General features: G+C 57.1%; 61 protein-coding genes (1 of these 61 running past the window's edge). 41 read left to right on the top strand and 20 right to left on the bottom strand.

What is annotated here, in order from left to right; genetic code table 11:
- From PYK22_RS04505 to PYK22_RS17480, 9 genes are all read left to right on the top strand, one after another.
- Positions 1-944, top strand: a 944-nt coding sequence (locus PYK22_RS04505) for an RHS repeat-associated core domain-containing protein (RefSeq protein WP_211197612.1), incomplete at its 5' end; no start/stop codon positions are given.
- A gap of 127 nt (positions 945-1,071) precedes the next feature.
- Positions 1,072-2,178: a WD40 repeat domain-containing protein gene (locus PYK22_RS04500; RefSeq protein ID WP_157770673.1), complete on the top strand. Its 1,107-nt coding sequence runs from the start codon at positions 1,072-1,074 to the stop codon at positions 2,176-2,178.
- Between the two features lie 343 nt (positions 2,179-2,521).
- Positions 2,522-3,487 (top strand): RHS repeat-associated core domain-containing protein, encoded by a 966-nt coding sequence (locus PYK22_RS04495; protein ID WP_041974844.1) that lies wholly within the window; start codon positions 2,522-2,524, stop codon positions 3,485-3,487.
- 494 nt (positions 3,488-3,981) lie between these two features.
- Positions 3,982-4,284, top strand: a complete 303-nt coding sequence (locus PYK22_RS04490; protein ID WP_157770672.1) for a hypothetical protein — start codon at positions 3,982-3,984, stop codon at positions 4,282-4,284.
- Positions 4,285-4,532: 248 nt separating this feature from the next.
- Positions 4,533-4,850, top strand: coding sequence for a hypothetical protein (locus PYK22_RS04485; protein ID WP_041974840.1), 318 nt, complete (start codon positions 4,533-4,535; stop codon positions 4,848-4,850).
- 79 nt (positions 4,851-4,929) lie between these two features.
- Positions 4,930-5,064 (top strand): HepT-like ribonuclease domain-containing protein, encoded by a 135-nt coding sequence (locus tag PYK22_RS17160; protein WP_157770671.1) that lies wholly within the window; start codon positions 4,930-4,932, stop codon positions 5,062-5,064.
- 108 nt (positions 5,065-5,172) lie between these two features.
- Positions 5,173-5,454: a DUF433 domain-containing protein gene (locus tag PYK22_RS04480; protein WP_041974838.1), complete on the top strand. Its 282-nt coding sequence runs from the start codon at positions 5,173-5,175 to the stop codon at positions 5,452-5,454.
- Positions 5,451-5,798: a DUF5615 family PIN-like protein gene (locus PYK22_RS04475; protein ID WP_041974836.1), complete on the top strand. Its 348-nt coding sequence runs from the start codon at positions 5,451-5,453 to the stop codon at positions 5,796-5,798. The genes PYK22_RS04480 and PYK22_RS04475 overlap by 4 nt, the downstream gene beginning before the upstream one ends.
- Before the next feature lie 549 nt (positions 5,799-6,347).
- Positions 6,348-6,602, top strand: coding sequence for a vWA domain-containing protein (locus PYK22_RS17480; RefSeq protein ID WP_157770670.1), 255 nt, complete (start codon positions 6,348-6,350; stop codon positions 6,600-6,602).
- A gap of 183 nt (positions 6,603-6,785) precedes the next feature.
- Here PYK22_RS17480 and PYK22_RS04470 read toward each other — a convergent pair whose 3' ends face one another.
- Together PYK22_RS04470 and PYK22_RS04465 are read right to left on the bottom strand one after the other, a co-directional pair.
- A complete protein-coding gene (locus tag PYK22_RS04470) occupies positions 6,786-8,627 on the bottom strand; it encodes a UbiD family decarboxylase (protein ID WP_211197611.1) in 1,842 nt (613 codons plus the stop codon).
- Positions 8,624-9,028, bottom strand: a complete 405-nt coding sequence (locus tag PYK22_RS04465; RefSeq protein WP_162199793.1) for a cyclic-phosphate processing receiver domain-containing protein — start codon at positions 9,026-9,028, stop codon at positions 8,624-8,626. Before PYK22_RS04465 ends, PYK22_RS04470 begins: the two co-directional genes overlap by 4 nt.
- Positions 9,029-9,141: 113 nt before the next feature.
- Here PYK22_RS04465 and xth point away from each other — a divergent pair, with 113 nt between their 5' ends.
- The 5 genes from xth to PYK22_RS04440 all read left to right on the top strand — a co-directional run bounded on the left by xth (position 9,142) and on the right by PYK22_RS04440 (position 15,017).
- The gene (xth, locus tag PYK22_RS04460) at positions 9,142-9,912 is read left to right on the top strand and encodes an exodeoxyribonuclease III (protein WP_041974831.1); all 771 of its coding nucleotides are present in this window, start codon (positions 9,142-9,144) and stop codon (positions 9,910-9,912) included.
- 10 nt (positions 9,913-9,922) lie between these two features.
- On the top strand, positions 9,923-11,956 hold the full coding sequence (locus PYK22_RS04455) for a sensor histidine kinase (protein WP_041974829.1): 2,034 nt from the start codon (positions 9,923-9,925) through the stop codon (positions 11,954-11,956).
- Between the two features lie 216 nt (positions 11,957-12,172).
- Entirely contained in the window at positions 12,173-13,624 is a 1,452-nt protein-coding gene (locus tag PYK22_RS04450) for a sigma-54-dependent transcriptional regulator (RefSeq protein ID WP_162199792.1), read from the top strand.
- 42 nt (positions 13,625-13,666) lie between these two features.
- On the top strand, positions 13,667-14,314 hold the full coding sequence (locus tag PYK22_RS04445) for an O-methyltransferase (protein WP_060635334.1): 648 nt from the start codon (positions 13,667-13,669) through the stop codon (positions 14,312-14,314).
- Between the two features lie 61 nt (positions 14,315-14,375).
- Complete coding sequence (locus PYK22_RS04440; RefSeq protein WP_060635333.1) at positions 14,376-15,017, top strand: L-threonylcarbamoyladenylate synthase; 642 nt, start codon at positions 14,376-14,378, stop codon at positions 15,015-15,017.
- Between the two features lie 238 nt (positions 15,018-15,255).
- Here PYK22_RS04440 and PYK22_RS04435 read toward each other — a convergent pair whose 3' ends face one another.
- The 4 genes from PYK22_RS04435 to PYK22_RS04420 all read right to left on the bottom strand — a co-directional run bounded on the left by PYK22_RS04435 (position 15,256) and on the right by PYK22_RS04420 (position 21,350).
- The gene (locus PYK22_RS04435; RefSeq protein ID WP_041974825.1) at positions 15,256-16,305 is read right to left on the bottom strand and encodes a carboxypeptidase-like regulatory domain-containing protein; all 1,050 of its coding nucleotides are present in this window, start codon (positions 16,303-16,305) and stop codon (positions 15,256-15,258) included.
- 180 nt (positions 16,306-16,485) lie between these two features.
- Entirely contained in the window at positions 16,486-17,898 is a 1,413-nt protein-coding gene (locus PYK22_RS04430; protein WP_041974823.1) for a class I SAM-dependent methyltransferase, read from the bottom strand.
- Between the two features lie 75 nt (positions 17,899-17,973).
- The gene (locus PYK22_RS04425; RefSeq protein ID WP_162199791.1) at positions 17,974-20,178 is read right to left on the bottom strand and encodes a TonB-dependent receptor; all 2,205 of its coding nucleotides are present in this window, start codon (positions 20,176-20,178) and stop codon (positions 17,974-17,976) included.
- Positions 20,133-21,350: a TonB-dependent receptor gene (locus PYK22_RS04420; protein WP_041974819.1), complete on the bottom strand. Its 1,218-nt coding sequence runs from the start codon at positions 21,348-21,350 to the stop codon at positions 20,133-20,135. Before PYK22_RS04420 ends, PYK22_RS04425 begins: the two co-directional genes overlap by 46 nt.
- A 542-nt stretch (positions 21,351-21,892) precedes the next feature.
- On the opposite strand from PYK22_RS04420, the gene PYK22_RS04415 reads away from it, so the two are divergent.
- Positions 21,893-22,369 carry an SRPBCC family protein gene (locus PYK22_RS04415; protein WP_041974818.1) on the top strand — a complete coding sequence of 159 codons (477 nt, stop codon included), beginning with the start codon at positions 21,893-21,895 and terminating at the stop codon, positions 22,367-22,369.
- Between the two features lie 69 nt (positions 22,370-22,438).
- Here PYK22_RS04415 and PYK22_RS16365 read toward each other — a convergent pair whose 3' ends face one another.
- Positions 22,439-23,761 carry a radical SAM protein gene (locus PYK22_RS16365; RefSeq protein WP_060635331.1) on the bottom strand — a complete coding sequence of 441 codons (1,323 nt, stop codon included), beginning with the start codon at positions 23,759-23,761 and terminating at the stop codon, positions 22,439-22,441.
- A 480-nt stretch (positions 23,762-24,241) separates the two neighbouring features.
- Between PYK22_RS16365 and PYK22_RS04395 the strand changes: the two genes are divergently transcribed.
- The 5 genes from PYK22_RS04395 to PYK22_RS04375 all read left to right on the top strand — a co-directional run bounded on the left by PYK22_RS04395 (position 24,242) and on the right by PYK22_RS04375 (position 29,507).
- Positions 24,242-25,945 (top strand): B12-binding domain-containing radical SAM protein, encoded by a 1,704-nt coding sequence (locus PYK22_RS04395; protein WP_157770668.1) that lies wholly within the window; start codon positions 24,242-24,244, stop codon positions 25,943-25,945.
- A gap of 113 nt (positions 25,946-26,058) precedes the next feature.
- On the top strand, positions 26,059-26,502 hold the full coding sequence (locus PYK22_RS04390; RefSeq protein ID WP_099606162.1) for an Rrf2 family transcriptional regulator: 444 nt from the start codon (positions 26,059-26,061) through the stop codon (positions 26,500-26,502).
- Between the two features lie 108 nt (positions 26,503-26,610).
- Positions 26,611-27,627 carry a S1C family serine protease gene (locus PYK22_RS04385; protein WP_041974807.1) on the top strand — a complete coding sequence of 339 codons (1,017 nt, stop codon included), beginning with the start codon at positions 26,611-26,613 and terminating at the stop codon, positions 27,625-27,627.
- A 193-nt stretch (positions 27,628-27,820) separates the two neighbouring features.
- The gene (locus PYK22_RS04380) at positions 27,821-28,174 is read left to right on the top strand and encodes a hypothetical protein (protein ID WP_041974805.1); all 354 of its coding nucleotides are present in this window, start codon (positions 27,821-27,823) and stop codon (positions 28,172-28,174) included.
- A gap of 313 nt (positions 28,175-28,487) precedes the next feature.
- Positions 28,488-29,507: a PA0069 family radical SAM protein gene (locus PYK22_RS04375; RefSeq protein WP_041974803.1), complete on the top strand. Its 1,020-nt coding sequence runs from the start codon at positions 28,488-28,490 to the stop codon at positions 29,505-29,507.
- A gap of 20 nt (positions 29,508-29,527) precedes the next feature.
- Here PYK22_RS04375 and PYK22_RS04370 read toward each other — a convergent pair whose 3' ends face one another.
- The 3 genes from PYK22_RS04370 to mutS form a co-directional block, all read right to left on the bottom strand.
- Complete coding sequence (locus PYK22_RS04370; protein WP_041974801.1) at positions 29,528-31,093, bottom strand: ABC transporter substrate-binding protein; 1,566 nt, start codon at positions 31,091-31,093, stop codon at positions 29,528-29,530.
- A gap of 61 nt (positions 31,094-31,154) precedes the next feature.
- A complete protein-coding gene (locus PYK22_RS04365; protein WP_157770666.1) occupies positions 31,155-32,294 on the bottom strand; it encodes a glycoside hydrolase family 3 N-terminal domain-containing protein in 1,140 nt (379 codons plus the stop codon).
- Between the two features lie 111 nt (positions 32,295-32,405).
- Positions 32,406-35,111, bottom strand: a complete 2,706-nt coding sequence (gene mutS, locus PYK22_RS04360; protein ID WP_041974797.1) for a DNA mismatch repair protein MutS — start codon at positions 35,109-35,111, stop codon at positions 32,406-32,408.
- Positions 35,112-35,393: 282 nt separating this feature from the next.
- Between mutS and PYK22_RS16360 the strand changes: the two genes are divergently transcribed.
- Positions 35,394-37,214 (top strand): DUF1858 domain-containing protein, encoded by a 1,821-nt coding sequence (locus PYK22_RS16360; RefSeq protein ID WP_162199790.1) that lies wholly within the window; start codon positions 35,394-35,396, stop codon positions 37,212-37,214.
- Between the two features lie 45 nt (positions 37,215-37,259).
- On the opposite strand, the gene PYK22_RS04350 is transcribed toward PYK22_RS16360, so the two are convergent.
- The gene (locus PYK22_RS04350) at positions 37,260-37,619 is read right to left on the bottom strand and encodes an ArsR/SmtB family transcription factor (RefSeq protein ID WP_041974942.1); all 360 of its coding nucleotides are present in this window, start codon (positions 37,617-37,619) and stop codon (positions 37,260-37,262) included.
- A 164-nt stretch (positions 37,620-37,783) separates the two neighbouring features.
- Between PYK22_RS04350 and PYK22_RS04345 the strand changes: the two genes are divergently transcribed.
- From PYK22_RS04345 to PYK22_RS04330, 4 genes are read left to right on the top strand one after another with little or no spacing between them, the layout of a single operon-like run.
- Positions 37,784-38,344 carry a rhodanese-like domain-containing protein gene (locus tag PYK22_RS04345; protein ID WP_041974939.1) on the top strand — a complete coding sequence of 187 codons (561 nt, stop codon included), beginning with the start codon at positions 37,784-37,786 and terminating at the stop codon, positions 38,342-38,344.
- Positions 38,337-39,110 carry a sulfite exporter TauE/SafE family protein gene (locus PYK22_RS04340; RefSeq protein WP_211197610.1) on the top strand — a complete coding sequence of 258 codons (774 nt, stop codon included), beginning with the start codon at positions 38,337-38,339 and terminating at the stop codon, positions 39,108-39,110. The genes PYK22_RS04345 and PYK22_RS04340 overlap by 8 nt, the downstream gene beginning before the upstream one ends.
- A gap of 39 nt (positions 39,111-39,149) precedes the next feature.
- Positions 39,150-40,556, top strand: coding sequence for an MBL fold metallo-hydrolase (locus PYK22_RS04335; RefSeq protein ID WP_041974793.1), 1,407 nt, complete (start codon positions 39,150-39,152; stop codon positions 40,554-40,556).
- A 17-nt stretch (positions 40,557-40,573) separates the two neighbouring features.
- Complete coding sequence (locus tag PYK22_RS04330; RefSeq protein WP_041974791.1) at positions 40,574-41,230, top strand: class I SAM-dependent methyltransferase; 657 nt, start codon at positions 40,574-40,576, stop codon at positions 41,228-41,230.
- A 186-nt stretch (positions 41,231-41,416) separates the two neighbouring features.
- Here PYK22_RS04330 and PYK22_RS04325 read toward each other — a convergent pair whose 3' ends face one another.
- Complete coding sequence (locus PYK22_RS04325) at positions 41,417-42,346, bottom strand: alpha/beta hydrolase (protein WP_041974789.1); 930 nt, start codon at positions 42,344-42,346, stop codon at positions 41,417-41,419.
- A gap of 1,463 nt (positions 42,347-43,809) precedes the next feature.
- Here PYK22_RS04325 and PYK22_RS04310 point away from each other — a divergent pair.
- From PYK22_RS04310 to nagA, 5 genes are all read left to right on the top strand, one after another.
- Complete coding sequence (locus PYK22_RS04310) at positions 43,810-47,631, top strand: TonB-dependent receptor (protein ID WP_041974785.1); 3,822 nt, start codon at positions 43,810-43,812, stop codon at positions 47,629-47,631.
- A gap of 85 nt (positions 47,632-47,716) precedes the next feature.
- Entirely contained in the window at positions 47,717-49,363 is a 1,647-nt protein-coding gene (locus PYK22_RS04305; RefSeq protein ID WP_041974784.1) for an N-acyl-D-amino-acid deacylase family protein, read from the top strand.
- Positions 49,364-49,442: 79 nt separating this feature from the next.
- Positions 49,443-52,931 (top strand): carboxypeptidase-like regulatory domain-containing protein, encoded by a 3,489-nt coding sequence (locus PYK22_RS04300; protein WP_041974782.1) that lies wholly within the window; start codon positions 49,443-49,445, stop codon positions 52,929-52,931.
- Positions 52,932-53,066: 135 nt separating this feature from the next.
- Positions 53,067-56,381 carry a TonB-dependent receptor gene (locus PYK22_RS04295; RefSeq protein WP_041974780.1) on the top strand — a complete coding sequence of 1,105 codons (3,315 nt, stop codon included), beginning with the start codon at positions 53,067-53,069 and terminating at the stop codon, positions 56,379-56,381.
- 485 nt (positions 56,382-56,866) lie between these two features.
- A complete protein-coding gene (gene nagA, locus PYK22_RS04290) occupies positions 56,867-58,066 on the top strand; it encodes an N-acetylglucosamine-6-phosphate deacetylase (protein WP_041974778.1) in 1,200 nt (399 codons plus the stop codon).
- Here the strand turns inward: nagA and PYK22_RS04285 are convergent.
- Complete coding sequence (locus tag PYK22_RS04285; RefSeq protein WP_041974776.1) at positions 58,041-59,408, bottom strand: (Fe-S)-binding protein; 1,368 nt, start codon at positions 59,406-59,408, stop codon at positions 58,041-58,043. The two genes, nagA and PYK22_RS04285, sit on opposite strands and share 26 nt — an antisense overlap.
- Positions 59,405-59,848 (bottom strand): FKBP-type peptidyl-prolyl cis-trans isomerase, encoded by a 444-nt coding sequence (locus PYK22_RS04280; protein WP_041974937.1) that lies wholly within the window; start codon positions 59,846-59,848, stop codon positions 59,405-59,407. The genes PYK22_RS04285 and PYK22_RS04280 overlap by 4 nt, the downstream gene beginning before the upstream one ends.
- A gap of 94 nt (positions 59,849-59,942) precedes the next feature.
- On the opposite strand from PYK22_RS04280, the gene PYK22_RS04275 reads away from it, so the two are divergent.
- From PYK22_RS04275 to xerA, 5 genes are all read left to right on the top strand, one after another.
- Positions 59,943-62,141, top strand: a complete 2,199-nt coding sequence (locus PYK22_RS04275) for a VWA domain-containing protein (protein ID WP_041974774.1) — start codon at positions 59,943-59,945, stop codon at positions 62,139-62,141.
- A 34-nt stretch (positions 62,142-62,175) separates the two neighbouring features.
- Positions 62,176-64,092 (top strand): selenocysteine-specific translation elongation factor, encoded by a 1,917-nt coding sequence (gene selB / locus PYK22_RS04270; RefSeq protein WP_041974772.1) that lies wholly within the window; start codon positions 62,176-62,178, stop codon positions 64,090-64,092.
- 147 nt (positions 64,093-64,239) lie between these two features.
- A complete protein-coding gene (locus tag PYK22_RS04265; protein WP_041974770.1) occupies positions 64,240-64,482 on the top strand; it encodes a hypothetical protein in 243 nt (80 codons plus the stop codon).
- Between the two features lie 204 nt (positions 64,483-64,686).
- Complete coding sequence (locus PYK22_RS04260; RefSeq protein ID WP_157770664.1) at positions 64,687-65,031, top strand: hypothetical protein; 345 nt, start codon at positions 64,687-64,689, stop codon at positions 65,029-65,031.
- Between the two features lie 19 nt (positions 65,032-65,050).
- Entirely contained in the window at positions 65,051-65,983 is a 933-nt protein-coding gene (gene xerA / locus PYK22_RS04255) for a site-specific tyrosine recombinase/integron integrase (RefSeq protein WP_083437606.1), read from the top strand.
- Between the two features lie 139 nt (positions 65,984-66,122).
- Here xerA and PYK22_RS04250 read toward each other — a convergent pair whose 3' ends face one another.
- The 4 genes from PYK22_RS04250 to PYK22_RS04235 form a co-directional block, all read right to left on the bottom strand.
- Positions 66,123-67,901, bottom strand: a complete 1,779-nt coding sequence (locus tag PYK22_RS04250) for a hypothetical protein (protein ID WP_157770663.1) — start codon at positions 67,899-67,901, stop codon at positions 66,123-66,125.
- 654 nt (positions 67,902-68,555) lie between these two features.
- Complete coding sequence (locus tag PYK22_RS04245) at positions 68,556-68,921, bottom strand: cupredoxin domain-containing protein (RefSeq protein WP_157770662.1); 366 nt, start codon at positions 68,919-68,921, stop codon at positions 68,556-68,558.
- Between the two features lie 105 nt (positions 68,922-69,026).
- Positions 69,027-69,587 (bottom strand): group I truncated hemoglobin, encoded by a 561-nt coding sequence (locus PYK22_RS17155; RefSeq protein WP_083437594.1) that lies wholly within the window; start codon positions 69,585-69,587, stop codon positions 69,027-69,029.
- A gap of 312 nt (positions 69,588-69,899) precedes the next feature.
- The gene (locus PYK22_RS04235) at positions 69,900-72,359 is read right to left on the bottom strand and encodes a TonB-dependent receptor (RefSeq protein ID WP_162199789.1); all 2,460 of its coding nucleotides are present in this window, start codon (positions 72,357-72,359) and stop codon (positions 69,900-69,902) included.
- A gap of 329 nt (positions 72,360-72,688) precedes the next feature.
- Here PYK22_RS04235 and PYK22_RS04230 point away from each other — a divergent pair, with 329 nt between their 5' ends.
- A complete protein-coding gene (locus tag PYK22_RS04230; RefSeq protein WP_041974763.1) occupies positions 72,689-73,054 on the top strand; it encodes a carboxypeptidase-like regulatory domain-containing protein in 366 nt (121 codons plus the stop codon).
- Between the two features lie 354 nt (positions 73,055-73,408).
- Here the strand turns inward: PYK22_RS04230 and PYK22_RS04225 are convergent, their stop codons facing one another.
- Positions 73,409-74,161: a class I SAM-dependent methyltransferase gene (locus PYK22_RS04225; RefSeq protein WP_041974761.1), complete on the bottom strand. Its 753-nt coding sequence runs from the start codon at positions 74,159-74,161 to the stop codon at positions 73,409-73,411.
- 358 nt (positions 74,162-74,519) lie between these two features.
- On the opposite strand from PYK22_RS04225, the gene PYK22_RS04220 reads away from it, so the two are divergent.
- From PYK22_RS04220 to PYK22_RS04205, 4 genes are all read left to right on the top strand, one after another.
- Positions 74,520-77,579 (top strand): efflux RND transporter permease subunit, encoded by a 3,060-nt coding sequence (locus tag PYK22_RS04220; RefSeq protein ID WP_041974759.1) that lies wholly within the window; start codon positions 74,520-74,522, stop codon positions 77,577-77,579.
- A 412-nt stretch (positions 77,580-77,991) separates the two neighbouring features.
- Complete coding sequence (locus PYK22_RS04215) at positions 77,992-78,495, top strand: VIT1/CCC1 transporter family protein (protein WP_041974756.1); 504 nt, start codon at positions 77,992-77,994, stop codon at positions 78,493-78,495.
- Positions 78,496-78,532: 37 nt separating this feature from the next.
- Positions 78,533-79,339, top strand: coding sequence for a hypothetical protein (locus PYK22_RS04210; protein WP_041974754.1), 807 nt, complete (start codon positions 78,533-78,535; stop codon positions 79,337-79,339).
- 135 nt (positions 79,340-79,474) lie between these two features.
- Positions 79,475-82,015, top strand: a complete 2,541-nt coding sequence (locus tag PYK22_RS04205; protein ID WP_041974752.1) for a TonB-dependent receptor — start codon at positions 79,475-79,477, stop codon at positions 82,013-82,015.
- A 320-nt stretch (positions 82,016-82,335) separates the two neighbouring features.
- On the opposite strand, the gene PYK22_RS04200 is transcribed toward PYK22_RS04205, so the two are convergent.
- Complete coding sequence (locus tag PYK22_RS04200; RefSeq protein WP_099606161.1) at positions 82,336-83,556, bottom strand: ATP-binding protein; 1,221 nt, start codon at positions 83,554-83,556, stop codon at positions 82,336-82,338.
- Positions 83,557-83,759: 203 nt separating this feature from the next.
- Here PYK22_RS04200 and PYK22_RS04195 point away from each other — a divergent pair, with 203 nt between their 5' ends.
- Positions 83,760-85,083 carry the 5' portion of an ABC transporter ATP-binding protein gene (locus PYK22_RS04195; RefSeq protein ID WP_211197609.1) on the top strand. The gene runs 14 nt beyond the window's last position, so only the first 1,324 of its 1,338 coding nucleotides appear in the window; it begins with the start codon at positions 83,760-83,762; its stop codon lies beyond the right edge, outside the window.

Below are 85,083 nucleotides of genomic sequence, written 5' to 3'. Positions count from 1 at the left end.
GAGACAGAGAGGAGCGAGAACCACGGTATCATCCGTATGTGTATGGGGGGTATGAGCGGGATGGGAATTGGAGCGATCAGGCGCTGATGAGGAGTTACCACGGGTGGTGGACGCGGTTCAACGAGCCAGATCCATGGGAAGGGAGCTATGACTTGACGGATCCGCAATCGTTCAACCGGTACAGCTATGTGCAGAACGATCCGGTGAACTTTGTGGATCCTACTGGGTTGTTTGCGCTAAACAGGGAATACTTCGAGGCGATGGAGGCGTTATGGGAGTTATGGATGTTTGGGATGCAGATGGATCAGCGGTTGCTGCCGCCGTTGATTGATGGGCCGCCGGAGTTGCCAGCAGCTACACTGCCGCAGAATCCAGTCGATGTGAGCAAACTTGGTGAACCGCCACGATGCAGTTTCCCTAGCTTTAGTCAACTTAGTGCCGCGCAGCAAGGTCTGTTCAAAGACATAGGCGGCGCAAGCGCATATGGCGGTTTGTCTGATGCACAGCGGGCAAGTTTTCTCAACCTCACAGGTGCGCTCAGCAGCGCGCAGATAGACTTCTCTGGCTTGACGTTGCAGCAGAGCGGCATCCACCAAGACCGACTGCTTTTTGCTCCGGGGGCAGGCATTGATAGCTTTCGAGCTAGCTTTGAAGTTGGCGTTGCTGCCGGAAGGTTCATTAACTCACCGCCAGCCGAGAGCGAGCATCCTGGGATGAGCGAGTGGGGAGGGCGGCAGCGCCGAGCTTTCTACGCATTGCAGATTGGAGGTGGGCGTGGGGGTGCGTTTGTTGACATTGACATAGGTAATCCACAGATGGGGGTGTTGCCAGCTTTGGTGCATGGGGTTGAGGTGTTCTACAACAAGGTGAGTAAGAGTGTGACGGATCCATTTGCGGTTGGTCGAGCGTTAGGCAGGAAGATCACAGGATACTTGTGTTTGTGAGGACATCTTTATTGCTTAGGAGGCGAGGATGCGGGGCAAGGTTGTTTGGGTATTAACTTTGGTGTGGTGTGCGTTTTTTGTTCAGTGTATTGTGGGTGCTGGGAGTAGTGGGAGGAGGGGTGTTAGGTTGAGATTGGTTGCTGAGTACAAGCATGACATTTTATGTGATATATCAAGTGACGGGCGGCTTGTTTTGTTCTATCGGAGCTCATATCCGACGCGCAGCTACCGGATCTACGGTGGTTGGGTCAAGGCCAATCAGCCAGAGGTTTATGATGATGAGTTGCGGGTAGTGGATTTGCGGGATGGGCGTGAGGTAAGTCGAATCAGGGTGGAGTTCTTTCCCGAGAATGAGCAGTTGGTCCCGGGAACCTTAAAGGTTTTCTACAAGGAGCCGCAAAGGAGAGGTAATGAGCTGCGTTGGGTATTAAGGCTATGGGACTTTTCAACAGGCGAGGTTGAGGTTTGTTCCAGTGAAGATTGGGCAAATTTTAGACACGCAACCATCGTTGACTCACAACACGTGTTTGGTGCGCTGTATCGAGAGGGTAGCGGAGAAGCTATAGCTTTGTTAACTCTTCCTGATTGCAAGCTAGCGATTGGTGATCCGGTCAATCCATCTGATCCAACTAGAATGACGACAGGTTTAATCATTTCGCCAAATAGACGCCATCTAGCATATCTAACTAGCGGAGAGGTGTACATCAGAGATATTGCCACGCTCAGAATCATCGAGCGCCTTAAAGTTCCAGTTGGGTTAGTGTATAAATGCGGCCCAATCTACACGCCGGATGGCAAGTCTCTTTTGGTTACTGCTAGCAACATGATTTTTGATAAGGCGGAAGCAAAACATTACCTGCTCTTCTATGACACAGTGAACTATGAAGCGGTACGTCAACTTGATATCACTGGTTGGATGCCGCCTAAGATGAGCGATGATAGCGCTATTGCATCGTGCTTTGTCGGCACAGCGCTAGCGGTATCGCCAGATGGTTGGGTAATGGCGGTTGGGTACACGCGGGTGAGGGAGAGGCTATTATGGACGGAGGAGCAAGCGGAGGTGGTGCTCTACGATTTAAGCAGCGGGGAGGAGGTTGGGCGCGTGGCGCATCCGGCGATCAGGCAGCGGCGTGATGATCCGTTTGCCGCGAGGGTGAATCGGATAGCGTTCACGCCAGATGGGAAGTACATGTTGACGAGCACGTATGACACGCGGGTGTGGCGGATTGAGTAGGGTGCAGGGGCGGTTATTGGCGGTGAGATTTTGCGAGGGGATCGTTTTACTGCGTCGGTCGTCGATGAGGGAGAGAGAGCTTCTTGACCCTTTGTGGATTTTTGTCTAAGTTTACACCTCTTTTGGCGAGAGTTTCTTTCAGCGGATCTAAGCCAGCAAAGTAGCAGTTCGTTATCGCCGCTATGTTTCACAGTTGTGGGGATTGAGGGCAAGTGGGTAGGGGAAGGCGGCGCGTTGTTTGAGAGGGGGGCTAAGCTGCGCGTGGTAGGGTGAGGTGAATTGACATGATATTGCTGGCTGGTGATGTAGGTGCATCGGGATGCTGTGGTGAAGAGGTGAGCGGTTGACGGACGAGGCGGGGAATGTGGTGGCGGTGGTGGAGTTGGATCCGTGGGGCGGGGAGACAGAGAGGAGCGAGAACCCACGGTATCATCCGTATGTGTATGGGTGGTATGAGCGGGATGGGAATTGGAGCGATCAGGCGCAGCGGAGGGTGTATCACGGGTGGTATTCGCGGTTCTATCAACCGGATCCGTGGGATGGGAGTTACGATCTGACTGATCCACAATCGCTCAACCGGTATGCTTATGTGCAGAACGATCCTGTGAACTTTGTGGATCCGACAGGGATGCTGACGGTGGGTCCAGTCAACGGGGTGCAGCTTGGGGTAGTGACGGTGAGAGCCGATGCTGGGCCTGACTGGACGGCGTTATGGGAGTTATGGGTGTTTGGGATGCAGATGGGGCAGCGGTTGATGCAGCCGTTGGTTGATGGGCCGCCGGAGTTGCCAGCAGCTACACTGCCGCAGAATCCAGTTGAAGTCAATAAACTGGGTGAACCCCCAATCAATTGTAACCAAAAACTGCTTGTCTCTCTAGATTCTGATTTGCAAGTTTCTTATGGGCAAAATGCCAGACCTTATTTCGCTCCAGACTTTGCACGCGCTTTCAGCGCAGCTGTTAGTGCATTGAATAGAGCGGGGATTAGGCCTCGCATTAACAGTGCTTTTCGCACGACCGCTGATCAGCAACGCATGCGCGCAGGTGGGGCGGGGAGAAATCCAGCTGCGTCGCTATCCTTACATCAAGCTGGTTATGCGGTCGACATCAATGGAACCGCGACGCAAGAGTTTCAAACCATTCGTCAAGTGATGGAGAGTCATGGTTTCACTTGGGGAGGGAGATTCCGTCATCGAGATCCTCCACACTTCGAAATCAATCCATTTGGTACAAAAGGGACGGAGGAATATCGAGAAAAGCTAAGGCTAGCTGCTTTAGAAGCGGAGGCTTTCTATCACAAGTGTTTATAACAGTTTGGAGTTGGAGCAAGAGTGGGGTTTGTGTGCTTATTTTGTTGCTTGCCATAGTGTGTTGCTGCTTTGCGTGGAGGGCATCATCACGGTGGCAGGGCAAACCCTTAGAGAGAAGTGTTCGCATGAGTGTCGCAGGCTCTAGCAAGCATGCGACATACGATTGGTACCTGGGCGTTTCCGATGAAGGAAGGGGGCATCGAGCATGGCTCATACAGCTGGACTATGTGCACAGGCTTGGTCAGATCTACTTGCGACCGCAGTGTTTGAAGATATTGTATGTTCAAATGACAGCTAACGGGGGCTTACATTTCGCATCCGAGCCGGGGGTTGGAGATGTAGGATATGAATTCATTGGGCGCATAACGACTTTTGGTTTGTTGGGTGATCTTTACACAACACGCAAGAGTCGAGGGCGAGTAGAGAGGATTGGGAGGGCATCTGTTGAATTACAGCGCCTTCCACGACGAGCAATGATAAGAGCTTACTCCAACATGAAGTATAACGAGGAATCGGGCGACTTGGTCGGCACAGAGTTGTTGCTGATTAGCGGCGCTGGCACAAAAGCGATCATCTACACCTCTTCCGAAGGTGGCTTCATTCCATATGCAGCCTATGATCTATCAATAAGCAGAGACTGGCTGCGATTCAAGATCTTTGCGGACGCAGATCAAGCGAGTTATAGTGCCCGGCGGTTTGGCGAGAAGCTGATTTTATGGCGCGAAGGCGCTGCCAACCAATCAAAGATAGTTTTGTTTTCAAAGTGGGGGAGTTGCGTGAAAGAACAGGATAAATAGCTGCACAGATTCAGTTAACAACCATGAAGCAAAGGCCGGGTGAGGCGGATATATCCGAGTGAGTGGTCAAGGTAAGGGACAGGTTCGCCTGGATGGGACTATGCGGCAGGCGTGCGTCGGAATAAAGGAGGAGGTGGCTGGAGTACAGCGGGTGGAGCTAGTATGTGTAGTTTGATTCGTGTGATGGGAGCTGCGATCTCACGGATCCACAATCGTTCAACCGGTACAGCTATTGTGAGAACGATCCGGTGAACTTTGTGGATCCGACGGGACTTGTTAGCGATGAGGAAGAGGTGATTCGGATCGAGACGCGGGCGCCGCGGTGGGTAGATGACTTTTGGTTGAGGCATGCATTGGGTGTGTTGTTTGGCGCGGGGCAGCGCGTGCGGTTGTGGACGGAATATGAGCCGCGAGCTGGCGGCCGAGATGGCGTGCCTACGCTGGTGCAAGGGCAGCATAACGTGCAGCTGCAGAGACCGCTTGCGAAGAACAAGACTTTAATTTCAGCAGCGGAGCTGGCGGCTTCAGTGCGCAAGAACTCAGCGCCATCGCGCAAACTGCTGTAGGGGAGGCCAGTACCGCGCTCTACCCGAATGAAGTTGAAGCGGTAATCACCACGATCGTCATGTATCAACAGAGATGCGCATGCGGCACAGATCAGTTCTATGGCGAGCGATCACCGGGATGCAACACGAGATCGTGCACGATTACATGTTTGTTGATGAGGACTTTGTGTGGAAGATGGCGACGGAAGATTTGGCGCCGTCGTGGAAGTGCTAGGGACTTTCTGTTTGCTTTGCAGATAGTTAAAATGATCGTTCAAGCGGTGACGCCACCGCATATTGTACAGCCAGAGTGGATTCGGTAACAGGAGATAGTTGTAGCTTTATGTCGACCGCGACCGAACATTTGTACATCGTAAAGGATGAGCGCATCTTAGGCGGTGAGCCAATCATCAAGGGGACGCGCACGCCCGTGCGGGCCGTTGTCGAACTGTGGCGGATGGGCGTTGCTGCCGAAGAGATTACGAATCATCTGCCACATTTGACGCAAGCGCAGGTCTTCGACGCGCTCTCGTACTATAGCGATCATCAGGCGGAGATCAACTACTATATCGAGCGCAATCGCATTCCCGAGGAACTGATCGATGCTCGCGTGCGAGAAAAGTGAGCCGATTGTTTGTCGAACTCTACTTGGATGAGGACGTCAGCGCGTTGGTGGCGAAGCTGCTGCGCGTGCACGGCTTCACGGTGCAGACAACAGTTGAAGCCGGACGTCAAGGTGCAGGCGATGCTGAGCAGCTAGAGTATGCGGTCAGCTGTCGACATGCATTGCTGACGCACAACTGGGAAGATTTCGTGCGGTTAGCGCAAGAATACTTTGCCGCTGGGCGGAAGCATTACGGGATCATCATTGCGGCGCGTCGTCCCCCACATGAGATCGTTCGCCGACTAATGATAATCCTCAATCGGATGACCGCTGATGAGATGGAAGACCAAATCATTTACATTTGAGCGGGACGAGATAAAGACAGAGCTCGCTTGAAAGGCCACTCATCGAAGAGATCTGATGCCAGCCCCTAAGGGCTCTCAATATTCCAAGTGATGATGGGCAAGTGTGCACTTCATGCGCACGGATACGGGGGCGATGTGTGGAGCGACATCGTGCGGCGCGTGCGGGTGGAACGCATCATATGAGGCGAGCTACCACGGGCAACAAGCGAGACGGGGTAGTGTACTCTATGTCAAGCGCGTGATAGGGCATACAGGAGCAAAGACAATGCTCTTCGACTCGAAGCAGACAAAGATTTGGTCAGCGGCTTATTCACGGCAGTGTCGCTTGTGCGAGTTGAAGACATCGCCGTTACAGGTCACCCATCAGGTGGCAGCGTCTATCGTTTTCTCGCTATCCCGACCTTAGCATATTGAAGATTTCGGGTATGGTGTAAGTAAAGCGCTTGCGACCGCCAACCGTCCAGATGGAGAGCGTACCGTCGGCCCGAAAGTCGGCATCCCGACCGCGCTTGCCGACCAGAAAGATGGCTCTGGCCCGGCGAAACTTAAATGGTTGCGCAATCCTATGCTTGTTGCGCTCGGCTTGGCGTACGCAACCGCCACCTGCCGGATAGCAGAGATGGTCATCTGGCTGTTGAGGCGGCCCTTGACCTGGTGATAGACGGCCCGCTGCAACGCGATGGGGTCGAGCGGTTTGCCGTCGTTGAAGGCGATGGGAGAGAGTTCGACCTGGACCTCGCGGAAGGCTTCGAGCGTCCGTCGCAGATGCTCATCGAAGTCAAAGCGACGTCCGGCCACGGCTGACAGAGGCGACCTCGCTTTACGCGCCGAATATGGGCGGAGCTTGTCGCACGTTTCTGCTTCTGCATACCAGTTCGAAGCTCGACTGGTTGACAACGGATGTGCTTGCAGTCTCTTGGCGGGTGATCTGTTGAGTGGGTAACGACGGGCTGCGCGTTCGGGTTTCGGCAGCGAAAGTCATCGTTTTTACTCCCACGCCTGTCTTTGCGGAAAGTATTCGCGCCAGCGTTGCGTGACGCGCGCGGCGATGTCTTCGCTGACGACTAATTCTTTCGGATAATGCGGTTTCATGCGCGCGTCTATGACTATCGGAGCATGATAGGCGAGATGATGATGCGCTACGCGCACGTCAGCGGCGTAGACATCCGAAGCCGGATCGAAGCGCGTCCAGGTGGCCCACAAGAAATCGGATGTTGAACGCGCGACGTTGGCGTCATCGTGGAGGACGATCACTTGCCAATCCCGAAAACACTCTTGGCGCGCGAGTCGCGCTGCCTGTTGCGGGTCACGCGCGTAAGGCGTGCCTTCGACGACCAAGCAGCCACGGCAGAAGACCTCGGCGCGTTTGACGTCAGCCGGAAGTTCGCCGCGGAATTCGCCCGGCAGCTCGCGCACCGCGTCGCCCAATCCGAGCAGCAACGCTTTGCTTCCGCGATTGATCGTCCCGCTCGTGTAATCGAGCGTGTCCATCGAGACGTTGGAGAAGATGAAGAAGTCGCTTTCCCAACGAACGCGCTGGAGGACGTGTTCGAAAAGGCTCTTGAAATCGCGCAGGTTTTGCGGCGTGTCCGTCAGAATCAGAAATTTGGTCAGCGAGAGTTGTCCTTCGCCGAGGATGCGGAAGCCGTGGACCAGCGCTTCGCGCGCGTAACGTTCGCGCACGATCGCCGCCGCTAGCGAATGGAAGCCCGTCTCGCCATAGCTCCACAGGTCGCGCACGCCGGGCATGACGAGCGGGAAGAGCGGCGCAAGCAACTTCTGCAAATAGTCGCCGATGAAGAAATCCTCTTGGCGCGGTTTACCGACCACGGTGGCGGGGTAGATCGCGTCGCGGCGATGAAAGACCGCTTCGACATGGAAAACCGGATAATCGTGTGCGAGCGAGTAGTAGCCGTAATGATCGCCGAACGGTCCTTCGAGTCGTCTTTGATGCGGCGGCACATGCCCGACGAGCGCGAATTCGGCTTCGGCCACTAGGCGAAGATGGTTCTCGATCGGATTCTCGACGACGCCGATCTTCTCGCCCGCGAGCGCGGAGGCGAGCACGAGTTCCGGCACGTCTTCAGGTAGCGGCGCGATCGCGGCGAGGATGAGCGCCGGCGGACCGCCGAGAAAGACCACGGTCTTCAACGATTCGCCGCGCTTTTCGGCTTCATGATAGTGAAAACCGCCTCCCTTCTGGATCTGCCAGTGGATGCCTGTGGTGTGATCATCGAAGCGTTGCAGGCGGTACATGCCGAGGTTGTGCTTGCCCGTCACGGGATGTTCCGTGTAGACGAGCGGCAAGGTGAAAAAGGGTCCGCCATCCTCTTGCCACGTCGTCAAGACGGGAAGTTCGGTCAAACGCGCCGGGCGATCAGCGACCTCTAGGACTGGCGCTTTTCGCGCTCGCTTCGTCCCGAGCTTCAACGCTTCGAGCACGAGCGCGCGTTCCGCCCAAAGTTCAGCCGGGCGCGGCGGGAGGAGCGATTCGATCAGATGGACGGCTCGGCGCACGAGTCTTTCCGGCTTCGGGCCGAAAGCGAGCTCGATCCGCCGCTCTGTCCCGAAGAGATTGGTCACGACCGGATAGCGACTGCCTTTGATGCGCTCGAACAGCAGGGCCGGCCCGCCTCGTGCGATGACGCGCCGATGTATTTCGGCTAGCTCGAGATACGGATCGACTTCCGCTTCGATATGGATAAGTTCGTTCTCGCGACGTAGGCATTCAAGGTACGAGCGAAGATTCCGGTGCATGTTCGTTATCTGCAGCTTCAATGAGTTATCGAGGTTCGAGTATAGACGATGAAGGAGTCTCGCGTCGCTCACAGCGGAGGATCCATCATCAACGTCGTAAAGGGGATGTGTCTAGCTTGGCGGCCTGATTCTTGCAACACTCGAAGCATCCTCTCAGCGCCGGGGTAATTGAGCGAATGGATGACGATCTCAGCCTCGCGTTGATACTCTGGATGCGCGGCGAGCCACTGTGCGACTGCATAACCGGTGCGTTCGTCATCGAAGTCCGTCGCCTCATATTGTTCCGTGACGAGGTCATGATCGAGAAAGATCACCCGATAATCTCGCTCTTTCAACCAGCAGATGGCTTCCGTCACATCGCATGTGATGTCCAATTCGTAGTTGAGAAGTTGCGCGCGGAACCAGTTACAACGCCCTTCGTCGTCTTCGACGATGAGGATCCGCTCGGTCATCGTTGCGTATTCCCCTCGCATATCGGGATTATCCGAAATCTTCGGGCGGTAGATCAATATCGATCGGTCGAAGATGAGCCATGATCGTGGCGATCGTTGTGATGGGCGCAGAAGCTGATTAAGATGATCGCGAGATGAGGATTGCGACGTGGAACGTTAATTCCATCATCGCGCGGTTGTCGCACGTGCTGCGTTGGTTGGACGAAGCTCGCCCGGACGTGCTCTGCCTGCAGGAGACGAAGTGTGTGGATGAACGTTTCCCGCGCGAGCGTCTGATCGAACTCGGCTATTACGTTGAGACTTTCGGCGAGCGCGCCTATAACGGCGTCGCGATCATCTCGCGTTCCCCATGCGACGATGTGCAGCGCGGTTTCCCGGAAGATGAGTCGAGCGGCCATGCTCGCTTGATCGCCGGGACGCTTGGCGGCATTCGCATCATTAACGTCTACGTGCCGAATGGGCAGGCGGTCGGTTCCGAGAAGTATCGTTTTAAACTCGATTGGATGCAACGGCTCCGAAGGTTTCTAGATGAACATCATCGGCCAGATGAGAATCTGTTATTGTGCGGCGACTTCAATGTCGCGCCGGAGGATCGCGATGTGCATGATCCGAATCTGTGGCGCGGGCGCATCCTCTTCAGCGAGCCGGAGCGCGAGGCTTTGGCGAAATTGCGCGAATGGGGGTTGGTCGACGCTTTCCGTCTACATGTTCAAGATGGAGGCCATTTCACTTGGTGGGATTATCGCGCCGGTGCATTCCGTCGCAACGCCGGGTTGCGTATCGACCATATCTGGATTTCGCGCCCGCTCGCCGAAAGGTGTACAGCGGCTTGGATAGATCGCGCGCCGCGCAGTTGGGAACGGCCCTCGGATCATGTGCCGGTGATCGCCGAGTTCAGAGATTGAGCAGATGGCCATGTCGTTGCTCGAAATCATCCAACTGGTCGGGTACAGCGCTGGAGCGGCGCTTCATCTATGGATAGGCAAACTCTTGCTGACGAAACGGCGGCGCACGGTGGAACGTATCCTTCTGTGCTTGACGGTCGCCATCGGACTGTGGCATGCGAGCAATCTCTTTCTCACGCTTTACGGATCGCTCGGGTTGGCGCGCTGGTACGCATCTTTGCGCATGGCGGAGACGATCGCCGTCGTCACGATCACGCTCGCTTACTCGTTACTGCTTCACATACACTTGCATCTTTGGGCGAATGCGCGCCAGCGCCCTTTAACTCGTTTCGAGCGCGTGAGAGTCTATCTTTCGTACATCCCGCTTCTTTTTCTGACGATCGCCATCCCGCCGATCTGGACCGAACCCTACGCGCCGATGCTCGAAAGGCTGTCACACCTGGTCCTGCCGTTCGCGCTCTGGGCGGCTTATGTGCTTGCGCTCGTCGCCGTGACGGATCTTCTTATCGCGCGCAATGTCGCCGAAGCGAATGAGAAAAGCTTGATGCGCACGCTGGCCATCTCCTTCATCTTCGTCGCCATCCTGATGCTTGCGGCTTACGCCTTCAATCTAGGCGGCGGAACGATCTGGGCCGGATATCTCCGCATTGCAGCCAATCTAGGTTCGTTGTTGCCGACCTCGCTCTTAGCCTATCACATCTACCGGTACCGCTATTTGGAGCTGATCATCGAACGGAGCCTATTCGTCGCTGTTTTCGCCATCATCGTCCTTATCGGCTATCTCTACGGCGTGCGTCTGTTCGGCGATTGGTTGACTTCGCGCTACGGCTTGCGCGAGGGCGTGATCGAACCGCTTTTGATCATCGCTTTAGTCCTGACCGCCGTGCCACTGCACTATAGATTGCGGCGTTGGGTGCATGAGCTCTTCGTTCGCGAAACAGAAATCTATCGAAATCTGCTTGGCGAAGCTGGAACTCAAAGGTGGTCATGGGAGCGGTTGCCGCAGTTTTTGGATCTCGCTGCGCGCAAGATGGAGGAGGCGCTCAGATTGGAAAGGGTTCAGTTCATCATCCCGCGCGTTTCGGATCACGAACTTGAGCGCGACTGGGAAGAGCGGCTCTTGCAACGAATCGAAGCCCAAGAGATGATCGAGAACGACAGCCTGCTTGCTGAACATGGGTGGACTTTGGCCCGTGCGCTGCGTTGGGAGAGCGAGTTGCTCGGCGTCATGCTCGTCAAAGCGTCAGAGTTCACTTCGGACGTGTACGCGGCGCTTGAAGTCGTCGCCCGGCAGATCGCGATCGTCGTGCGCGATTGTCGCTTGGTCGAAGAGAACCTCAAGCTGGAGAGGGAATTGGCCGAAGGCGAGCGCTTGGCCGCGCTCGGACAGATGGCCGCGACGATCGCACATGAGATCAAGAATCCTCTTTCCGCCATCAAATCGATCGTGCAAGTGATGCGCGAAGATGAAAGGTTGCAGGTGGATTACAAACGCGATCTCGATATGATCATCGGCGAAACCGATCGCTTGAGCCGTAGCCTCGCACAGCTTCTCGGTTTTGCGCGCAAGCCATCCGCCGAAGAACGCTCTAGGTCAGATGCGCTGGTCCAGAATCTTATCGCTCTGTTTCGTGCGGAAGCGCAACGGCGTGGCGTAAATCTGGAATTGCGCGCCGACGCGGCGTGTGAGCTCGATGCGCAGCGGACGATCGCGCTGCGCGATTCATTATCGAACCTCATCTCGAATGCGCTGCAAGCGACGCCGGCAGGGATGAGCGTGCGCGTAGAGCTTTTCATCGAAGACGAAACGCTCTGTTGTCGCGTGAGCGATGAAGGGCATGGCGTGCCCGCTCATTTGCGCGAACGGATCTGGGAACCTTTCTTCACGACGCGACAGCGAGGCACCGGATTGGGGCTCGCCATCGTCCGCAAACGTATGGAAGAGATCGGCGGTGCGGCGCGTTATCTCGCCGAAAGGGAGCGCGGCGCTTGTTTCGAATTGCGCCTCCCGTTACGAGATCGAACGTCTGCGCGATCGTTATGAGAAGTTTAAAGGGCAGAGGCGGATTCCGAAAAATCGGACCGCTGGAGAGAGTCTCGCGTGTTAATAGCGTGAACCTCGGGTGGGCAGCAGCTTTTTCCATGTACCATGCCGCTGCTCGGTCTCGCGTGTTAATAGCGTGAACCTCGAGCGCGTCTGCGAATCGCATTCGCAGACTTCACATTTCGCGCGCCAATTGAGCATAATCGCTCAACAAACGTGAACGCTCCTTTGGAGGAACGTGTGGTCGAAGCGAAATCGGACAGATTGCGATTGTTGATCGTAGATGACGAAGAGGCAGCGCGATACGGCATGCGGCGCGCCCTCGCTTCGCTCGATTGTGAGATCGCGGAGGCGGAGGATGCTGAACGCGCGCGCAGCGAGATCGAGCGCAAACGCCCTGATGTGGTCCTGCTCGACATCAATTTGCCGGGCGCGAGCGGCTTGGATCTTCTGCGGGAGTTCGGCGAAAGGGGTGATGCGCCGCTCTTCATCATGATCACCGCGTATGGTTCCGAGCGCATGGCCGTCGAGGCGATCAAGTCCGGAGCGCACGATTATCTCGCCAAACCGTTCGAGATCGATGAGCTTCGACTCGTCGTGCGCAACGCGCTCGAGACGGTGCGGTTGAAACGCGAGAACGAAGCTTTGCGGCGATCGTTAGAATTGGAGAGCGCGGCGGCGAAACTGTTGGGCCAATCTCCGGCCATCGAGCGGGTGCGCGCGGTGATCGAGAAGGTGGCCGAAACTGATGCCACGGTTTTGATTCGAGGAGAATCGGGAACCGGTAAGGAGTTGGTCGCGCGCGCCATTCATGAACGAAGCCGTCGTCGTGGGCGTTTCGTCGCCATCAATTGCGCCGCTTTGCCTTCGGAGTTGATCGAATCCGAACTGTTCGGGCATGAGAAGGGAGCGTTCACCGGCGCATCGATGCGCCGGCAAGGGAAGTTCGAGTTGGCCGATGGCGGCACGCTCTTCCTCGATGAGATCGGAGATATGAGCGCGAACGTTCAAGCCAAGTTGCTTCGCGCGATCGAGGAGCGCGCCATCGAACGTCTGGGCGGGGCGGAACCGATCCCGGTCGATGTGCGTATCGTGAGCGCGACACATCGGCAATTGGAACGCGAGATAGAGGCTGGCAACTTTCGCGCCGATCTCTTCTTCCGCCTGCGTGTGGTGACAATCGAGGTTCCGCCTTTGCGCGAGCGGCGTGAGGATATCCCGCTTCTCGCCACAGCTTTCGCGCAAGCTGCGGCGGACAAGTATGGACTGCCGGCGCGAACCATCTCCGCTTCGGCGTTGCGTCGTTTGCTCGAGTACGCTTGGCCCGGCAATGTGCGCGAGTTGCGTAACGTCATTGAACGGGCGGTGATCATGGCCGAGGGGAAAGAGATCGCTGTCCGCGACCTTGCGCTCGAATCTCATGAAACATCGCGCGCAGAAGATGAAGAGAGACGAGAGGCTTTGCGCGTGCCCTTTACGATGAATTTTCGCGCCGATCGGCGCGAATTCGAGCGCACCTACATCACGCGATGTTTGGAGTTGACGGGCGGCAACGTCACGCGCGCTGCCGCCATCTTGGGGATGCACCGCCAATCGCTTCAACACAAGCTGCGCGAACTGGGTCTCGCGCGGCGTTACGTGGCGCTGATCGAGGGCGACGAGAAGTAGATCGGCGCATCTCGATGCGAGTAACGAGGCGAGGAGCGGAGGATGAAAGCGAAAATAGATTCCATTCTGCAGCGCGAGCAAGCGGAGTATTTAGAAACGCTACTGCCGGCAAGCGAAGCTTTGTTGCGCGAGATGGAAGAATATGCGGCAGTCAACCGCGTGCCGATCGCCGATCGCGAAGTGGCGCTCTTCCTTGATATCACGGCGCGGGCGATTGGAGCTCGGCGCGCATTAGAGATCGGCATGGCGATCGGGTATTCGACCATCTTTCTAGCCAGGGCGACGGGCGAAGGGGGCACGGTCATCACGATCGAGACTAAAGATGAGATGATCGCCCGCGCCACGGATTATCTCGAACGCGCTGGGGTCAGGGATCGAGTGTTGATCGAGCGAGGTCGAGCTTTGGATGTGCTCCCTCAACTCGAAGCGGGATCTTTCGATTTGGTCTTCATCGATGCGGCGAAGCGGGAGTACGGCGACTATCTGGACCAGTCATTGAGGCTCTTGCGCCCGGGCGGGGTGGTCATCGTCGATAACCTTCTGTGGAAAGGGCAGGTCGCCAAAGATTTTCAGGATGAGGAGACTCAGGCTCTCAGAGACTTCAATCGCCGTTTCGTCTCCGACGAACGCTTGCGTGCCATCGTCATCCCGCTGGGCGATGGTTTGGGTTATGGGATCAAAATAGCTTAAGGAGTCGGCCTTGCCCACAGCTGCGGGCGGAGCCGCGGAGAGGATCGGTAGGAGTAGGCTTATGGGTGAGCGTGATAAGCGAACGAGGATCATCGCGGATGGAGAGGAGGCGCGCCGCGAGGCAAAAAGGATTATCGAGGGCGGCGGCCTTATAGCGTTTTTGACCGATACCTTCTACGGTTTGGGTGCCGACCCTTTCAATCGCGCCGCCATTCAATCTATCTTCCGTCTCAAGGGGCGGGATGAGGGCAAACCGATCTTGGTCATCGCCAGCGACATGGAGGCCGCTTCGCGTTTGATCGCCGAAAGGACGCCGTTATTTGATCTCTTCAGTAGGCAGTTTTGGCCTGGCCCTCTGACCTTGGTCGTGCGCGCGGCAAAGGATGTGCCCGAAGAGTTGACTGCTGGGACCGGGACGGTGGGCGTAAGGATCCCGGCTGTTGAGGCTGTGCGTGAATTGGTCCATATCTGTGGCGGAGCGCTCACGGCGACAAGCGCCAACCCTTCCGGAGCGGAGCCGGCCTTGACCGCAGAGATGGTTTTCGACTACTTCCCGACGGGCCTCGATCTGATCGTCGATGGTGGACCGGCGCGGCTCGACCGGCCTTCGACCGTCCTCGACGTCAGCTCCGGCGAGGCTCGCATAATCAGAGAGGGAGCGATCTCACGCCGCGAACTGGAAAGCTTGGTGGCCGGGAGTTAGCGCGGCGAGCGTGCGCTCACTAACGTTCTGCGCGCCTCCAAAGCGCGCTGTAGAGCCTTGCAGCTTGCCGCCCCCGGTATCGTCACTAATGGCGTCACATCTCGATCAAGTTGCCGTAGGAGATGCTTCGGCAATGCTCCCTTTAGCTTCGTCAACCAGATCGGCGCTTTCACCGAGACGCTGGAATGGTAGGAGATGCTTCGGCAACGCTCCTTTAGCTTCGAACGTGAAGGTTGGATCAATTCTTCGCCTTCAAATTGCGAATGATCTCGCGAATCTGATTGGCATCCTTATCCTTCGGTTCGAGCCGCAGATAGGTCTCCAGCTCATCTATGGCCTGTGCCTTATCGCCTCGTTCGATGTAGAGCGCTCCAAGATATCTGTGCGCGAGGTTCGCTTCCGGTCCACCGAGCGCTAGCGTTTGACGAAGGAGCGCCTCCGCATCCGCGTACTTGCCGAGCCCGATCAGCGCACGGCCTAGGTAAAGACGGGCGGGAACGGAGCGATCGTCTCTCTCCAGAGCGCGCCGCAATTCGACTTCAGCCGCTGCGAACTCCTTCTGCTTGACGAGCACGATTCCATAGTTGAGGCGCGGAGTGAAGGCGTAAGGCGACAAGCGCAGCGCCGCACGCAGCGCCTCCGCCGCCTCCGCTAGTTGTCCCAAGCGCATGTACTGCACGCCCAGTTCGTTGTAAGCGGAGACGAACTTCGGATAGACCGTTAGGGCTTCCTTCAGCTTCTCGATCGCTTCTTTGTTCTTCCCATCGTGAGAGAGGTTAAGAGCTTGTTTGTATAGCTCAGCGGCTGATTGAGGGATGCCGACCAGAGTCGCATCTACAGTGCCCAGTTTTTCCGTCGAAACGGAGCGCGGGCGAAGATAGATCTGCACGGAGATGGTCTGACCGGTAGATTCGCGCCGCCTCGTTCCCGATTCGATGATATCGACCGTTTCCGTGGCGATCTCGTAATCTTTGCCCGCATCGATGGTGAGTTGATAACTCCCGCCGCTCAATCGGCGAAAGGTGAAAGCCCCGTTATCGTCGCTTACGGTGAAGAGCGTTCCGCTGCGGAGGCTGGTCAGTTGGACTTTCGCTTTTCGATTGAGCAGTTGGCCATTTGGCAGGTAGATGTGCCCGTTGATCATGTTCCTTCCGCCGGTCCCCGGATCGCTCGGATCGGGATCTACTCCGCCGAACGATGACTGTGCTTGTCCATCGAGGCCGCCGAGAAGGATTGCGACTGCCACGCAGAGCGCGAGATGGCGCGCGACATTGATAACCGATGACATGGTTTGGCGTTCCTCCGTATCTGAAAGTTATGATGGCGGAATCGTCCGGGGAACGCGCAAATCCTTCGCCGCCAATTCTACCTGATCTCGCGCGGCGCGCCCAATCGAGAAGTTAGAATCAAAAACGTTCGAGATGGAAGATGTCGCCAAGTGTCGAGCGATCTGCCGCGGCTTCCCCTCTCAATCGTGGAGATACCAGACGATATGATCGCCGTCGCTGGGACGTTCTGAGTAGACCGTTGTCGAATATCCCAACGAACGGAGGTGCAGCGTCGGAAGTTCGAGCAGAGCGTTGTTCGAGAGCAGAAAACCGCCCTTTTTCATCATCCGCTCTATGTTCAATGCTGCCAGGCTTTGATCGAAGATGTCGTAATAAACGAATACGTTCGTCGCTATCACGAGGTCGAACTTTTCGTCATCTGGAAGAGCGAGTCGTTCGGTTACGATGTTGAGTTCAATCGGTTCGATCATCCGTATGAATTGTGGCGCGACCCGCAGAGTTCGCAGCCTCAACTTGAGTTCGGGGACTCGCTCGATCGATGATGATCTGCTTATGGATTGGCCGACTCTTTCCCAATACTCAACGAGATCTTGTTGCCATGGCACCTGTGTGTCCAAGGGCAGCCATAGCGCATAGGTTCGGTTGCGCTTCGCCTGTTCTACGATCGCCTTCAAGTGATAATTGACTCTTTGACTGATGTCGAAGGTGAAGACCTTCAAATCTTTCGGGGATGAGAGCCCGAGGCGTAGAAGCGCATCGATCAAAGCAAACGGTTGGATCGTCTGGATCGGATAGATATCGTAACCCTCTTGTTTGTCGGTGAAATCTAGTCCGGGCCCGATTATGGCGACGCGCCGCACGCTCCCGGGGGCGAAAGCTCCTCTCCGTTGTAGGGCGACGAGAGCCCGCTCGATGGCGTAGTTCGGCGGAAGAGATGTGTCGAAGGAGAGGCCGCGCGTGCTGTAGAGGCGGGATCGAACGGCGAACTCTTCGGTCGCGTCCCCTTGTTGACGCGCCGCCGCCAAGATTCGGGCGTAACCGGATTGTTCGTTGAGAACGCGGGCCACGCTTGCTAGGAGATACTGACGCGCAAGCAACCTGCCTTCAGGTGATGTCAGATCGAAACCCTTGCGTTTTGTCAGCACCTGGTTCGCGAAGATCAATCTCTCGTTGTTTCCAGGGGAAGCTGCCGCGCGCACCAGATCATCGGCGCGAGCTTGGAGGGCGAGGAGAAGCGGAGGAGTCGCGTTCGCCTGCTGTTGGGCGAGCTTTTCGATTTCAGCGAAAGTCAAGCGCGATCGCTTCGTGTATGAGATGCCGAAGAGTAGAAGATTAACCAGCGTATCTTCCTCGCCGCGTTCAAGCCGCGCGCGGATTTCGGCATCGCGCTTTTTGATCCACGCCGGCCAAATGGAGGCTGATTCTGCGCTTGCCGCTTTCAATTCGGCGGGAAGGATTTCGCGTAGATTCTCAATCACGGGGCGTGCATCTTGGAAGGGCGTGAACTCTCGGCGGAAAGATTGCGGTGAAGAAGCGAGGGGGCGCAAAAGGAGGAGCGCTAAGACCAAGATGCCTGATCTGATTCGCTTCATCGAATAGGAGCCATTAGAACCGGGAGAGGGAATGCAGCGGGGAGGATCTTGAAACGCTCCTCCCCGCTCAGCGCGTTAGAAGATGAACTTCAACGCCAGTTGGACGTTGCGACGTCCGTCGCGATATGCCGGTACATAGTTGAAAGAGCTTATGTCCGTCTCGCCCGCTCGGATGAACAGGTTCGGGTGGTTGAAGAGGTTGAAGAATTCGCCGCGCAGTTGCAGGCGATATTTCTCGCCGAAGAAGAACTCTTTGTAGACCGCTCCGTCTATGTTCCAGTATCCGGGACGACGGAAGGCGTTACGCCGCGTCATGTTCGATGGGAACGGTCCAACTTCCGTCCCGCCTGAGACGTCGGTGAAACTGCTTGGCGTCTGATTACTCAGATCGATGTAGTTGAAGCGATTGGGCGTGCCGGAAATGGGCGGCGGATTGCCCGATCCTGAGAAGCTCAGCGCGCCTGTCGGAATAAGTCGAATGCAGGTCGTGATCGCGTTGGTGCAGTCGTAAACGGTAAACGGCGCACCGGTCCGCGCTTCGATGATGCCTGCGAGCGTCCATCCGCCAAACGCTTGACGCGCGAAGCCATGGGCGTTACGCGCTACGGGGATGTCCCATGTGAAGTTGCCGATGAAGCGATGGCGGATGTCGAAATCCGAATAGCCGTAATCGAGGTCGGGATTGAACGGATCAAGATACCCGAGGTTGAAGTTGTTCGATGACTCGCTGAAGGTCGAACTGAGGTCGTCTTTGGTCACAGCGTACGAGTAGCGCGCGCCGAAGTTCAGTCCGAGGTTGCGCCAGTTGCTGCTTTCGATCGAGGCGACGAGCGCGTTGTAGTTCGAACGCCCGTTGCTCCCGCGAGTGTTGATGTTCGAGTACTGGCCGTTAAGGCGCGTCGTGGTGCCGCCGGTGACCAGCGGAGTCGTGCTGTTCAGATAACGCAGCCCCGTTCCCGTGCGGTTGATGTTGGCGATGTCGTACAAACGTCTTCCAGCCGAACCGGTGAACTCGACTGAGACGATCGTCCGTGGGGCTAGTTCATGTTCGAAGGAGAGACTGTAAAGATGCGCGTAAGCCGTCTTGATGTCTTCTCTCACATGTCGCAGGCTCGTTACCGGCAGAACTTTCGATCCCGTCCCGGCTAACGGACCAGCGTTGCTGACGCTGATCGGGATCGTCGGCACGTCTGTGCCGGCGATGATCGAGACGACCGCGTAGTTGGGCGGATTTTGAATGACATTGAACGTCACATTGCCGAAGTTCCGCTCATAGGCGATCCCGTATCCACCGCGCAGACTGGTCTTCCCATCGCCGAACAGATCCCACGCAAAACCAAGGCGCGGGGCGAAATTGTTCTTCTGCGGTTTCCACAGCTCGCCTATCGGACTGGCGGGAGCGATATAGACTTTGCCGTTGCGGATGCGCTCGAAGATGTTCGAGCCCGAGCCGAAGTAGAAGTTCGAGTCGAGTTGTGGGTTCTTATTGTGTTGTACGCCGTAGTACTCGTAGCGCAAACCGAGATTGAGCGCCAGTCTGGGAACGACGCGCCACGTGTCGTTGAAGTAGAAGGCGAACTCGTGGTAGCGGTTGCTGCGGCTAAACTGCGGCGGACCGACCGGGAGTTGAATCGTGTCGCCCGGGAATTTGCCTTGCGGATTCACCGCTCCTTGGAATTGGAAGAGCAAGCCTTGGACGAAGTTGTTGAGCGCGGCTGCGTAGTTGCCCTGACGTCCAAGCGACTCGCTCGCCTCCTCATAAGCGCCGAATGTGCGGTTATCCTGAATGTAGACGTAAAGTCCGCCGAATCGCAATTGATGTTTCCCCAATGTGTAGTTCAGATCTTCGGTGATTTCGCCTACATTCTGCGGTCCGCCGAAGGGGATGCCGCTTCCCGGACTGAAGGGTAGGAATCCGGGGAAAGCGAAATTGAAACCATCTATCGAGCCCGGCGTGTTGGGGAAAAGGTAGAGCGTGGGCACATCGCCTTTCTCGGTAAGAGGTTGCAGATCATTCAAACGGTTGTACGAAAGTTTCGTCTGCGAGACGAAACGCGATGAGAAGGTGTGGGTCACCGATAGCATGGCGTTTTGATTGAAGTCATGCTCCCCGGTGTTGTAGCCCTGATAGGGGCTGTAGCTGATGGTGCCAGCAAAAAGATCTACTTTCTGTATGCCGTAGCGACCGTAGATTTGGGTTTTGCTGCTCAAGTTCCAATCGATACGCGTCACCGTCAAGTAGGTGTTCTGCGGATCGCCGCCACCTTGATCGCGAGGCACTTGGTAGCGCACCTGTCCGAAGGCCGGCAGGTTGCCCGGCAGCGAGGCGAAGCTCCGGTAGATGGCAAGCCAAGCTTGTTTCTTACGTCATTCACGGTATAGATCGTCCCATTGATCGGGGTCGCCAACTGCCCGTAAGCGCTGAAGAAGGCTTGCGTCGCTGGGGCGGAAGCCGCGATAAGCTGTGGCGTCGGCACGACGTTGATCACCGGCGCTGTGCTGCGGACGCGGATCCACTCTGTGCTGTTGAAGAAAAAGAGTTTGTCTTTGCCGTTGAAGCCCGGCAGGATGACTGGCCCGCCAACTGAGTAGCCGAATTGATTGCGCGCGAAGACGCCTTTCTTCAATCCGTTGGCGTTGTTGTCGAAACTGTTCGATGCCAGTCGCGACACTCGATTGAACTCATAGAGCGAGCCGTGAAACTCGTTCGTGCCCGATTTGGTCGCAACATTGACGACGCCACCTGAAGCTCGCCCATACTCCGGCGTGAACGTGCTACTGACGACGCGGAACTCCTGCACAGCATCGAGCGGGATGCTCTGTCCAACAGTCGCCGTGAAAGTGTCAACGTTCTCTACGCCATCGAGCAGGACGTTAGTGCTCGCGGCGCGTTGCCCGTTGATCGCGACGCCTGCGCCGCGCCCCGAGGGGTCTACCGTCGAAACGTTGCCCGATAAGGACACCAGATCATACGGGTTGCGCGTGAGCGTCGGCAATTGACGTATTTGGCTTTCGGAGACGATCGTCGAAAGCTCCTGCGTTTGCGTGTTGACCTCTAGCCCGCCGCCAGCGACGACCTCAACCGTCCCGCCTGTGACGGCAGCGACGGCAAGAGAAAAGTCAACCGTGTTGCGCGAACCGACGGTGACCTGCGTGCGCTGCGTCGCCCGGTTGAAGCCTCGCGCTTCTACGGAGACGTCGTACAAGCCCGGTTGCAGGTTGGTCACGACGTAAAAACCTTCATCGTTCGTCGTAACCGTTCGCTCCGCACCGGTGCCCACGGATTTGACCGTGACCGTCGCGCCGGCTACGACCGCTCCATTCGGGTCAAGAACTCTTCCGGAGATCTGCCCGGTCTCAGCTTGCGGTAAAACTACGATTGAGGACCAGAAGGCGACTAAAGCGATCGCCAAAGCATAGCTCAAAAGACTGCTTTTGCCTGAATTAAACATCTGGATCTTCCTCCCTTGATTCTGTGCGGTTAGGGGGCGAGATGATCCTCACCCTCTTAAAAGGGCAGGCAAGAAGCTTCGATTTTGCGGGCAACTCCTCAACTATCAATCGAGGCAAAGCGTGTGCCGAGCATTCGGAAGCTGACGGTCTATCGGCATAAGTCATTGATTAACAGAGATTTCGCTTCCTCCCTGACTGGCGGTGAGAATCATCCGAAATCCAGAAATTTGGATTGATATCCAAAAATTCGTAATCTCATGCGTTTTGCCGAACCGACTTCTCTAGGCACATACCGAGTTGTCTTAAGAAGTTTTAATTTTCGGGAACTCTCGCCGAAGTCGAAATCATAGAGAAGGGTGCTGGGTAACTCGTCGAAATCCTCGCCGCCGACACCGCACTCCCAAGGCGAAGTCATGGAGAAGGATGTCGGGCAACCTCACTTCTCAGTTGAATCGAAAGTTGAAATTGAACTCGACCTTGCCGTAGAAAATCCTTCTTGCGGTTTGATTCTTATCAATTTCACTTGGATGTAGCTAAAACGATGAGAATAGCTCGTCTCGATTACAAGCAACATCTATCGGTCAGTTTAGAGGAGGCATGGCGATTCTTCTCCGATCCACGCAATCTCCCTAAGATCACTCCAGCTTGGTTGAGCTTTAGCATCACTAGCGAGGTCCCGGAGCGAATCTACCCCGGGCTGATCATCACCTATCGAATTAAACCTTTACTCGGGATACCGATGACCTGGGTGACGGAGATAACGCATCTTATCGAACCGCGCTATTTCGTCGACGAGCAGCGTTTCGGGCCGTATAGTTTCTGGCATCATCAGCACATCTTCAAGGAGAAGGAGGATGGCGTTGAGGTACGGGATATCGTTCACTACGCGCTTCCCTTAGGCCCTCTAGGGAGATTGGTCCGTGAGCTGACGGTCGAAAGGAAGTTACATGAGATCTTCTCGTTTAGACGACGGGCGCTTGCGGACATCTTCAACTCAAAGTCGGCGGCGAATTCGTGAGGCTTGAGGTGCGGCGATGAAGAGCGCTGTTAGTCAAAATACGAAGCTCTTCACCGCCGCCAGATGGTTTCAGTCGAAGCTGCCGGTCGTGCCTTGGAATCCGCGCGCCGCTTGTTTGAAGAGCCATTTAATGACCCGCGATGCTTTGTAACAATAGGCTAGGGTATGGTTAAGGGTGGAGAAGCAATGTGGTTGACACTCTCTCTTCATCTGGTTTAGCTGCTCAACTTCAAACTTGGGGTTTTCGATTGTGCCCCAGTCATAGGTGGCCGAGTACATCGGGAAGCAAGGCGCTAGCGTGCCGTCCACGCGGATTATGATGGAATTCTGACCGGCCCGACAATTCCAATCCTGAAGTTTGCCGCGCATGAACGCCTTCATCTCTTGGAGACGCTGCACGGAGTTCGTCATCTTATACCCTTGGCGATTCTTCTCGCAGAGCCAGTCTATGACTTCGTCGACTTTGGGCCAATCCTCCGGGCGGATGAAAGTTTCGTTCTCTTCGTAGTGCTTGAAGTGGTCTTCGCGGAGCATCGGCGACTCATTTATGTGGTAGTCTGTGGCGATACCGTTCTCGTGCGCGATCTCGGTCAGTTGCTTTACGTCTTCCAGATTATTCCGGCAGATGTTGATGTTAAGGAAGACCGAGTAGCCATACTTGTATTGTTTTCTGATCAAGTAATCGAAGTATGGCCGTATGGGGTTGAGCGCCTTGGGCAGGCTGGGCTTTTTGTCCACGGAATCTACGGCTAGGTTTACGACCGCGACACCTGCATCTGCGATTCGGTCTATCACATCTGGCTTCATCAGGCGCCCGTTCGTCGGCAGATAGACCCAGAATCCCTTTTTGGCCGCGTAATAGATGACCTTGTGGATGAACTGAGGGCGCAAAAGCGGCTCTCCGCCCATCAGCGCGAGCACGCGACACACGGTGCCATCGTGTAACCAGTCGATCGAGCGTTTGGCTATATCTTCGGTCATGCCTTTGACCCGGTTATCGAAAGCCCAACAGTAGTGACAATCCAAATTGCATCTCCATTCCGTGAAAAGATAGGCGATGATCGGATGAAAATCGCCTGGCAGCACGAGCGATTTTATGTAAGGGAACAACCAGCCGCGCATAGCGCGCAGCACCAGCGGGGCCGACCAGTGTCGCTGGCCGGCAACGGCGGCCTTGTGGGCCTCTTCTTCCGAAGGATCATCTCCGAGAAGCTCAGGATGTTGGGGGAAGATCGGCTCCGGTAAAGTTTGAGGTTCGGCCTGTGGCAAAGTGGGTTTACTTCTCGGCCTTGTGAGTATCTGATGCAGGCGGACATCCATTCGGAATGGTGGATTAGATAGCGCTGCTTCTTGCGGCTTCCCTGATTCTAACTGCGCGTTGAGCTCTTCCATGACTTCCTCCCTTCGATTCAGGTGAGAGCTTTTGTGCAGTTCTCACTCTGCCGGCGGCTTTAACAGAAGACTTGGCGAAAGCGCGGCCTCGTGATCGCTCAAAGAACTAGCCAACCGCTCCTTCAGTGTCTACGCGCGTGATGCGTGAGCGGGTTGACCCATCGCCCATTTCCGAGTTCGTCCTCGTTCGTTGGCGTTCGTCGGCCCCAATCTTACTACAGGATCAGTCGATGTCAATACCTAGGCGCGCTCGTGACGCTTTGAGCGAGTTGGCTTCAGCGACGCGAGATGCGGATGGATAAGCTGAGTGTCGGCGCGGATCCTCGAAGGAGAAGCTCGACAGAGATGGATCGACATCGCGAAGCGATTCGAATAAACTCTCCGCCAAGGGGGCTCCCGTACAATTGACTGTCGAAGGTGGACTTGCGGGCCCCCTATCCCGAGCTCGCCTTAAAGATCTTAGCGATGGAGGGGATGTTGATGGGCTCGCCTAGAATCGTTCTGACCGCGTCGGCGACAGAAGCAAGCGAATATAAGCACAGCATATGGCAGCAGATGCTATCCGCAACGATTCCCGCCAAGTACAGCCGGCATTTCATCAACCCGGACGCTTTGATCTGTGAATCATGGCCCGATGGAAGAGCTAAGTACGTTCCGAACGGGTTACGCATGGTCGAAACCTTGCTCTTGCGTGAATACGATGAGAGGGATGTCGTCACCTGCTACCCTGAGAATCTCCATCGGTTCGTCGGACCGGAGACGCAGATCCTGGCTATCCACGCGCATAATCCGCTTGGCATATCTTATGCGACCGATGTCTATTCGAAGCTAGCCGGACCAGACTTGATACCGCTCAACGCACAGGAGTTCATGCGCATCGTGACGCATCCTGTGGTGAGAAAGTACAAGCCGAAGATCGTCGTCGGCGGACCGGGGGCTTGGCAACTGGAGCGCGCCGATCGACTCGACGAATTCAAGATAGATTACCTGATCGATGGTGAGGTCGAGCGAGTGCTCAACGACCTGTTTCGCCGCATCATCGCCGGGGATCCGACCTTGCCGCGCGTCATCAAAATCCCGAAAACCCAACAACCGACCATCGACGAGATCCCCGTCGTGCGCCATCGCTCGACTTTCGGCGTCGTCGAGATCACGCGCGGGTGCGGTCGCGGTTGCCAGTTCTGCTCGCCCGCGACGAAAATGGGGCGCTCCTTCCCGCTCGAACACATCCTCGAGAGCGTGCGCGTCAATGTGCGCGAAGGGGCGACCGAAGTGATGATCGTCTCCGAAGACATCTTCCTTTACGAGCAGTTGCCTAACTTTGTGACGAACGTGCCGGCGCTCGAACGCCTCTTCCGCAGCATCGCCGCCGTGCCCGGGCTTGAAACCATTCAGTTATCGCACATTACAATCGCGCCCGTCGTGCGCGATCCGACAGTGATCGAGAAGCTTTCGCCGATCGTCGTCCCGCGCTCGCACGTGCGCCACCCGGAATCGACCGACCCGGACAAACGCGTCGTCGATCCGATTATCGGGTTGGGAACCGGAAGCCCTCGCCTGTTCGATATGTACATGAAAGGGAAGGCTTATCCTTACCGTTCAACGCAGTGGCGCGACGTCGTCCTCAAAGGGATGGAGATACTCAATCGACACAACTGGTATCCATTCTGCACCTTCATCATCGGATTGCCGGGGGAGACGGAAGAGGATACGAAACAATCGCTCGATCTGCTCCGCGATCTTCGCGATGCGAAGGGGACGTTCGTCCCGACGTGGTTCGTGCCGTTAGAGAACACGCGCTTGGGGCGAAAGCCGGGAGCTAAATTGATCGAGATGACCGACCTGCAATGGGAGTTCTTCTTCACCTGTTGGAAGTACAATCTCGAATTCTGGCGCGCGGAGAGCTTCGCGCGCTACAAGTTCGCTCTAGGCGTGCCCTTCTATTACCACTTCATCGGGCGGAAACTGTTCGGCCCACAGGTCAAATATCCGCTGCTCCGCTTCGCTGGCGTGCCGGAACGCCTGCTGCGCAAGCGCCTGTACCTCGATCTCTCTGGGAAGCGCGATAAGCGCGGATTGAGGCCTTTGGAGGGAAAGATCGCCCCATACTACAACGACGCGCGCGGGCTCAGATTGCTCGATGCGAGCGCTTTCGAACCGCCAGCTCGATCTGCCGGGGACTGAGGCCGGAGTCCGCCTCAAGCGCAGTCCTCGCCCGGACTGCGGCTTCCGCGGGCAAGCTCATCGGAGTTGACAAATCAGAATGTAACCAATATAGTTACATTTGGGGATCTCGGATCATGGCTTCGAGTCGTTTCGCCGTCGCCGTTCATGTGCTCGCGCTGCTTGCGCGGGCTGGCGACGTTCCCGTGAAGTCGGGCGAGATCGCGCGGAGCGTCAACACCAATCCGGTGGTGATAAGGCGCATCCTTTGCGCTCTATCGCGCGCGCGTCTGGTCGTCGCGCAGCGGGGGGCGAGCGGTGGCGCGCAGCTTGCCCGCACGCCTGCGAGGATCAAGCTCTCGGAGGTCTATCGCGCGGTAGAATGCGGTTCGCCCTTCTCGCTTCATCCTGCGCCGTTGCGGCGTTGCGCGGTTGGACGGAACATCTGCGCCGTGCTTGAGCGCGTGCAGGGTGAAGTCGAAGGAGCGATCGAACGCGCTCTCGCGAAGATCAGTTTGCAAGATGTGCTCGATGAGCTGCAGGCTTGCGGCGCTCAAGGCGCGAAGCGGGACCGTTGATCGAAACGATACACGGTGTGAGGCGCATCGCGCGGATGCGATTGGGCATGTGAGAGAGCCGAGCGGGGCTTGGAGAGTCCCTAGATCACGGCGAATTTGAAAGGCGTTATGGAGAAGTTCTTGGTGGAATTGTCAGGCGATGGGAGGTCCTCTAATCCGGCGGGATCGAGCGGAGCGTCGGAGGATGATGAACTGCTCGATGCTTATTCGCAAGCGGTAATCGCTGCGGTGGAGAAGGTCAGTCCATCGGTCGTGAATATCGAGTCTAGGTTCGCGCACAGAGAGGCGCGCGCCGGACGTGAAGCGCGCGGCAGTGGAAGCGGCTTCATCTTCACTCCGGATGGCCTGATCATGACCAACAGCCACGTCATTCACGGAGCTTCGCGCATCGAAGTGACGTTGGCTGATGGGAGGCGCGCGCAGGCCGACTTGATCGGCGACGATCCGGAGACGGACTTGGCGGTGATTCGGATCGCTGCGCCGAATCTTGTGCCAGCGGCGCTCGGCGAATCGCGCAAGGTGCGCGTCGGGCAATTGGCGATCGCCATCGGCAATCCGTATGGTTTTCAGTACACGGTGACGGCTGGCGTAGTCAGCGCGCTCGGTCGCAGCCTGCGTTCTCGATCTGGACGATTGATGGATGACATCATTCAGACGGACGCGGCGCTCAATCCGGGCAATTCCGGCGGGCCGCTGGTCAATTCGCGAGGCGAAGTGATCGGCGTCAACACGGCGATGATCTTGCCAGCGCAAGGCATCTGTTTTGCGACGGCGATCGATACGGCGAAGTTCGTCGCCAGCCGATTGATTCGCGATGGGCGTGTGCGGCGTAGCTACATCGGGATCGCCGGACAGAACGTCACTTTGCCGCGCAGGCTTGTCAGACACTACAACCTTTCGACGGAAAGTGGCGTGCTCATCGTGTCGTTCGAAAAAGATAGCCCGGCACAGCGCGCCGGATTGGTTGAAGGCGATTGCATCATCGGTTTCGATGGGCAGGTCGTCTCTGGGATAGACGATCTACACAAGCTTTTGACCGACGAGCGTGTCGGTCGGAGGGTTCCGGTGACAGTTTTACGGCGCGGAGAGCGTTTGACCTTCGACATCGTTCCTGCGGAGTCTTGAAGCGCGACTCGATCCACAGCCCTCTCTCTTGGAGAGAGTTTCTGATGGCGGCAAGGTTCCCTTGTCAGATTTGGCGGATGGCGACGCCGTCCATAGCCTCTTTGGGGGCGAGGCGCTGAAGAGCGATTCGGGAGCGATCTCGAACCAAAGATAGCCTTTGTCTTGCGGATGAAATGTCGTATCATACCAGGGTATGAGCTGTGATCTGGCGAGCTCGAAGAGGGCGTGCAAGAGGGGCAAGAATGTAGAAGGCGAGCGATTGACGCCGGCTGAAAAGCGTGCGGCGCGCGCCGCACGCATCGTCGTTTACGAGGCGGAGCCGTATGGTTGGATCGCGCTTTCGGAGTCCGATCCGAGTCGCGCTTATCATCTATTTTGCGATCCGCACACGCGCCATCTGGTTTGCACGTGCGCCGATTTCGTCTTCCGCGGCAACGCCGAACCGGGCTTCGAGTGCAAGCACGTCGCGGCGACGTTGAAGTTCATCGCCCGCTGTTACTTGGCGCGCGAGTACGATCCGCAACGGCAGTTGAAACGCGCAGCTTGATGAGGAGAGGGCGGCTTCTCTAGCGCGCGCTTGTGCGGAATGGTTCGCCATCAACGGTCACCGAGCGGGCGTCTCTCGGACGAGAGTCCGGCCCGTGCAGTTGGAGTTTTCATGCGGAACCTCAGCGTGCTCAACAGGGAGTGGGCATCCGGCCCGTGCAGTTGGAGTTTGCACGCTGAGGCTGGTCGATTGGAAATCAGGAGTTGATCGCTTCCTCTTCGATTGGGGCGAGGACAAAGCGGCAACGGAGTTCGCTTGAAAGTCGCAAATCGGTCGGTTCGATCGGCATTCGATCTACGTTCTTTTTGGCCCCATGCGTTACGTCAGCAATCCGCCCAATCCTTGGTCGAGCGAGAGCGTCGAGTGGCTCGGCGAACCGCCCGAAGCGCGCCTCGAGGTTTACGAAGAGACGGAAACGCGGCGCATCATCACGCGCAACACGAGTCCAGACATAGGCTTCGACTACTCGGTGAACTGCTATCGCGGTTGCACGCACGCTTGCAGCTACTGCTTCTCGCGCCCGACGCATGAATACTTGGGTTTCGGCGCGGGAACCGATTTCGAGACGAAGATCGTGGCGAAAGTGCGTGCGCCGGAGCTTCTGCGCGCCGAACTGGAGCGCCCTTCGTGGCGCGGCGATCTGCTTGTCTTCTCATTCACTTCCGATCCGTATCTGCCTCTTGAAGTCCACTACCGATTGACGCGCCGTTGTCTCGAAGTTTGTCTCGAATATCGTCAGCCGGTGAGCATCGTGACGAAATCGGCGCTGGTCCGGCGCGACAAAGATCTGTTGCGCGAGCTGGCCGAAGTGGCCGATTGTTCGGTCCATTTCTCCATCCCTTTTCGGGATCGCGAAATTTCGCGCGCTCTCGAGCCTTTTGCTGCGCCGCCCGAGTCGCGTTTTCGCGCCATGAGTGAGTTGGCCGAGGCCGGCATTCCGGTCGGCATAGGGATCGCGCCAGTCATCCCGGGGCTGAACGATTCAGACATTCCGGAGTTGTTACGACGCGCGAGCGAAGCGGGGGCGCGCACGGCCTGGATGACGATGTTGCGTTTGCCCGGAAGCGTTGCGCCATATTTTGAAGCGCGTTTACGTGAACGATTGCCGACGCGAGCCGAGCGCATCTTGAACCACATCAGGGAAGAGCGCGGGGGGAAGCTTTACACGAGCGAGTTCGGCGCGCGCATGAAAGGGACGAGCGAGCAGTGGCGGGTAGCCGAAAGGCTATTTGAGGTTTATTGTCGAAAGCTTGGGCTCAATGGCGAGCGCACAATGCGCGAGCGGCGGAACACGTTTTGCCGTTCGCGCAATCAGGGCGTGCTCTTCGATTGATCGGACGATCAAGGACAAGGTCACTGGACCGTCACGTTGCGCACGAAGCTCCAATCACCGCTCGGATCTATCTTGATGTTGCTGATGTTGCGACGCGCGACGATCATGTTGTCCGGATACCAGAGCGGGAGCATGGGCACTTCGCGGCTGATGATCTCTTGAGCTTGCGCGTAAAGCGTGCGAGCGCGTTCGCGGTCGGTCGTCGAAGTCGCCTCTTGCAGGATGCGGTCAAGTTCCGTGTTGCTGTAGCGGCTGCGGTTAAATGCGCCGTTGGTCATGAAGAGGTCGCGCAAGAAGATCGGGTCTTGGTTGCCGCCGACCCAGCGCCCGATGGTCATTTGATATTGCCCGTTGCGTTGCGCGTCGCGTAGCACGTTGTCTTCCAACGTCTCGATCTCCAATCTCAATCCGACCTGTTTGAGTTCGTTTTGGATGACGCCTGCGACGGCGCGCGCTACCACGTTGCTCGAGGAGATCTTCAGCGTGATTGGACGATCTTCGTTGCGCAATCGGGGACCATCGCCATCGGGATCGCGCAGGCCGGCTTCGTCGAGCAAACGTTTCGCGCGTTCCGGGTCGAAGACGTATTTCGTGCCCGGCGAATAAGCCCAAGAGGATTCAGGGAGGATCGAATGGGCGACGCGCGCTTGGCCAAGCAGTAGATCGCGCACGATGGATTCACGGTCTATGGCGTAAGCGATCGCTTGACGCACGCGCGCATCTTTGACCAGATCGGCCTGTACGTTGAAGCCCAAGTATTGGATGTTCGCGCCCGGCGACTGGACCACTTGCAGGTTCGGATCTTGCGCTAGCGCGCGGTAAGCATCGGGCGAAAGGCTCGTGTTGATCGCCATCGAGATGCGCCCGGCGCGCAGTTCGGCTTGCAGCGTGTTCGCGTCCAAGATGACGCGCACGCGCAAACTCTTGATCTTGGGCGCGCCCTCCCAGTAATTCTCGTGCGCCGCGAGATCCACCACCTGTTGCGATTCGTCGTAGCGTTCGAAGCGGAACGGACCGCTTCCGAGCGGATGCGTTTTCTGCTGTTCAGCACTGCCTTGCGGGATGATGCCGATGGGAACGAGATTGGCGAGAAGTTCGGGCCACGGCTTGCGCAAACGGATGACGAGCGTGCGCGCGTCCGGCGCCTCGATCGCCGCGATGCGCGGCTGTCTGTTTGGGCCAGCGCCTTCGAAGAAGGGGGCCGCTTTGCGCGAGTCCGAACCGAGAAGCGCCTCGAGCGTGTATTTGGCATCGACGGCCGTAAGTTGGCGACCATCGTGAAAACGCACGCCGTCGCGCAGTTTGAAAGTGTAAGCGAGGCCATCGGCGGCGGGTTCGATCGTTTCGGCCAGTTCGCCGACATATTCGAAGCGTTCGTTCTTGCGAACGAGCGTGTTGAAGATCAATTGGCGCAACCGCTCGCTCGAAGCGTCCGTGCTGCGCAATGGATCGAGTGTTTCAGGCCGCGCTTCAAGCGCGAGGACGAAACGGTCTTCCGCGCGACGGCATCCTTGCGAGGCGAGAATGATCAAGCAGACAGCGGCGCAAACGAAGAAGCGCAAACGACCCGAAGTGGAGTTTCGCATCCCATCCCCCAAATAATCTAGCGGAGAACTTTTAGCCCATCGGTGGACCAGCACGGAAGCATCAGATCTTCCCGCCGTAGGTGTAATCCAGCCGACGGTTGAGCGCGGCGATCTCTTCAGAGAGCTGCCGGAATCGCTCGAGGTCGAATGGAAGCGGCGGCTGCACGCGCGCCTTGAATTCGGCGATGCGACGGAGCGATTCGGCCAGCCGTTCTTCGCTGATGCGCCCCTCATGCACAGCTTGCAGCAGAGCATCGCGCCCGCGCTTGATCAGATCGGGCCGCGCGCAGATCAAGAGCATATCTTCGCCCGCGTTGATGGCGCGTACGGCGGCATCTTCGATCTCGTAGTACTTCGCCACCGCGCCCATTTCGAGGTCGTCCGTGACGACCAGTTCGTTGAAGCCGAGTTCGGTGCGCAGCAATCCATCGACGATCTCGGGATTGATCGATGCCGGAATCAGCGGGCCGCTCACTACTCCTTGACGGACGCTGATGTTCGGGTAGCAACCGTGTCCGACCATGACGGCGTGGACCATGCGGTCTTCGCGCGTGAAGAGTTCGATGTAAGGAGCAAGGTCGTGCGCGATCAGATCATCGTGCGAGAGCGGGATGACGGGCATCTCTTCGTGCGAATCGACTTCGCCGGCGCCGAGACCGGGGAAATGTTTGACGCAGCCCAGGCAGCCCGTCCCTTGCAGCCCGCGCAGGTAGGTCATCGCGTAACCTAAGACTTCGCCGGGCGAGCGCCCGAAAGAACGCGAGTAGAGGCCGTTGGCCAGCACGTCGCGCTCTTCGGTCATGATCGAAAGCACGGGAGCGAAGTTCATGTTGAAGCCGAGGAGGCGCAGCATCTCGCCGGTGACGCGCCCGAGCGTGCGCGCGCCCGCTAGATCGCCCTTCTGTCGAATGACTCTCGCAGGTGGCATGGGCGTCGCGATCTTGCGCAAGCGGTCAACAAGCCCGCCTTCCTGATCGATGCCGAACAGCGGTTCAACGGGCAGCATCTCGCGTATCTGATCGAGAAGGGAACGGAGCTGTTCGGGCGAGACGACGTTGCGCCCGAAGATGATGATGCCGCCCGGTTGCACGTACTCGATGAGCGCGCGCGCGTCGCGATCGAGTTCCGGCCCCGGAAGCCCGATGTAGAGCAGTTGCCCGATCTTCTGTTCGAGAGAGAGGGATGCGAAATCGTGGTCCATCTTCGATTCGTTTGGAAGCTTTGCTTCGCTCCGCGTTAGATGCTCGCGCACGAAAGAAGCGCTGCTTGTTGCGAGTTTGAGCAACCGATCGCTTGATCCGCGCTGCGAGGCTCAGACCATGCGGCGTTGCAGATCGCGGATCAGCGCCCGCGCCTCTTCGGGTGAGAGGCTTTCTACATCAACGGCGCGCAGTTCGTCAAGCAAGCTCTGGTTGACGGCGTCGAAAAGGGTCGCTTGGGCGGCGATGGCGCGGCGTCGTAACCGCCGCGCCGCCCGGCGGAGCGCATCTTCGTTCTCCTCGCGCGGGCTTTCATCTTCGGCGAAGACATCTAGTTCGTAGCGTTCCAGTCGTTGCAGCACTTCGCGCGCGCGTTCGATGACGCTCATCGGAAGTCCAGCCAGCCGTGCCACTTCGATGCCGTAAGATTTGGAAGCGCGCCCGCGCGCCAGTTTGTAGAGGAAGATGATGCGTCCGTCGGATTCGGCGACGGTGACGTGATAGTTCTGCGCACCGGGCAATCTTTCTGCCAGTTCCGTCAGCTCATGGTAGTGCGTGGCGAAGAGCGTCTTGGCCGCATGCTCCGGCGAATCGTGCAGGTATTCGGCGACGGCCCAGGCGAGCGACAGCCCATCGAAAGTCGCCGTGCCGCGCCCGATCTCATCGAGGAGCACGAGCGAACGCGGAGTCGCGCCGCGCAGAATGGCGGCTGTCTCGGTCATCTCGACCATGAAGGTCGAACGTCCGTGAGCGAGGTCGTCTGAGGCTCCGACGCGCGTCCAGATGCGGTCGAAGATGGGAAGCCGCGCGCGTTCAGCCGGAACGAACGATCCGATCTGCGCCAAGATGGCGATGAGCGCCGTCTGGCGCATCAGCGTGCTTTTGCCAGCCATGTTCGGTCCGGTGATGATCAGCAGCCGATCGGTCGAGTTGTTCATGTACAGATCGTTCGGGATGAACGGCGCGGCGCTATTGGCCTCGATGACAGGGTGGCGGCCTTGAATGATCTCCAGTTCGTCCGAATCGTGCAAGATGGGGCGCACGTAACGCCGCCGCGCCGCCGTTTCAGCCAGCGCCGCGAGCGCGTCGAGCGACGCGAGCGCGCGCGCCGTCGTTTGCAACCGTCTGGTTTCGGCGGCGACCTGAGCGCGCACCTCGGCGAAGATGCTCAGCTCAAGTTCGAGCATGCGCGTTTCGGCGTCGCGCGCCTGCGCTTCCCATTCCTTGAGTTCGGGCGTCGTGAAGCGTTCGACGTTCGAGAGCGTCTGGCGGCGCTCGTAATCTCGAGGCACGCGCGCGGCGTTCGCCTTTGAAACCTCTATGCAATAGCCGAAGACGCCGTTGTAGCGGATACGCAAAGAGGCGATGCCCGTCCGTGCGCGCTCGCGCGCCTCCATCTCGGCGATCGTCTGCTTAGCGTCGCGCGAGATAGCGCGCAGCCGGTCCAGCTCTTCGTTGAAGCCATCGCGTATGGCTCCGCCGTCGGCGAGATTGGCGGGCGGATCGTCGCTGATGGCGCGCGCGATCAGTTGACGGATCTCCTGCAGATCGTCCGCCGCTTCGACGAGGACTCTGATGAGCGACGCTTCCACGCCTTCGAGCGCGCGCCGGATGGCGGGCACTTGCTCGAGCGAACGGCGCAGCGCGAGCAAGTCGCGTGGTCCAGCGGTCGCCATGTTGAGCCGCGCCGTCAAGCGTTCGAGATCGGCCACTTCGCGCAAGGCGGCGCGCAGCCGATCGCGTACGATCTGCGAAGCGTGAAGGGCCGCCACCGCATCGAGGCGCGTTTCGATCTCGCCGCGCGCGACGAGCGGACGTTGAAGCCAAGCGCGCAAGGCGCGCGCGCCCATGCTCGTCACCGTTTCGTCTATGACGCCGAGCAGCGTCGCTTCGCGCCCGGCTTTGCTGGTCGATTCGAAAAGCTCGAGATTGCGCGTCGTGACGGCATCGAGCACGAGATAGTCGTGCGTCTCGAAGTATTCGATTTCGGAGACGTGCGCGACCGCGTCGCGCTGCGTCTCGCGCGCGTAACGCAAGCAGGCTCCAGCGGCGCGCACCGCTTCGGGATGGGCGTCAAGGCCATAGCCGGCGAGATCGTGCGCGCCGAATTGCGCGCGCAGCGTCTCGGCGCAGATGTCGGCCTGCCATAGCCAATCGTCGAGCGGCATGAGCGACAGTTCGAGTTCAGGGACGGGCGAGATGCGCGCCACCGTGTTTGTCGCGTCGAGCGGCAGCACGTCCGCTCCCAAACCATAGGTCTCGCGGATGAGCGGCGCGAGCGAGGCCGGGAAGAGCAGCTCGCGCGGCGCGAACTGCTCGATCTCGGCACGGATTTGCGTCCAAGCTTCTGGTCCAGAGGTTTCGGTCGCGCGGAATTCGCCGGTCGAAAGATCGAGAAAGGCTGCGCCGAAACGCTCTCCCGCGCCGCAAACGGCGGCCAAGTAGACGGGCTCGCGCGCGTCGAGAAGCTGCGGATCGATCGCTGTCCCTGGCGTGATGACGCGGACCACATCGCGCCGGATCAGCTTCTTCGCTTTGCTCGCGTCCTCGAGTTGCTCGCAGATGGCGACGCGATAACCTTTGCGCACGAGGCGCGCAATGTAGCTTGCGGCGGCGTGATGCGGCACGCCGCACATCGGGATGGGCGCGCCGCGCTCTTTATGGCGCGCCGTCAACGTGATCTCAAGCTCGCGCGCTCCGGTGATGGCGTCATCGTAGAAGAGTTCGTAAAAATCGCCCAGGCGGAAGAAGAGGAGCGTGCCCGGATACCGGCGCTTGAGCTCGTGATACTGTTGCAGCATCGGAGTGAGAGTCGCCATGATGAGCCACACCAATCGAAGTGTCGGTGAATCGTTAAGCCTACACATTCAGCGAAGGATGGGCAAGGCGAGAGCCTCGGCCTCCCCAGAAGGCTCGCCCTGTTGCGAACGACTCTCGCTGGGCCGAAAGGGCTCATGCGATCAAGGGCGCCCCACGATCTCCGCTACGACCTTACTCTATGGCCTCTCCGCGCAATGTCTCATTCCGTGAGATGTAAGTCACAGCCTCGGATTCTGTTCGCGAGTAACCTGAAGTTGAATCCACGGTTCAGCGGAGGCGCGATGATGGCGAATTTTACGGCAGATACGTTGTTGCCCGAGATAGTGTCGAAATACCCGGCGACGCGCGCGGTCTTCGATCGGTACGGATTGCACGGTTGCGGTGGGCCGACCGGACCGCACGAGACCGTCGGTTGGTTCGCTCGCCTTCACGGAGTGCCGGTCGAGCGCTTGCTGGATGAGTTGAACGCTGCCGCACAGGCGGCGCAGCCAGAGAGCATCGCATTTGAACCGTCATTGGCCGATACGATCTACCGCCCGTTCTTCATCGCCGGGATCGCGGTGGCGCTTTCGATCGGCGTGACGTTCGGCGCCATTAACCTGTTTCTGATCGGATGGCGCAAGAGCTTCGGCGGAATAGATTTTTCATGGACGCTGGCGCACGGTCACGCGATGATCTTCGGATTCGTCGGCCTCTTCATCATGGGCTTCGCTTATCAAGCGTTCCCGCGATTGAAACATACGCGATTGTGGCGCCCCCGACTGGCCTTCGTTTCGCTGCCGCTGATGCTCTTGGGCGTCATCGCTCAAGCGGCCGCTCACCTCTTCGCCGATCGTCCGATCTTTATCGCGCTCGGTCTGATGGCTGGATCGCTACAGTTAATCGCCGTCGCGATCTTCGCCGTCGTCGTCGCGATGACTTTAAAGAGCGCGCCTCATCGCGAACCTTTCGATCGTTTTATCCGCGCTTCGCTCTTCTGGTGGCTCGCCGTGGCGATCGCGAATCCGTTCATCTTCTGGATGTTCGAAACGGCACGCACGCGCGATCAATTCATCTTGCGCATCTCGACTTTCGATCTGCCGTATCGCGAGATGGAGCTGTTCGGCGCAATCGCCATGATGATCCTCGGAGTTTCGATCCGCTTCCTCCCACACGCCTATGGTCTTCGCTCCCCATCGCTCAGATGGATAAAAGCGGCCTTCTGGATAACTAATGCGGCGATCATCGTTAGCGTGACATCGTTCGTCTTCGGGATGTTGCGCGGCGATCTCAGATTGGCCGCACTTCAAGAGATTCTGGGAATCGCGTTCCTCGCGATCGCGCTCGGCCTGCCGAAGCGATACCGCCTTTTCGGCCCGGTGCGCGCGACGGAGCGCGATCGCGGCCTGAAGTTCATCCGTGCGGCGCACGTCTGGTTCATCTTCGCGATGACGATGTTCGTCCTTATGCCGTTCTACGACCTGTTCATCTACCGACCGCTCACTGGCGCCGAACTGCCCTTCTCACATGCGTACTTGGGCGCATACCGTCATGCGCTCACCGTCGGGTTCATCACGCTGATGATCGTCGGCGTGTCGAGCAAAGTCGTGCCGACCCTATCTGGCGTCGATTTGAAAAAAGCGGATCAATTGTGGCCCACGTTTATCCTCGTCAATCTGGGAAGCCTCATGCGCGTTTCGACGCAGATCGCGACCGATTACACGCCGGCGGCCTACGGCGTGATGGGCATTTCGGGATTCATAGAGCTGCTGGGGCTCACATTGTGGGGGATCGAACTCGGGCGGAATATACGCGCAGGCAAGCGCTTGGAGCGCGAACCGGTCATCTTGAAGATCGACGGCCCATTCCGTTTGACGCCGCAGACAAAAGTTGCCGAAGTGCTCGAACGCTATCCGCAAACTCTCGGCATCTTCCTCGCGCGCGGACTCGCGCCGCTGCGGAACCCGGCGCTGCGGCGAACGATGGCCCGAGTCGTCACGATCGAACAGGCGTGCCAGCGCGAAGGGATCGATCTCGACACGCTCCTCGCGGACTTGCGCCATGCGATCGCGCGGTCGCAAACTTCGCTGCCGGGTGCGGAGAGGGACGAGAAGCGGCGCTGAATGGGGGATAGCGCAAGACCGGGCTGAACGGTGGGCGGAGGCCCATCAGGTGCGACGTCGCTGCAGCACGCGCAAGCCGAGCCTTTCGGCTTGCGTGGAGAGTTGCGCGGCGAGCGTATCGCAGACGACTTCACAAAGCTCGAAGATCTCCGGGGCGGCGATCCTGTAATAGACCGTAGTCCCCTGAGGTCGTCGCGCGAGGATGCCGGCTTCGACCAGCGTCTTTAGGTGTTTGCTGACGTTGGCTTGCGTCGCGCCGAGCTCGGCGACCAGTTGAGTGACCGATTTCTCGCCGCCATCTTGCAGCGCGCGCAAGATCTTCAAACGCATCGGCTCGCCGAGACAGCGGAAGCGCGCCGCCACCATCTCGAGGGCCTCATCGGAGAGAGTTCGTTTCTTCGCCATCTTCATCACCCCGCGGACGACCAGGAGATCGGCTGAATCCCCGCCGCGAATGCGCGCTTCAATGATACCGGCAACGGACGGAGGTGGCAATGCGGTTCTCGACTGATTTGACAATTACCAAATATAACTATATAGTCATAATGCTGTATGTAGGAGGAACGAAAATGAGCGAAAGCGTTCAGGTGGCGGAGTTGAAAGAGGCGCTCGAAAAGGGCGATTGCCAGTTGCTCGATGTGCGCGAATACGCGGAGTTCGCGACCGCGCACATCCGCGGCGCGCGCCTCATTCCTTTGCGCGAGCTGAGGGGGCGAGTCGTGGAGCTGGATCGAAATCGCCCGCTCTACGTCATCTGCCGGACGGGCCGTCGCGCGCGCCAGGCGCGGGAGATCTTGCGCGCCTGCGGGTTCGGCGATGTCCGTCTGGTCGAGGGCGGGATGCTCGCTTGGCAAGAACGGGGCTTTGCCATCGAAAGCGAGGCGCGCGCGCCGTGGTCGCTCGAACGACAGGTCCGCTTCGCGGCTGGAGCGCTCGTCCTCGTTGGCGCGCTGGCGAGCCTGCTGATCGCGCGGCCTTTCATCTGGCTGGCGATCTTTGTCGGCGCCGGTTTGGTTTTCGCCGCCGTCACCGACACGTGCGGGATGGCGTTATTGCTCGCGCGTATGCCCTGGAATCGAGCGCGTGAGAATCCCTCTTGTCGGGGATTGGAGCGGAGCGGCGATGAGTGAGATGATGAGGCTGGCTTTGGGACTTGTTCTGAGCGTGGCGATCGGCACATCGCTTGGACTGTTGGGTGGTGGCGGGTCGATCATCACCGTGCCCGTGCTCGTTTACGTTCTGGGCGTGGATACGTATCGAGCTATCGGCATGTCGCTGGCCGTCGTCGGTGCGACCAGTCTCATCGGAGCTGCGTTGCACCAGCGCCACGGGCAGGTGAATTTGAAGGCGGGAGCGACTTTCGGAGTATCGGGGGCGGCGGGGGCGTTGATCGGCGCGCGTTTGACCTATTTGCTTTCACCGCCTGTCTTACAGGTCGCCTTCGCAGCCTTGATGCTGATCGTCGCCGTTTTGATGTTAGCGCGAGAGCAGACGGCGGAAGCGATCGATGGTCCACGCCGATTCAACCCCGTTAAAGCTGCCGCCGCTGGGATGACGGTCGGCGCGTTAACCGGATTTTTGGGAGTCGGTGGTGGCTTTCTGATCGTGCCGGCGCTGATCTTCTTCGGCGAATTGACGGTCCATGAGGCCATCGGCACGTCGCTTCTTGTGATCGCGATCAATAGTTTCGCCGGTTTGATCGGTCACCTAGAACGCGGGCGCTTCGATTGGCGTCTAACCTCGCTCATCACGCTGTGTGCGGTTAGCGGCGCGCTGATCGGCACGGCTCTATCGAATCGCACTTCATCGCGCAACTTGCGAAAGTCATTCGCGGTTTTCGTCATCATCGTGGCGCTCTTCCTCGTGGCAGAGAACTACGCTGCTCTGATCGATTGAGAGCGTCGAGTTTGGGTTTAAAGGTGAAGGGAGGGCAAAATGTTCTTCAGACAGTTATACGACGAGCGCCTCGCGCAAGCCAGTTATCTCATCGCCTGTCAAGCGACGGGCGAAGCCGTGGTCATCGATCCGAATCGCGATATCGAACGGTACTTGGGATTGGCCGAGCGTTACGGCTTTCGGCTCACGGCGGTGACGGAGACGCATATCCATGCCGACTTCGTCTCGGGGGCGCGCGAGTTGGCTCGACGCGCAGGAGCTAGGCTCTTCCTGTCGGGCGCTGGTTCGGCTGAGTGGCAGTACGAATACGCGGAGAGAGAGGGAGCGGTCTTGCTGACAGACGGATCATCGTTCACGGTCGGGAATCTTCGCTTCGAAGCTCTGCACACGCCGGGCCACACGCCAGAGCATCTCTCTTTCATCTTGACGGACGAAGCGCGCGCGCGTGAGCCGGTCGGCATCTTCACGGGAGATTTCGTCTTCGTCGGCGACGTCGGTCGTCCGGATCTTTTAGAGCGAGCGGTTGGCATCACCGGAGCGGCTGCGGAGGGAGCGCGCCAGCTCTTCCGCTCGCTCGTCAGGTTCCGCTCTTTGCCCGATCACTTGCAGGTCTGGCCCGGTCACGGCGCGGGCAGCGCGTGCGGACGCGCGCTCGGAGCCATGCCGCAGAGCACGGTCGGATATGAGCGGCGGTTCAATTGGGCCTTCAGAATCGAGGATGAAGAGGAGTTCGTGCGCGCCGCGCTCGACGGCCAACCCGATTCGCCGCCCTATTTCGCTGAGATGAAGCGCATGAACCGGAGCGGACCAGCGTTCACCGCAGAGTTGCCGCGCGTCGAAAAGTTCGACCTCGAACGTTTGTCCGACGTTTTAGGTGATTGGATCGTCATCGATACGCGGCGGGCGGAAGAGTATGCGCGCGGACATATCCCGGGAACGATCAATCTGCCGTTCGATAGATCCTTCGTCGCATGGGCTGGTTGGCTCTTGCCTTACGATAAGAAGCTCGGTTTGATCGTCGAAGATGATCAGATCCATCGAGCCGTACTCGCATTGCGTTTGATCGGACTGGACCGGGTCGCTGGGTTTTGGTCGCCAACGACGATCGGCGAGTGGGAGGCGCGAAAGGGGAATTTGCGCCGGATCGAACGTGTAGATGCCGACCAGGCGCAGCGAATGGTCGAGCGAGGAGCAGTGCATGTGCTCGATGTGCGGCGACCGGATGAGCGCGCTCACGGGCGTATCGCCGGCAGCTTGCACGTCCCGTTCAGCGAGTTGATCAAAGGCGAAGTGGAACTGCCTACGGATGAACCTTTGCTCGTCCATTGTCAAACGGGAGCGCGTTCGGCGTTGGCCGTCGGTCTGCTCAGCGCGCGCGGCGTGAGCGATCTGATCGACTTGGAGGGAGGGTTCGCCGCATGGCGGAGAAGATTTGGTGAGAATTAAGGAGTTGCAATCTGATGATGTCGCCTCAGAGAGAAACAGGAGCGAAGCATGTTAAAGATGAGGAGGCGGGACACTGGGATCGCGTCTACGCGACACGCGAGGCATCGGAGTTGAGTTGGTGGCAGCCACATCTCGCGTGTTCTTTACGCTTGATCGAAGGGATCGGATTGCCGTTGACGGCTTCGATCATAGATGTCGGAGGCGGAAACTCGACCCTCGTCGATGACCTGTTAGCGCGAGGCTACGAGCGTGTCACTGTACTCGATATTTCGGCGACGGCGCTCGAACAGGCTAAACGCCGGTTGGGCGAGAAGGCCGCCAAAGTCGAATGGATCGTGGGCGATATCGTTTCCGTGTCTTTGCCTCAGCGCGCTTTCGATCTATGGCACGATCGCGCCGCCTTTCACTTCCTCGTCTCTCAGGAGAGCCGTCGCCGATATCTCGAAAACTTGCGCCGCGCGCTTAAACCGAGCGGTCATCTGATCCTCGCCACATTTGCTGAAACCGGTCCGACGATGTGTAGCGGTCTGCCGACGATGAGGTATAGCGCGGATGAGCTTGCGCGCGTCATCGGTGCGGAGTTCAAGCTCATCGAAAGCTTGCGCGAGGAACATCGGACGCCCGCAGGAGCGAAGCAGGATTTTATCTGCACGCATTTCACCCTTCACCGTTGATGATTTTTCAGACCCTCTTAGCTCGAAAAGCGCAACGCGCCCCATGACGGAGAAATGCGATTCAGCGCGCACAAGGCGGACCAGGTCGTTTGATTAGGCGTTTCAAGAAACGCCGATCGCTTTGGAGGTGATGTGAGCATCGCGCACCGCCGAAAGCGGCATCCCTTCCGGCAGTGCGCGATCGCGTCATTGACCGGGCGGCAACAAATTGTAACGCGCCAGGAAGTCCCGGATCGTCGCATAAATGCGTTGTGTTTCGGCTGCATTGAAGCCGCCATGTTTCCCGCCGGGGATGGTGAGCAGTTGATTGGGCACACCAGCTCTATCGAGCGCTTGATGCAGGCGCACGGCATGGTCATAGGGTACGGTCGGATCGGCGTCGCCGTGGATCGTCAGAATCGGAGGCAGGCCAGCGCGCACATAAGTCAACGGCGAGACGCGGCGTGCGATCTCGTCGCGGTTGATTTGACTGCCGAGCCACACTACGGCGTAGCCTTTCATGTTCGGACCGTCAAGCAGATCGTTGACATCTGTGATGCCGTACCAGTTGATGATCGCGGCCACTTTCATGTCGGTCGTCCCTGAACACTGTCGATCCAGTCCTGCTGCGGCAGGCAGCATTCCTGTCATCAAAGCCAGATGACCGCCAGCCGACATGCCTGTGACGACGATCTTGTTCGTGTCGAACTTGTAGCGCTCGGCGTTGCGGATCACCCATTGCAGAGCGCAACGGCAATCTTCGACGGCAGCCGGGGCTAATGAGACGCGCGCCAGGCGATATTCGACATTGACGACAGAGAAACCCATCATCAGATAGGGAAGAAGTTCGAGCGCGCTCCCTTCTTTAGTGCCCGCCACCCATCCGCCGCCGTGGATGAAGATGACGACCGGATTGGGTTGCGTCAGATCGCGCGGTCTGTAAACGTCAAGTTTGGCCTCGTAATTATTGGCCGTGATATAGGTGATGTTGGCTTCAACCATGTAACGGCGACTTATCTCGACCGCTCGGGCCAGCGTTTCTGGAAGCGCAGCCGTTTGTGCGCGAGTTGATGAGAGTGGGAAGGATAAACTAAGCATCAGCAGGAGATGGAAACCTAGCTTTCGTGTCATACTCATCTTCGAGTCTCTTTGCTCCTCACGAGAAGTTTGTACGACGAACGGCCCGATCTTAATTCCGACCGCTCGAGAGTGGAAGGGGAAATCGGTCGTTTGTTGATGAGAGAAACAAAAATGGGGCGCGATTACCGCGCTCCGCGCGCGACTTTCGGCGGGACATACCAGCGGGCGCTTCGCGCGAGCGAGGATCTTTTACCGCGCTCCGTGCGCGACCCGCCTTATCTAAATCTGAAGCGCGGAGACGGTCAAAGTGCTGCCGCACCCTTAGACCGGCACATCGCCAGTCTGATGTCTTGTGCTCGAAGAGTGAACATTCCGCACGCATATGGAGCGGTGGTCAACGGCGCGCTTCGTTGTTTCGTAACAAGCGAACATTCCGCACGCATATGGAGCGGTGGCGAATAGAAGTCGCCTTCATCCACCGCGATGAGAGCATTCCGCACGCATATGGAGCGGTGGGAGTTTGCGCCCGTGGCGGCGCTTGTCCGGGCGAGCATTCCGCACGCATATGGAGCGGTGCGGTGAGTTGAGCGGTTTGCGCAAACGCTCCGCGCGCGTAGGGAGATCGCGCTGCCGCCCGATGTAGCGAAGAGCGTCTTGAAAAACGCTCCGCGCGCGTAGGGAGATCGCGTTAGCAGAGAGGTTGAAGGGAATTGGTTTGACAAACGCTCCGCGCGCGTGGTTTCGCATAAATCGCTTTAATCTGAGGCTAAAGCGATTTGGGTGGAAATCCGAAAAAATGGATGAGCTTTTACATTTTTTCGGAAAAATGAGCCGCCTTGGGGAGCACGACCCTGCGAAAATAGCCGGAAAAAGCTGATCTCGCGGCATGGAACGGGGCTTGCCTTAGAAAAGAGCGGACGTTCCAAGCTGGAAGTCGGACGAGCCTCGTGGCTTTGGAGATCGAGCGGCAGCTCGACTCGTGACACAAGAAGAACTTGACCGGCTCATGTTCGGGGCAGCATACCTCGAGCATGAGCCTATCTTTAGTTGTGTCTAAGAGCAAATCGAGCCATCGCATACCCGCGCATAGGATCCCATTCGCAAAGCTTCGGCTCCACCTTTGATTGAAACGGCGATTCGGCGTGCGCCCTTCAAAAAGAGGTCGCTTGTGGACTGACAGTTGTTCGCGAGATGAGGCTTTATGCGCCTGGTCGAGAGGGGCGATGGTCTCGTTGTGATGATGGTTTGCCGGTTGAGGGCGCGCGATAAACGAGCCCTTTGTTGTCGGTCGCTATCTCAGCTCGTTGTGATTTGCCGGTTGAGGGCGCGCCGCTCTTCGATCAAGAAATATTATGTCAGCGATAAGATCTTTTAGTTTCCATTATATGCTGTAAGGGCATAGAATGTATGCTCTCCAGCGCGGAACGGCCATCCAGCAAAGCTCAGGGAATTGAATTCAGCCATCGGAATCGCTTCGAGCGATGAACAGGATAGTCTCATTTTGTTCGGCAGGAGGAGCTATGAGCAAGAAGATTCTCTGGCGGTGCGTTTTGATCGCGTTCTGTTCTGTTTTGTCGAGCGCCGTCGGTTGGGGGCAGGGGACGACATCGCGCGTGACGGGCACAGTGCTCGACCCATCAGGCGCCGCAGTGCCGAATGCGACTGTGACCTTGATCAATGAGGCGACGAACGTCTCTTTTACGACGCAGACTACCGACACGGGCACTTACGTCTTCGATTCGGTGCAAGTTGGAACCTACACGGTCACCGTGGAGAAGCCTGGTTTCAAAAAGTTCGTCTCACCGGGCAATAAGGTCAACGTCAATCAACCGACGACGGTCGATGTGAGGCTCGAGGTTGGCGGCGTCAATGAGACCGTGACGGTCGAGTCCGCTGCCGAACTGGTGCAGACGAGCACGTCAGGCAATTTCGGTAACACGGTCGAAGAGCGTCCTTTGGAGTCGTTGCCGATCGTCGGCGTGCGTGGGCGTAATCCGCTGAACTTCGTCAACTTCCAACCGGGCGTTGTCGTTGGGGCGAATACTGGCGGTGGCGTTCACGTACACGGTTCCCGTGATCGCGCCTTCAATTTCACGCTCGACGGTATAGATATCAACGAGACGAGCGCTGGCGGTTCGAATTTCACGCCGCTTCGCCCCAATCCTGATTCGATCACGCAGTTTCAGGTCATCACGAGCAATTTCACCGCAGAGCTTGGCCGTTCTAGTGGCGCGCAAGTGTTGCTTGTCACGCGTTCGGGGACGAACGAGTTTCACGGCAATCTTTTCGAGTTTTATCAAACACCGCGCTTTCACGCTAACGATTATCAGAATACGGTGACGTTGACGCGTAAGCCGGATGGCTCATTCGGTCCGACGCCGAAGCAGAAGTTTGTGCAGCATATCTTCGGCGGCTCGCTCGGCGGGCCGGTCTATTTCCCGCGTTTTGGCGAAGGCGGGCCAGCGGTCTACAACGGCAAGGATCGCACTTTCTTCTTCGTCAATTTACAGCTTTTGCGCACGAGCCAGAGTATCTTCGTCAACCGCACGGTTTATACGGAACCAGCGCGCCGCGGCATCTATCGTTACGTCATCGGCGGTCAGAACGCCAACGCTGCAGCCGCGCGTCCGAGCGTTGATTTCAATGGCAATCCGCTGCCCGGTTTGCAAATAGGCACTTTCAATATCTTCAACAATCCGAATATCCCGCTCACGCCGGATCCGACTACTCAGCGATTGATTGGGCTGACACCGTTGCCGAACAATTTCATCGTTGGAGACGGACTGAACACTGCTGGGTTTGCCTTCGTCGCACCGCAGATTGAGCGGCAATATGATTTCACGGCGAAGATCGATCATACATTCAACGACCGGCACACGATGTTCGTTCGTTGGGCGCAAGGGGCCCAGAACACTTTCGGTGATAACGCTAATGGCGGTTTGCAACGTTTCCCAGGATTACCAAACTTTGTTGACACTTTCCGCACGCCGCGTAATCTAGCGGTCAATTATCGTGCGACGCTTACGCCGCTCATGGTCAATGAGCTGGTCGTTGGATTCAATCGCTTCACCTTCAGTTTCAATAATCCGGATCCGAATGCGGATCGCAATTCGCCTGTAATCCTCAACTTAGTGACCGATCCGTTGAATGCGACGCCGACGGTCAATAACGCGCGCACGTTGACCACTTATCAGGTGGTCGATAACTTCTCGTATTTGCGCGGTTCTCATACGATCAAGTTCGGCGTCAATCTTCGATTCCAGAAACATTTCGACGATCGAAGTTCTGTCGCTGGGGTGAACATTCGCGAATCGGTCACGCTCGGCACCGGTGACAATCCTGTGCCCGCCTCGTTTGGCACACGCTCTATTCCGACCGGATCAAACGGGATCAACTTGACGGACCGTTCGCGTCTTGAAAGTTACATCAATGACATCTTTGGGCGTGTCGGACGGATCACGCAAGGTTTCGTGGCTGTCAGCGATAATGCTTTCGGTCCGCCGGGAACGCGCTTCCTCTATACGGCTGAATATCCCGAACACGACTTCTATGGTCAAGATACATGGAAGGTGCGTCCCAACCTGACGATAGATTATGGCTTGCGTTGGGAAGTGCGCCTTAGTCCGCGTGCGCCACATAACATCATCTTGCGTCCGGATCGTCCAGTGCGAGTCGGCGCCTCGCCGACTAATGAGATCCGTTTCGTCGAAGGCAAGCTTTACGATGATGCATGGAAGAATCTAGCGCCGACGGTTGGCGTGGCGTGGGATCCCTTCGGCACTGGCAAAACGGCTGTGCGCGCCAATTACCGATTAGCTTATGACCGGACGAACACTTTCGTCTTCTCGTCTTTCATCTTCCAAAGCGCACCCGGTTTGACTCGAGCTGTGACCCTGACAGCGAGCGATCCGCGTTGGACTCCCACCAGTCGCCTGTTGCGTGACGGTTTGCCGCAGTTGACCGGCGATTTCCCGGCGACTTCAGGCGGAGCGCCGGTGACGCCGCTCGCGTTCCGCACGCCGCCACCGTTCTCACTCAATTCGATCACGGTTGTCGATCCCAGTCTGGGCTATCCGCGCACGCACCAGTTCGGCATCAGTTTCCAACGTGAGATAGGCTGGGGCACCGTTTTGAGCGTCAACTATATCGGCAACCGCGGACGAAAGCTATACGGCGGTTATGATGCCAACCAAGTTGAGATCTTCAGCAACGGTTTCCTCGAAGCTTTCAAGCAACTACAAAATCCAGCGACGCGGGCGAGCGTCGCGACCGATCCGAACTTTCTCATCAACCGTCTACTTGCGGGAGATTCGCGTTTGCAATCGGGTGAGACGGGCGCGCAATTCCTTCTGCGTCAGTCTGCCGGTGGTAATGTGCCTTTGGCCAATGGACAAGTTGCAACGAACATAGTCGATGCTGGAAGCGTAGCTCAAGCGGCCTTTATCATTGCCCAGGGGATCAAGACGGGGACTTCAACGCCCGTGTATGTCGCCAATGGATTCAGTCCGTTCTTCTTCCAACCGTTCCCGCAGTTCTCTGGCGCAGTCAACGTGATCGATAACAACGATCGCTCGCGCTATAACGCGCTCGAAATTCAATTGAGCAGGCGCTTCAATCGCGGCCTCGGTTTCCAAGTGAGCTATACGCTGGCGAAATCTATGGATACACGCTCTTTCGATCCAGCGTTCGCCGTCGCCAATCGTGGCAACGTTCAATCGGCTTCGAACACGCCATATGACATACGCAATCGGCAGTTGAATTGGGCGCGCTCGGACTTCGATCGCCGTCATGCGCTTCAAGGATATTTCACCGCCGAACTGCCGTTCGGTCGGGGGCGGCGCTACTTAAATGATTTAAGTCCGATGCTCGATCGGATCGTCGGCGGATTCGAATTGGCAGGGGTTTTGCAATGGTTTTCAGGGCGTCCGTTTACTGTTTACTCAGGGGTCAATACCGTTTCACAGGTGGTGCAATCGCCGGCAAGTTGCAATGGGTGTAGTCCCGACATGGGGCGCATCATCGTAGAGGGCGGACAAAACTATTTCCTCAGCGCCGACCAGCGCGCTAAGTTTTATGCGCCGCCCGCAGGTGAGCTTGGTAACACAGGTCGAAACTTCTTTACCGGACCACCGCTCTTCCAACTTGACATGGTGCTCGGCAAGCGCATTCGTTTCGACGAAGTGCGAAATCTTGAGTTGCGCGTTGAGGCGCAGAACGTGACGAATACGCCTTCGTTCGATCTTCCCAATGCGGTTATTTCTAGCCCGAGCTTTGGTTTTGTTGGCGGCAGTGTGGTGAGTACTTCGCGGAGAGTGCAGTTGGCCGCGAAGTTCCACTTCTAGCCACGAGGCAGCGGAGGAGAAGAGCGTTTCTCCTCCGCTTAATTAAAAAGCTTCCGTTAAGTCCGTTCGATTGAGGAGGTTGAAGGTGAATTGGTTGCGGGCGACCCTTGGCATTGCTCTCGCTTTGACTTTGGCCGTCGGGGCAAGGCTCTATCGCGCGCAACAATCGATCGCGCAAATCTACGATCTTGTCATCACGAACGGGCGCATCGTCGATGGCACGGGCAACCCTTGGTATCGCGCCGATGTCGCTGTCAAAGATGGGCGCATCGCGAAGATCGGGCGCGTCGATCCGCGCGAAGCCCGCGCCGTCATCGATGCGCATAACCAGATCGTCGCGCCCGGCTTCATCGACGTGCACTCGCACGTCGAAAACATTTACAGTCAGCCGGACGCCGAAAATTTCATCCGCATGGGCGTCACTTCGCTCGTCACGGGCAACTGCGGTTCATCAACTACCGAAGTTGGAAAATTCCTCGATCGGATCAAAGAACAACCGCTCGCCGTCAATCTCGCTACGTTGATCGCGCACGGGAGCGTGCGCGCCAAAGTCATGGGCTTGGAGAATAGGGCGCCGACGCCGGAAGAGCTGCGGCAGATGGAAGCGCTCGTCGAACAGGCGATGAAAGAAGGGGCCGTCGGGCTTTCAACGGGCCTCATCTACGTGCCCGGCGCTTACGCGAAGACGGACGAGATCGTCGCGCTGGCGCGCGTCGCAGCCCGCTACGGCGGCGTCTATGCGACGCACATGCGCGATGAGGGTAACGGCGTGATGGATGCCATCCGCGAAAGCATTCAGATTGGCGAGCAGGCTGGCATCCCGGTGGAGATTTCGCATTTCAAGATCTCGAGCAAGAAGCTGTGGGGAAAGAGCGCGGAGACGATCAGTCTCGTTGAGCAAGCACGCGCACGCGGCTTGCAAGTGACGGTGGACCAGTACGCTTACACGGCTTCTTCGACCTCGCTCGACGTTCTATTGCCAGACTGGGTGCGCGCCGGCGGACGCGATGCGGCGAAAGCGCGATTGGCCGACGCAGCGACGCGCGGGCGCGTGCGGCGCGAGATGAAGGAGAGCCTCAAGCGGAGCGGTTTCAAAGACTACTCTTACGCCGTAGTGGCAAGTTACGAGCCGAACCCATCATTCAACGGTCTTTCGATTCCGGAGATAGCGAAAAGGGCGCGCGGCAAAAGCGACCTCGATGCGCAGATCGATCAGATCATCGAGATGTTCGCGGCGGGCGGCGCCGGCATGATCTATCACAAGATGAGCGAGGATGATGTGCAACGTATCATGCGTCAGCCTTGGACCATGATCGCAGCGGACGCTGGCGTGCAACGCCCCGGTCGCGGGGTGCCGCATCCGCGCGGGTATGGCAACAACGCGCGCGTCCTCGGGCGTTACGTGCGTGAGTTTCATCTTCTCACGTTGGAGGATGCCATACGCAAGATGACATCGCTCCCGGCGCAGACTTTTCATCTGCGCGATCGCGGGTTGTTGCGCGAAGGCTATGCGGCTGACATCGTCATCTTTGATGATGCGACGATCGCGGATCGCGCGACGTTTGATAACCCACATCAATATCCGGTCGGTATCAGCTACGTCATCGTCAACGGCCAAGTCGTCTTCGCTGACGGCAAGATGACGGGCGTGCGATCAGGCGTAGCTTTGCGTGGGGCTTGGACCGTCGCAGACCATCCTCTTTCCGCAAAGCGCGACGGTGAGGATGGGTGAGCATCAGGTCGCCGTTCGAGATTAACTCGCGCGGCGAAAGGGCGAAACTTCGTGTAGAAAGCGGGGAGGAGTAATAGTCATGAGAAGTAACTTCATAACGATTGGTCTTTTGTTTTCCCTCGTCTTCGTGGCTGGGCATACGTCGTTTGCCCAAGAAACGACCGGTTCCATCGTCGGCACGGTCAAAGATACCAATGGGGCCGTCGTCGCCGGTGCGACGGTTACCATCACGGACACGGACAAACAGACGATCGTGCGCACGTTGACGACGGATGAGACTGGGTCTTACTCAGCCCCATTCTTGCCGGCGGGGAATTATCAGATAACGGTCGAAGCGCCTAACTTCAAGAAGCACGTCGAAGGCGGCATCAAACTCGATGTCAATCAGCGCCGCACGGTGGATGTGACGTTGGAGCCGGGCAACATCGCCGAGGTCGTGACGGTGGAAGCGACGCCGTTGCAGGTCGATCTACAGACGCCATCCGCGGCTAATTTGATCTCCGGCACGCAGGTGCGCGAACTGTCGCTCAACAACCGTAACTTCCTCCAACTTACGGTGCTCATGCCCGGAGTCTCATCTAACTTGGCCGATCAGGTTTATGTCGGCACGACCAATCCGGCTGGGCAGGCGAACGTTGTCTCCATCTCCGTCAATGGCGCGCGCAGCAGTTCGAACACTTGGATGATAGATGGCGCGGACACGACCGATCGCGGCTCAAATTTGACGATACAAACTTATCCGAGCGTCGATGCGATCGCTGAATTCAAAGTCCTTCGCAGTCTATATCCGGCGGAGACGGGGCGCAGCGGCGGCGGACAGGTGAACGTCGTCACTCGATCCGGGACGAATGAGTTTCACGGAACTCTCTATGAGTTCGTGCGCAATGAGCGGTTGAACGCCAACGATTTCTTTAGCAATAGAAACGCCCCGGTTGGGATAGATGCTAACGGCAAGGCGCGGCGTGCGCCGTTTCGCTACAATAACTTCGGTTGGACGCTGGGTGGACCAGTTTATCTGCCTCGCTTCGGCGAAGGTGGACCGGTCTATTCCTACAACGGGAAGAACAGAACGTTCTTCTTCTTCTCGCAGGAATGGCGCCGCGATATACGGTACCCGACCTTCGTGGCTACCGTTCCGACGAAAGCGATGCGTCAAGGCATCTTCCCCGTAGATGTATGCGTGCAGTTGGATAATGCTGGCAATTGCATTCAGCGGTCGCGGACGATCACGAACATCAATCCTGTGGCTCAAGCCTACATCAACGAATTCTACGCGAACCTTCCCGAACCGAATCTGAGCAATTTCAGCCTCGTCTCTGCGGCGCGCAACGTCGCTAATTTCCGTCAGGAGATGTTGCGGATAGATCACAAGTTCAGTGATAAACTGACGGCCTACTATCGCTTCGAGAACGACACGATCCCGACGCTCGATGCGATAGGTCTTTTCTCTAGCGGTGCGCCGATACCTGGGATATCCACGACGAAGACCGATTCGCCGGGGAGGACGCATGTCTTTCGCTTCACTTACGCTGCCAATCCGACGCTCGTGATCGATGGCGGCTATACCTACTCTTATGGTGCGATCTTGAGTCAGGTGGTCGGCAAGATAAATCAAGCGAATAGCCCTTCTGTTCGGGTGCCGCTGCCGTTTACGAATACGGTCGGTCGTGTGCCCGATCTAACCGTCGGATTCACCGGGATCACGGGATTCGGGCCGTACGACAACTTCTCGACCAATCATGCGGTCTACTTCAACCTGTCGAAGATCATCGAAACGCATACGACCAAATTCGGCGCGCTCATTACGCGATACCGCAAGCACGAAAATGCGCTCGGCGGCGCCAATCAGGGAAGTTTCAGTTTCCCGAATACCGGATTCCCGACATCAGGCATCAATCCGGCGACCGGCCTTCCCTTCACGACTGGCCAACGCCAGATCATGCAGCAGTGGGCTTGGTTTCTTCTCGGGCAGAACGCCACGTTCACGCAGTACAAATACGACATCACGGCTGATCTGCGGCTCAGGAACGTTGAACTTTACGGTCAGGATGAATGGCGCGTAAGGCCCAACCTGACGCTCTACTATGGCGTCCGCTACTCCTACTTCGGTCAGCCGTATGATGCGTTCAATAGGCTTTCGAACTTCGATCCGCGGGCGTTCAATCCGGCACGCGCTCCGCAGGTTGACGGTAGCGGCAATCGCGTTCCGGGAACGGGCGATCCGTTAAACGGCATCATCGTCAACGCGAACAATACGGGTTTGGGCGGCACGCCCTCGCCTTACGGCAAATACTTAGCCGAAACGCCGAAGTTGAACTTCGCCCCGCGGGTCGGATTGGCTTGGGATCCATTCGGCAAAGGGCGCACCTCGATCCGTACCGGCTACGGCATCTATCACGATCAGGTGCTGGTCGGCATCTGGGAGCAGAACATAGGCATCAACCCTCCCTTCAACGAATCGGTGACGATCACGGGAACTCGCCTGGATAATCCGACTGCCGGTACTCCTTTCGTCTCTCCTGCGGCGACGACTTTGAGGGCCGTTCAGCCTGATGGAAAAACGCCCTACTATCAGCACTGGTCGCTCGATCTGCAGCATCAGCTCTTCTCGAAGACGCTGATTGACATCGGTTACTTCGGTTCGAAGGGGACGCACCTGCCTGGCATCGTCGATATCAACCTTCTACCGCCCGGATATGCGCTCACACAACAATGTCGCAACGCATCCGGTAATCTGGTGCCATGCCAACAACCGGGGCAGATCTTCACCAGTTCGATTCAAGAGTTGATCCTCGATCAGATCCGACCATACCGCGGTTATCGCGCCATCAACATGATCCAGATGCGGTTCAACTCGAACTACAACAGCATGCAGGTCTACTTGCAACACCGTTTCACCGGCGCTTCACAGATCAACGTCGCTTACACGTGGTCGAAGAATCTGACTGACAATCAGACCGATCGCTCGACTGCGCCGCAGAACCCATACGACATACGCGCTGAGTATGGGCGTGCGCAGCTCGATCGCCGCCACATCCTTTCGATTAATTACATCTACGAATTGCCTTGGTTGAAAGGAAGGAAAGATTTCGTCGGTCACGTCCTCGGCGGCTGGCAGCTTTCAGGCATCGTGACGGCCTATTCGGGATTGCCGTTTACGGTGACGACGGCCAATGCCGACCCTGCTGGCTTAGGTTTCCTCGGACCATCCGCTTCCGGTCCGCGTCCTGATATGATCTGCGACCCGAATAATGGGGCGCCACATACCGTCGACAAATGGTTCAATACGCAATGTTTCGCTAACGTCCCCGCCGGACAGAATCGTGTCGGCAATGCTGGCCGTGGCGTGATCAACGGACCGCCCACTTATCGCTTCGACCTGACTTTGACGAAGAATATCTACTTCGGCGAGTCGCGACGCCTACAGCTTCGCGGCGAGGCGTTCAATATCTTCAATCATACGAACTTCAGCTCTATCAGCACGGGTCTCACGTCGAGCATTTTCGGCTCAGTAACTGCTACGCGGGATCCGCGCGTCATTCAATTGGGAGCGAAGTTCTACTTCTAGAGTTCATTCAGCGACGGGCAGTCAGGCGTCTTAATGGCGTCTGACTGCCTAAGGTTTAGGCTTTATCTGAGCGATCTTCTTAGCCGTGGATTTCGCTCCCTTGGAATTCTAGTTTCTGAATTGGAGGGCCCACCTGTGTCATATAGAAAAGTCACGTTGAGATTGTGCTTATTAGTCGCGCTCTCTGTCTCCGCCAATGCGCAGACCGTCACCGGTACGTTGCAGGGGACAGTTGCTGATGCGAACGGCGCCGTAGTCGCTGGCGCGAACATCACTATTCGCAACGTCGAGACAGGCCAAGAGCGCAATGTGGTAACCAACGCAGAAGGGTTTTACATCGCGCCGTATTTGCCGCTGGGTCGCTACACCGTCACCGCTGCGCGCGAAGGTTTCGGGAAGGTCGTGCGCGAGAACGTCGAGGTCACTCTCAATCAGACCGTGGTGGTCGATTTCACGCTCAATCCGACCGTGACCGGCGAGGTGACGGTGACGGAAGAGCCGCCGCCGATCAATACGACCAACGCCGAGATCAAACAGTCTCTTACCGCCGAAGAGGTCTTGGACAAACCGACATTCAATCAGGGGTACAATGGATTTCTGACGCTGGCTGAAACCTTCACCGGTTTTCAAGAGAACCCGACCAGCGGGCAGAACAACCCGACCCTTTCGTCCGGGTCTTCGATCAATTTCAACGGCACGGGCACGCGCGGCGCGACCTTTCAGATCAACGGCGTCAACAACGATGACTCGTCGGAGAACCAAAATCGCCAGGGCGTTTCGCTCTCGACCATCAAAGAGTTTCAAGTGATCACCAACAACTTCAGCGCCGAATTTGGGCGCGGTTACGGCGCGGTGGTTCTGGTTCAGACCAAATCGGGAACGAACGATGTAAACGGCGATGTTTATCTATATCACAACGACAGCGCGCTGAACGCTGCTTTGAACATCTTTTCGCCGGGCGTCAAGAATCCGGTCAATCGCCGCAACCAGTATGGTTTCACGCTCGGCTTCCCATTCATCAAGAACAAGCTCTTCGGTTTCGTCAGCTTCGACGAAGTGCGTAACAGCGGTGCGGGTTCTTACACGCGCGATCTGCTGCTTGCGCAAGAGCGCGATGGCAGTCTGCTCTTTAAGGTCACGCCGGCCAATGATACGCCGTCGAATCGGGCCTTCATTCAGTCCGTGATCGCGCGCTTTCCGGCCAACCTCACGCCGAACGATCCGCGCAGCCCGCGCACTTACACGGGCCAGGTCGGGTTCGACCGCCCGCTCAAAGACTATTCGGGGCGGCTGGACTGGGTGCCGAACGAAAAGGACAACGTCACGATTCGCTACCAGTACACGCGCCAGATCTTCGACAACGAGGACATCATCATCGGCGAAGCGACCAAGCAGAACAACAAGCAGCAGAACGTCGGACTGACGTGGACGCACGTCTTCACATCGCAAACGGTCGGCGAGTTTCGTTACGGGCTCGGGCTGCGCACCACGCTCGTCGGCATCAAAGCCGGTAACGACACGCCGATCATTCGCTTCAGCGGCAGCCCCGTTTCTGGAAGCATCATCGGCAACGCGGGGGCTTTCCCGATCAACCGCTGGCAGACCGATCATCAGTTCGTCTATAACCTCTCGACCATCTTCGGCAGCAACCATTTCTTCAAAGCCGGAACCGATATCAGGCGACAGAATCTCGACGACATCGCCGACAACTTCTCGCGCGGCTTTTACACGTTCAGCCGCAACTGTGGCGGCACGGATTACGGTTCGGCGTACATCGCCTTTTTGAACGGCTGCGTCGCCACTTTCCAGAAAGGTTACGGGCCTTTCTTCCTCGAAAACAGGATCAACGAGTCGAACTTCTACGCCGAAGATAATTGGAAGGTGCGTCCTAATCTGACGTTCAATCTCGGCGTCCGATACGAGTATGTCGCCGCGCCGCGCGAGAAGAGAGGGCGGATCGATTACGGTTTCGGCAGCGACAAGGACAACATCGAACCGCGCGTCGGGTTCGCTTGGAGTCCAGCTTTCGAAAGAGGCTTCTGGGCCAAACTCTTCGGCGGACCGAATAACTCTTCGATCCGCGGTGGATACGGCATCTTTCATGGCCGCATCTTCCAATCCGTCTTCTCGCAATCGGGCGCGACGGTGCGCTTCAATCCGCCGAATGCGATCTTCTTGACCTTCAGCAACAGCAACAATCTCGCCGATCCGACCAACGGATTCGTCTTCGTGCCCGGGCCGCAAACGATTCGCCACGCCGAGGCGCATGTCGATCCTAATCTCGGGATGCCCTACACGCAACAGTGGAATTTGACCTTCGAACGGCAACTTCCGTGGAGATCTGCGCTCCGTTTGAGCTATACGGGCAATCGCGGAATAGGACTGCTGCGCTACGCGCTCGAGAACTTACCTGTTGCGGGCGATGTCGTCGTCGTCAATCACCCGAACAACGCCCCTTCGGCTTTGTATAGTCTGAGCGGCCTGCCGGCCAATGACCCGCGCCGCGTCGATGTGCGTGGCCAAACCTTACATTTGGCCGCTGACCCACTGTGTGCGGGAACCGGGCTTGCTGGCATCCCAACGACGGCGCTGTGCCCGAATCCGGTTCCCATCGGCCCATACGAGTACAGCGTGCGCTTGCCGCGATTGAACGAGCGGCGGCCCGACCCGCGATTTACAACCAACACTTTGGTGAGCAATGGGGCTTGGAGCTATTACCACGGCTTTCAAGCTGAGTGGAATAAGCGTCTGAGTCAAGGGTTATCGTTTCAGATGGCTTACACGTTGAGCAAAGCGATCGATACGACTTCCGAAGCGACGAATGTCGGGGCAGGTGATTCAAATATCTTAGGTCCTGACACGCGCGTTTCGCGCGGACTTTCGAGGTTCGACACGCGCCATCGCTTCACCGTTTTCAGCACTTACCGCTTCCCCTTCTTCCGCGAACAACGCGGATTCCTCGGTCAAACCCTCGGCGGCTGGACCATCTCGATGGTCATGAAGTTGGCCAAGGGCACGCCTTTTACTGTCAACAATAGCTCCGGCTTCGGCGATTTGAACTTCGATGGGTTCACCGAGACGCGCCCGGCGCTCAACGATCCATCGGTTCTATATCGGCGCATCAACGATCCAGCGACCTCGCAGACGCTGCTGCCGCGCGAAGCTTTCCGCGCGCCGACCGTTCGCGATTATGGTTGCTGTATCCTCGGACGTAACACCTTCTTCACCGATGGCGTGCAGAATTTCGACTTTGGTATCTACAAAACGTTCGCGATGCCGTTCGAGGGACAGCGATTGATCTTCCGCGCCGATCTGTTCAACGCTTTCAACCATGTCCAGTATGGTTTCCCGAACGCCGATCTAGCTAGCTCCACGTTCGGGCGGATCGTCACGACGGCGACGCAATATAGCCCGCGCGTCGTGCAATTCTCCCTGCGCTATCAGTTCTAAATCGGCATCCTTTGCTGAGGCGGGAGTATCAAGTTATACTCCCGCCCCCCCCCCATTTTCTGAAGCGTGATAAAAGCAATATTCGCAGTATGGCAATTCTTGTATCACTCGATACTCCCGCCCCCATCTTTTGAAGCGAGCAGTCCTCAGTCAGATCGCAGCGGACTGACGAAAAGATCGGGTGTCGGAGAAGATTCGATCCCTCCGATTGCGCCTAAGTTGGGGCTTGGCGCTTCTTTCAGGCAGCGGAAGAGTAGAAGCGTTACGGTCGCTCCTGTCGAGCGACATCTATTCACCCATCGGCTATTGCGCGTCTCAACGCGACAGCGATCGAGCAAGGGCGTTAGTTATCGGGGCACAATGTCGTGATGTTTACAGGTGAGTTCTATGTTATCATCCGGACCGATCTCTCGTGGCGATCAGTGAGCGGTCAGATCGCTATCCCCTAGATGAAGTCGTGAGAATCCTGATTCGAGGTTGAGCGGATGAGCGAAGGCCTATTATTGCGAAATGCGCAGGTTGTATTGTCCGATGGAAGCGTTAAGAGGGCTGCAGTACTGATCGAAGGTGGACGCATCGCGCGCATAACTGAGGATGGCGCGGAAACAGATGCCGGTGAGATTGCGGATCTCGAGGGAGCTTTTCTCCTCCCCGGATTCATCGATCTTCATATTCACGGCGCGGTCGGGGCGGATGTGACGGAGACGGATGTCGATGGATTGCGGAAGATAGCGCGCTTTCTGGTCAGAGAAGGGGTGACCAGTTGGCTGCCGACGCTCGTCCCGGCGCCGGACGAAGATTACAAGCGTGCGGCGGGCGCCATCGAAGAGCTGATGGCGTGGCAGGAGACCGCGAGCGGGGAAGGGGAGCCGACCGCTCGCGCTCTCGGGTTGCATTATGAGGGGCCTTTCGTCAATCAAGCGCAGTGCGGAGCGTTGCGCACGGAATATTTTCGCGTTTACAAGAAGGCCGCGGACCTCGAGCCACTGACGATGATCGCTAACCCTCGCGCCCGTCACATGATGACCGTCGCGCCGGAGATCGAGGGCGGGATAGAACTGGTTCGCGAATTGCGGCGTCGCGGTTTCATCGTCTCGATCGGGCATACGCGGGCCGATATCGCATCTTTAGATCAGGCGTTCGAGGCCGGCGCGCGCCACATGACGCACTTTATGAATGCGATGGCCCCGCTCCATCATCGCGCGCCCGGGCCGATCGGTTGGGGCCTATTGCGCGATGATGTGACGTGTGACGTGATCGCCGATGGGATTCACGTCGAGCCCTTCATGCTCCGTCTGGTCTTGAAATGCAAGGGCATCGAACGTATTTCGCTCATCAGCGATGCCGTTGCGCCGACGGGGTTGGGCGATGGCGTCTATCAAGTGTGGGGCGGGCGAATAGCCGTACTTCGCGGGCGGACCAGCAACGAGCGTGGAAGCATCGCCGGATCGGTCATCACGCTGAGCGACGCCGTGCGTTTGATGTTGCAGTTAGGAGTTTCGATCGCCGATATCGCGCGCATGGCGGCGACCAATCCGGCGCGTCTTCTCGGGGTGATCGAAGAGTGTGGGACGATCGAGGAGGGGAAGCGAGCCGATCTGGTCGCCTTGGATGAGAGCGGCGAAGTGCGACTGACGATCGTCGGCGGGCGTGTGGCTTTCAATGCCGACGATCTTGAGCTTTGATCGCGTAGAATCCGGCGCGCTCGTAAGAGAGATCGAGGAGTTCGACCGGGTGATACACCTCGAGCTTCATGCCGAGCATGATCGCGCCCGCGGCGATCTGCATGTGGCAGCCCGGATTGCCAGTCGCCAAGATCCTCGCTTCGGTCCGACCGATGTGCGCGAGCTTCTCGCGCAGTATGCTTTGCGAAAGTTCGGGTTCGAGGAGGTTATAGATCCCTGCGCCGCCGCAGCAGCGTTCGCTCCCTTCGAGGGGGACGAGTTTCAATTCAGGGATCGCTTCAAGCATCCGCAGCGGCTCGCGCTCGGCTTTCTGCCCGTAGAGCAGATGGCAAGAAGCATCGTAAGTGACTGGCCCGGTATTGAGCGGCGCGCCGCGCCTCAGATCTCTCTGAACGAGTTGCTGGCTGATATCGCGCACGCGCTGGCTGAAACGGCGCGCCCTTTCGGCCCAGGCTGGATCTTCGGCGAAAAGATGCGCGTAGCTTAACAGCATCGCGCCACAACCGCCAGCGTTCGTGATGATCGGCGCCGCCTCATCTTCGGAGAAGGCTTCGATATTCCAGCGGGCCAAGCGTTTGGCTCCCGAAACGTCTCCGGCGTGGGCGTGAAGCGCGCCGCAGCAGACCTGTGCGCGTGGGATGCGCACCTCGTAGCCATTGAGGCTGAGGACGCGCGCCGTGGCTCGATTGATGCGCGCAAACAGCCCTTCTGTCACGCAGCCGAGGAACAGCAGGACTCGCTCCGTCGCCTGACCCTGCGCAGTTACAGAGATGATCGGATTTTCACGCTTCATGTTCGGCGCCGAGGCCTGAAGAAGCAGTAGCGGAAAAGCCGCCTCTTCGAGCCGCAGCCGCAGGAGCAGGGATGAGAGCGCACCGCTGATTTTCGCATCGCGCGCGCGGCGAAGGAGCGCGAACACAAGATGCAGGCGTTTCGGGTTGGGCCAGATATGATCGAGCGCGAAGCGTAGCAGCCGTTCGCGCATGTTGCGTGAGCCTTTGATCGGCAACAGATCCGCGCGCGCCGCTTCGAGCAACTGTCCATACTCAACGCCTGCCGGACAGGCGCGCTCGCACGCGCGGCAGCCCAGACAGCGATCTATGTGACGCGCGAAAGCGCGCGCCGTGGGAGCGAGACGGCGCTCTTTGACGGCGCGCATCAGGTAGATGCGCCCGCGCGGACTATCATTTTCGTCTCCCGTATGCGTGTAGGTCGGGCAAGCTTCAAGGCATAACCCGCAATGGACGCAAGCGAGGAGCTTATCTCGACAGGCGTCAAGCGCAAGCTTCGATCCCTTTGAATGAAGTGCTCGATCCTCTGTCAAGACCTCCACGTGTGTCATCTGGGCGAACGTCTCACTTCGACTAGTTGGACATCGAAAATGAGTTTTTGGCCCGCGAGCGGATGGTTGGCGTCAAGCGTGATGTACTTATCGGTCACGTCCGTGATGGCGACCGGGATCTGGCTGCCGTCGGGGAGCTGAAGCACGAGGTTCATGCCGACTTCCGGCTCCGTCTCGAGATTGAGCCCTTCGCGCGGTATCGTCTGGACCAGGGCCTCGACCCGTTCGCCGTAAGCATCTTCAGCCGGGATCTCTATCGTGCGCGTCTCGCCGACGTACATGCCCTGTACGCCTTCATCGAATCCGGCGATGACTTGGCCAGCGCCCAATTTGAATTCCAGCGGTTCGCCGCCTTCGGACGAATCGAAAATCTCGCCATTCTCTAGCCGCCCGGTGTAGTGGACGCGAACCGTATCGCCGTTTTTAGCTTGTTCTGGCATAATCTCTCCGTAAGATTTTGGATTTTTCGGAAGCATGGCACATTTAGCGTAAAAAAGCCAGCGCGCCGCGGGCTTTCCGGGAGGTCTTGATTGGATGAAGGCGACGCTCATTCTACTGCTCGGCATCTCGCTAGCTCTACCGATCGGCGGACAGCAATCGTCTTCGACTGGTAATCAAGGGAAGCGAGCGGATCAGGAGCCGGAAGAGGAGGTGGTGCGCATCAGCACCAATTTGGTGCAGGTCGATGTCGTCGTGACGGACAAGGACGGACGGCAGGTGACTGATCTACGGGCCGATGATTTCGAAATCTTCGAGGATGGGCGACCACAGAGGATCACCAACTTCTCATACATCAATGCTGCGCCGACGACCGCGCCAACGCCAGCGAGTGGGGAGCGTAAGGATGCGATCCCCATCCCTCCGGCGCGAATCAAGCCAGAGCGCGTGCGCCGAACGATCGCCATCATCGTCGATGATCTCAACCTTTCATTCGAAAGCGTGGCGTTCGTCCGCGACGCTTTGAAGAAGTTCGTGCGCGATCAGGTCCAGCCGGGTGATCTGGTGGCGATCGTTCGCACGAGCGCCGGGGTCGGAGCGCTTCAGCAATTTACGACCGACAAAGCGCAGCTCTATGCGGCGATCGAGAGGATCCGGTGGTATCCGTTGGGGACGGGAGGCATCAGTCCGTTTGAGCCGATAGGCGGAAGCTCAACTCTCGCCGGTTCGCGGAATGATTCGCTGATCGGTCAATCGCCTTCGGCGCCCAATGATCAATCGGCGCCCGGAGATCGGTTGGATGAATTCCGTGCCGAACTGTTCGCTGTCGGCACGCTTGGCGCGTTGAACTTCGTCGTTCGCGGGTTGCGTGAGTTGCCGGGAAGGAAGGCCATCGTTCTGGTTTCGGACGGTTTCAGAGTCTATAGCTATGACGACGATCAAGATAGGCGCACCCCGAGCGCGCGCGTCTTTGACGCTTTGAAGCGGTTGATAGATCTGGCGAATCGAGCTTCGGTCGTCATCTACACGATCGATGCGCGCGGGCTACAGACTCTGGGGTTAACCGCTGCCGACGACGTTAGAGGAATGACGCCGGAGCAGATCGAGCGGGAATTGAGCGATCGACGCCTTGCCTATTTCGAATCGCAAGACGGGTTGAATTATCTGGCACAGGAGACGGGCGGTCTCTTCCTTCACAACACGAACGATATCGCTGGCAGCATCAAACGCGCGCTCGAGGACCAGAGCGGTTATTACCTGATCGGTTATCGCCCCGATGAGAAGACGTTCGATCAGAACGGGCAACGCCGCTTCCATCGCATCACGGTTCGGGTTCGTCGTCCGGGCCTTCAAGTGCGCTCGCGTCGTGGATTTTATGGAATGACTGATGAAGAGGCTTACCCGAACAAAAAGACGCCGGGCGAGCGTTTGATGGCCGCGCTCGTCTCGCCTTTCTCTTCGGGTGAGCTGAATTTGCGTTTGACCTCGCTCTTCTTGAATGATGCTAAACTCGGATCTTTCATGCGTTCGCTCCTTTACATAGACGGGCGCGATGTGACGTGGACGCCAGCCGATGGCGATTGGCAGCGCGCGGTGATCGACGTATTGGCGATCACGTTTGACGGCGACGGTCGTCCGGTCGATCGAGTGAGCCGCACGTACACTTTGCGCGCGCGTGGGAAGACACTGGATGAATTGAAGCGCTACGGGCTGGTCTATACGCTCAGCGTGCCGGTGAAAAAGCCGGGCGCCTATCAACTCCGCCTCGCCATGCGCGACGTTGCTTCTGACCGCATCGGTTCTGCCAGCCAGTTCATCCAAGTGCCGGATCTGAAGAAAGATCGGCTCGCGCTTTCCGGTTTGATCGTTACGGGGCGATCGCTACTCGGGGCCGCGAAAGAGCCGAATGGCTCTCTGAGTTCGACCGAGGAGGAGCAAGCTGTGGCAGTGGATAGCGGCCCTGCAGTGCGCCGTTTCCGTCAAGGTGCCACCATCGATTACGGCTTCATCATCTATAACGCTAAAGTGGACAAAGCGACCGGGCATCCGCATCTGCAAACGCAAGTGCGCCTGTTTCGCGATCAGCAGCCGATCTTCATCGGCAGATTGTCGGATTTCTATCCGACGCAGACGGCTGATCCGAAGAGGATCAGCGCCGCCGGGCAGTTGCGCTTCGGGAAGGAGATCGTGCCGGGCGAATACGTCCTACAGATCGTCGTCACCGACATGGTCGCTAAGGATCGCAATCGAACGGCGACGCAATGGACCGATTTCGAAGTCATCGAGATAAAATGAGACGCTTGATTAGACTCGTTTGCCGGCACATCTGATGCGTTCGATAATCGTCGGCACAGCCGGACATATAGATCACGGGAAGACGGCGCTCGTGCGCGCGTTGACGGGCGTCGATACGGATCGTTTGCCCGAGGAGAAGCGGCGCGGCATCACGATCGATCTCGGCTTCGCCGATCTCGATTTGGGAGACGTTCACATAGGTTTCGTGGATGTGCCAGGACATGAACGTTTCATTCGTAATATGCTCGCCGGAGCGCATGGGATCGATCTCGTCATGCTCGTCGTCGCGGCGGATGAAGGCGTCATGCCGCAGACGCGCGAGCATTTTGAGATCTGCCGTCTGCTCGGCGTCAAATCCGGCATCGTCGTCATCTCCAAACGGGATACGGTCGACGACGAACTTCTCGCTTTGGTGCGTGCCGAGATCGAAGAGTTGACGCGCGGATCGTTTCTCGCCGATGCTCCAATCATCGCAACGAGCGCGCGCACAGGAGAGGGCATAAGCGAGCTCAAGGGCGTTTTGCGCAAGCTGTCCTTGGCTATCGGGCCGCGTTGCGCTGGAAAGGTGATGCGGCTCCCGATCGATCGCGTCTTCACGGTGCGCGGATTCGGCACCGTCGTCACCGGTACGCTCATCGCTGGCGAGATCGTCGAAGGACAAGATGTCGAGATTTTGCCTGCAGGCATGTGTGCGCGCGTGCGCGGATTGCAGGTTCATGGGCGACCTGTCGAGCGCGCCCGAGCCGGGCAGCGCGCAGCCGTGAATCTTAGCGGCGTGGAGATCTCGGCGCTCTGGCGCGGCATGACGCTCGCCCCGGCGGGCCGTTTGCATGCGACACGCGCCTTCGACGCCTTCGTCGAAGTTCTCGAAGATGGTTTGCCCTTGCGTTCGCGGATGAGCGTGCATGTGCATATCGGGACCGCAGAGGTGATGGCGCGCGTGCGCGTCTTAGAAGATGATGGCGAGATCGCGTGTGGTCGGGCGGGTTTCGCGCAATTCAAGTGTGAAAAGCCGATCGGCGCTTTGCCCGATGACCGTTTCATCGTTAGATTCGGTTCGCCGCTACGAACGATCGCCGGTGGGCGCGTCTGCGATGTCCATCCGCCAAAGCATCGCCGTAGGGAGTTGCCCATCGCGCGCGCACGACTGCAGAGTCTGAGCGCTGCCGATGAGACGACTCGCTTGGTCGCTTTGATCGAGATGGCTGGCGCGCGCGGTCTCACTCGAGCTGAGATCTTGGCGCGTACGGGATTGAGCGATGAGGCTTTCGCTGAAGCGCTACGCGGCGCGAGGGAACGCGGAGCGGTGGTCGAAGCGGAGAACGTATTCATCTCGCGCGAACAGTTCGACGGATTGGTCGAAGCCTTGCTCGATGAGCTCGCCGATTTTCACAGGCGAGAGCCGCTCGTAAAGGGAATGTCGCGTGAAGAATTGCGCGAGCGCGCATGCGCCCGCCTCCCCGTCGAACTCTTCCGCGCCGCTTTGGCGAACGTCGAAGCCTCTGGCCGGGTGGTCGTGGATCGCGACACGGTGCGTTTGTCGACTCATCAACCGGAGCTTTCGCCATCCGATCGGATTTTGAAAGATGAGCTTGAACTCATTTTCCGGCGAAGCGGGCTTGAAGCCTTGACTATGGAAGCGGCGTTGAAGCGGATCGATAGTGCGCCGAAAGAGCGCGCGCGTAAGCTTCTAAAGTTGCTCGTCGATTCGGGCACCCTCATTCGCCTAGATGATGAGATGCTCATACATCGCGAGGCTCTTGAAGCGCTGCGCGAGCGATTGCGCGAGTACGCGATGAAGTGCGGGGCGAACATCGACGTGCCCGCCTTCAAAACGCTGATCGGGCTATCGCGCAAATACGCGATCCCCTTGCTCGAGTATCTGGATCGTCATGGCGTTACGCGGCGCGAAGGCGATGTGCGTCGAATCCTCATCGCAGAAAGCGATTGAATTCGCGCGATCGAACCGGCGAAAAAATCTATCTTGCTTCTCGGAAAGAGCGGAGTTAACATTATTTCCTACAGGGACGCTCCGGGGCGATCTGCTTTTGAGAGTCAGGGCAATCATCTATAAATCTACTTGACGCCGGAGGTCCGTATGAGCAGCAAAGCCATAGATATCCTGTGTTGGATAGTAGGCTTGATCTCGTTAGCGTTCGGCATCTGGCAGTTCTACCGGTTTGCGACGTACAGGAATCCGCAGACTGGGCAGATCGATTGGCAGGGCGGGACCAGTTATCTTTGGTTGGCGATCGCCGGCATCGCGATCGCTTGCGCATGTGCGCTGGTCTTCTTCTTGCGGCACGTCAACAAAGATGAGGAGATACACATCACGCAGTAGTTAAGCGACGCTGCTCCCTTCCCCAAGGTGTCCCTGATGGGGAAAGGAGGAGGTCGCATGTGAGCTGGCGCCGAAAAGTTTCCCCTGGAAAGAGCCGCATTCGGCGCTGACAAAAGATCCGGTTTTTCGTATTCTTCTTGCGCCCGGTTGGTGGGTCAGATCCATGGCCGGGCGTTGAAGTTTAATCCACAGGAGTCTGATGAGATGTGCGCCATATCCTTTCTGGCATTGATTCAACAAGCGGAAGTCTATTCGATCCCAACCTTTTTCGCGCCAGTCGTGATTACGCTATTGGTTGGCGGAGCCATCGGTTGGTTGATCGCTGCGGTGCTTGGATTCTCACGTGCACGACGCGCTGGCCTGCGAGTGAGTTGGTTCGCTTTGAGCGCCGCTTGTCTGGTTCTGTTTCATCTTCAACTGCTGTTGCTCGGATTGGGCATGTTGCGCAACGACGCCGAGATGACGCTGGGCGTTGGCGCTTTTTTCAACCTCTTCGTCGTCCTCGGGGCCATCTTCGCCATCATCGGGTTCAGTCGTTCGAACCTTTAACCAAAAGGTTATGGGCGAAATGAAACGAGATCTGATCGGAGAGTATCTGGCGCATCTGGTTGTCGAAAAGGGATTTTCAAATAATACGATAGCGGCTTACCGGCGCGACCTGAAAGCGCTTTCTGATTGGGCTGCACCGCGTCCCCTAGAGGATCTGAAGCGAGAGGACATAATCGCTTGGGTTCGCTGGTTGGCTGTAGACCGGGGACTTCAGCCGCGCTCGATCGGGCGGGCGCTCGCTGCGGTGCACAGCTTCTACCATTTCCTTCAGCTAGATGGCTACCGAAAAGATGATCCGACGGCGGATCTGAAGATATCGAGGAGAGCGTTCTCTCTCCCAGTAGTGTTGTCCACAGAGGATGTCGAGCGTTTGTTGGCTGGACCGAACGTCGAGACGATCGAGGGAGTGCGTGATCGGGCCATTCTAGAACTACTTTACGCGACTGGCTTGCGCGTTTCGGAACTGGTGGCTCTCGCCCCAGAGGATATCGACTTTGATCGCGGCCTTGTCTTGGTGCGCAGCGGGAAGGGGCGTAAGCAGCGCCAAGTCCCTTGCGGGCGGAGCGCGCTCGATTGGCTTCGTCGCTATCTGGAGTTGTCTGGTGGGGGCAAAAAGCGTCGGTATCTATTCGCCAGCGCCGCGTGCGGACGAGCATTGACGCGCCAGCAGGTGTGGCGTTTGGTTCGTCGTTATGCCGAGATGGCGGGGCTTTGGGCGACGCCGCATGTTTTGCGACACAGTTTTGCGACACATATGATGGAACGCGGGGCTGACTGCCGTTCGGTTCAGTTGTTACTGGGGCATGCTGATATTGAGACGACGCAGATCTATACTCACTTGACCACGCGGAAGCTTCGTGAGGTTTACAATGCACATCATCCGCGTGCGCACTTACATCGGGCCGCCGAGTTTAGACAAGAGCGGTCGCTCAAGCCGAAAGATGAAAAGTGAGCGAGGAAAGCTCATGGCTTAATTCGCTTGGGCGATCCATTCATCGCTGGATTGAGTCCCCATCTACAAGGATGCTTTGCTGGTGCACGGACTCGGCTTTTCGCCCGATGGACGAACGTTGGCAGTCGTCTCCATTGTTTCAAACTCGGTTACCTTGATCAACACAGCTTCCAATCGCGTCAAAAGAGTCGTTTTCGGAAAGAGCGCTGCGCGTAACGGCGATCTGCGCCATGGTTCTTCGTTCTGGATTCTTGAAGCCGCACGCAAGTTCGAGCGCTCGTTCGAAGTCGGCGCGCGCAAGAAGTCGTAAAGGCATTTCGACGCTCAAAGGATTTTCCGGCAAGAAAGCGATAAAGACCGTTGAAAAAGGATCGCTGGAAGATTGACCCTTTTCGTCCAGCCAGTTCGCCAGTTCCACGCCGCGCCGCATCAACTCGAACGCGCGCAGTGAACCGAACCGCGCCATGACGCCCGCCGTGATGACGAGCGCGCGCATTTTGTCGGGGCCGTCTTCGCTCCGTTCGATGAACTTTCGCGCTTCCTCGACGAGTTCGGTCGCGCGCGCTAGATCATTGCGATCAAGGGCTTTCTGCGCCATGCTCGCGAAGATGCTGGCCTGCATCTGGACCTTGGAGATGGCGCGAGCGTAACGGATCGCCGTGTCGAAATCGCCTTCGCTCATGTGCAAAAAAGCCGCTTGCATACGCGCCGCGTCGGCGATGAGGGACTTGAATTCCTCGTTCTTGATCTTGTCAGCCGCCGCGATGGCTTCGTCGAACCTTCGCTCTCCGAGCAGCTTCTGCACGGCGCGAAGGTAGATCATGTCGCGCTTGAACTCTTCCTTTTCGTTCTCGGCGCGGGAGAGGAGTTCTTGTGCCGATTCCTTTTCGGCAAAGGGATTGAACAGATCGGCACCGTCGCCGACTCGTCGCTGTAGTTCGTCGCGCACGGCGCGCATCATCGCGCTCTTGTCCGGCAGATAACGGTCGTACGCCGGCAGAAGCATTTGCGCCGTCGTGAAGCAGAAGAACTCTTTGCGCGTCCCTTGCTCCGCGCCGGCGCGCAGCGACTCGGCGCATTCCGTGAGCTTGGTGAAAGCGACCTCAAGGTATTCGCGCGCGAGTTCTGGATCGTCGCTCAACGCCTCTCTCTCTTTGGCGCCCAAGTTCGATGGCAGCAGCGTGAAGACTCCGCTGGGCATCGCGTAAACATGGAGCGACATCAACGCTTCTTCCACGGGTTGCTGCTGCAATTTTTGCAGCGCCGCACGGTAGATCTCGTCGGCGCGCGCCCGGTCGTGCGTCTTGAGCGTGAGAAGGACGCTCGGGAGGAGCGGGTTGATGCCTGTATCGAGGCTCTGCCGGGCAAGCCGCGCCGCCAGCACGTGATCGCTCTCCATGATGGTCATCGCCATTTGCAAGAGGATGAGCGAACGGTTGAAAAGGCGGTCCATGCCATCCGGCGCCACATCCTTGGCACTCCTCTCTTCCGGTCGACCGGCATCTTCCGCAATCGTTCTCACCAGTTGTTCGGCCAGCTTGGCGTCGTGTTTGATGGCGATGCGCAAAATCTCGCCCTGCAAGACGATTCTCGATGGCGGAGCTGGCGGCAGCGGCGAGCGTCTGTCGCCCGAAGGCGACGGCGGGCGCTCATCTTTGAGTTCGCCAGCGGCGCGAAAAGCCTGTTCCAGCAAGCGACGCGCGCGGGGCGCATCGTGCTTCCAAAGTAGATCGGCGATTTGTGCCTGCGCGCGAATGCGCGGTTCAGCTTTGTCCAATTCCTTGAGCGAAGCGAGAACTTGATCCAAAAGGAGCAGCGCGCGTCCTTCCAACGGCGAAGCCTGAAGTTCGCTTGCTTCACCTGTTGGGGGCGCGCCCGTTGCGCCCGGCCTCCTGTTTTGTCCCGCTGCCGCGCGCATCTTGCCATCGCAGCGAGGGGGCTACGGTGGAAGATTGCGTTTGCGGAGCCGACTTGTGGGCTTGAACATCGGCACAAGGCGTGAACAGCGCAAGCAAAAGTGTGAGTGCAGCCAGATGCGGTCGAAGGTTCGTAGGGCAAAACATCTTCTCAACGCTCCTGTACTGAAGAATGCACGGTGCGAATTCTTTCGGCGCTCAAATCTAAAGAGAGTTCGTCAGAAAGCAACGCTCAGCATAATCGAACTTCGGGCCGAAAACAACACCGAGACTGTTTCGGCTCAGGTTCGCCTTCGACACATCGTTTTTGCTCGAACTGGGGGACAGTTTCATGAGAGAAGGGACAGCGTTGTTGGTTCCCCCCCAGCACGGGGGTGCGCGCTGGACTGAGTTTGTATGAAGTCGGCATGATAAATGAGCAGCCAGCCTTGCCGTTTCACCTCACGCAAAGAAGCTAACGAGTTTCGGCGACCGGAACGCTTTTTTACTCTTTGTTCTTTGTAGAGTGGACAGTGAATTCGAGTTTCAACGATGATGACGCTGGACATTGGACGCACAAACGCCCAAGCTCTCATCTTGGAGGGGCAAAACTCGTCTTTCGGCGATGATGACCGGTCTGTAGCGGATGCGGCGACCGCGGCGGGCAACGGAAAAACTCATCTTTCGACGATGATGACACCGGACATGCCGCTGCCGCCTTTGCCGCCGTGAAAAGAGCAATAGTAGGGGTAGCGCCCCGTTTTAGTGAAGCGATGGCGAAACGTCTGTCCGGGGTTCAACGTCGGCGACGAAAAGCTCCGTCCATCGTCCGAGGTGACTTGGTGTGTCCCTTCTTCGTCGGTCCAAACGACCGTGGTGCCCGCTTTGACGTGCAGTTCTTTGGGTTTGAACTCGAAGTTGGTCATCGCGACGTTTGCCACCAGCGTCCGTCGCTTCTTGCGTGGGGCCTTTTGCACTGGCATGGCGGCGGCTGTCATGCTGACCATCAGCATCAATGATGCGAGCGAGAGTTTGAAGTTCATGCGGACTCCTCGTCTGGGTTTGTTCAAAGCGAGCGCGCGACGGACACGCAAACAGACACAGCCCGTCGTGCGCTCGCCCGGCGTGTTGGTCACCAATCCGAGAAACTACCTGCGTTTCGCGCTCTTCATCGAGCCTTTCTTCTTGGGAAACGGTCCTTCCTTGATCTTCTTTTCAGGCAGCGGCGGGGCCGGTTTGAAGTTAGCCGGAAGCGGGGTCCCCGTCGCATCGCTCTGGACCTCGACCATCTGCGATCTCATCGGAGCCAGGATCGCCAGCAGTTCGTCCTGTTCTGGTTTGGGGACGTTGAATTTGTTGAGCGTGGCCACCAGATCTTCCACCAATGCGTTGAACTCACCATTGGTGATGCCCATGTTCTTGTGGGCCGTCTTCATGTCGCGACCTTGGTACTTGCAAGGGCCGCCGGTGGCCGCGCAGATCTGCTGCTTAAGGAAGTAGAGCAGGCGCGGCGCATTGCTCTTGGCGAACTTCTGATTGATGCGCGGGTCGGCCAATACTCTTTGAGCGAAGTCGTCCACCACGGCTGAAATGGCCGCCTCGCCCCCGAGTCGCTCGTAGAGGGATTTCTTGGGAGCCTGTACTGTTTGCGCGTAGGCACCGACGACGAAAAGAAAAAGCGACGAGATCAAACATGCGAGCTTTCTCATTACTATAGTCCTCCGAAAAAAATGGTTTGCTCGGCGATTTATCGGTTTGCGAGAATTTACGTTTATTGACGGCTTCTCGGATTTATGTCGTTCTTCTCAATGCTAAAACACCGATGTGGAGGTCTCGGGACAACCAGGAACAAAGGAAACAAATGGAGGGAAACGCTAGCTGGTTCAGAGTCGACTCCAATCGGTGTGCTCAAAGTCGAACACAACTGCAGGTCTCTTGTGTCACAACCGCAATCCTGCGGCTTCGATCTGTGGACACATGACTGGAGAACGGTTCAATGGCGTTATTGAAGAACGAATTGTTTAGAAGAGAATATCGAAGCTGCCAGCAAAAGTGCGGCTTGATGAAGCGAAGAAGGTGCCGAAGCGTGGATCGGCGATGTTGGCATGGACGTTTTGTGGATTGAAGTGATTGGTTATATTGAAACTGCGCAATGCTAGGCGCACGCCGTATCTCCGCGTAACTTGAAATGTTTTAGCTGCCTCAAGATCAAGAGAGAAGAAGGGTGGGAAGCGCGTCGTGTCGTTATTGCGTAGACCGACAAAGCGCTGTTCAGCATCGAGCCTTGAATAAGGGAAACCCGTACGCCATTCAATGATCGGGGCAATTGTGATGCGATGGGGCAACGAAAGCGTTCCCCAGGCAAGCAAACGGTGCGGCACGTCGAACGGAAGATTCGAGTACTGGTTCTGACGGATGATGGGAGCGCCGACATCGCCAAAATAAGAGTTGAAGTCGTTGAGATCGCCGCGGGCGCGCGAACGGACGTAGGAGACGTAGAACAAATCATTCCGTCGCAACTTAAAACGGGCCATAATTTCAAACGCCCGATACTGAGCTTCGCCTGCTGAACGGAGCACGATGGCCGTTTGCCCTCTGAAATCGGTTTCAGGATTGAGGATATAAATGCTCTCCGTCGCGCTGTGCAGGTAGTTTATGCGCAACAACAAGCGCGTGGAGACTTGGCGCGCCAGCTCGAGGTTCCATGTTAAATTCTCCGGGACAAAGCCAGCGTCGGGATCTCGTCTGCGTAAATCAAAAGGCTCGATTGGTTTGGTGTTGACGAGCACGTTTCTGTAGTAACGACGATCGAGGATCGTATGTCCATCGGTTGTATAACGGGTAACCAAGCGCCCCGGATAGAAGGAGAAGCTGCGGATATTTAGTGGCACTTTGTCGAAGAAGACCCCAATCCCACCGCGCACTACAGTCTTCCCATCTTTGAACGGTGCCCAAGCGAAGCCCGCTCGCGGCGCGAGATTGGTTTGCACGTTGATGCGTTGATTCTCATAGCGCAGCCCAAGATCCAAGCTAAGATTGGCACGCAAATGCAAGCGGTCCTGAATAAAGCCACTGTATTCGTAGTTGGCGACACTAATCGGTTTGGCATGTCGGTTATCAAAAACGATGCGTTCGGCCAACGTTCCATCGCCGCGGAAGATGTTGACCGGATTGGCGTGGTAATCGGTATGGGCGCTGACGCGGATAAAGTCGAAGCCAAATTTCAACTCGTGGAGCGTGTTCCAAGGTCTTCGTAGCGGTGGCGCTTGGTATACTTCGAAGAACTCAAAGCTCAAAGCATGGCGTTTCTGTTGGGCGAAGTAATTACCAGATTCACCAATTGGGAAGAAATCGTGATCAGCTTGACCTTGCCCCCAGACTTCGGCGTTGAATCTCTTGTAGGAAACCGTTGATTCGAGTAGTCCGTTGAACAATGCGTAATTATCGCGCAAGGCGGTGGAGAAATCCCTTTGCTTGTAATTGGGAGTGACCGGACGCGGGCGGAAAAAGTTCAGCGTCAGAAACTGATCATGTTCCGGGAAATAACCGATGGTGATTGTTTGCGTATGTTTCGAGTTAATGATCAAGTCGAATTGCGAAAAATAGCTTTGCGATTCGATCTTCGTTTCGTTGTCGGGAAAAGTTAATCCGCGCACCGGATTCTTTGCAATAGTATAGGAGGCAGATTGCGCAAAAAAGAGCTTGTCTTTGATGATTGGACCGTTCAGGGTCAAACGGGGAGCATCTTCGGCGACGCCGACCAGCTTGCCACCTTTGAATCGAAAGTCAGGGAGAAAATCATTAAGCTCCCAGTGGAAACTCTCGCCGCCGCGTTTCGTTATAACTTGTGTGATGCCGCCAATGAAGCGCCCGTATTCTACGGTGTAAGGATGTTGAAAGACTTGCACCTCTTCAACTGAGTCGAGGGGCAGATTAAGACGAAAGTTGCCTGTTGCCGGATCGTTGGCGTGAACGCCATTGACGATGAGCGCGCTTTGTGACTCTTGTGCGCCTTTGATGCTCAGCTCGCCTTTGGGGGATCTGATAACGCCCGGTGTGAGCGGCAAAGCGTCGAAAACCCTTTGGGCGGAGATCGGCAGAAAGCGCAGTTCCTCGCGCTTCATGAGCGTGTTGGTGATGGTAGCGCCTGCCTCGATCTCTGTCGAAAGCGTGTTACTTGCGTTCACGGTTACGTTAGCGGCGAGTGGGGCGATAGATAAACTGACACTAAGAGATGTTTCTGTTGCCGATTCGATCGCGACTTCTTTCAGCACTAGTGGCGCGAACCCTTCTCGAACAACACGCAATGTGTAGACGCCAGGCTTAAGATCCGTGAATGAGGCATGACCTTGATCATCGCTGACAGCTTCGACGAGCGTTCGTCTCTCATCCGCAGTCAGAAGCGCGCATCGAGCACCGATTACTGGCTGGTCGCGCTCATCGGTGATCGTCAAGATAAGGCGCGACGTTTGCGCTAGCATCGACGCCTTCTGTTGCACGGTGCCGTTTGCGATTAAGGAGGCTATCATGAGGACATTCAAGAGAGAGGAGAGACGAAGGATGGTTAGTAGCATTTTGAAAGAGGGATTCATTGCTCGTTCTCTCCATGCGGAGAAGTAGTATCAGCTTAGAGTATCAGTAGAAGCTATCTCATAATACCGTTTACCGCTAAGTTCACCTCAGCTTCTGCCATTTTTGAGATAACTTCCTAGTAACCTTGCCGCACATGCAGCATCGTCGAAATCGGAGTAAGGGAAATATACTCTGCCGTTGTTCTTAGGGCAAATCTGTTAGCCCTGGGGGGGGGCGCGTGATTGATCCGAACAGCGCACTGATACCAGGGGCGACCGTCGCGTTGAAGAACACGGAGACGAACGTCGAGCTATCGACAATGACGAATGCTGATGGGGTTTACCATCTCTACGTCGTGCGGCATGCAGCGCGCGACCGATTGCGCGCGCACCTCGACGGGCGCCGAATCTCGACCCTGATCCACTATCCCTTTTTGCTCCATCGGCAACCGCTCTTTGCGTCCGGCGCTCGTTCGTCGCTTCCCATCGCCGAAGAGGTAGCGGGCGAACTGCTTTCTTTGCCTCTCCATCCGCACCTCACGGAAGAAGAGACGCATGCCGTCATCGCCGCCGTGCTCGATTTCGAAAAGAGCAGAAACCTGTGAGTTTCGGCGCAGTCCCGTCTCACGCTTCGCCGTATGAGCCGGTAAACTTATGAGTCCCCCAACGCTGCCCCCGCCGCGACGAAACGTTCGGTCAATTGCGCGCGCAGCGATCTTCATTGAGCCAACACGCCAAGCAAACAAAACATGAGAAACAAGCTTGTGAGGCGACTTGGAGCGCGGCTTTCATTTCTTGGCACGTCGCAAACAAAACATGAGAAACAAGCTTGTGAAGCGAGAGCGTCGGCCTAGTTCATCGCCAAGATGCACGAGCTTCTGATGTCGCAAGCCGCGTTGGCCAGCCAAAGGTTGGTCATCTCCGAGTAGAAATCGGTGCTCGCTGTTGCAGCGCCACGATCAATGCTTCTTGCGCGCAATGCAGATGGCCGAAAGGCCGAACCGGAGGTCTGTGCGACGCAACAGGTGCGCTTCCGCCGCGAGCACGCGCGTCAGAGGGCGATTCAGCCATTGCCATCGCGCGCAGAGCGGCTTCACGTCGGAGCCGGCATCGGCGAGCCCAATTCGTTTCAGGATGAGCCGCCGTACCGCCGCGACGGGAAGAAGAAGGGCGTTGGCGTAAGTGGCGCGCGCGATCTCGAAGCCAGCTCGCTCCATTAAACGGGTCAATTCGTCGAGCCGGTAACGCTTCTGCGTTCCCAAAGCCACATCATGGCCGCTGCGCATCCATTCGAAAGCAGCGACGCGCACAAACGCGACGCCACCTCCGCGCAGCACGCGATGCATCTCGCGCACCGCTTTTTCCGCATCATCTTCTTTTAATTGCACAAGGACATCGAAACTTGTTACAAGATCGAAGGTTTCGTCAGCGAAAGGCAGATCCGCGACCGAGGCTTGGATCAGATCGTTTCGGTTGCTCTCGCGGCAGAAACGAAGCGCATCGTCCGAAAGATCTAGACCGACAACTGATGATCTGTAACGAGCTAACCACTGTAGGTTGCCACCCGTGCCGCAGCCTGCATCTAGAATCAATCCGTTATGTCGCGGAGAAAAGATCTGATCTAGCAGTGATGCCGTAATGGCGCGCATGCCGACGAACCACCAAAAATCATTCTCAAGATCGTGCAACAGTTTATAGTCCTCTGAATTCATCTTTCGTTTTCCTCTTAAACTCTACTATCCACTTGTCACTAAATCTCCCAGACAGAACTTCAGGACTGGGCCGTTCTGAAAACTCGTTCTTTGTTCACTATTGGTGGTCAGGCTTGTATTAAAGTTTGCGAATCCACTAATGTCGAACTAACCCTTAACTAAGGCCTCAATAAGAATGCTACAACTTCCTCAAACGCGGCAGTTGCCGATGGTACTACATCCAATCATGTTAACAGTCCTCACTAACTCGGAAACTAAAAAAGGAACTAATCTCGTTTTAATCTATCTCTAATCTTCTCCCTGCTATCTTTAGCTGAGACTAAAATAAAACCCTAGTATCCTAGGTGGCTAACGGTCAATGATCAATAAGATAGTTGAATTCTCTTTGAGAGAGAGGTTGCTGATCTTCACCTTAGTTATAGCCCTGATCGTTGGCGGACTATTTGCTTTCAAACATCTGGATATAGAAGCTTATCCTGACCCCGCGCCGCCAACGATCGAGGTCATCGCGCAAAATCCGGGGTGGTCGGCGGAAGAGATGGAAAGGCAGGTCACCCTACCGCTTGAAACCCAACTTAATGGGATGCCTGGGTTGAGCGTCATTCGCTCGATCTCCCTTTTCGGGCTTACGGATATAAAGTGTTACTTTGATTTTGGAACAGACTACACGGTAGACCGTCAAGAGGTATTGAACCGCATACAACAGGCCTCGCTTCCGCCAGGCGTGCAACCGCAACTCTCTCCCGAATCGGCTATTGGAGAGATTTATCGGTATCAATTGATAGGTGATCAGAGGTACAGTTTGATGGACCTGAAGGTAATTCAGGATTGGACTCTTGAAAGACAGTTCAAACAAGTACCCGGCGTTATTGATGTCGTGGGATTTGGAGGTCCGACGAAGGAATTCCACGTCGATCTTGATCCGCGCAAGCTGATTCAGTATGGCGTGTCGATCACGCAAGTCATGAATGCCATAGCAAATAGCAACGCGAATGTGGGGGCTAACTATTTGGAGGTAGGGCACCAAAGCTTTAACGTGAGGGGGATAGGGCTTTTCAAAGATGAACATGATATCGAAAACGTGATGATTGTGTCGAAGAATGGAACCCCGCTATATCTTAAGCAACTTGGTAGGATCAGTGTTGGAGAGAAGGTTCCGCTCGGTCGCGTCGGTCGAGATGAGGATTCGAACATCGTCGAAGGGATCGTTTTAATGCGTCCAGGTGAAAAGTCGTTGCCGACCTTGGAACGTGTGCGCGAAAAGGTGGCTGAACTCAACTCGCGAATCTTGCCTAAAGGGGTAAAGATAGTCCCCTATTACGATCGAACTAAGCTAATCAACATAACCACGAGCACGGTCACGCATACTCTTGTCACGGGGATGATATTCGTTTCTCTAATCATCATAGCTTTCCTTGGTCAACTGCGAGCCTCGCTCATCGTAGCATTAACTATACCGCTCACCTTGCTATTCACTTTCATCATCATGACTCTCCGCGGGGATTCAGCCAACCTTATTTCAATGGGAGCGATCGATTTCGGCATCATAGTCGATGCCTCAGTTGTCATGGTGGAAAATATCTGTCGACATCTCGCCGAGAGAGCGAAATCATCGCTGGCTAAAGACATGATTATCACTGAAGCGGCACGCGAGGTTGGATCAGCTATCTTCTTCTCAACAAGCATCATTGTTGCCGCTTTTATCCCCCTCTTCACTATGAGAGGAGTTGAGGGAAAGATTTTCGGACCGATGGCGGTGACATATGGATTGGCGCTAACCGGTGCTTTGGTGATGGCTTTCTTCTTTGCCCCTGCTGCCTCAAGCTCGCTTCTCAAAATTGAGGAAGAGAAGGAGACAGCGATTGTGCGCGGCATTCGCCGAGTTTATTCGACCGCCCTAAATAGCGCCCTTGAACACGCGGAACTCACTTTGGCGTTCTCAATTGTAATTCTTTGCGGGGCATTGGTCGTTCTCTCATCGCTTGGTGGCGAATTCATGCCGAAACTCGAAGAAGGAAACCTATGGGTGCGCGCCACAATGCCAAGCACCATATCTTTCACTTATGCCAATCAATTGGTCGACAAAATGCGTAGGGTTTTCAAAGAAGAGCCAGAGGTGACAACCGTTGTTAGCCAACTCGGACGGCCGGATGACGGAACGGATCCGACTAGTTATTTCAATTGCGAGTTCTTCGTCGATCTCAAACCGCGCGATCAGTGGCGACCTGGCATGACAAAGGAGAAGTTAGTAAGCGCTCTGGAAACGCGCTTGCGAGAGCTTTTTCCCGGCGTGACTTACAACTTCAGCCAAGCTATTGAAGACAACGTCGAGGAAGCGATGTCTGGGGTGAAAGGCGAAAATTCAATTAAGCTTTTTGGCGATAACCTAGAAGAGTTGGACCGGTTGAGCCGCCAAATTGCCATGGTGATGAAATCGGTCCCTGGCATCACCGATCTGGGCATCTTGACCGAACTAGGCCAACCTAATCTGTTGATTCGAATCGATCGCGAGCGCGCCGCTCGTTACGGTTTACTGCCAAGCGATATCAACGGGGTGGTACAAGCTGCGATCGGAGGACAAGCCGTTACGCAGGTGCTAGATGGGGAGAAGCGCTTTGACGTCGTTGTGCGTTTCTTGCCGCCTTACCGCAATACTGTTGAAGCTATCTCGGAAATACCTGTTAGCACGCCTGATGGATCGTTCGTCCCTTTGCGCGACGTCGCGGAAATAAACGAATACACTGGAGCCTCATTCATCTATCGCGAAAAGAACGCAAGATATATCCCGATCAAATTTAGCGTGCGTGGCCGCGATCTACAGAGTACCATCGCGGAAGCTGAAAGCAAAATATCTCAACAGATTCACCTGCCGGATGGGTATCGCTACGAGTGGGCCGGCGAATTTCAAGAGCTACAAGAAGCGCTGGCACGACTAAAAGTCACTGTGCCTGTAAGCTTAGCTATTATCTTCACGCTCCTTTACATCCACTTCCACAATCTGCGCAATGTGTTATTGGTCCTCAGCGCACTTCCATTGGCTCTCGTCGGAGGTGTCATCTCGCTCTTTGTGACGGGAACCAATTTCAGCATCTCCGCAGCCGTTGGTTTCATCTCGTTGTTCGGCGTCGCTGTTCTCGATGGCGTGATATTGATCTCATATATTGAGGATCTACGCCGGGGTGGACTGGCCTTAGCAGAAGCAGTTAAGAAAGGGGCAGAGTTGCGAATGCGACCCGTCCTAATGACGGCATTATCGGCTGCCATCGGTCTGCTGCCAGCGGCAACGGCAACCAGGATTGGATCGGAAACGCAGCGCCCCTTAGCGCGAGTAGTCGTCGGCGGCATGGTTACCGCTCCCATGCTAATCCTACTAGTCTTGCCCGCCCTCTATTTATTAATCAATCGTAGATCCGCGTGACGTCCTCCCCCGAATGAATTCGGGGGCATCCTTTTCAGGATGCACGCAGAGACACCTTCCGTGTCTTGCGTTTCGGTTCGTGGTGTAGAGCGCGCATAAAGGTTGTGCCGTCCATTCGCCAAAATATGGGCCAATATTTCATCTGTCCGTAACGCGGCATGGCCCGCTCGTGCCCGATGCGCTTGAAGAGCGCATCCGCCCCCGAAAATCAATAGCTGGATATGTCTGTTCGCGATTCATCGAGCTGTTGATAGTCCATCGACTGGATCCACGGGCCGCTTCTTCTTGACGGCAGCGACGAATTGAAAATGAAAACGAACTTTAATTCTAAATATATGAAAATAAAGGAGTTAGTTTGACGGCGGAAGTGGCGCTGCGCTATCCTTGACCCGCATTCGAGGTTGGCTGAGCGATGAGGCAGGTAGAATGGGCAGGCCACGATACAAGGTTCGTGCTGCAGAAGGTGCAGCCGGCCCTCTTAGGTTTGATGGATGGTTCGGTTTCGACTTTAGCGCCGCTGTTTGCGACCGCCGAACTTACATCTGATCCACACAAAGCTTTCTTCGTCGGATTAGCCGCTTCCATCGGCGCTGGCATTAGCATGGGGTTGGCCGAAGCTCTTTCCGATGACGGTCGCGTGACGGGGCGGGGCAGCCCTGTGGTGCGGGGCTTGATCACGGGGGTAGCGACGGCAGTGGGCGGCATGCTGCACACGTTGCCTTTCTTGATCAGAGATATCAGGTTGGCTTTATACATCGCTTATGTCGTCGTGATTATTGAATTACTGACGATCGCTTACATACGTTTCCACTACATGAAGACCCCGTTGGCGAGGACGATCGTGCAGGTGATCGTCGGAGGGGGCGTTGTTTTCGCCGTCGGTTTATGGCTTGGATCGATTGGCGTTGGGTTTTGACGAAGAGCCTATCGACTAGTTCGCGCGAGGATTGACGATGAAGGTCTATTTCTTCTTCGTTTTGTGCATCTTCGGGTTGAGCTTGGCGACGCCGAACGCCCGTGGGCAGGAGAATTATGAGATCCAGGTTTACGGGTCGGAGACGGTGCCTGCTGGCGAGACGATGGTCGAGTTGCATTCGAACTTCACCGTAAGCGGATCGAAGGCCGTGGATGAGTACGGTGTATTGCCTACCGAACATGCTTGGCACGAGACGGTCGAGATCACGCACGGGTTCACTTCATGGTTCGAGACCGGTTTCTATTTCTTCACCAGCGCGCGTTCGGGCAACGGGTGGCACATCGTCGGCAGTCACGTCAGGCCGCGCGTGATGGTTCCTAAGCGGTGGGGATGGCCGGTCGGGGTGAGCCTATCGGCGGAGTTTGGCTATCAGCGGCGGCGGTATTCTGCAGACACGTGGACGCTCGAGTTGCGTCCGATAATCGATAGGGAGCTCGGGCGTTGGTATTTATCTTTCAATCCGACTTTGGAAAAAGCTTTACATGGGCCCAACGCGAGGCGCGGGTTCGAATTCTCACCGAATGCGAAGATCAGCTACGATCTTATAAAGGAAGTGGCAATCGGCGTCGAGTATTACGGCTCGATGGGGCCGCTCTTCGAGTTCGATCCATTGCGCGATCAGCAGCAGCAATTCTTCGGCGTTGCGGATCTTAACGTCTCGCCGCGCTGGGAACTGAATTTCGGCGTCGGCATCGGCGCGACCAGCAGTACGGATCATCTGCTCATCAAGGCGATCATTGGTCGGCGTTTCAAATCCAAAAGAGGTTCGAGTCGAGGCGATTGACGCGATGCGACTATTTCGGATTAATCTTCCATTTATCTTCATTCCGTATAATCTTTATCCGAGAGTGCGACTTGACCACTGGATCGCATCGTCCGGACTTACGTTAGCCTTTCGCTGAGAGTACGGGGACCCGCCATGAACTTGCCGGGCCAACGATTCATTAGGATCACGGATGGGGTTTCCGCCCTTTTGGCGCTCTCTTTTTTATGTTCGGAAAGTTTTGCGGTTGCCGCTCATACCGGGTTCGAGATTGGGCGATGCATTGAGAATCGCTTAGGGCGGATCGCGGGCGAACGTTCGTCAGTTCAACCGAGTCAGAGAGACGGATCGCGAAGGTTAAGGGTCACGGTCACGGACGAGAATGGGATCCCTGTCTTGGCTGCTAAGCTTAGCTTAGTGGAGGCGGGTAGGGGGCGTATCGTACGGGCAACTGACGAGGCGGGGCAAGGCGAATTCACCGGGCTTGAAGCTAAAGAGTATCAGCTTCGCATCGAAAAGCCGGGGTTCTACGTGACCGAATTGAAGATAGCCTCTGATACGGAGAGCGTGCAGGTGACGCTTTACCATCAGCAGGAGTTCACCGAAACGGTCAACGTTTACGAATCCCCAGCTGGCATCCAAGCTGAACGGACGGAGAAGAGCGCTGTGCTCACCAGCCGAGAAATCCTTTCGCTTCCATACCCATCGACGCACGACGTGCGGAACGCGCTGCCATTCTTCCCAGAGATCTTACAAGACGCGGTGGGGCGCGTTCATGTGAACGGCTCTGATGCTTATCAAGTGCAAAGCAATCTGGATGGATTCAACATTATGCATCCGGTGACAGGTCTGCTGGAGATGCACGTCAGCACCGATGCGATCCGGTCGATCGAACTACAGACGAGTCGCTATTCCGTGCAGTACGGTCAAGGGAGCAGCGGCGTGCTCGAGCTTGCGACCGGAATGGGAGATGATCGTTATCGTTTCTCTGCGACCAATTTCATCCCTGGGGTGCAGACTAACAAGGGGTTGCATGTGAACAACTGGACCCCGCGCTGGACCATCTCGGGACCGATCCGACGTGGCAGGGCTTGGTTCTACGAGGCTGGGGATGGCGAGTATGTGCAGAACGTTGTCGATGAACTCCCCGTAGGCGCCGATCGCGCTCGCGCGTGGCGCTGGAGCGGGCTTACCAAATCGCAGATAAACCTGAACGAGAGGAACATACTGACGGCGACCTTCCTCGTCAATCGCTTTCGTTCGAAACACGATGGCTTATCGCTTTTGACGCCGCTTGAGGCGACCGTCGATCGGCGCAACTCGGCATATCTATTAGCTCTGAAAGGGCAGACCTATAGGTCAAATGGATTGTTCGCTGAATTCGGCTTCGGCATAAGTTGGTACCGCGACGATGAGGCGCCGCAGGGCGATTCGCCATATCGCCTGAGTCCCGAGGGGGCGAGCGGGAATTTCTTTCGCCAGAGCGCGGATCGGGCGCGCCGTGCGCAAGTAATCGCGAATCTCACGTTGCCAACGATCGACTGGGCCGGTCGGCACGAATTCAAAACGGGCGTTGAGCTCAACTCGATCGCTTATGAACGAACGGTCATGCGCCGACCCATAATCGTCGTGCGAGCCGATGGGACTCTCGCTCGCACGAGCGCGTTTGCTGGCGGAGGGCTTCTCTCGAAGGATAATTTCGCGCGCGGGGCCTTCCTGCAAGATCGCTGGTCCATAACTAGACGTCTGACCGCCGAACTGGGCGTGAGGTTAGACCGCGATTCGATCATCCATCAGTTGACGTTTTCGCCGCGCATCGCATTCGCTTATGCGCTCGGCGAAAACGGCAAGACCAAATTGTCGTTCGGCGTCGGGGATTTTCGCGACGCGACCAATCTGGCGTTGGTCACGCGCCCGTTAGAGGGTGAGCGCACGGACGTTTTCTACAGGCGAGATGGCAGCGTGCGGACAGTGGTGAGCTCATTCAGCGTCGGTGAGCCCATCCTCAAAGCCCCGCGTTTTCTGAATTGGAGCGCCGGAATCGAACGCGAACTTCCGGCCTCTTTTTATCTGACGGTCGAATTCATCGCGCGTCGGGGACGCGATCAATTGGTTTACGTTCAGCGAGATCTCGCTCAATCGAGGGTCGCTTTCGCTTTGACCAATGACCGGCGCGATCGTTTCGCTGGGCTACAGGTGGTTTTGCGGCGGACCTTCAAGAACGGTTATCCACTCTTCGCTTCATACTCTTACATGCGCGCGCGATCGAACGCTGTGTTCGATTTTGATATCGATAATCCGGTCTTCAGTCAACAAGCGAGCGGGCCGTTACCATGGGAGGTTCCGCATCGATTCCTGCTTTGGGGGGTAGCGCCGCTTAGGAAAAGCTTCGATTTGGCCTATTCAGCTGATTGGCATACTGGATTCCCGTACAGTTTCATCAACCAAGAGCAGCAGGTTGTCGGCGCGCCAAATGCGCATCGGTTGCCCGACTATTTCAGTCTAAACGCCCACGTCGAATGGCGTTTCGATCTGCTGAAGTATCGCTTGGCTTTGCGCGTTGGGATGAACAATATTACGGGGCGAAGGAATCCGACGGTGATCAATAGCAACATCGATTCGCCGCACTTTATGGAGTTCAGCGGCACACAGCATCGCGTTTTGACTTCTCGCATCAGGTTCTTGGGGCGAAAATAGGCGATAAGTGACCCGAAAATAATCGGGAGCCGTTCCCGGTCGCGTCTGAAGTCAACGTTCAGAACGTGATAATTCACTCATAGCGTGAGAGCGGGTGACCCGAGCGGTTGGTATTGATCTTCGGGAAGAACTACTTCAAGATCAACACCAACCGCTTATACACATACGGGGCTTCTGTGCGTCGGCTCATGTGTTTGAGCCTCATAACATTGTGAACCTCTCGTTGAGGAAGGGGGCACTATTTTTGATTGTTGGGCCATTCAACGTGGTACTTAACCTTATGGGTTTTAGATATATCTTGAATCAAAACGGTAATTACCTCATGCTGAATCCTGCCGACGTGCGAGCCAGTGCTCGACCGGGCGCGCCAAGAACTCTTCGAGCGGAATGCCGTCGCCGCCGACAAGAAGCGCGCGTTGCGGGTTGAAAGCGGCGCAGAAGGCCTCCATCCCCGGTAATGCGTCTTTTCGCCTGCCGCTCTTCACTTCGATCGCCGTCAGCTGACGCCTCGCGCGAACGACGAAATCGACCTCGTGATGGCGCTCGCGCCAGTAATACAACTCGCATCGGCCCGCCAACGCCGCGTTAGCCAGATGGGCTCCCACCGCCGATTCTACAAGCCGCCCCCACGTCTCGCGATCTTCCAGCGCCTCTTCCATCCTCATCCCCATCTGCGCGGTGATGAGCGCCGTGTTGAGCGCTTGTAGTTTCGGGCTCGAGGCACGGGAGCGGACGGCTTGTCCCGCATACTTTTGCAGCCCCATCAACATCCCTGCAGCAGCGAGCAACTCCAAGTAATGCGCCAGCGTAGTCGTGTTGCCCGCGTCCTGCAACTGGCCGAGCATCTTCGTGTAAGAAAGCACTTGTCCCGAATAAAGACACCCAAGCTCGAACAACCGCCTGAGCAGAGCCGGTTTATCTATGCGCGCCAGCAGCAGCACGTCGCGCGCGATTGTCGTCTCGATGAGCGCATCGCGGATGTAACGCACCCATCTCTCATGCTCTCCGATGAGCGGAGCCGCGCCCGGATAACCGCCGTAGAAGATGTACTGCTCACAGTTGAAGCCGAAAGCCTGGCGCATCTCATCGTAGGACCAGTGCGGCAGGTAGAGCGTCTCGAAGCGTCCAGCCAGACTTTCCGATAAACCTCGCTGGATGAGCAACGGCGCAGAGCCCGAAAGGACGACTTTGAGCGGCACGGCGGCGCGCGTATCTTCGTCCCAGAGGCGTTTGATGGCCTCGGCCCAGTCGACCGCTTTCTGCGCTTCGTCGATGACGAGAACCGCGCCTTCCTTGCTGAGCGTTGATCGCGCGCGTTCCCACTGCTGGGCGATCCAGCCTGGCCCGCGTAGCGTCGGTTCATCGGCGCTCGCCCAAGTTACAGGCAGCCCCAGCTCATGCGTCACTTGCGCGACGAGCGTTGTCTTCCCAACTTGGCGAGGGCCGATGACGACTTGAATGAAACGACGCGGCTCTGCCAGTCGCCGCCTTAGTTCGGCGGCGTATGGACGCTGGAATCCGGTCGACGAATTACTCAGCATGCTGAGTAATTTTACTCAGCGTATCGAGTGAAGTGCAACGCATAGCGTAAGTCTCTTCTCTATCAACCGTTTACGAGAGAGAGGATTCAGATTAAGCATTAAAACATGAGTTGCGATGAGGAGGCTGTCCATCGGAGTTGGATTTGCGTAATTGACGCGATATTCGCTAGCGCGATAATCTCAACCGATAAATTCAACCAAAGATGGCAGAGCAAGTTCAAGGGCTGGTTTTACGGCGCGCGAATGAAATGGCGCCGGAAGCGATCATCGAGGCGCGCGCTGTGGAGAAGTTCTACGCGCAGCCGGACGGGCGGCGCATACAGGTGATCGCGCCGACCGATCTACGGATCTATCCCGATCAGATATTGGCGCTTCTCGGACCATCCGGCTCCGGCAAATCGACTCTGCTGCGCATGCTCACGGGACTTGCGCCGCCTTCCGCCGGCGCGATCTTCTGGCACGGGCGTCCGCTCGACGGACAGCGCCCGAACGTCGCCGTCGTTTTTCAGAGTTTCGCTCTTTTTCCGTGGTTGACGGTGCTTGAAAACGTCGAAGCGCCGCTTCTCGCGCGCGGCGTAAGCGCGATCGAGCGGCGCAAGCGCGCGTTGAGGATCCTCGACACGGTTGGTCTTGATGGTTTCGAGACCGCCTATCCGAAAGAGCTATCCGGCGGCATGAAGCAGCGCGTCGGAGTGGCACGCGCGCTGGTCGTCGAACCCGAAGTGCTCTTCATGGATGAGCCATTTTCAGCGCTCGACGTGTTGACGGCGGAGAACCTGCGCGGCGAGCTTCTCGAACTTTGGTTTGAGCGAAAGATGCCGACGCGCGCCATCTTCATCGTCACACACAACATCGAAGAGGCTGTGCTCTTGGCTGATCGCGTCGTTGTGCTCGGGCGCAATCCGGCGCGCATTCGCGCTGACATCCGCATTGAGCTGGCCCAACCGCGCAACCGAAAGACGGAAGGGTTCATCGCGCTGGTCGATCACATTTACAAAGTCCTGACGCAACCTGATCTGAAGGTAGAGGAGATGGCGCCGGCGGCGGTGCCTGCCAAACCGAGGCCGGTGATGTTGCCACACGCGCGCCCCGGTGGGATCGCTGGATTGCTCGAAATCTTACTCGACCGTGGCGGACGCGATGACCTTTATCATCTCGCTGATGAGTTGGCGATGGAGGTTGATGATCTGTTGCCGATCGTCGAGGCGGCGACTTTGCTGGAATACGTCCGCGTTCATGAGGGTGACATCGAGATCACGCCGCAGGGGCGCGCCTTTGCCGAAGCCGATATTTTGGAGCGGAAGCGGCTCTTCCGTCAGGCGGCGCTCGCGCACGTCCCCTTGCTTCGCCAGATCGAAAGCGCGCTACGTGCGAAAGCGGATCGAGCGCTTCCGGACGATTTCTTCCAAGATCTGCTCGACGAGCACTTTTCGGAAGAGGAGGCCCAACGCCAACTGGCGACAGCGATTCACTGGGGACGTTATGCCGAGATCTTCGATTACGATGCGCAGAGCGGTCGTCTCTTCC

Origin of the sequence: Pyrinomonas methylaliphatogenes (assembly GCF_000820845.2) — a bacterium.
Taxonomy (GTDB): domain Bacteria; phylum Acidobacteriota; class Blastocatellia; order Pyrinomonadales; family Pyrinomonadaceae; genus Pyrinomonas; species Pyrinomonas methylaliphatogenes.
This window is presented reverse-complemented; position numbering and strand designations above follow the sequence as displayed.

Coding starts and splice junctions, on each gene's coding strand:
- PYK22_RS04365 (WP_157770666.1), bottom strand. CDS start 32,294: ATGGACCACGATTTCGCATCCCTCTCTCTCGAACAGAAGATCGGGCAA.
- PYK22_RS04300 (WP_041974782.1), top strand. CDS start 49,443: ATGAGAAGTAACTTCATAACGATTGGTCTTTTGTTTTCCCTCGTCTTC.
- xerA (WP_083437606.1), top strand. CDS start 65,051: ATGAAACGAGATCTGATCGGAGAGTATCTGGCGCATCTGGTTGTCGAA.
- PYK22_RS04280 (WP_041974937.1), bottom strand. CDS start 59,848: ATGCCAGAACAAGCTAAAAACGGCGATACGGTTCGCGTCCACTACACC.
- PYK22_RS04205 (WP_041974752.1), top strand. CDS start 79,475: ATGAACTTGCCGGGCCAACGATTCATTAGGATCACGGATGGGGTTTCC.
- PYK22_RS04330 (WP_041974791.1), top strand. CDS start 40,574: ATGTCGCCTCAGAGAGAAACAGGAGCGAAGCATGTTAAAGATGAGGAG.
- PYK22_RS04215 (WP_041974756.1), top strand. CDS start 77,992: ATGAGGCAGGTAGAATGGGCAGGCCACGATACAAGGTTCGTGCTGCAG.
- PYK22_RS04350 (WP_041974942.1), bottom strand. CDS start 37,619: ATGGCGAAGAAACGAACTCTCTCCGATGAGGCCCTCGAGATGGTGGCG.
- PYK22_RS04340 (WP_211197610.1), top strand. CDS start 38,337: ATGAGTGAGATGATGAGGCTGGCTTTGGGACTTGTTCTGAGCGTGGCG.
- PYK22_RS04345 (WP_041974939.1), top strand. CDS start 37,784: ATGAGCGAAAGCGTTCAGGTGGCGGAGTTGAAAGAGGCGCTCGAAAAG.
- PYK22_RS04265 (WP_041974770.1), top strand. CDS start 64,240: ATGAGCAGCAAAGCCATAGATATCCTGTGTTGGATAGTAGGCTTGATC.
- PYK22_RS04285 (WP_041974776.1), bottom strand. CDS start 59,408: ATGACACACGTGGAGGTCTTGACAGAGGATCGAGCACTTCATTCAAAG.
- PYK22_RS04480 (WP_041974838.1), top strand. CDS start 5,173: ATGTCGACCGCGACCGAACATTTGTACATCGTAAAGGATGAGCGCATC.
- PYK22_RS04235 (WP_162199789.1), bottom strand. CDS start 72,359: ATGCTAGCGCAAACGTCGCGCCTTATCTTGACGATCACCGATGAGCGC.
- PYK22_RS04455 (WP_041974829.1), top strand. CDS start 9,923: ATGTCGTTGCTCGAAATCATCCAACTGGTCGGGTACAGCGCTGGAGCG.
- PYK22_RS04200 (WP_099606161.1), bottom strand. CDS start 83,556: ATGCTGAGTAATTCGTCGACCGGATTCCAGCGTCCATACGCCGCCGAA.
- PYK22_RS16360 (WP_162199790.1), top strand. CDS start 35,394: ATGATGGCGAATTTTACGGCAGATACGTTGTTGCCCGAGATAGTGTCG.
- PYK22_RS16365 (WP_060635331.1), bottom strand. CDS start 23,761: ATGGAAGAGCTCAACGCGCAGTTAGAATCAGGGAAGCCGCAAGAAGCA.
- PYK22_RS04380 (WP_041974805.1), top strand. CDS start 27,821: ATGAGCTGTGATCTGGCGAGCTCGAAGAGGGCGTGCAAGAGGGGCAAG.
- PYK22_RS17155 (WP_083437594.1), bottom strand. CDS start 69,587: ATGAGAAAGCTCGCATGTTTGATCTCGTCGCTTTTTCTTTTCGTCGTC.
- PYK22_RS04310 (WP_041974785.1), top strand. CDS start 43,810: ATGAGCAAGAAGATTCTCTGGCGGTGCGTTTTGATCGCGTTCTGTTCT.
- PYK22_RS04420 (WP_041974819.1), bottom strand. CDS start 21,350: ATGTTTAATTCAGGCAAAAGCAGTCTTTTGAGCTATGCTTTGGCGATC.
- PYK22_RS04490 (WP_157770672.1), top strand. CDS start 3,982: ATGAAGTATAACGAGGAATCGGGCGACTTGGTCGGCACAGAGTTGTTG.
- PYK22_RS04395 (WP_157770668.1), top strand. CDS start 24,242: ATGGGCTCGCCTAGAATCGTTCTGACCGCGTCGGCGACAGAAGCAAGC.
- mutS (WP_041974797.1), bottom strand. CDS start 35,111: ATGGCGACTCTCACTCCGATGCTGCAACAGTATCACGAGCTCAAGCGC.
- PYK22_RS04275 (WP_041974774.1), top strand. CDS start 59,943: ATGAAGGCGACGCTCATTCTACTGCTCGGCATCTCGCTAGCTCTACCG.
- PYK22_RS04335 (WP_041974793.1), top strand. CDS start 39,150: ATGTTCTTCAGACAGTTATACGACGAGCGCCTCGCGCAAGCCAGTTAT.
- selB (WP_041974772.1), top strand. CDS start 62,176: ATGCGTTCGATAATCGTCGGCACAGCCGGACATATAGATCACGGGAAG.
- PYK22_RS04245 (WP_157770662.1), bottom strand. CDS start 68,921: ATGAACTTCAAACTCTCGCTCGCATCATTGATGCTGATGGTCAGCATG.
- PYK22_RS04445 (WP_060635334.1), top strand. CDS start 13,667: ATGAAAGCGAAAATAGATTCCATTCTGCAGCGCGAGCAAGCGGAGTAT.
- PYK22_RS04225 (WP_041974761.1), bottom strand. CDS start 74,161: ATGAATTCAGAGGACTATAAACTGTTGCACGATCTTGAGAATGATTTT.
- PYK22_RS04435 (WP_041974825.1), bottom strand. CDS start 16,305: ATGTCATCGGTTATCAATGTCGCGCGCCATCTCGCGCTCTGCGTGGCA.
- PYK22_RS04430 (WP_041974823.1), bottom strand. CDS start 17,898: ATGAAGCGAATCAGATCAGGCATCTTGGTCTTAGCGCTCCTCCTTTTG.
- PYK22_RS04375 (WP_041974803.1), top strand. CDS start 28,488: ATGCGTTACGTCAGCAATCCGCCCAATCCTTGGTCGAGCGAGAGCGTC.
- PYK22_RS04220 (WP_041974759.1), top strand. CDS start 74,520: ATGATCAATAAGATAGTTGAATTCTCTTTGAGAGAGAGGTTGCTGATC.
- PYK22_RS17160 (WP_157770671.1), top strand. CDS start 4,930: ATGCGGCACAGATCAGTTCTATGGCGAGCGATCACCGGGATGCAACAC.
- PYK22_RS04260 (WP_157770664.1), top strand. CDS start 64,687: ATGTGCGCCATATCCTTTCTGGCATTGATTCAACAAGCGGAAGTCTAT.
- PYK22_RS04325 (WP_041974789.1), bottom strand. CDS start 42,346: ATGAGTATGACACGAAAGCTAGGTTTCCATCTCCTGCTGATGCTTAGT.
- PYK22_RS04210 (WP_041974754.1), top strand. CDS start 78,533: ATGAAGGTCTATTTCTTCTTCGTTTTGTGCATCTTCGGGTTGAGCTTG.
- PYK22_RS04250 (WP_157770663.1), bottom strand. CDS start 67,901: ATGCGCGCGGCAGCGGGACAAAACAGGAGGCCGGGCGCAACGGGCGCG.
- xth (WP_041974831.1), top strand. CDS start 9,142: ATGAGGATTGCGACGTGGAACGTTAATTCCATCATCGCGCGGTTGTCG.
- PYK22_RS04385 (WP_041974807.1), top strand. CDS start 26,611: ATGGAGAAGTTCTTGGTGGAATTGTCAGGCGATGGGAGGTCCTCTAAT.
- nagA (WP_041974778.1), top strand. CDS start 56,867: ATGAGCGAAGGCCTATTATTGCGAAATGCGCAGGTTGTATTGTCCGAT.
- PYK22_RS04465 (WP_162199793.1), bottom strand. CDS start 9,028: ATGCGAGGGGAATACGCAACGATGACCGAGCGGATCCTCATCGTCGAA.
- PYK22_RS17480 (WP_157770670.1), top strand. CDS start 6,348: ATGGTTGCGCAATCCTATGCTTGTTGCGCTCGGCTTGGCGTACGCAAC.
- PYK22_RS04440 (WP_060635333.1), top strand. CDS start 14,376: ATGGGTGAGCGTGATAAGCGAACGAGGATCATCGCGGATGGAGAGGAG.
- PYK22_RS04370 (WP_041974801.1), bottom strand. CDS start 31,093: ATGCGAAACTCCACTTCGGGTCGTTTGCGCTTCTTCGTTTGCGCCGCT.
- PYK22_RS04415 (WP_041974818.1), top strand. CDS start 21,893: ATGAGAATAGCTCGTCTCGATTACAAGCAACATCTATCGGTCAGTTTA.